This is a genomic window from Streptomyces sp. NPDC091416 (assembly GCF_044756845.1).
Classification (GTDB): Bacteria; Actinomycetota; Actinomycetes; order Streptomycetales; family Streptomycetaceae; genus Streptomyces.
On sequence record NZ_JBIVTU010000005.1, the window covers coordinates 470,794 to 586,136 of the forward strand.

General features: G+C 71.2%; 93 protein-coding genes and 4 pseudogenes (2 of these 97 only partly in view). 37 read left to right on the forward strand and 60 right to left on the reverse strand.

What is annotated here, in order from left to right:
- The 3 genes from ACIQMX_RS18290 to ACIQMX_RS18300 all read right to left on the reverse strand — a co-directional run.
- Positions 1-87 carry the 5' end (the start) of a basic amino acid/polyamine antiporter gene (locus ACIQMX_RS18290; RefSeq protein WP_402479164.1) on the reverse strand. 1,374 nt of this gene lie to the left of the window's left edge, so only the first 87 of its 1,461 coding nucleotides appear in the window; it begins with the start codon at positions 85-87; the stop codon falls past the left edge of the window.
- Positions 88-271: 184 nt separating this feature from the next.
- Positions 272-829 (reverse strand): NIPSNAP family protein, encoded by a 558-nt coding sequence (locus tag ACIQMX_RS18295; RefSeq protein WP_402479168.1) that lies wholly within the window; start codon positions 827-829, stop codon positions 272-274.
- A complete protein-coding gene (locus ACIQMX_RS18300; RefSeq protein WP_402479170.1) occupies positions 826-1,293 on the reverse strand; it encodes a hypothetical protein in 468 nt (155 codons plus the stop codon). The genes ACIQMX_RS18295 and ACIQMX_RS18300 overlap by 4 nt, the downstream gene beginning before the upstream one ends.
- A gap of 56 nt (positions 1,294-1,349) precedes the next feature.
- Here ACIQMX_RS18300 and ACIQMX_RS18305 point away from each other — a divergent pair, with 56 nt between their 5' ends.
- On the forward strand, positions 1,350-2,285 hold the full coding sequence (locus tag ACIQMX_RS18305) for a helix-turn-helix transcriptional regulator (RefSeq protein WP_402479173.1): 936 nt from the start codon (positions 1,350-1,352) through the stop codon (positions 2,283-2,285).
- Positions 2,286-2,506: 221 nt separating this feature from the next.
- On the forward strand, positions 2,507-3,340 hold the full coding sequence (locus ACIQMX_RS18310; RefSeq protein ID WP_402479176.1) for a PIG-L family deacetylase: 834 nt from the start codon (positions 2,507-2,509) through the stop codon (positions 3,338-3,340).
- 31 nt (positions 3,341-3,371) lie between these two features.
- On the opposite strand, the gene ACIQMX_RS18315 is transcribed toward ACIQMX_RS18310, so the two are convergent.
- Positions 3,372-3,497 carry a hypothetical protein gene (locus tag ACIQMX_RS18315; protein WP_402479178.1) on the reverse strand — a complete coding sequence of 42 codons (126 nt, stop codon included), beginning with the start codon at positions 3,495-3,497 and terminating at the stop codon, positions 3,372-3,374.
- A 117-nt stretch (positions 3,498-3,614) separates the two neighbouring features.
- On the opposite strand from ACIQMX_RS18315, the pseudogene ACIQMX_RS18320 reads away from it, so the two are divergent.
- Positions 3,615-4,342 (forward strand): annotated as a pseudogene (locus ACIQMX_RS18320) (SDR family oxidoreductase).
- Between the two features lie 103 nt (positions 4,343-4,445).
- Here the strand turns inward: ACIQMX_RS18320 and ACIQMX_RS18325 are convergent.
- Positions 4,446-5,675 (reverse strand): metallophosphoesterase, encoded by a 1,230-nt coding sequence (locus tag ACIQMX_RS18325; RefSeq protein ID WP_402479181.1) that lies wholly within the window; start codon positions 5,673-5,675, stop codon positions 4,446-4,448.
- A 225-nt stretch (positions 5,676-5,900) separates the two neighbouring features.
- Here ACIQMX_RS18325 and ACIQMX_RS18330 point away from each other — a divergent pair, with 225 nt between their 5' ends.
- The 6 genes from ACIQMX_RS18330 (at position 5,901) to ACIQMX_RS18355 (ending at position 20,040) form a co-directional block, all read left to right on the forward strand.
- Complete coding sequence (locus ACIQMX_RS18330) at positions 5,901-6,662, forward strand: class I SAM-dependent methyltransferase (protein ID WP_363076103.1); 762 nt, start codon at positions 5,901-5,903, stop codon at positions 6,660-6,662.
- Positions 6,663-6,819: 157 nt separating this feature from the next.
- Positions 6,820-7,680, forward strand: coding sequence for a DUF4132 domain-containing protein (locus ACIQMX_RS18335; RefSeq protein WP_402479184.1), 861 nt, complete (start codon positions 6,820-6,822; stop codon positions 7,678-7,680).
- On the forward strand, positions 7,677-12,881 hold the full coding sequence (locus ACIQMX_RS18340; protein WP_402479187.1) for a hypothetical protein: 5,205 nt from the start codon (positions 7,677-7,679) through the stop codon (positions 12,879-12,881). The genes ACIQMX_RS18335 and ACIQMX_RS18340 overlap by 4 nt, the downstream gene beginning before the upstream one ends.
- Positions 12,878-14,113, forward strand: coding sequence for an AAA family ATPase (locus ACIQMX_RS18345; protein WP_402479190.1), 1,236 nt, complete (start codon positions 12,878-12,880; stop codon positions 14,111-14,113). The genes ACIQMX_RS18340 and ACIQMX_RS18345 overlap by 4 nt, the downstream gene beginning before the upstream one ends.
- A 3-nt stretch (positions 14,114-14,116) precedes the next feature.
- Positions 14,117-18,103, forward strand: coding sequence for a DUF5682 family protein (locus ACIQMX_RS18350; protein WP_402479193.1), 3,987 nt, complete (start codon positions 14,117-14,119; stop codon positions 18,101-18,103).
- Positions 18,100-20,040 (forward strand): hypothetical protein, encoded by a 1,941-nt coding sequence (locus ACIQMX_RS18355; RefSeq protein WP_402479196.1) that lies wholly within the window; start codon positions 18,100-18,102, stop codon positions 20,038-20,040. Before ACIQMX_RS18350 ends, ACIQMX_RS18355 begins: the two co-directional genes overlap by 4 nt.
- A gap of 42 nt (positions 20,041-20,082) precedes the next feature.
- On the opposite strand, the gene ACIQMX_RS18360 is transcribed toward ACIQMX_RS18355, so the two are convergent.
- The 9 genes from ACIQMX_RS18360 to ACIQMX_RS18400 all read right to left on the reverse strand — a co-directional run bounded on the left by ACIQMX_RS18360 (position 20,083) and on the right by ACIQMX_RS18400 (position 30,768).
- Entirely contained in the window at positions 20,083-20,472 is a 390-nt protein-coding gene (locus ACIQMX_RS18360; protein WP_402479199.1) for a hypothetical protein, read from the reverse strand.
- A gap of 232 nt (positions 20,473-20,704) precedes the next feature.
- Positions 20,705-21,946 (reverse strand): serine hydrolase domain-containing protein, encoded by a 1,242-nt coding sequence (locus ACIQMX_RS18365; RefSeq protein ID WP_402479202.1) that lies wholly within the window; start codon positions 21,944-21,946, stop codon positions 20,705-20,707.
- Between the two features lie 76 nt (positions 21,947-22,022).
- A complete protein-coding gene (locus ACIQMX_RS18370) occupies positions 22,023-22,505 on the reverse strand; it encodes a hypothetical protein (RefSeq protein WP_402479204.1) in 483 nt (160 codons plus the stop codon).
- 233 nt (positions 22,506-22,738) lie between these two features.
- Positions 22,739-25,024, reverse strand: a complete 2,286-nt coding sequence (locus ACIQMX_RS18375) for an ATP-binding protein (RefSeq protein ID WP_402479207.1) — start codon at positions 25,022-25,024, stop codon at positions 22,739-22,741.
- A gap of 264 nt (positions 25,025-25,288) precedes the next feature.
- Positions 25,289-26,881, reverse strand: coding sequence for an MFS transporter (locus ACIQMX_RS18380; RefSeq protein WP_402479209.1), 1,593 nt, complete (start codon positions 26,879-26,881; stop codon positions 25,289-25,291).
- 232 nt (positions 26,882-27,113) lie between these two features.
- Positions 27,114-27,587, reverse strand: coding sequence for a MarR family winged helix-turn-helix transcriptional regulator (locus tag ACIQMX_RS18385; protein WP_363076127.1), 474 nt, complete (start codon positions 27,585-27,587; stop codon positions 27,114-27,116).
- A gap of 366 nt (positions 27,588-27,953) precedes the next feature.
- Positions 27,954-28,532 (reverse strand): DNA starvation/stationary phase protection protein, encoded by a 579-nt coding sequence (locus ACIQMX_RS18390; RefSeq protein ID WP_363076129.1) that lies wholly within the window; start codon positions 28,530-28,532, stop codon positions 27,954-27,956.
- A 490-nt stretch (positions 28,533-29,022) separates the two neighbouring features.
- Positions 29,023-29,745 (reverse strand): alpha/beta fold hydrolase, encoded by a 723-nt coding sequence (locus ACIQMX_RS18395; protein WP_402479214.1) that lies wholly within the window; start codon positions 29,743-29,745, stop codon positions 29,023-29,025.
- Between the two features lie 51 nt (positions 29,746-29,796).
- Complete coding sequence (locus tag ACIQMX_RS18400; RefSeq protein ID WP_402479217.1) at positions 29,797-30,768, reverse strand: alpha/beta hydrolase; 972 nt, start codon at positions 30,766-30,768, stop codon at positions 29,797-29,799.
- 453 nt (positions 30,769-31,221) lie between these two features.
- Here ACIQMX_RS18400 and ACIQMX_RS18405 point away from each other — a divergent pair, with 453 nt between their 5' ends.
- From ACIQMX_RS18405 to ACIQMX_RS18420, 4 genes are all read left to right on the forward strand, one after another.
- The gene (locus ACIQMX_RS18405; RefSeq protein WP_402479430.1) at positions 31,222-33,099 is read left to right on the forward strand and encodes an amidohydrolase; all 1,878 of its coding nucleotides are present in this window, start codon (positions 31,222-31,224) and stop codon (positions 33,097-33,099) included.
- Between the two features lie 130 nt (positions 33,100-33,229).
- Complete coding sequence (locus ACIQMX_RS18410; RefSeq protein ID WP_402479220.1) at positions 33,230-33,892, forward strand: hydrolase; 663 nt, start codon at positions 33,230-33,232, stop codon at positions 33,890-33,892.
- A 47-nt stretch (positions 33,893-33,939) separates the two neighbouring features.
- The gene (locus ACIQMX_RS18415) at positions 33,940-34,464 is read left to right on the forward strand and encodes a DoxX family protein (protein ID WP_402479223.1); all 525 of its coding nucleotides are present in this window, start codon (positions 33,940-33,942) and stop codon (positions 34,462-34,464) included.
- Positions 34,445-35,182: a YoaK family protein gene (locus tag ACIQMX_RS18420; RefSeq protein ID WP_402479226.1), complete on the forward strand. Its 738-nt coding sequence runs from the start codon at positions 34,445-34,447 to the stop codon at positions 35,180-35,182. The genes ACIQMX_RS18415 and ACIQMX_RS18420 overlap by 20 nt, the downstream gene beginning before the upstream one ends.
- Positions 35,183-35,291: 109 nt before the next feature.
- Here the strand turns inward: ACIQMX_RS18420 and ACIQMX_RS18425 are convergent, their stop codons facing one another.
- The 3 genes from ACIQMX_RS18425 to ACIQMX_RS18435 form a co-directional block, all read right to left on the reverse strand.
- On the reverse strand, positions 35,292-37,583 hold the full coding sequence (locus ACIQMX_RS18425) for an ATP-binding protein (RefSeq protein ID WP_402479229.1): 2,292 nt from the start codon (positions 37,581-37,583) through the stop codon (positions 35,292-35,294).
- Positions 37,584-37,793: 210 nt separating this feature from the next.
- Positions 37,794-38,135, reverse strand: coding sequence for a GNAT family N-acetyltransferase (locus tag ACIQMX_RS18430; RefSeq protein ID WP_363076143.1), 342 nt, complete (start codon positions 38,133-38,135; stop codon positions 37,794-37,796).
- A 10-nt stretch (positions 38,136-38,145) separates the two neighbouring features.
- Positions 38,146-39,126, reverse strand: a complete 981-nt coding sequence (locus tag ACIQMX_RS18435; RefSeq protein WP_402479233.1) for a pirin family protein — start codon at positions 39,124-39,126, stop codon at positions 38,146-38,148.
- A 121-nt stretch (positions 39,127-39,247) separates the two neighbouring features.
- Between ACIQMX_RS18435 and ACIQMX_RS18440 the strand changes: the two genes are divergently transcribed.
- The gene (locus ACIQMX_RS18440) at positions 39,248-39,730 is read left to right on the forward strand and encodes a carboxymuconolactone decarboxylase family protein (protein ID WP_363076147.1); all 483 of its coding nucleotides are present in this window, start codon (positions 39,248-39,250) and stop codon (positions 39,728-39,730) included.
- A gap of 335 nt (positions 39,731-40,065) precedes the next feature.
- Here ACIQMX_RS18440 and ACIQMX_RS18445 read toward each other — a convergent pair whose 3' ends face one another.
- The 3 genes from ACIQMX_RS18445 to ACIQMX_RS18455 form a co-directional block, all read right to left on the reverse strand.
- Complete coding sequence (locus tag ACIQMX_RS18445) at positions 40,066-41,055, reverse strand: alpha/beta hydrolase (RefSeq protein ID WP_402479235.1); 990 nt, start codon at positions 41,053-41,055, stop codon at positions 40,066-40,068.
- Between the two features lie 170 nt (positions 41,056-41,225).
- Positions 41,226-42,275: a helix-turn-helix domain-containing protein gene (locus ACIQMX_RS18450; protein ID WP_402479238.1), complete on the reverse strand. Its 1,050-nt coding sequence runs from the start codon at positions 42,273-42,275 to the stop codon at positions 41,226-41,228.
- A gap of 701 nt (positions 42,276-42,976) precedes the next feature.
- Positions 42,977-44,446 (reverse strand): MFS transporter, encoded by a 1,470-nt coding sequence (locus tag ACIQMX_RS18455; RefSeq protein ID WP_402479241.1) that lies wholly within the window; start codon positions 44,444-44,446, stop codon positions 42,977-42,979.
- A 149-nt stretch (positions 44,447-44,595) separates the two neighbouring features.
- On the opposite strand from ACIQMX_RS18455, the gene ACIQMX_RS18460 reads away from it, so the two are divergent.
- Positions 44,596-45,162, forward strand: a complete 567-nt coding sequence (locus tag ACIQMX_RS18460) for a TetR/AcrR family transcriptional regulator (protein WP_402479244.1) — start codon at positions 44,596-44,598, stop codon at positions 45,160-45,162.
- 499 nt (positions 45,163-45,661) lie between these two features.
- Here the strand turns inward: ACIQMX_RS18460 and ACIQMX_RS18465 are convergent, their stop codons facing one another.
- The 5 genes from ACIQMX_RS18465 to ACIQMX_RS18485 all read right to left on the reverse strand — a co-directional run bounded on the left by ACIQMX_RS18465 (position 45,662) and on the right by ACIQMX_RS18485 (position 51,132).
- Positions 45,662-46,162 carry a lamin tail domain-containing protein gene (locus tag ACIQMX_RS18465; protein ID WP_363076433.1) on the reverse strand — a complete coding sequence of 167 codons (501 nt, stop codon included), beginning with the start codon at positions 46,160-46,162 and terminating at the stop codon, positions 45,662-45,664.
- A 351-nt stretch (positions 46,163-46,513) separates the two neighbouring features.
- Positions 46,514-46,951, reverse strand: coding sequence for an STAS domain-containing protein (locus ACIQMX_RS18470; RefSeq protein ID WP_402479246.1), 438 nt, complete (start codon positions 46,949-46,951; stop codon positions 46,514-46,516).
- Entirely contained in the window at positions 46,948-48,042 is a 1,095-nt protein-coding gene (locus ACIQMX_RS18475; protein ID WP_402479249.1) for a B12-binding domain-containing protein, read from the reverse strand. Before ACIQMX_RS18475 ends, ACIQMX_RS18470 begins: the two co-directional genes overlap by 4 nt.
- Complete coding sequence (locus ACIQMX_RS18480; protein WP_402479252.1) at positions 48,039-49,715, reverse strand: SpoIIE family protein phosphatase; 1,677 nt, start codon at positions 49,713-49,715, stop codon at positions 48,039-48,041. Before ACIQMX_RS18480 ends, ACIQMX_RS18475 begins: the two co-directional genes overlap by 4 nt.
- Positions 49,716-49,944: 229 nt before the next feature.
- A complete protein-coding gene (locus tag ACIQMX_RS18485; RefSeq protein WP_402479255.1) occupies positions 49,945-51,132 on the reverse strand; it encodes a PP2C family protein-serine/threonine phosphatase in 1,188 nt (395 codons plus the stop codon).
- Between the two features lie 93 nt (positions 51,133-51,225).
- Between ACIQMX_RS18485 and ACIQMX_RS18490 the strand changes: the two genes are divergently transcribed.
- Positions 51,226-51,714 carry a MarR family winged helix-turn-helix transcriptional regulator gene (locus ACIQMX_RS18490; RefSeq protein WP_402479258.1) on the forward strand — a complete coding sequence of 163 codons (489 nt, stop codon included), beginning with the start codon at positions 51,226-51,228 and terminating at the stop codon, positions 51,712-51,714.
- Between the two features lie 183 nt (positions 51,715-51,897).
- Here the strand turns inward: ACIQMX_RS18490 and ACIQMX_RS18495 are convergent, their stop codons facing one another.
- The 5 genes from ACIQMX_RS18495 to ACIQMX_RS18515 all read right to left on the reverse strand — a co-directional run bounded on the left by ACIQMX_RS18495 (position 51,898) and on the right by ACIQMX_RS18515 (position 57,315).
- Complete coding sequence (locus ACIQMX_RS18495; RefSeq protein ID WP_363076421.1) at positions 51,898-52,479, reverse strand: DUF6529 family protein; 582 nt, start codon at positions 52,477-52,479, stop codon at positions 51,898-51,900.
- Between the two features lie 14 nt (positions 52,480-52,493).
- Entirely contained in the window at positions 52,494-52,982 is a 489-nt protein-coding gene (locus tag ACIQMX_RS18500; RefSeq protein WP_402479261.1) for a hypothetical protein, read from the reverse strand.
- A 386-nt stretch (positions 52,983-53,368) separates the two neighbouring features.
- Positions 53,369-54,238, reverse strand: coding sequence for a universal stress protein (locus ACIQMX_RS18505; protein ID WP_402479264.1), 870 nt, complete (start codon positions 54,236-54,238; stop codon positions 53,369-53,371).
- A gap of 91 nt (positions 54,239-54,329) precedes the next feature.
- Positions 54,330-56,333: an APC family permease gene (locus tag ACIQMX_RS18510; RefSeq protein ID WP_363076415.1), complete on the reverse strand. Its 2,004-nt coding sequence runs from the start codon at positions 56,331-56,333 to the stop codon at positions 54,330-54,332.
- Positions 56,334-56,709: 376 nt separating this feature from the next.
- Positions 56,710-57,315: a phosphatase PAP2 family protein gene (locus ACIQMX_RS18515; RefSeq protein WP_402479269.1), complete on the reverse strand. Its 606-nt coding sequence runs from the start codon at positions 57,313-57,315 to the stop codon at positions 56,710-56,712.
- 299 nt (positions 57,316-57,614) lie between these two features.
- Here ACIQMX_RS18515 and ACIQMX_RS18520 point away from each other — a divergent pair, with 299 nt between their 5' ends.
- From ACIQMX_RS18520 to ACIQMX_RS18530, 3 genes are all read left to right on the forward strand, one after another.
- Complete coding sequence (locus tag ACIQMX_RS18520; RefSeq protein WP_402479272.1) at positions 57,615-57,908, forward strand: hypothetical protein; 294 nt, start codon at positions 57,615-57,617, stop codon at positions 57,906-57,908.
- Positions 57,909-58,090: 182 nt separating this feature from the next.
- On the forward strand, positions 58,091-58,465 hold the full coding sequence (locus tag ACIQMX_RS18525) for a BlaI/MecI/CopY family transcriptional regulator (protein ID WP_363076411.1): 375 nt from the start codon (positions 58,091-58,093) through the stop codon (positions 58,463-58,465).
- The gene (locus ACIQMX_RS18530; RefSeq protein ID WP_402479274.1) at positions 58,462-59,394 is read left to right on the forward strand and encodes a M56 family metallopeptidase; all 933 of its coding nucleotides are present in this window, start codon (positions 58,462-58,464) and stop codon (positions 59,392-59,394) included. The genes ACIQMX_RS18525 and ACIQMX_RS18530 overlap by 4 nt, the downstream gene beginning before the upstream one ends.
- Positions 59,395-59,710: 316 nt before the next feature.
- On the opposite strand, the gene ACIQMX_RS18535 is transcribed toward ACIQMX_RS18530, so the two are convergent.
- The 5 genes from ACIQMX_RS18535 to ACIQMX_RS18555 are packed head-to-tail and all read right to left on the reverse strand — an operon-like array spanning position 59,711 to position 63,704.
- Complete coding sequence (locus tag ACIQMX_RS18535; RefSeq protein WP_402479277.1) at positions 59,711-60,124, reverse strand: VOC family protein; 414 nt, start codon at positions 60,122-60,124, stop codon at positions 59,711-59,713.
- On the reverse strand, positions 60,121-61,398 hold the full coding sequence (locus tag ACIQMX_RS18540; RefSeq protein WP_402479280.1) for an erythromycin esterase family protein: 1,278 nt from the start codon (positions 61,396-61,398) through the stop codon (positions 60,121-60,123). Before ACIQMX_RS18540 ends, ACIQMX_RS18535 begins: the two co-directional genes overlap by 4 nt.
- 49 nt (positions 61,399-61,447) lie before the next feature.
- Positions 61,448-62,098 (reverse strand): CatB-related O-acetyltransferase, encoded by a 651-nt coding sequence (locus ACIQMX_RS18545; RefSeq protein WP_402479283.1) that lies wholly within the window; start codon positions 62,096-62,098, stop codon positions 61,448-61,450.
- An 11-nt stretch (positions 62,099-62,109) separates the two neighbouring features.
- Positions 62,110-63,429: an FAD-dependent monooxygenase gene (locus ACIQMX_RS18550; RefSeq protein WP_402479286.1), complete on the reverse strand. Its 1,320-nt coding sequence runs from the start codon at positions 63,427-63,429 to the stop codon at positions 62,110-62,112.
- On the reverse strand, positions 63,333-63,704 hold the full coding sequence (locus ACIQMX_RS18555) for an FAD-dependent oxidoreductase (RefSeq protein WP_402479289.1): 372 nt from the start codon (positions 63,702-63,704) through the stop codon (positions 63,333-63,335). The genes ACIQMX_RS18550 and ACIQMX_RS18555 overlap by 97 nt, the downstream gene beginning before the upstream one ends.
- Positions 63,705-63,821: 117 nt before the next feature.
- On the opposite strand from ACIQMX_RS18555, the gene ACIQMX_RS18560 reads away from it, so the two are divergent.
- Positions 63,822-64,400, forward strand: a complete 579-nt coding sequence (locus tag ACIQMX_RS18560; protein ID WP_363076399.1) for a TetR/AcrR family transcriptional regulator — start codon at positions 63,822-63,824, stop codon at positions 64,398-64,400.
- Between the two features lie 453 nt (positions 64,401-64,853).
- Here the strand turns inward: ACIQMX_RS18560 and ACIQMX_RS18565 are convergent, their stop codons facing one another.
- The 3 genes and pseudogenes from ACIQMX_RS18565 to ACIQMX_RS18575 form a co-directional block, all read right to left on the reverse strand.
- Positions 64,854-65,240, reverse strand: coding sequence for a VOC family protein (locus ACIQMX_RS18565; protein ID WP_402479291.1), 387 nt, complete (start codon positions 65,238-65,240; stop codon positions 64,854-64,856).
- Positions 65,241-65,429: 189 nt separating this feature from the next.
- Positions 65,430-65,780, reverse strand: a complete 351-nt coding sequence (locus ACIQMX_RS18570) for an antibiotic biosynthesis monooxygenase family protein (RefSeq protein ID WP_363076395.1) — start codon at positions 65,778-65,780, stop codon at positions 65,430-65,432.
- Positions 65,781-65,982: 202 nt separating this feature from the next.
- Positions 65,983-66,398: pseudogene (locus ACIQMX_RS18575) on the reverse strand (anthrone oxygenase family protein); the annotation flags it as partial.
- Between the two features lie 91 nt (positions 66,399-66,489).
- Here ACIQMX_RS18575 and ACIQMX_RS18580 point away from each other — a divergent pair.
- Both ACIQMX_RS18580 and ACIQMX_RS18585 read left to right on the forward strand, forming a co-directional pair.
- A pseudogene (locus ACIQMX_RS18580) lies at positions 66,490-67,059 on the forward strand (TetR/AcrR family transcriptional regulator); the annotation flags it as partial.
- 243 nt (positions 67,060-67,302) lie between these two features.
- Positions 67,303-68,592: a haloacid dehalogenase-like hydrolase gene (locus ACIQMX_RS18585; RefSeq protein WP_402479295.1), complete on the forward strand. Its 1,290-nt coding sequence runs from the start codon at positions 67,303-67,305 to the stop codon at positions 68,590-68,592.
- Between the two features lie 71 nt (positions 68,593-68,663).
- Here ACIQMX_RS18585 and ACIQMX_RS18590 read toward each other — a convergent pair whose 3' ends face one another.
- From ACIQMX_RS18590 to ACIQMX_RS18620, 7 genes and pseudogenes are all read right to left on the reverse strand, one after another.
- The gene (locus ACIQMX_RS18590; RefSeq protein ID WP_363076391.1) at positions 68,664-68,987 is read right to left on the reverse strand and encodes a hypothetical protein; all 324 of its coding nucleotides are present in this window, start codon (positions 68,985-68,987) and stop codon (positions 68,664-68,666) included.
- 293 nt (positions 68,988-69,280) lie between these two features.
- Positions 69,281-69,441: pseudogene (locus ACIQMX_RS18595) on the reverse strand (TraM recognition domain-containing protein); the annotation flags it as partial.
- A 359-nt stretch (positions 69,442-69,800) separates the two neighbouring features.
- The gene (locus tag ACIQMX_RS18600; protein ID WP_402479298.1) at positions 69,801-71,687 is read right to left on the reverse strand and encodes an anthranilate synthase family protein; all 1,887 of its coding nucleotides are present in this window, start codon (positions 71,685-71,687) and stop codon (positions 69,801-69,803) included.
- Complete coding sequence (locus ACIQMX_RS18605; protein ID WP_363076387.1) at positions 71,684-72,307, reverse strand: isochorismatase family protein; 624 nt, start codon at positions 72,305-72,307, stop codon at positions 71,684-71,686. Before ACIQMX_RS18605 ends, ACIQMX_RS18600 begins: the two co-directional genes overlap by 4 nt.
- Positions 72,308-72,367: 60 nt before the next feature.
- Positions 72,368-73,138, reverse strand: a complete 771-nt coding sequence (locus ACIQMX_RS18610) for a 2,3-dihydro-2,3-dihydroxybenzoate dehydrogenase (protein ID WP_363076385.1) — start codon at positions 73,136-73,138, stop codon at positions 72,368-72,370.
- 72 nt (positions 73,139-73,210) lie between these two features.
- Complete coding sequence (locus ACIQMX_RS18615; protein ID WP_363076383.1) at positions 73,211-74,383, reverse strand: 3-deoxy-7-phosphoheptulonate synthase; 1,173 nt, start codon at positions 74,381-74,383, stop codon at positions 73,211-73,213.
- A gap of 215 nt (positions 74,384-74,598) precedes the next feature.
- The gene (locus ACIQMX_RS18620) at positions 74,599-76,281 is read right to left on the reverse strand and encodes a carboxylesterase/lipase family protein (protein ID WP_402479303.1); all 1,683 of its coding nucleotides are present in this window, start codon (positions 76,279-76,281) and stop codon (positions 74,599-74,601) included.
- Positions 76,282-76,542: 261 nt separating this feature from the next.
- Here ACIQMX_RS18620 and ACIQMX_RS18625 point away from each other — a divergent pair, with 261 nt between their 5' ends.
- The 7 genes from ACIQMX_RS18625 (at position 76,543) to ACIQMX_RS18655 (ending at position 84,668) form a co-directional block, all read left to right on the forward strand.
- The gene (locus ACIQMX_RS18625) at positions 76,543-77,022 is read left to right on the forward strand and encodes an Rrf2 family transcriptional regulator (RefSeq protein WP_363076379.1); all 480 of its coding nucleotides are present in this window, start codon (positions 76,543-76,545) and stop codon (positions 77,020-77,022) included.
- A gap of 75 nt (positions 77,023-77,097) precedes the next feature.
- Entirely contained in the window at positions 77,098-78,321 is a 1,224-nt protein-coding gene (locus ACIQMX_RS18630) for an MFS transporter (protein WP_402479307.1), read from the forward strand.
- 227 nt (positions 78,322-78,548) lie between these two features.
- A complete protein-coding gene (locus ACIQMX_RS18635) occupies positions 78,549-80,369 on the forward strand; it encodes an acetolactate synthase large subunit (protein WP_402479309.1) in 1,821 nt (606 codons plus the stop codon).
- A 330-nt stretch (positions 80,370-80,699) separates the two neighbouring features.
- Complete coding sequence (locus ACIQMX_RS18640) at positions 80,700-82,250, forward strand: class I adenylate-forming enzyme family protein (protein WP_363076373.1); 1,551 nt, start codon at positions 80,700-80,702, stop codon at positions 82,248-82,250.
- 99 nt (positions 82,251-82,349) lie between these two features.
- Positions 82,350-83,408: an EamA family transporter gene (locus ACIQMX_RS18645; protein ID WP_363076371.1), complete on the forward strand. Its 1,059-nt coding sequence runs from the start codon at positions 82,350-82,352 to the stop codon at positions 83,406-83,408.
- On the forward strand, positions 83,405-84,319 hold the full coding sequence (locus tag ACIQMX_RS18650; protein ID WP_363076369.1) for a 2OG-Fe dioxygenase family protein: 915 nt from the start codon (positions 83,405-83,407) through the stop codon (positions 84,317-84,319). The genes ACIQMX_RS18645 and ACIQMX_RS18650 overlap by 4 nt, the downstream gene beginning before the upstream one ends.
- On the forward strand, positions 84,312-84,668 hold the full coding sequence (locus ACIQMX_RS18655) for a tRNA-binding protein (protein ID WP_402479314.1): 357 nt from the start codon (positions 84,312-84,314) through the stop codon (positions 84,666-84,668). The genes ACIQMX_RS18650 and ACIQMX_RS18655 overlap by 8 nt, the downstream gene beginning before the upstream one ends.
- Before the next feature lie 267 nt (positions 84,669-84,935).
- On the opposite strand, the gene ACIQMX_RS18660 is transcribed toward ACIQMX_RS18655, so the two are convergent.
- The 7 genes from ACIQMX_RS18660 to ACIQMX_RS18690 all read right to left on the reverse strand — a co-directional run bounded on the left by ACIQMX_RS18660 (position 84,936) and on the right by ACIQMX_RS18690 (position 93,918).
- Positions 84,936-86,201, reverse strand: a complete 1,266-nt coding sequence (locus ACIQMX_RS18660; RefSeq protein ID WP_402479317.1) for an NAD(P)/FAD-dependent oxidoreductase — start codon at positions 86,199-86,201, stop codon at positions 84,936-84,938.
- On the reverse strand, positions 86,198-87,640 hold the full coding sequence (locus tag ACIQMX_RS18665) for an FAD-dependent oxidoreductase (RefSeq protein WP_402479320.1): 1,443 nt from the start codon (positions 87,638-87,640) through the stop codon (positions 86,198-86,200). The genes ACIQMX_RS18660 and ACIQMX_RS18665 overlap by 4 nt, the downstream gene beginning before the upstream one ends.
- A complete protein-coding gene (locus ACIQMX_RS18670; RefSeq protein WP_363076362.1) occupies positions 87,622-89,709 on the reverse strand; it encodes a molybdopterin oxidoreductase family protein in 2,088 nt (695 codons plus the stop codon). The genes ACIQMX_RS18665 and ACIQMX_RS18670 overlap by 19 nt, the downstream gene beginning before the upstream one ends.
- A complete protein-coding gene (locus ACIQMX_RS18675) occupies positions 89,702-91,075 on the reverse strand; it encodes an MFS transporter (RefSeq protein WP_402479322.1) in 1,374 nt (457 codons plus the stop codon). Before ACIQMX_RS18675 ends, ACIQMX_RS18670 begins: the two co-directional genes overlap by 8 nt.
- Positions 91,076-91,155: 80 nt before the next feature.
- On the reverse strand, positions 91,156-92,730 hold the full coding sequence (locus ACIQMX_RS18680; RefSeq protein WP_402479325.1) for a class I adenylate-forming enzyme family protein: 1,575 nt from the start codon (positions 92,728-92,730) through the stop codon (positions 91,156-91,158).
- A gap of 89 nt (positions 92,731-92,819) precedes the next feature.
- Positions 92,820-93,386 (reverse strand): SRPBCC family protein, encoded by a 567-nt coding sequence (locus ACIQMX_RS18685; RefSeq protein WP_402479328.1) that lies wholly within the window; start codon positions 93,384-93,386, stop codon positions 92,820-92,822.
- Positions 93,387-93,441: 55 nt separating this feature from the next.
- Entirely contained in the window at positions 93,442-93,918 is a 477-nt protein-coding gene (locus tag ACIQMX_RS18690; protein ID WP_363076354.1) for a GNAT family N-acetyltransferase, read from the reverse strand.
- Positions 93,919-94,351: 433 nt separating this feature from the next.
- On the opposite strand from ACIQMX_RS18690, the gene ACIQMX_RS18695 reads away from it, so the two are divergent.
- The 7 genes from ACIQMX_RS18695 (at position 94,352) to ACIQMX_RS18725 (ending at position 100,892) form a co-directional block, all read left to right on the forward strand.
- Positions 94,352-95,404, forward strand: coding sequence for an NADPH:quinone reductase (locus ACIQMX_RS18695; RefSeq protein WP_402479331.1), 1,053 nt, complete (start codon positions 94,352-94,354; stop codon positions 95,402-95,404).
- A gap of 32 nt (positions 95,405-95,436) precedes the next feature.
- A complete protein-coding gene (rdgB, locus tag ACIQMX_RS18700) occupies positions 95,437-96,039 on the forward strand; it encodes an RdgB/HAM1 family non-canonical purine NTP pyrophosphatase (protein WP_402479334.1) in 603 nt (200 codons plus the stop codon).
- A 267-nt stretch (positions 96,040-96,306) separates the two neighbouring features.
- Positions 96,307-97,029, forward strand: coding sequence for a class I SAM-dependent methyltransferase (locus ACIQMX_RS18705; protein WP_363076348.1), 723 nt, complete (start codon positions 96,307-96,309; stop codon positions 97,027-97,029).
- Positions 97,030-97,322: 293 nt separating this feature from the next.
- Positions 97,323-98,030 carry an MOSC domain-containing protein gene (locus ACIQMX_RS18710; protein WP_363076346.1) on the forward strand — a complete coding sequence of 236 codons (708 nt, stop codon included), beginning with the start codon at positions 97,323-97,325 and terminating at the stop codon, positions 98,028-98,030.
- Positions 98,023-99,198, forward strand: a complete 1,176-nt coding sequence (locus ACIQMX_RS18715) for a cytochrome P450 (protein ID WP_402479338.1) — start codon at positions 98,023-98,025, stop codon at positions 99,196-99,198. The genes ACIQMX_RS18710 and ACIQMX_RS18715 overlap by 8 nt, the downstream gene beginning before the upstream one ends.
- Positions 99,199-99,242: 44 nt before the next feature.
- A complete protein-coding gene (locus tag ACIQMX_RS18720; protein WP_402479341.1) occupies positions 99,243-100,187 on the forward strand; it encodes a nucleoside hydrolase in 945 nt (314 codons plus the stop codon).
- Between the two features lie 54 nt (positions 100,188-100,241).
- Positions 100,242-100,892, forward strand: a complete 651-nt coding sequence (locus tag ACIQMX_RS18725) for an HD family hydrolase (protein WP_402479344.1) — start codon at positions 100,242-100,244, stop codon at positions 100,890-100,892.
- Positions 100,893-100,920: 28 nt separating this feature from the next.
- Here the strand turns inward: ACIQMX_RS18725 and pabB are convergent, their stop codons facing one another.
- Together pabB and ACIQMX_RS18735 are read right to left on the reverse strand one after the other, a co-directional pair.
- Positions 100,921-103,026, reverse strand: coding sequence for an aminodeoxychorismate synthase component I (gene pabB / locus ACIQMX_RS18730; RefSeq protein WP_402479347.1), 2,106 nt, complete (start codon positions 103,024-103,026; stop codon positions 100,921-100,923).
- 60 nt (positions 103,027-103,086) lie between these two features.
- The gene (locus tag ACIQMX_RS18735; protein WP_402479350.1) at positions 103,087-103,848 is read right to left on the reverse strand and encodes a 50S ribosomal protein L11 methyltransferase; all 762 of its coding nucleotides are present in this window, start codon (positions 103,846-103,848) and stop codon (positions 103,087-103,089) included.
- Between the two features lie 219 nt (positions 103,849-104,067).
- Between ACIQMX_RS18735 and ACIQMX_RS18740 the strand changes: the two genes are divergently transcribed.
- The gene (locus ACIQMX_RS18740; RefSeq protein ID WP_402479353.1) at positions 104,068-105,996 is read left to right on the forward strand and encodes a helix-turn-helix domain-containing protein; all 1,929 of its coding nucleotides are present in this window, start codon (positions 104,068-104,070) and stop codon (positions 105,994-105,996) included.
- Between the two features lie 4 nt (positions 105,997-106,000).
- Here the strand turns inward: ACIQMX_RS18740 and ACIQMX_RS18745 are convergent, their stop codons facing one another.
- The 6 genes from ACIQMX_RS18745 to ACIQMX_RS18770 all read right to left on the reverse strand — a co-directional run.
- Positions 106,001-107,230 carry an IS701 family transposase gene (locus ACIQMX_RS18745; protein WP_402479356.1) on the reverse strand — a complete coding sequence of 410 codons (1,230 nt, stop codon included), beginning with the start codon at positions 107,228-107,230 and terminating at the stop codon, positions 106,001-106,003.
- 433 nt (positions 107,231-107,663) lie between these two features.
- The gene (locus ACIQMX_RS18750; protein ID WP_402479359.1) at positions 107,664-107,924 is read right to left on the reverse strand and encodes a hypothetical protein; all 261 of its coding nucleotides are present in this window, start codon (positions 107,922-107,924) and stop codon (positions 107,664-107,666) included.
- A gap of 238 nt (positions 107,925-108,162) precedes the next feature.
- Positions 108,163-111,075: an AAA family ATPase gene (locus ACIQMX_RS18755; RefSeq protein WP_363076328.1), complete on the reverse strand. Its 2,913-nt coding sequence runs from the start codon at positions 111,073-111,075 to the stop codon at positions 108,163-108,165.
- Positions 111,076-111,170: 95 nt separating this feature from the next.
- Positions 111,171-111,392: a hypothetical protein gene (locus ACIQMX_RS18760; RefSeq protein ID WP_402479363.1), complete on the reverse strand. Its 222-nt coding sequence runs from the start codon at positions 111,390-111,392 to the stop codon at positions 111,171-111,173.
- A 96-nt stretch (positions 111,393-111,488) separates the two neighbouring features.
- Positions 111,489-114,587 (reverse strand): type 2 lanthipeptide synthetase LanM family protein, encoded by a 3,099-nt coding sequence (locus tag ACIQMX_RS18765; RefSeq protein ID WP_402479366.1) that lies wholly within the window; start codon positions 114,585-114,587, stop codon positions 111,489-111,491.
- Between the two features lie 248 nt (positions 114,588-114,835).
- Positions 114,836-115,343 carry the 3' portion of a peptidase E gene (locus ACIQMX_RS18770; protein ID WP_363076322.1) on the reverse strand. The gene runs 233 nt beyond the window's last position, so only the last 508 of its 741 coding nucleotides appear in the window; the start codon falls outside the window, past its right edge; its stop codon occupies positions 114,836-114,838.

The window sequence follows — 115,343 nt, forward strand, 5'->3', positions numbered from 1 at the left end:
CATCGCGGTCAGTGTCACCAGGGTCAGTTTGGCCGCCGGCCGGTCACCGGAGGTGGCGGCCGGCGCGCCGGTCTCTGCGTGGCTCATGACTTCCCTCGTCTGTGCGCCCAAGCGGGAGGTCGCGCGGGGCCCGCGCCCGCTCGCCGTTCGGCAGCCCCCGTTCACGAGCCGAGATGAACTCCGGCGCCCCACGCATCCGTCGAACGAAATATAGTGCAATACGGTACATACCGCCCGAATGCTCGGGATGTCGCGCCTGGCGAAGCGGTCCTCAGGTATGCCGAACCGCTACCGGTTCGAGCCGAAGCCGCCGCGTCGGCCAGGGAGCCGGCTCCGCCGCGCCGAACCAGACCCGGACGTCCTCCCCGGTGCGGACGGGCAGGAGGGGATAGTCGTTCGCAGCGTGCTCCGTGCGGTGCAGCGCATGAGCCGGACTCAGATGACGGGCGGCATAGGCGTCGAAGAGGGCCGCTTCGGACGGGTGGCAGACGGTCGCGACCACGGCGCGGGTACCCGGCTCCGCGGTGAAGCCGGGGCCGCGCAGCAGCAGGACGTCGTCGCTGTCGGCCATGGTGGCGTTCGCCGCGTCGCGGTGCTCCCGCCAGACCGGGCCGGTGTAGAAGGCCTCCAGCGAGCGCCGGCGGTGCGTCATGTCGCGGAACGCGCGCAGCCAGACGAAGCGGTCCGGGTCGTCCAGATCGCGGAACCGGCCGCCGACGGTGATGCCCGCCGACCGCTGGCCGGTCACGAACTCGCGCTCGAACAGCTCGATCAGGGTCTCCCGCGTGCCCGGGTGCAGGGTGTACTGCCGGAGTTCGACGATGCTCATGCCCCGGCCCGCCCGGTGCGGCTGAGGTCCATGGTCCAGTTGAGCTCCCAGTCACGGCCGCCGTCGGCCGAGAACTCCTGCTCCCAGCGGGCGGTGTCCGGCCCGAGGCGGAACCAGGTGAAGTGCACCCGGATCGGGCGGCCGTCGTAGGTGTCCTCGCCGTGGAAGTCGCCGCGGTCGCCGTCGAAGGTGCCGGACACCGGCGGATCCAGCCGGCCCGTCCTGCTGTCCGACCAGTGGATCGACCAGCGTCGCGTCTCCTGGTCGAACAGCCGCAGGGTCGCTCCCCGGCGGCCGAGAGTGGGGAAGACGATCTCGTCGATGTTGCCGGCACCCTCGAACAGGGGCCGGATCACCGAGTGGCCGGGGAACTCCGTCCAGAGGGCGGGGCCCGGTCCGAGCGGTGCGGTGAGACGGCGGTTGGCCACATCCCAGGAGCCGTGCAGGAAGTCGAAGTCGTTCATGCGCACCAAGCTATGAGCACTCCACTGACACCTTCTGTCAGTGGATACTGACCGGCATGCGCGCGAGCCGGCTGGTCACCCTTCTGCTGCTGCTCCAGAACCGGGGCAGCATGACGGCCCAGCAACTGGCCGGGGAACTGGAGGTCTCCGTCCGCACCGTGTACCGGGACACCGAGGCGCTCGCCTCCGCCGGCATCCCGCTGTACGGCGCCGCCGGACACGCGGGCGGCTACCGGCTGCTCGACGGCTACCGGACCCGGCTCACCGGGCTGACGGCGGACGAGGCGCAGGCCGCCTTCCTCGCCGCGCTCCCCGGCGCCGCCGCCGACCTCGGCCTGGGCGGGGCGCTCGCCACGGCCCGGCTCAAGCTGCGGGCCGCCCTCCCGAAGGAACTGCGTGAGCACGCCGGGCGGATCCAGGAGCGCTTCCTGCTCGACGCCCCCGGCTGGTACGGCGACGCCGACCGCACGCCGTATCTGGCCCCGGTCGCCGCCGCGGTGTGGGAGCGACGCGCGGCGGCCCTGACGTACCGGCGCTGGCGGGCGCCGGAGGAGATCGAGCGGACGGTCGAACCGTACGGGCTCGTACTCAAGGCCGGGCGCTGGTACCTGGTCGCGGGCGGGCCGTCCGGGATCCGCACCTACCGGGTCGACCAGGTCATCGGATTCCGGCCCCTGGAGGAGTTCGCCGTGCCGGACGGCTTCGACCTCGCCGGCTACTGGACCGGCTACCTCGCCGGATTCCGGGCCCGGCTGCATACCGGCGAGGCCCGGGTGCGGCTCACCGCGGAGGGTGCCCGCCGCCTGGGCGTGACCCCCACGGATGACCGGTGGACGGAGACCCTGGTGCCCATCGAGTCGATCGACCACGCGCACGGGGAGTTCCTGCGGCTCGGCACCGACATCGAGGTCCTCGCCCCGGCCGAACTCCGCGACCGCATCGCCGCCACCGTACGGACCCTGGCCGCCCGCTACGGCTCTCCCGCGGAGTGAACGGGAGTACCTCAGGAGGCCGGTCCACGACGGCGGGTGCGGCCGAAACGCCGGGCCGGGAACAGCAGGCCCGCCCGGAACGGTTGCACGAGCGGGGGACCGGCGTCGCACGGGGGAACACGGAGACCGCGAGGGCATCCGTGCCGCCAGGACCCGCCCCCGGACCGCGGTACCCGCCGCACACCCGTACCCAGACGCTTTCTCCGCAGAAGGACACCTTCATGACTGACCGGCCGTTGACCCTCATGGCAGTGCACGCCCACCCCGACGACGAGGCCACCGGAACGGGAGGAGTCCTCGCGCGGTACGCGGCGGAAGGCATCCGCACCGTTCTGGTGACCTGTACGGACGGCGGCTGCGGCGACGGGAAGGGGGGTGCCAAGCCGGGCGATCCCGGTCACGATCCCGCGGCCGTCGCCCTGATGCGACGCCAGGAACTCGAGGCGAGTTGCGAGGTGTTGAAGATCAGCGATCTGGAGATGCTGGACTACGCCGACTCCGGAATGATGGGCTGGCCGAGCAACGACGCCCCCGGTTCCTTCTGGGGGACCCCGGTGGAGGAAGGTGCCGCCCGGCTTGCGGAACTCATGCGCCGGTACCGGCCCGATGTGGTCGTCACCTATGACGAGAACGGCTTCTACGGCCACCCCGACCACATCCAGGCCAACCGCATCACGACAGCGGCGCTGGAGATGACCGGGCTGACACCCAAGGTGTACTGGACGACGATGCCCCGCTCGGGGATGCAGAGATTCGGCGAGATCATGCGCGAGTTCCACCCGGACATGCCGGAGCCGGATCCCGCCGAGGCCGCCGCGATGGCCGAGATCGGCCTCCCCGACGACGAGATCACCACGTGGGTGGACACCACCGCGTTCAGCGGTCAGAAGTTCGACGCGCTGGCCGCGCACGCCAGCCAGGGCGAGAACATCTTCTTCCTCAAGATGGGCAAGGAGAGGTTCGGCGAGTTCATGGGCATGGAGACCTTCGTGCGCGTCAAGGACACCACCGACGCTCCCGTACCCGAGAACGATCTCTTCGCCGGACTGCGCTGACTGAGGTCCGCCCACAGGCGTGCGTGCGGGGCTACCAGGCGGTCGCGGCGGACGACGGCTGCTCCTGGGGGGAGCAGCAGCGCCGGTCCGGGAGCCGGTGCCGACGCCGGTCCCGGCCGGTCTCCTCGTCGTGGAAGGCGGTGAGGGGACCGGCCACCGGTACACAGGATCCGCCCCGCAAGGCCCGGGGATCCCTCACGGAACGGATGGTGCACAGTCGACGGAACAGCCGGCGCCAGGAACCGGCCGCCATCCACGAAGCAGGAGCGACGACATGAGATTCGACGACCACCGGGTGGTCATCACGGCCGCCGGCCGTGACTTCGGCCGCACTCTGGCCATCCGTCTCGCAGACCTGGGCGCCGAGGTCTTCCTCTCCGCCCGGACCCTCGCCGCAGCTGAGCGTGTACGCGACGAGATTCGCGACCGGGGAAATCAGCGGGTCCACGCCTTCGCCTGCGACCTGACGGACCCGGCTTCGATCCGGGAATTCGCCTCCCGCGTCGCCGGACGCACCGATCGCATCGACGTGCTGATCAACAACGGTTCGCGCTACCTCGAAGGCCCGGACCTCGAATCCGCCTCCGACGCCGACATCGTGGACACGATCGCGTCCGGTGCCACGGGAACCGTTCTCACGGTGAAGAACTTCCTTCCTCTCCTGCTCGGCTCGGACCGGCCGGACGTGGTGACCATGGTCTCCGCCTGCGGAGCGGCGGGCCATCACCGCTCGGACGCGCACGACGCCTTCTACGCGGCCAAGAGCGCCCAGGCGGGGTTCTCCGAGATCCTCTCCAAGCGCCTGCGGCCCAGGGGGTCCGGGTGATCTCCCTGTACCCGCCCGACTTCGCCAACCCCGACCCGCTCTCCGAGGAATGGGAGACCACGCCGCGCGAGGCCGAGGACGCCCTCACCGCGCAGTCGCTCGTGGACTGCATCCTCTTCGCCGTCGCCCAGCCACGCGACTGCTTCATCAAGGCGTTCCACTTCGAACAGGCGTGACCGGTTCCCGGCCCCGCACCCGGTGAGCCTGTTCCAGCGTGTTCCCGCCGCGGAACGCCCGGGGCCGCGCCCGCGGGGTCCCGGGCCAGGCCCGGGACCCCGCTCAAGCGGGCTGCTGCCCGGAAGGCCGCTGCGGGGAGCGGAGGACGAGCAGAGTGATCTCGCTGGGGGCGAAGACACGGAACGGCGGGCCCCAGAAGCCGGTGCCGCGGCTGGTGTAGAGGAGGGTGCGGGTGCCGTGGCGGCTGAGGCCGGCGAGGGCGGGCTGGTCGATGCGGACGAGGTGGTGGAAAGGCCAGATCTGACCGCCGTGGGTGTGGCCCGAGAGCTGGAGGTCGACGCCGCCCGCCGCGGCCCGGTCCACGAACTTCGGCTGATGGGCGAGGAGCAGGACGGGCAGTTCGGGGTCGGCGCCGTCCAGGGCTCCGTCGAGGTGGGCGCGGTGGCCGGCCAGGCCGGAGGACTCGGCGGTGACGTCGTCCACACCGGCGACCACCAGGGTGTCGCCGCCGCGTTCGAGCAGCAGATGGCGGTTGCGCAGCGGCTCCCAGCCCAGCTCGTCCATCAGGTCGACCCAGCCCTGGGCCTCGCTGTAGTACTCGTGGTTCCCGGTGACGTAGACCCGGGCCCGGGTGGCCCGCACGGTGCCGAGCGGAGCGGCCTGGGCGCGGCGGCGTTCGGCGGTGCCGTCCGCGATGTCGCCGGTGTGGCAGACCAGGTCGGCCTCCAGGGAGTTGACCTTCTCGCAGACCCGCGCGGACCAGCGGGCGCGATCGAGCGGGCCGTAGTGGGTGTCGGTGATGAGGGCGACGCGCGTACCGTCCAGGCCGGCTCCCAGGCGCGGGAGTTCCACGTCGAGCTCGCGCACGCGTGGCACCCGGCGGGCCTCGGCGTACCCCCAGGCGAGCAGCACGGCGGCCACGCCGAGAACCGCCCAGGTGACGATCCGGGCCCGGCTCTGCCCGTCGCCCACGCCCGCCACGGTCAGGGCGAGGCGCAGCAGGACGCCGAGCAGGACGGACCAGGTGAACAGGATCCAAGCCGCGCCGAGGAGGGTGTCCCCGACGATCGCCGCCCCGTCCTGCTGGCGCCGGCCGTGGCCGCGCGCCATCGCGAACGGCATGGCGACCAGACCGAGGACGAACAGGGCGGTGCCGGCGTACGCCACAGGGAGCGGCCAGTGCTGGCCGGCGTGCAGCAGCACCCAGCAGGGCACAGCCCACAGAAGGACGGGGGCGATCAGAGGGATGTAGCGCATCAGGCGGCGCAGTCGACTCTGCTGGGCCGCATGCGCTGCACCGTCCGCGGATCGGGCCTCGCTGGTGTCGGTCATGCTTTCCATCCTCAGGTCATCCGGACTGCCGGCGCGCACTGTACCCGGTCGTTCCGGGCGGCCTCGCCGGGACGCCGCGGCAGGAGCCGTTGCCCGCGGGTTCCGGCGGACGGTGATCCCGGACGGCACGGCGACCGGCCCGCTGAGGGTCTCCGGCGCGGGCCGGACTCCCGTCGAGCCGTAATTGCGTTGCCGGGTCGCGGGCGGGTCCGGTCGAATGCCTCCATGACTCAAGGCAGCCCCGGGGACCATCTGGAGCAGAACCGACGCTACTGGGACGAGGAGGCGGCTTCCTGGCACGGACCGCTGGCCCGCGATCACTGGTCGCAGACGGAGACGCGCTGGGGATTGTGGGCCACCCCTGAATCCCAGGTGTCCGTGCTTCCGGACGTGACCGGAATGCGCGCCATCGAGCTCGGCTGCGGCACGGCCTACGTGTCGGCGCGGCTGGCCCGAGCGGGAGCCCTGCCGGTCGGGATCGACCTCTCCGAGCAGCAGCTCGCCACCGCTCGCGCGATGCAGGCGGAGTTCGGCATCGACTTCCCTCTCGTCCTGGGCAATGCCGAGACGGTGCCCTACGAGGACAACACCTTCGATCTGGCGATCAGCGAGTACGGCGCCTCGTTGTGGTGCGACCCGTACCGGTGGATCCCGGAGGCCGCCCGGCTGCTCGTTCCCGGAGGCCACCTGGTGTTCATGCGCTACTCGCCGTTGTTCGCGATGTGCGTACCGCCGGAGGAGCCGGTATCCAGCGGTCTGCTCCGCCCCCAGTTCGGGCTGACCCGGCTGGACTCGCAGAACAACGTGCAGTTCGTCCTGCCGCACGGGGAGATGATCCGTCTGCTGCGGTCCTGCGGCTTCGTGGTCGAGGACCTGATCGAGATTCAGGCGCCCCGGCCCGCGCCCAGGGACTATCCGGAAGTATCCGCCGACTGGGCCCGGCAGTGGCCGAGCGAAGAGATCTGGAAGGCCCGGCTGGCAGGCTGACCGTCCCACAGCCCGGACCGTCCCGGCAGGGGTCCGGGCCCGTTGTCACTGGTGGCGCCTAGAGTCTCTCCCACTCGTCACGGTGCGTTGCCGTCGGCGGGTTTCATCAGCGTGCCGCCGGTTCGGCGGCCGTCCGGGACGACGGGGAGAACAGCGCATGGGGTGGGTTCCGGCGGGCGACTACGAAGTCGCCCTGGAGGCGGGCAAGGTGGTCTGCCGCAACGGGAAGGGCCGGCGGCTGAAGTCCGTTCCGGCCACATTGAAGGACGACCCGGCGGTCATCGGTCTCCGGCAGCTGACCGAGTGGCTGGACCGGCACGCACAACGGTGCCTGACCGACGTCGAGCAGTGGATGGTGCGTTCGCTGCCCGTCCCCACCGCCGTGCTCGCCCAGGTCTGGCCCGACCCGTCCTGGCAGGCCGCCCTACGGGACGTCGTGGTCACCGGCGCGGACGGCGGGGTCGCCGGATTCCTGCGCGATGTCGACCCCGACCGAGGCCTCGGTCTCGTCGACCTGGACGGCGACACGGTCCGCATCACTCCGGACGTCGTCAGCGTGCCCCACCCCGTCCTCCTCGACGACCTCGACGAGCTGCGGGAGTTCGCGGTCGAACTGGGGGTGCGACAGAACGTGGAGCAGCTGTTCCGCGAGGTGTGGCGCCGCCCGCCGGGCCTCGCCCCGGACACCACATCCGTGGACACCTATGCCGGCGGGGTGTTCAAGGAACTGCGCTTCCTGCACGGCCGCGTCACCCAGCTCGGGTACCGGTCGCGCGGCGGATACGCGGTCTGCCCGGTCGTCGAGGACGGCGCCACCGCGGAGGCGCGCATCTGGATCGGCGAGCACGACGGATACGACGCGTACGGCACCGAGACGGGCCCGCTGGGCTGGACCGACCCTTCGGGTCGCCCGCTGACGGCTGCCGAGGTCGGTCCCGTCACGTGGTCCGAGGGCATGCGCATGGCGGCGGCGCTCTACGCCGGCCGCGACGTGGAGGACGAGGAGCGGGCGGCATGAGCACCACGACGACGAACACCGAAGCGAACACGACGGAAGCGGGCGCGGCGTTCCTGCCCGCCCAGGGCCGGTCCGGGGGCATGTCCGTCCCCGCCGACGAGACCCGCGCGGCAGCTCTGCTGGACGCGGGCGCGATCCTCCCGGCCTCCACCACCGACCGGGACGACGCCGACGCGCTGACCGCCCGCACCTACACGCACACCGCCCTCGGCGACCGCCCCGTGGTCCGGCTCGTGCCCGGTACGCTCGGCGAAGCCGAGGACCTGGCCCTGGAGTTCCTCGGCCTGGCCCGGAGCGCCGAGGCCCCCGTCGTGGGCCAGGTGCGCCGCGAGACGCTGGGCTTCCCGGCCTGGGCGCTGGTCAACGACCCGGCCAACGGGCACCACGCCCTGGCCCTGGTCAAGGACATCGAGCGGCTGGGCCGGCAGGCCAGGACCCGGGCCGGAGCGGCCAAGGAGGGCTTCGACGCACTCGGCACCCGGCTCGGCCGGGCCGTGCCCCACTTCCTGCCCACCTACTACGAGCAGGTGGCACGCCTCTTCCTCCAGGCGGAGAACACCAGTTACGCCGCCACGTTCTTCGGCAAGGCCCGCGAGGCCGAGCGGGTGCACGGGCTGGACGTCGACGAGGACCGGCAGCGGGCCGTCTTCCTGGAGTTCGCCTTCTCCGGCGCACTGACCGTCAAGGCACTGCGGCAGTACGTACGGGACCTGGTGGCCCGGCTCGCACCGGCGGACGCCTGGGCGCAGTACCGCCGTCTGCTGGTCGAGCGCTGCGCGGCCGGCATGCCGCCGTACGCGGCCCTGCCACAGGACGTGCGCGCGCTGGTCAAGGCCGCCGGACTGGACCGCGAGGCCGCCGAGCGCGATCTGGTGGCCGACCTGATCGGCTCGCCCGGAGTCGTCCGCGCCCCCGCCTCGTTCTGGGCGGCCTACCGCTCCGCGCTCGTCGCACTTGCCCGGCGCGACGCGGCCGTACGGACCCGGCTCCTCGGCTTCTTCCCGGAGACCTTCAGCGAGAGCGGCCGGGACGGGGAGGGTGAGAGCGGCTGGCTCGCGTTGCTGGCCGAGGCCGGAGCCGAAGACCTGCTGACGGCTCTCCCGGACACCTCCGGCACCCCTTCCCCCGATTCCGCCGCCCCCGGCGACCCGTCCGTCTCCCCGGCGGACTGGCTCGCCCGCTGGGAGTCCCACCGCCGGCGCCACCGGGCCACCGCGGGCCGCAGCCCGCAGACCCTCGATCTGGTCGCCCGGATGGCAGACCGGCTGCGCGCCGACGGACGCCCCGTCGAGCTGTTCCAGGGCCGTTGGCAGCGCAATGCCGACCTGGACCTGCTCGACCTCTGTCTGGCCTCCGGCGTTCCCGTCGCCGAGCCCGACGACCAGAGTTCGGGTACCGCGCAGGCCGCCGGTCTCCCCGTCGGCCCGTGGCTCATCGACACCGTGCCCGGCGCACGGGATCTGGCAGCCGTCGCCGAACAGCCGGTCTTCCGCGCCCTTCTGAGCCGGGATGTCGGCGGCCTCGGCGGCGGACGCGGCCAGCGGCCGAGCGACGCAGGCCTCGCGAAGCTCGCGGCCCACCCGGTGCTCTCCGGAATCCTGGGGGAGTGGCTGACCGGCCGCGCCGAGGAGTACGCGGCCGCGCGCGGGCTCCCCGGCCTGGAGACGGCTCTCAACAAGCTCTCGGCGTTCCGCGCCGTCGTCGCCGACGTCTCCCCGGAAGCCGTGCGGCTCATCGAGGCCCACGATGTCGTGCCGTTGCTGGCCTCCACGCTGCGAACCGGTGTCCTCGACGAGCTGGGCTGGCCCGCGCTCGACGAGACCTACGCCGAACTGGCCGCCGAAGCCGCGGAGGCGGCCGCCACGCGTCAGCAGCATCACCGGTCGAAGGACGTCGGTGTCACCGGTGCCTGGCCCGCGCTCATCCTGAACACGCTCGAACGGGCCGTCGTCGTCGGCCCGGAAGGCGTTCTGCTGCGCCACACCCTGCGGCTGCCCGCCACCGTCGACCACTGGCGGCAGCTCGCCTTCCGCTACGCCGACGGCGAGTTGATGGTCATCTGGTGGGAGGACGGCAAGCCGCACGGCTACTGGTCGCACCGGCCCGCCGAGGTGTTCACCGTCAGCGGCGAGCAGATCCCCCGCTGGGGCGGCTCCGGCCCCTCGGACGAGGTCTCCGTGCAACTGCCCGGCGGCGGCCGCGCCACCGGCGGCAAGGCCCTGCACGCGGGCGACACCTCGCTTCCGCCTCAGCGCGCCGTCATCTCCGACGGCACCGGCCTCTGGCGGGAAGGCCACCAGGGCACACAGCGAGTGTGGCTGGAGTACGACCCGGCGAGCGGCACGCACGGCCGCGCATCCCTCCCCGCCCTCCTCCGCTCCGGGGTGCGGAACGGCACCCGGCTGCTCACCGACCACTGCCAGGTGCTGCCGCTCCGGCCCGGTCTGGAGACCACCCCGTTCGGCACGGACGGCACGGTCCTCGGCCGCTGGGTCCGTCATACGGTCACGGAGCCCGGCACGCCCGCCCCTGCCGACGGACACCGGATCGTCGCCGGGACCCCCGACGGCCACACGGTCACCCTGCCGCACCCGCTGCCCGGCGGTGACGCACCGGTGCCGCTCGGCGCTCTCACCCTCCCCGGCGGCTCACGGCCCGTCGTTGCCCTGAACCACCGCACCGTCGCGACGTACCCGGCGGACACCGACGGCACCGGTGGCAGCCTGTGGTCCGTCACCCCCGACTCCTCCGGCGGGGACGACGCGCCGGGCACGCCCTACGTGCCACCCGTCTCCTACTGGCACGCCCTGCGCCCGAGGGACGAGAAGGGCTCGGCCTTCCTGCGGAACCTGACGGACTCCCGGGCGGAAGAGCTGTTCAAGGAGGTGGCCGCCGCGATCGAACGGCACCTGGAGGCGTTCCGGGCCGTCGAGGAGTACACCGGGCCCTCCTCGCGGGAACTGAGCCGGGAAGCCGTCGCCCGGGTACTGCCCGAGGTGTCCGACGAGCGGCTTCTCGCGGGCGTCACGGCGCTCGTACGGAACGCGGTCCACCGGGCCGTCGCAGCCGCCCGGTACGTGGCCCCGCCCAAGCCCGTGGAGCCGGCCACGCCCCGGAACACCGCGCGCACCCAGGGCATGTTCTTCGAACACGAGCCCGAGCACGGCGACGACATGACCCTGCAGCCGGCCACGGCCTGGAACTCCGAGCGGATGCGGGGCGGCTGGTGGGGGGCCGGGCGCCGATGGACCGTGATCCGGCAGATCCTCGCCGTCAACCATGTCCTCGGTGGCGAGCCCGCGTTCGGCCCACCCATCCAGTCCAAGGTCCCCTTCACCCCTGTGGACGGCTGGCAGCGGGACGAGTACACCGTGCCCGGTGACTCCCTGACCTGGACCGATCTTCTCGACGGTCTGCCCGAACTGGCCTACCGGGCCGCCTCGGCGACCACCTCACCCGAGCACCGCAACGGGCTCCTCGTGCTCCTGGAGACCCTCGCCGCGGGCCCGCTGGCCGACCCGGCGGGCACCGTCCGGCAGGTGGAACTCGTCGAGCCGGTCCCCGGAGGGACGACCGGGCCGGGACGTCCCGAGGCCGTGCACCGCCTCGGCCAGGTGCTGCGCAAGGGCGCCCGTACGGTCGTGGTCCTCGCCGGCCGCGGCCGCAACTCCCGCAACGACGCCGCACGATGGCTCGCCCTGGACCATGACCCGACCGGCGCCTTCGGGCCCGTCCCCGGCTTCACCCTGGACCACGAGCGTGTTCACCGACAGGGCATCGACCGCGACCGGCTCACCCGGCTCATCGCCCTGGTACGGGATCAGGGCCCGGCACCCTGGCGCCCGGAGGCCGCCGAGTCGTTCCACACGGCCACCGGAATCGGTCCCCTCCAGTCCGCCGCCCTGCTGTCGGCAGCCGTCCAGGAGCCCGGCGCCGAGGCGCTCGCACTCCTGGGGGCGAAGACACGTGCCTTTGAAGCGGCCCAGTCCAGGCTGGATACCCTGCCCCGCGACGACCGGCACGCCCTGCTCCAGGCCCTGCTGCCCGCCGACCCGGCCGAGCTGTGGTCCACGGGCCCCGACGTCCGGGCCGCCGCGGAGGTCTGGCAGAAGCGCCTGGTCGGCCTCGTCCGCGTCCCCGAGGAACTGGATCTCGACCTGTCGGGCACCACAGCGGAGGCCGTCGACCTGATCCTCAACACGGGTTCCCGGACCTGGCTCGCCCACGGCACGGATGTCCCCGACGGCACCGGCCGCCCGGGACTGCACCGGGCGGGCGCACGCGGCGCGGTCTCCTCGGCCGTGACCGCCCTGCGCACCCTCGCCTACACGCTGCCGTACGGACACCCCCTGCGGGCCCACCTGCCCATCGGGCTCACCGCGTTGCGAGACCGCCTCGCCGACCCGGACCTGGTGCTGGACCTCGGTCTGGAATGGGCCGAGTCGGGGAGCTCGATCGGCCCCGTGGTCCGCGCCGCCCACGGGCTCCCCGAGTCCGGCGGCGCCGGCGCCGACGGACTGGTCCGGGCCGGTACGGCGCTGCTCCTCGCCCCCGGCTACGCCAACAGCGAGAAGCTGCTGATCCGCCCCGCCGGGCTGACGGGCCCCGACGACCCGGCGTTCGGCCTCGTCGAGGGCACCGTCGGCCCCTACGGCACCGGCGATCTGCTCGCCCTGCGCGCGCTGCTGGACGAGGAGACCGACGCATTGGCCTCGGCGGGCGTCCCCGACGGCTCCCCGCACCACCCGGCCCAGGACCCGACGCGTGCCGTGCCGGACCTGGTCGCCGAAGCCGCCGACGTCCTCGGCCTCGGCGCCGACGCCGCCGCGCTCTACCTGATGCTGCTCGCCCTGCCCGACCCGACGGACCGCAACTGCGTCCGCTGGACCGAGTGGAAGCCGGCACGGATCAAGAAGGCCCGTGCGGAAATCGCAGCCACCGGCCTCGTCGTGGAGGCGAAGCGCTCCCGCGCCGGCCGCACACTGTTCCTTCCCTGCGGCTGGCTCGAACGCGGCGCCCCGGGACTGCCGCTGGAGACCTGGAAGGAACGCCTGTACCCCGTGACCGGGTCCGTCCGGTCCCTGCCCCACATCCCCGTGCCCGAGCTGTTCGCAGCCGCCTGGGCACGGGTCCGTGGCGGCGACGCCCCCGCCTTCGAGGAACTGGACACCCGCGCACCCCGGAAGGGCCGCCGCCGATGACGAACGACACCACCACCGTGAACAGCACCCTCGTGAACAACGCCACCACCACGGGCGTCCCGGACCGGACGACGGTTCCCGGCCGGGAGCCCCGCCAGGTCACGCCGCCCGAGGACCGGTACGCCACCGAGCTGGCCTTCCTCGCCGCCCACGACTCGGGACCCCGCCCACCGGGCTGGCTGCTCACTCCGCGCGCCGTCGTCACGTTCGTGATGGGCAGCGCGGGCGAGGCGCTGGCCCTGCCGAAGGGCACCCGTCCCGGAGCCGGGGTGCCGCCCCGCCTGGTGATCGAGCAGAAGTTCGTCGGCGAACGTGCCCTGGTCGAACGCTGCGTGGTCACCCTGGCCGGAGAGCGCGGACTCCTCCTCGTGGGCGAACCGGGCACGGCCAAGTCCATGCTCTCCGAGCTGCTGTCGGCTGCTGTCTGCGGGACCAGCGCGCTCACCGTGCAGGGCACTGCGGGCACGACCGAGGACCAGCTCAAGTACGGCTGGAACTACGCTCTGCTGCTCGCCCAGGGCCCCACGGAGCAGGCACTCGTGCCCTCCCCGGTCCTCGCCGCCATGACCCGGGGGGCCGTCGCCCGCGTCGAGGAGGTCACCCGCTGCCTGCCGGAGGTCCAGGACGCCCTGGTGTCGCTGCTCTCCGAGCGGCGGATCGCGGTCCCGGAACTCGCGGGCGGCGAGGGCGCCCAGGTGCACGCGGCCCCCGGGTTCACCCTCATCGCCACCGCCAACCTGCGGGACAAGGGCGTCTCGGAGATGTCCGCCGCCCTGAAGCGGCGCTTCAACTTCGAGACCGTGGGACCCATCGGGGACGTGGACGCCGAGACCGCGCTCGTCCGGCGCCAGTCGCGGGCAGCCGTCGAACGCGTCGGCGCCGCCTTCCAGGTGGACGACGCGGTCCTCGAAGCCCTGGTCATCGCCTTCCGGGACCTGCGTGAGGGCCGTTCCGTCGAAGGCTGGGAGGTCGAGCGTCCCTCCACGGTCATGAGCACGGCGGAGGCTGTCTCCGTCGCGGCTGCCCTGGGCCTGGCCGCCGCCTACTTCCCCGGCGACCGGGACGTGCTCTCCCTCCTGCCCGGCCATCTGCTCGGCGTCGTCCGGAAGGACGACCCCGCCGACGCGGCACGGCTGCTGGGGTACTGGGACGGGCCGGTGCGCAGGCGCGCGGAGCAGGGCTCGGCCACCTGGCGTTCCCTGTGGGACCTGCGCGCGGTGCTGGAGAACTGACGGATGAGCGAGTCGATCCTCCCCGAGACGCGGTCCGTGGCTGAGGCGGAGCCCACCGCCAAGGCGGAGCCAACAGCCGAGGTGGAGCCGGCCGACGGCCCGCCGGGCGCTTCCGGGGCGCAGGGCCCGGTGGCCGGTCCCGGCACTCCGGAGGCCGCGGTGGCAGCCCTCGCGGCGACCGGGCCCGGGGTGCCGTTCCTGATCGGGGTACGCCACCACGCGCCCTCGCTGGCAGCTGCTCTCCCGGCGCTGCTGGACGCCGCGGCCCCCGACGTCCTCCTCGTCGAACTGCCCGCCGAGTTCCAGCCCTGGCTGGGCTGGCTCGCACACGAGGAGACCGAGGCCCCGGTGGCGCTGGCCGCGGTGCCGGCCGACGGGCCCCGCTCGGCAGGTGAACGGGGCCCGGCCTTCTACCCGTTCGCGGACTTCTCGCCCGAGCTGGTCGCGCTGCGCTGGGCGGCGGAGAACGGCGTCCCCGCCGTGGCCTGCGACCTGCCGCTGGCCGACCGGGCGTGGGCGGGGGGCGGTCCGGACATCCCGGCCCCCGCCCCCGCCCCCGCAGCGCCGGACGGGCACGGGTTGTCCGACGCGCTCCGGTCCCGGCTCACCGGCCGGGACGGCGACGACCTGTGGGACCGGCTGGTGGAGGCCCTCGCGCCCGGGTCGACACCCGAGGCGCTCCGCCGTGCTGCCCTGCTCACCGGCTGGGCGCTGCGCCACGAGGCCGAGGCGCGGGGCGGGGTCGACCACACGGACCTGGTACGCGAGGCATGGATGCGCGGACAGGTCGCCGAGGCCCTGGCCGACGGGCGGCGGCCCGCTGTGGTGGTGGGAGCCTTCCACACCCCGGCCCTCCTGCCGCCCGCTGCCGGGGGGCCCGCACCGGACGCGTTCGCCGATGTGTCCGCCGCCCAGCCCGAGCCCGGCGCGGACGGCGACGCGAGCGGCGCTGCGGGGACGGCGGCGTGCACGGTCTCCCTGATCCCGTACACGTACCCGCTGCTCGACTCGCGGTCCGGATACCCGGCCGGCATCCGGGACCCGGAGTGGCAGCACATCGTCCTGGACGCCGCCGGGGACCCGGCCGCCCTGCACGAGGCGCTGGTCCGCACCGCGGTCAGGGTCTGTGCGGCCCTGCGGGAACAGGGCCACCCCTACGGCCCGGCGGAGGGCCGGGAGGTGGTCCGGGTGGCCGTCGATCTGGCCCGCCTGCGCGATCTGCCCGCACCGGGCCGCGGCGAACTCCTGGAAGCCGTGCAGACGGTACTGGGGCGCGGCGAGACCTACGGCACGGGCCGAGCCGTCGCCCGGGCCCTCGAACACGTACTCGTCGGAGCCCGCGTCGGACGGCCCGCGCCCGCCGCCCCGCGCAGCGGGCTGGGCCCCGCCGTCGAGGCCGAGACCGCGTCGCTCTCCCTCCCCGGCCCCGAGGACGCGCACGAGAGGACAGCGCGCGACCTCCGGCTCGACCCGGCGCGCTCCACCCTGGACCGGCGCCGCGAACTGCTGCTGCGGAGGCTGACGGTGTGCGGCATCCCGTACGCGCAGGAGCAGGGCGTGACCGGCGCCGCCGGCGCGGAAGGAATCACGACGCGCTGGCAGGTGCGGTGGACGCCGGCGACGGCCGCGATGCTCACCGCGGCCGGGGCCCGCGGCGTCACCCCGGCCCAGGCGGCCGAGGGCGTGCTGCGGCAGCGGCACGCGGCAGAGCGCGCGGAGGGCGGCCCGACCGCCGCCCAGGTCGTCCGCGGCCTCACGGAGGCCGCCGAGTGCGGGCTCTCCGGCCTCGCCGACGAGCGACTGACGGAACTGGCGGCGGTACTACCGGCCGGCGGCACCCTTCCGGAACTCCTCGCAGGACTCGACCTGTTGGACCGCCTCGACGCCGGTCATCTCTCGGGCCCGGCCGTGCCCGACGGCCCCGCGCCTGCGGACGCGACCACATCCGCCCGCGCCGCGCAGACCGCGCACGCGGCCGAACTCCTGACCTCGGCCGCGGTCCGCCAGGTCGATGGGCTGACCGGTTCCGAGGCGCCCGAGGACGCCAGGGCCCTGCTCGAACTGGCCCAGCGTGCCGACAGGCTGGGCGGAATCCGACTGACCGCCGCCCTCGCCCGGCTGGCCACCGACGGCACCCCGTTGATCGCCGCTGCCGCCGGAGCGGTCCGGGTGCTCACGGGCCACGAAGAGGCCGAGTCCTTCGGGAGACGTGTCGCCTCCTGGGTGGACGGAGCCGTGGACAGCACCTCCCGGGCCGCGCTCACCGCCCGCCTCACGGGCGTTCTCACAGTGGCGGGGCCGCTGCTGACCGTCGGTGCCGGCGCCCTGGACCCGTTGCTCCAGCGGGTCGTCGAGCTGGACGACAACGCGTTCCTGGCCCGGCTGCCGTCCTTGCGCGGTGGCTTCGACACCCTGAGCCCGGCCGCCCGGGACCGGCTGCTGGACACCGTCGAGGAGCGGCTGGGCGAGCGGGTGGACACCCTCGGCACGGACGATCCGGCCGAGCTGGCCCGCCGTACGGTCGCCGACCTCGCGGCCCGCGAGCTCCTGACCGGCCTCGGCCTGCCCGTCCCGCCACCCGCGCACGACGACCGGTTCACGCCACAGTCCACCCACCCCACCACCACCCACCCCACCACCACCCACCCCACCGCCAAGGCGCCTCCCGCTGAGGCCGCGCCCGCCAAGGCGCCTCTCACCGAGGCCGCGCCCGCCGCACGCCCGACCGAGGTCACGTCCGTCACCGCGCACCCCACCGAGGCCGAGGCCGCACCCGCCACCACACTCCCTACCGAGGTCGCGTCCGCCGCGCTGCCCCCCACCGAGGTCACGCCCGTCGCCGCACGCCCGACCGAGGACGGTCCCGGGCAGACCCTCGCGCCCGCCGACCGGTGGCGGCTCGTGCTCGGCCGGCGCCCCGACCGGCTGCCGTCCGGCGCCGCCCGCCTGGCGAGCGCCCTGGACGAGCTCTACGGCGCGGGACACGGTGAGGGATCCCGTGGCGGCATGCCCGGTCACGGTGGAGGATCCGGACCGCGCGGCGGCCGGGAACCGTCGTTCCCCGGAGTCCGCGAGTGGTCCGAGGAACTGGCCGCGCTGTTCGGGCCCGGCATCCGCGAGGAGGTCCTCGCCGCCGCGGCCGTGGCAGGCCGACAGGACGTCCTGGCCGAACTCGACCCGGCTGCCGCCACCCCCTCCGTGGAACTGCTCCGGACGGTTCTGCGGTACGCCGGCGGCCTGCCCGAAGCCCGCCTTGCGGCGCTCCGGCCCCTGGTCCGCCGCCTGGTCGACGAACTGACCCGGCAACTCGCCACCCGGCTGCGACCCGCCCTCACCGGCGCGATGTCGCCCCGGCCCACCCGCCGCCCCGGAGGGCGGCTGGACCTGCCGCGTACGCTGCGCGCCAACCTGGCCACCGCCCGCCGGACGCCCGGCGGAACGGTCCAGGTGATCCCCGAGAAGCCGGTGTTCCGCAGTCGCGCGCGCCGGTCGGCCGACTGGCGCCTGATCCTGGTCACCGACGTCTCCGGATCCATGGAGGCGTCCACGATCTGGTCGGCGCTGACCGCTTCCGTGCTCGCCGGCGTGCCGACGCTGAGCACCCATTTCCTGGCCTTCTCCACGGAGGTCGTCGACCTCACCGGCCATGTGCAGGACCCTCTTTCCCTCCTGCTGGAGGTGAGCGTGGGCGGCGGCACGCACATCGCGGCCGGGCTACGGCACGCCCGCAGCCTGGTCGCGGTGCCCACCCGCACCCTCGTCGTCGTGATCAGCGACTTCGAGGAGGGCGCACCGCTCGGCGGCCTGCTGTCCGAGGTACGGGCCCTGGTGGCCTCCGGCTGCCACGTCCTCGGGTGCGCGAGTCTCGACGACGCCGGCCGGCCTCGCTACTCGACGGGCGTCGCCGGGCAGCTCGTGGCCGCCGGCATGCCCGTGGCGGCCCTCAGCCCACTCGAACTGGCCCGCTGGATAGGGGAGAAGACCGCATGACCGCCGCTCAGTTGCCGCCTGTCGCGCCGGACGTCACGGCCACGCTGGTGGAGGACCTCTCGCCCCGGCTGCGCAAGCGGCTGGACGCGGCGGTCACCAAGCTCGGTGCCTGCCCGACGCAGCGCGACGGAGACACCGTGACGATCGCGGTCGACGAGGAGACCGAATTGCGCCTGCACGCCCCGGGCGGCGTGGTGGCGACGGCGGACGCCATCACCTGCGGCTGCCTCCTCGCCCCGGCATGCGTCCACCGCGCGGCCGCCGCCTGCGCCGCCCCCGCGGCCGACCCGGCGCCGGAGTCCGCCGACGGGTCCGACCGGGTGGTCCCCGAACCGGCCTCCACAACGGACCCCGGCCCCACTTCCGCCTCCGGCCCCGCTTCCACTTCCGGCCCGGCTTCCGCTTCCGGCCCCGCTCCCGCCTCCGGCCCGGCTCCCACCCCCGGCCCCGCTCCCGCCCCCGACTCCGCCGTCCCGCCGGAGGTGGCGAGCCCGGCCCAGCGTGCCGCGGCCGACGCCCTGTGGTCGGCGGGTGCCGCCGTGCTGGAGGCCGGCGTCGAGGGGGCAGGCGCCGTCACCCAGGCGGTCCTCCTCCGTGCCGCGCACACCGCCCGGCTTCGGCAGCTCCCGCGCGCCGCGGGCGCCGCCCTGTCCGTCGTCACGCTGCTGCGCGCCGCCCGCGCCGGCGACCCGGCCTACCGCACCGCCGACCTCGTCACGGCACTGGCCGAACTCCTGGGAACCGCCCACCGCGTGAGGACGGTGTCCGGGGCGGAGCTGGCCGCGGTCAGGGGCCGCGCCCGCCGCCCGTACAGCCCCGACGGCTCGCTGCGCCTGTACGGCCTGTTCACCGAACCCGTGGTCACCGACTCGGGGCACGGCGGCGCCCGCACCTGGGTCGCCGGATCAGACGGCCGGCTCTGCACGGTCGGTGACGTGGCACCCGGCGGCGTCGGGCGCGCCCTGGGTGTGGCCGACCGGGCCGTGCGTCTGGGGGACAGCGCGCTCACCCACCGCGAGCTGGGCCGGGCGGGCCTGGCGGTCTCCGGGGCGACGGTGTCCCCGGACGGCAGACTGGGCGCAGGCAAGGGCGTCAGGGCCGTTTCCGCCGGGGGCGCGGCGTGGACGGAGCCTCCGCTCGCCGCCCTGTGGGAGACGCCGCCGTCCGAACAGGCCGCCCGCGCCCTGCGGTCCACGTCCCGCTACGCGGACCCGGAGGGTGGCGGCAGCGACCTCCTCTTCCTGGACGTCGAACTCCTCGGAGCCGTAAGGGAGTCGGGCGGAACATGCCTGCTCGCCCGGTGCGGGGAAGGCACGGCCGTGCGGCTCGCCGTCGCCGACGACGATCCCGCGCTGGCCCACCGGGAGAACCTGATGCTGCTGGCCACGGCGCCGGGGACACGGCTGAGGACCATCGGCCGCCTCGTCCCCGCCTCCCACCCCCGGCTCACCCTCCTCGCCTGCTCGCACCCCACCGGCCGGGGCACCGTCGACCTTGGCTTCGACCGCCTGCGCCGCGCCGACCTTCCGGATCCGGGCGCCCCCGTGCGCCTCGCCCCGCCGCAGCCCGAAGGCTTCGGCGCACACTCGCCGCTCTACCTCCTGGAACGCCGGGTCGAACAGACCGTCCCGGCGGGCCGCACCGCCCTCGGCATGCTGGGCGACGTCACCGCCGAGACCCGCCGCATCCGCCGCGCGGGTCTTCCCACCGCCGCCGGGCTCCTCGCCGCCCTGTGCGCCTCGGCGGCCCGACGCGAGCGTGACCTCTTCGGCCGTCTGCTCCCCGCCGACACCGACGGCTTCGCCGCCCACTGGCTCGCCGCCGCCCGTTACACGGCTGCCGTGGCCGAGTCCCTGTGCGTGTCAGCCTGGAATCCCACGCGAGACCGCCACGGGCTGTCCCACGGGCTGAACCCCGCAGGCGTCGGGTCCGGTTGATCCATTCCAAGCGGTGCCTGGGGCGGGGGTGGGGACGGGCGGTCAGGCGTCGGGGTCGACTTCGGGGTGCGTGAACCGCACGGGCCTGCCCAGCGACCGGGCGTAGGCGATTTCGGCTCGGGTGCTGTCTCCGATGTAGTCGCCGACCACGAGCACTTCGTCAGCGAGCCGGATCTTCGCTCGGTGCAGCTCGTCGAGTCGGACCTTCAGCGCCTCGGCCTCGGCAGGATCGGACCAGAACTCGTGCGGCGACTTCATGTCGCAACCCGGCTTCACGACGATCCTTCCGGCCTTGGTCTCCCGCAGGTCGGCTTCGGTCATCTCGGCCATGAAGCGGGTGGAGCCGCAGATCGCGACGATACTCGGGAGGCTCAGCCGCCGCTTCGCGTGGGCGAGTTCCTCCTCGGGGGTACGCGGTTGCGGGAGTGACACTGGTTGCTCCTGGTGGTGTGGTCCCAAGGGTGGCTGCGGAGACGAGAACGAGGGCGTCCGAGGTCATCTTGTGGCGACGACGTGGACACCCTCGCGGCAGCACTCTATGCGGCCCACCCCAGGCGCGTGGCTGGTCCCGGGCCCCCGCCTCGCGCATCGCGCCCCGCGATGCCGGACCCGGCGTCGCGGGGTGGCGGAAGGTCTGACCCGCCCCGCGACGCCCGAAGCGGTGTCAGTCGTTGACCGCCTGGTAGAGCGTGGTCCAGAAGTCGTGCATGAGCCGCACCGGGTCCGGGACGGACGCTCCGACCTGGGTGAGCAGGATGCCGGTGAGACCGTTGTCCGGGTCCGCGTACGTCGAGGTTCCGCTTCCGCCGTCCCAGCCGAACTGGCCGATGGGCGCGTAGTCACCCCGGTAGGTGCGGACCGCCATCCCGAAGCCCCAACCGCCGTGCTGGCCCTGGCCGAAGGAGATGTGGACGTTGTCGGTGGCCAACGCGTGCCGGGCTGCTTGCTGCTGCGGTCCGAGGCGGTTGGTGGTCATGAGCTCGACGGCGGCCCGGGACAGGATCCGCTCACTTCCGTGCATGCCGCCGTTGAGCAGCATCCGGAAGTAGGCGTGGTAGTCGTCGGCGGTGGAGTTGAGTCCGCCGCCACCACCCTGGAACGCCGGAGGCGTGCTGTGACGTCCCCCTTCGGCCTCGTCCCACACGTGGAACTCCCCGGTCTCCGGGTCGGGGGCGTACAGCGGAGGCAGCCGGTCCAGCCGGTCGGCGGGCACGTGGAAACCGGTGTCCTTCATTCCCAGCGGGTCGAAGACGCGCTCGCGCAGGAACGACTCGAACGACTGGCCCGTGACCCGGGCGACGAGTACGCCGAGCAGATCGCTGGCGATCTGGTACTGCCAGTTCTCGCCGGGCTGGTGCATCAGTGGAAGCGTGCCCAGGCGGCGCATCCATTCGTCCGGCTCGGGCATCGGCTCCGGCAGGTTGGGCGTGATCCCCTGCTCGAAGACCGCGCCCATGATCGGAGTTCCCAGCACCGTCATATCCATGCCGAGTCCGAACGTGGACGTCAGCACGTCCCGTACGGTGATCGGCCGCCGTGCCGGCACGGTGTCGTCCAGCGGGCCGTCTATCCGCTTCAGCACCTGGCGGTCGGCGAGTTCGGGCAGCCACTCCTGCACCGAGTCGTCCAGGCGCAGCCGGCACTCGTCGAGCAGGACCATCGCCGCCGCCACCGAGACCGGCTTCGACGTCGAGGCCATCCGGAAGATCGTGTCCCGGCGCATCGGGTCGCCACCGTCGTGGCGCATCGTCCCGAGCGTCTCGACGTGCGTCTCGTCGCCCTGGCTGAACAGCGCCACGAGTCCGGGAATCCTCCCGGTCTCGACATGCCTGGACAGCACCGCGTGCACGCGTCGCAGCCCTGTCTCGGAAAAGCCCTTGTACGCGTTGGTGGGACCGGTCGGCATGGGGGTGTGCTCCTTCTGTGGAACGGACGGATGGTGGGAGGCGTATAGCGGACGGATGTGGGGCGCGTATGGCGGGTCAGAAGCCGAGCCGGTCGGCGATCACACCCAGCATGTGCTCCAGATCGCGTGACATACGGGCCCGCAGGCCGATCTCCGCGATCCCCGGCGCGAACCCGGGATGGTCGGGAAGCACACGGTGGACGTGATGGGTCACCCGTGAGCCCTCGGAGCAGGCGGTGACGGTGTGAATCCCGGCGTACCAGCTCTGCACCGCCAGCCTCGGCCCGGTGCCGTCCACCTCGATGCTCACCGGCTCGACCGGCCCGGCGAGTGCGGCGCGGTAGACGCCGGCCCCGGCGCCGGCGACGACGGTCATCGCCCCCTGCCGAGCGGCCGAAGCCCTGGCCAGTACCAGCAGGTTGTCGTCGCCGACCCTTCCCTCGGCAACGCGGAGGAGGAGTGCGGCAACCGGTGCGACGGGCGCGGCGAGGGTTCCCTCCACTTCCCACCGGGCGGGCAGTGCGTCCAGTTCGGCCAGCAGGGACGGGGTTGGGTCCATGGCCAGGAGCCTCGGTCCGGTGGCCCTTGCGGGACAACCCCTGCCCTGCAGACCGGAACGGGCGACTGTCCCGCCTGGGGGCGCTGACCTGCGCTGTCACATCGCTGGACGGTGATCTCCATCGGTGTTCCGGGACGGGACGGGACAGGACCGGTGGGGCCTACGGGCCGCCCGTGGGACGGAACGGGGTGGAGCGGGATCGGGCTTTCGGGTGGTGTGCCCGCCGGGACGGCTCAGGCGATCCGGGCCAGCCCCGCGCCGGCTGCCGAGGCCAGGTAGGCGACGCCGTGCCCGGTGGCGATCTCCAGCGCCTCCTTGAAGTGCCGCGCCGCGGCCTCCCGGTCTCCCGTCGCCAGACACGCCTCCGCGTACGGGAGGAGACTGCGCATCATCCGGTGCGGCTCACCGGCCGCTTCGAGTATCCGCATCGCCCCGGCGTGCACGGCCGTCGCCTCCTCGACGCTGCCGAGGTGGCGCAGGGCCACGGCGGCGTCCGTGCGGCTGATGGCCTCGAAGACCGGATGGCGTGTCTCCCGGCTGATCGCGACGGCCTGTTCGGCCAGGTCCAGGGCGGTCCGGGCGTCACCCAGACCGAGTGCTGCCCGGCCGAGCACATCCAGGCACATGCGCTGCTTCTGCCGGTCCAGTTCGCGGGCGGTGCCGAGCAGGTCCGTGACGAGCGTGCGGGCCTCTGCGTGCTCTCCCAGCAGAACCAGCGCCCGCCCGAGACGCACGCCCGTGTACACGCGGACGGCGGCCTCGTCGGGCGGGACCAGCCGGATCGCCTCGCGCAACAGTGCCATCGCGCCCTCGGCGTCCGCGGCGTACAGCCGGACTTCCGCCAGTTGCTCGATGGCCAGGACCTGGCCGACGGTCTCGTCCTCCCCGGCCATCAGCGCGCGGGCCGTCTCGAGCTCCGGCACCGCCTCCTCCAGCCGGCCCACCCGCAGCAGCGCGGCGCCCAGCAGATACCGGTGAGAGGCGAGCACCCGGCGCTCGCCGAGTGCCTCGGCGGCGGGCATGCTGGCCTCCAGCCCGCGGCACACGTGCGCCATACCGCCCCGCCGTCCCAGAGAGATCACGAACGCTAGCTGGCCCAGCCCGACCGCCGCCCGGCCGATGCGCAGCTCCACGGCGAGGGAGGACGTCGCGGTGATGTTGGCCCACTCCGCGTCCAGCCAGTCGAGGGCGCGGTCATGCGACAGGTCGGGAAGAGCGGGGGGCTGCTGCGACACGGTGACCGGTACGGGTGTGACGACGAGTTCGACCACCTCGGTCACGGCCAGCATGCCGCTCAGGTAGTAGTCGGCAAGACGGGCGACGGCGAGTGCGGGGTCCGCGGCGGCGTCCTCGGCGCGGGCGGCCTGCCGCAGCAGGTCGTGCATCCGGTACCGGCCCGCCGCAGGCTCCTGCAGCAGGTGGACGTCCACCAGGTCCTCCAGCAGCGAACGGGCGTTGGCCGGCGGGATGCCGGCCAACGCCGCCGCGCCATAGGCGTCGATGTCCTCGCCCGGTACGAGGCCCAGCAGCCCGAACATCCGCCGCTGAGCCGAATCGAGCTGCCGCAAGGACATCCCGAACACGTCCGACACCGCCAACTCGCCCTCGCGCAAACGTTCCACCAGGGTGTCGAGCGTCCAAGCGGGCCGGTGCCGCAGGCGCGCGGCCGCCACCCGGATGGCCAGCGGCAGATTGCCGCAGCGGCGCAGCACCTCGCCGACGTCACCGGGACGGGGCCCGCCCGCCGACTGGACGAACAGCTCCGCCGCGTCCCGGGCGGGCAGGACGTCCAGAGTGATCGGCTGGACGCCGTCCAGCTCCACCATCCGCCGACGGCTGGTGATCACGGCGAAGCTGTGCCCGGCACCGGGGAGCAGATCGCGCACGTGGTCCGCGTCGGCGGCGTTGTCCAGCAGCACGATCGCGCGCCGCGCCGCCAGCTCCGACCGCCACAGCGCGGCCCGCTCGGTGAGGCCGTCGGGGACCCTGCCGGGCGGTACGCCGAGCGCAGCGAGCAGTACGCGCAATGCCTCGCCGGGCCCGACGGGCTCCCGGCCCGGGGTGAACCCGTGGAGGTCGACGTACAGTTGGCCGCCGTGGAAGTCGGCGGTCAGCAGGTGCGCGCCGTGGACGGCCAACGCGGTCTTGCCCACCCCGCCCATACCGTCGATCGCGACCATCCCCGTGCTCCGTGCGGCGTCGAGGAGGGCGGTCAGCTCCTTCCGGCGTCCGGTGAAGGCGGTGACGTCGTGCGGCAGGTCGTTGCGCACAGCCGCGGCGGCGGAGGCGCTCGCCCGCGGCACCTCCTTGGCCCGCTCCCACATCTCCCGGACCGCCCGGGGGTCACGACCGGCCGCTTTGCACAGCGCCACCACCATCGGCCAGGGCGGAACGGCCTGACCGGAGAAGTAGCGCGACAGAGAGGAACTGCTGCCGTGCAGGTCACGGGCGAGCTCCCGCAGACTTCGGCCCGTCAGATCGCGCAACTGCCGTAGCTGCCCGGCCAACTCGTCACGCACGCCTACCAGCCCCCCAGCTCGACGCCTGATCCCGGCCAGCCCGTGCGTGGCCGGCGAAGAGGCGTCGAGGGTGCCGGTGGAGGGCTCCCTGCGTGGCCGCGGCGACGGTACTCCGATCAGTATCGGACGCGGGCGGCGATGGAGGGGCCGGCTCCGGCGGTCTTGACGCGACTCTGATCCGCGTTGCCGCAGGGCCGCCCGACCCGCCCCTCCGTCCTGTCCCGCTTTGTCGCAGGGCCTCCTGGCCGGCCCCCGCCCGGTCTCTCAGTGACCGGGCGCCTCGGGGCTGCGCCGCACACCGGCCACGGCGAGCACGGCGCCCAGCAGGCACAGCAGGCCCGAGACGAGTACGGCGGTGTGTACGCCGTTCATGAACGCCTGGTGGCTTCCCTCGACGACAGCGGACCTCAGCTGCGCCGGCATCCCGTCGGAGACCGGCGCGACGCCCATCGCCACGGCGTCCTTCGCCTCGCCCAGCCCCTGGGCCGCGTCGGCGGGTACCCCGGACGAGGTCAGCTCACGGGTCAGGGTCGAGCCGACGCGGCTGCTGATCAGGGAGACCAGGACGGAGGTGCCCAGCGCACCGCCGATCTGCAGCGCCGTCGCCTGAAGGCCGCCGGCGACCCCGCCGTCCTTGACCGGCGCGTTCCCGACGATCGCGTCGGAGGACGACGCCATCACCATGCCGACGCCCAGTCCGAGTGCGATGAACGGGGGCCACATCGCGGTGTAGGACGAGTCCGCACCCCACCCGAGCATCGTGAAGCAGGCGGCCGCCTGGAGGGCCATACCCAGCGGCATCGTGAGCCGGGGGCCGAACTTCTGGGTGAGCGCGGCGCCCAGGGGTGAGGCCACGACCGAAGCGAGGCTCAGCGGCAAGGTGCGTACACCGGCCTGGACAGGGGTGAAGCCCCGTACGTTCTGCAGGTAGAGCATCACGAAGAAGATCATGCCGAGCAGGACGAAGAAGTTCAGCGCGGTGATGACGGTGCCGATGGTCAGCGCCGGGTTCCGGAACAGACGCATGGGCAACAGCGGGTGCGCGACCCGTGTCTCGTACCGGCCGAACAGCAGCAGGATCAGCACGCCCGCGAGGATGGTCCCCAGCGTGCCGGCCGAAGTCCAGCCCCACGTCTCGCCCTTGACGACGCCGAAGACGACCGCGAGGAGTCCGAGCGCCAGCAGGACGACGCCCGGGATGTCGAACTTCTCGTCGGTGGCGGAGGCGTTCCGGCTCTGCGGGAGCACGGCGATGCTGAAGACGAGCGCGATGACGCCGATGGGCGCGTTGATGTAGAAGACGGACTCCCAGTTGACGTGCTCGACGAGCAGGCCGCCCACGATCGGACCGAGCGCGGTGGAGACGGAGGACACCATGGCCCAGATGCCGACCGCCATGCCGAACTTCTTCGGCGGGAAGACGGCGCGCAGCATTCCCAGGGTGTTGGGCATCAGCAGTGCGCCGAAGAAGCCCTGGAGCGCGCGGAACGCGATGACCCCTTCGATGGATCCCGAGAGACCGATGGCCACGGAGGCGACGGTGAACCCCGCGACTCCCACGAGATAGAAGGTGCGGCGGCCGAAACGGTCGCCGAGCTTGCCACCGAGGATCAGCGCGGCGGCGAGGGCGAGCAGATAGCTGTTGGTGACCCACTGGAGGTCGGCCGTGGAGGCGTTGAGGTCCCGGCCGATCTCCGGGTTGGCGATCGAGACGACCGAGCCGTCGAGGCCGACCATGAAAAGGCCGAAGGCGACGGCGACCAGTGTCAGCCACGGGTTCGCGCGGCGTCCGCGCGGCTGTTCCTCGGGGACCGGACGCGCAGGCGGAGCCGGGGAGTTCAGGACGTCGGAGGGCATGAAGGTGTCTGTCCTTCGTGAGATGTCGGGTGTGTGTCGGGTGTCCCGCGCCGACGGGGCCAGGCGTCCGCGCATGACGAAGCGGCATCCGGGGCCCGAGAGGGGCCGGACGCGGGGGAGGTGGCATGGGGAGGAGACGTGTCATCCCGTCGGCGCGCGGAAGGGAGCCGTGCGACGCCTGCGACTACGGGCGCGACAGTCCGGGAGGGTCCGGGACGGCCGCGTGCGCGGGTCAGTGACTGAGGGGATGCAGCCGGTCGTTGAGCGCGTGCAGCGCGCCCAGCGCCGAGCCGAGAGCGTCCAGTTCGCCTTCGGTCATGGTCTGGAGCGCCCCGGCGACCAGGCCGGTCATCAGGTTCTGGACCTCGCTGAGCTGCTGCCGCGAGGTCGAGGTGAGGTGGAGGTGCGCGACGCGCTTGTCGGCAGGGTCCGGCCGGCGCTCCAGCAGGCCCTGCTCGGTCAGCTGGGTCACCAGCGCGCTCACGTTGTTCGGCTTCATCAGCAGGGCTTCGGCCGCCCGGCGGACCGTCGCTCCGTCGTTGGCCTCGACGTGACGGAGCAGGGCGATCTGTGCCTCGGACGGCTTGGGGTGCTCGACGTGCGGAGCGATCTGCCGCTCCACGGCCCGGGCCAGCGCGGGCAGGCACGACACGAGCTCGGCGGCTACGTGATCGACGTCCTGTACGAACCTGCTGGGGCGGGGCATGACCAGGACTCTAGGTATCCAGGCATAGCTATGTCAACATATCTAACGTGCGATGACGGCAACCCTCGGCGGGAGCGGCGGGAGCGGCGGGAGCTACGGGAGAGCGCGAGGGCCGACTGACGAGGCCCCACCGGGGCGGCCTCGTCAGTCGGCCCTCGCCGTCCGGCGCCGTCCCGGCCGTGGTCCACCGGGACGACGCCCTCATCGCCATCCTTGCGCGGGAGCGGAGGCCCGGTCGCGAAAGACGCTCTCCGTTCTCCGGTCCCCGCCGCGCCGGACGGGGACGGCAGGGCCTCGTACGGCCTCGCTCGTCCCCCGGCACCACGGACGGGCCCACGTCTCCTCGGCCGTGGGCGGAACGGTCACTCAGGCGCGGACCAGCGGGGTGTCGACCAGATGCTCGGCGAGGAACCACGTCTGCAGCTCCCCGGTCCTGATCACCTGCGAGACCAGCAGGTCGTTCGTGCCGTCGTCACCCAGCTCGATCGTCCGGGCGGCCGCGTCGTGGGCGTCGACGAGGATGGCCTCGTGGGCCTCCAGCAGCCGAGCCAGCATGGCGGGAACTTCCTCCACCCCGTCCGGCGGCCGGGGGATCGATGTGATCTCCGCGACGTGCCGGGCATCGCCCACCGCCACACCGCCCAGGGACTGGACGCGCTCGGCGAGGGTGTCGATGAGCTCTAGCTGCTCCCCCGCGTGCTTGTCCAGGACCAGGTGCAGTTGGTAGAAGGTCGCGCCGCGCATCAGCCAGTGGTGCTTCTTGTAGAGCCCGTACAGGATCTGCGTATCCGCCAGGGCCTTGTTCAGGCGCTGGCAGGAGTACATCCGCGCCTCGTAGGACAGGCCGATCGGGAACTGCTTGACCGTGCCGAACTCCTGGATCACCTCGCCCTTCTGGTGCAGCCGCGGCTGACTGCTGCTCACGGGGCTGGAACTGGTGGTCATGGTCTTCCTCCTGCGTTTTGTGCTGTGTGTACTGGGATGACGCCAGGCAGCCGGACGCAGGGCGCCTTGCCGGGCAGCGCACTCTGTGGTGTCCGCCGGCGCACTGTGTGCGGCGTCCCGTGCGCGCCGTTCGCTCTGGGGCAAGTCCCCGCGCGCCGGGGGTACGGATCCCCGGCCGGCCCGCTCCGGCCTCGGGACGGCCCACGCGGCGGGTGGAGATACGGAAACTCGGGAGAGGCAGGCATGAGCGTTGCCGGGCGTGGCCATCGGCCACCGGTTCCCCGGCCCGAGCGCGCTTCGTGTGGTTCCCGCGGATCACGTCGCCGCGTTGCTCCGCCCGGCCGTGAAAGCCCTGACGGGACCGCCCCGGCGCCGGACGCCTCGGGTCGTCGAGAGGACGACGTGAGCGAGTGAGGCAGGACACGGGCGATGAGCGAAGGGCCGTGCGGCCGCCCCCGGGGAGTCGGCCGCACGGCCCTTCGCGGCTTCGTCAGCTCGTGGCGCGCACCGCGTCACGGATCAGAGCGGCGACCTCCTTGGGCCGGGACACGGCCACGGCGTGCGAGGCGCCCTCGATCTCGACGACCGTCGCACCGGCCCGCTGCGCGCCGAAACGCTCGACCTCGGGATTGATGGCCCGGTCCGCGCCGGCCACGAGTGCCCAGGAGGGCTTGGTCTGCCACGCGGCGGCCGAGGCCGTCTCCGTGAACACCGAAGTGGCCAGCGGACGCTGCGCCGCCGCCAGGACCTTGGTGACGGCGGCCGGAACGTCGGCGGCGAAGATGTCCCCGAACGCCTCGGCCCTGATGGTGACCTCGACCGCGGGCTCCGCTCCCTCCACGGGATACGTCGCCTCCTTCAGGTTGCTGACGAGCGGCGAGAGCGGGAAGCGACCCTGCAACTCGCCCAGACTCTCGCCCTCTTCGGGGACGTAGGCCGCTACGTAGACCAGTCCGACGACGTTCTCCGCGGCGCCTGCCACGGAGATGACCGCCCCGCCGTAGGAGTGGCCGACCAGCACCACGGGGCCGTCGGTCTGCGCAGCCACGGAGGCGATGTAGGCGGCGTCGGACTCCAGGCCGCGCAGCGGGTTCGGCGGCGCCACCACGGGGATGCCGTCGTTCTGCAGTTCCGCGATGACCCCCGTCCAGCTGGCGGCGTCCGCGAAGGCTCCGTGCACGAGGACTGCTGTGGGGAGGCGAGGCGTGGTCATGGTCGGGTGGTTCTCCTTGCGGTCGGTGGACGTACGGGGCGAGAGCGTGTGTCAGCCGGCGTGCAGTGCGGTGTGCAGGGTGCCGACGGCCAGCGAGATCGCCGTCTCGGCGGCGTGGGTTCCGCGGAGTGCGTTGAGCATCACGAAGTCGTGGATGACGCCCTGGAACCGGACGGCGGTGACGGCGACTCCGGCCTCGCGGAGCTTGTTGGCGTATGCCTCGCCCTCGTCGCGCAGGACGTCGGCTTCGCCGGTGATGACCAGGGCCGGCGGCAGCCCCGTGAGCTGTTCGGTGGTGGCCCGGAGCGGGGAGGCCGTGATCTGGGCGCGGTCGGCCTCGTCGGTGGTGTACTGGTCCCAGAACCACTGCATGCCGTCGCGGCGCAGGAAGTAGCCCTCCGCGAACTGGTGGTAGGAGCCGGTGTCGAAGTTCGCGTCGGTGACCGGGTAGAACAGCACCTGGTGCACGAGGGGGACGTCGCCGCGTTCCTTGGCCATCAAGGTCAGCGCGGCGCTCATGTTGCCGCCGACCGAGTCGCCGGCGACAGCCAGCCGCGAGCCGTCCAGGTCCTTGGAAGCGCCCTGCCGGACGACCCACTGCGCGACCGCGTAGTTCTGCTCGATGGCGACCGGGTAGCGGGCCTCGGGGGAGAGCTGGTACTCGGGGAAGACCACGGCGGCGTTCGCGCCGACGGCGAGTTCCCGTACCAGGCGGTCGTGGGTGTGGGCGTTGCCGAACACCCAGCCCGCTCCGTGGATGTAGAGGATGACGGGCAGCGGCCCTGCCACGCCTGCGGGGCGCACGATGCGTGCGCGGACACTGCCGGTCGGACCACCCGGCACAGTGATCCACTCCTCGTCGATCAGCGGCATGTCGGTCTCACCCGACTGCACGTCGTCGACAGCCTTGCGCCCCTCGGCAGGCGGCAGATCGAAGAGGTAGGGCGGATTGGCGGTCGCGTCGGCGAAAGCGGCTGCTGCCGCCTCCAGCACCGGCTGAACCGGCTCGACAGCATGAGACATGTGATTCTCCTGAATTGCGTGGGTGGCCGGTCTTTCCGGCAGATGAGGCGACTTCCGAACGGACAGCGGGATCCGCGGGGCCGTCGCTCACCACGCTAAAACACCGAAAGTGGCGGAGATTGACCACCAGCGCACCGGCGCTGACCTCACAGCGCACGAAGGAAGAGGCCGGTGCGCTCGGGGAACAGATCCGGTGCACTGCCGGGACGCTCCGACGGTTGCGCCCGGCATAGCCTGATGGCGAAGAAGTCACGGGCCGCCGGGGCCCGGGCCCGTGCCTGCACGAGAGCCCGCCCCGAATCTCCTTCGGCCGGGCACGGCGAACGAGCGCGAGTGCCCCGAGTCCTTTCCGCCCGTTTCCCTTTCCCGTTCCGATTCCTTTCCCCGTTCCAAGCCGATGCAGATGGCGCCGGCGCTGTTCACGCCTCAGGAGGTTGCCGAAAGGTGTCCACGATGCCGGTCGGTGGGCTGGTCCCCAGCGCCACCGACAACCCCGCGGACCTCGTCGTCCGCAATGCCAAGATCCATACCGGCGACCCGGGGCGCCCCCAGGCCGACTCCCTCGCCGTACGTGACGGTGTCATCGTCGTGGTCGGCGACGACAAGGACGTGGCTCCCCATGTCGGCCCGGGCACGAAGGTGGTCGACGCCCTCGGCCGCCGGATGATTCCCGGCCTCAACGACTCCCACCTCCACGTCATCCGAGGCGGGCTCAACTACGTGCTGGAGCTGCGCTGGGACGGAGTTCCCACGCTGCGCCAGGGCCTGGCGATGCTGCGTGAGCAGGCGGCCCGTACGCCGAAGGGCCAGTGGGTGCGGGTGGTCGGGGGGTGGTCGGCCGAGCAGTTCGCCGAACGTCGGCTGCCGACCGTCGCCGAACTCAACGCCGCCGCGCCGGACACTCCGGTCTTCGTCCTGCACCTGTACCGGTCGGCGGTGCTCAACCGGGCGGCTCTCAAGGCCGCCGGATACACCAGGGACACTCCCGAACCGAAGGGCGGCCAGATCGTGCGGGGCCGGGACGGCGAGCCCACGGGCATGCTGCTGGCCGCCCCGAGCGCCCTGATCCTTTACTCGACCCTGGCCGCGGCCCCGGTGCTGGAGGACGAGGACAAGAAGACCTCCACCCGTCATTTCCTGCGCGAACTCAACAGGTTCGGTCTCACATCGGCAATCGACGCGGCGGGCGGATTCCAGAACTTCCCCGACAACTACAGCACGGTCGCTGAACTCGCCGAGGCCGGTCAACTGTCCTTGCGCATCGCCTATCACCTCTTTCCGCAGACTGCCGGCCAGGAGATCGAGGACCTTGCCCGCTGGATCGAAATGGCCCGGCCCGAGGACGGCGATGAATGGCTGCGCCTCAACGGCGCAGGAGAGAACCTCACCTGGGCGGCGGCGGATTTCGAGAACTTCAGCCAACCGCGTCCGGAACTCGGCGCCTACGAAGCGGAATTCGAGAAGGCCGTACGGCTCCTCATGGAGAACGGCTGGGGCTTCCGGCTGCACGCCACGTACGACGAGACCATTCGCCGCGACCTCGCGGTGTTCGAGAAGCTTGCCGCCGACGGGCTCTTCCCGGCCGGGAACCGGTGGCTGTTCGACCATGCGGAGACCGTTTCCGCCGACAGTCTCGACCGGGTCGCGGCGCTCGGTGGCGCCATGTCCGTGCAGAACCGGCTGTCCTTCCAGGGAGAGGCGTTCGTCAGCCGCTACGGCCCCGGTGCGGCCGCGGACGCCCCGCCGATCCGGGCCATGCTGGAGCGCGGCCTGACGGTCGGCGCCGGCACCGATGCCACCCGGGTCTCCACCTACAACCCGTGGATCGCCCTGCACTGGCTGGTCACCGGCCGGACCGTCGGCGACCTGATCGTCCGCCCGCCGCACAACCGGGTCGACCGGCGGACGGCGCTGGCGATGTTCACCGAGGCGGGTGCCTCCCTGACCGGCGAGGAGGGCGTCAAGGGCGTCCTGCGCCCGGGCTTCCTCGGCGACTTCGCGGTCCTGTCCGAGGACTACTTCACCGTGCCGGAGCCGGAGATCACCCACATCGAGTCCCTGCTGACCGTCGTCGGCGGCCGGATCGTCTACGCCGCCGCCGAGTACGAGGGCCTCGACGAGGAGCTTCCGCCGGTCAGTCCCCGGTGGAGCCCGGTCGCGCACTTCGGCGGCTACCAGGCCGCACCGAGTACGGGCCTGTCGGGCGCCCGACAGGCCGAACTGCTCGGCCAGGCCGCCGCCGAGTCGGAGCAGCACCGTCAGTGGCGCGCCCGGCACGGCACGGCTCCGCAATCCGCGAGCACCTTCTTCGACCCCTGCTTCTCCCTCTGAACTTCCGGGAGGGGCCGGGCCACGAGCCGCCCCTCCCGGGACACCACCCCGACATCCGCCGTCTCACGCGCGGTTGCTCTCCACGGCGGACCCCCGTCCGTGATCGCCCCACCCATCGAAAGGCTTTCCCATGGCCGACATCTCCGACGTCACCGCGGCCCCCAGCCCCGACCTGCTGACCCCCGACAACTGCGCAGTGCTGTTCGTGGACCACCAGCCGCAGATGTTCTTCGGCACCGGCAGCGGCGACCGTACCGCGATCATCAACTCGACCCTGGGCCTGGCGAAGGCCGCCAAGGTCTTCGACGTGCCGGTCGTACTGAGCACCGTGGCGGCCGAGTCCTTCTCCGGACCGGTCATGCCGCAGCTGGCCGCTGTCTTCCCCGGTCAGGAGATCGTCGACCGCACCACGATGAACGCCTGGGAGGACGTCGCGTTCGTCGAGGCCGTCAAGGCGACCGGCCGCAGGAAGCTCGTCATCGCCGGTCTGTGGACCGAGGTCTGCGTCGTACTCCCCACCCTGTCCGCCCTTGCTCAGGGATACGAGGTCTATGTGGTCACCGACGCCTCCGGCGGTGTCAGCCCGCAGGCGCACGAGCACGCCATTCAGCGCATGGTCCGGGGCGGCGCGATCCCGGTCACCTGGGTGCAGGTACTGCTCGAGCTCCAGCGTGACTGGGCGCGGACCGAGACGTACGTCCCCGTCACGGAGGTGGTGAAGGAGCACGGCGGCACCTACGGCCTCGGGCTCGTCTACGCACAGGCGGTCATGGGCGCCCACGCGGCCGGCTGACCGCGTCACACGGACATCGGCACAACGTCAGGAACAGGCAGGAACGAATGGACACGGGGCTGTTGGTCCTCCGGCTGGTGGTGGGTCTCCTCATCGCCGGGCACGGAGTACAGAAGGTCAGTTTCCGGCTGGGCGGCAACGGCCTGGCGGGCGGAACGGCGGAGTTCCGGCATGACGGCTTCCGCGGCGGCAGGCTCACCGCGCTCGCCGCGGGTACGGGCCAGATCGGCGCAGGCCTGTTCCTGGCGTCCGGACTTCTCACACCCGCGGCGGCGATGGCCGCCGTGGGAGTGATGACGGTCGCCGCCACCGTCAAATGGCACAACGGGCTCTGGGTCCAGAACGACGGCTACGAGTACCCGATGGTTCTCGTCGTGGCCGCCGCGGTGACGGCCCTGACCGGCCCGGGCCGCTGGTCGGCCGACAGCCTTCTCGGGCTGACCCCCTGGCCGCTGTGGATCTGCCTGGCGGCCATCGGCGTCGGCCTGGCCGCCGGACTGCTCACCCGGGTGGCACTGCACCGCCCGCCCGCACACCGCGAGAGGACTCCGCATGTACAGACTGCTGACTGACGCTCCCCGCACGATGGTCCCGCCGAAGGAGGACCGGCACGGCCCGCTGCCGCCGCTGATGCTGACGCTGACGTTCGTGACGGGTCTGGTCGACGCCGTGAGCTATCTGGCGCTCGGGCACGTGTTCGTGGCCAACATGACCGGCAACGTCGTCTTCCTGGGGTTCGCTCTGGCAGGTGCCCAGGGACTGTCGGCGTCGGCGTCCGTCGTGTCGATGACCTCGTTCCTCGCCGGCGCGCTGGCGGGGGGCCGGTTCGGCACCCGGTTCGCGGCACATCGCGGGCGGCTGCTGACCGTTGCCACGGCACTGCAGGCGGTGCTCGTGGCAGCGGCGGTCCTCACGGCTGCCGCGTCCGACGGCAGGATGACCACGACGGTCCAGTACACCCTGATCGTGCTCCTCGGCCTCTGCATGGGGACGCAGAACGCGGTCGCCCGGCGTCTCGGCGTCCCGGACCTCACCACGACCGTGCTGACGCTGACCCTGACGGGCCTGGCCGCCGACTCCACCCGGGCCGGAGGGCCGGCGCCCCGGCCCGGCCGGCGGATCCTGTCCGTGCTGGTCATGTTCCTGGGAGCGCTCGCCGGTGGCCTGCTCCTGTCGCACGCCGAGCTCGCCCTCACCCTGGGCCTCGTGCTGCTGCTGCTCGCGGCGACCTCCATGGCCGCCCATCGCCTCTCGGCCCCCGACGCCGCCTGGGTCCGGCCGCTGCAGTGAACGCGGCGTCGGCCCCTCACCCGCATCACGGGCGAGGGGCCGACGCCGCGTTCATGAGGCAGGACATCCCGGGCTGCCTGCTCAGGGCGTCGGCTCAGGGCGTCGTGCGTCAGCCGGCCGCGCCGGGCACCGGGAGCGGTGCCCGGTGGGTGTCCAGGCCGGCGAGGCGTTCGCGGGCCTCGGTGAGGCGGCTGGGATCGGCCGCCTCACCGAGGCAGACCGCCCGGGTGAAGGCGTCCCGACCCTCGTCGCGGCGCCCGGCGGCCAGCAGGGCGTCCCCGAGGCGTATCAGGGCGCGGCTCTCCACGCCGTGGTTGCCGCTGTCCCGCCAGAGGTCCGCGGCGGTGCGCAGGTGCTCGGCGGCCTCGGACCAGTTCCCGAGGGCGGTGTGGGCCAGGCCGATGTTCATCTGCAGCGTCGTACGGGTGAAGGCGGCGATGTGCGGTTCGATACGGTCGCCGGCCTCGTCGAGGAACGCCAGGGTGCGCAGGATCTCCGTGATGGATTCCTCGTGCCGGCCGCCCAGGGAGAGATTCTGGGCTGTGTTGCTCCTGGCCTGGAGGGTGCCGTGGAGGTCGCCGACGGCCTCGAAGAGCCTGACCGTCTCGCGATTGTGCGGTGCCGCCGCAGCATGGTCACCGAGCAGGCCGAGTGCCCAGGCACTGTAGTAGTGGGCCCAGGCCTGCTGGGAGAGGTCTCCGGCGCGCCGGGCGGCGGCGAGGGCCTGGGCGGAGCACTCGACGCTCTCGCGGTGGCGGCCCTCGCAGATCATCAGCGCCCAGGCGTGGTAGTTCAGTTGGGTGGCTTCGGCGGACGGGTCCCCGAGGGCCCGGGCGCAGTGGACGGCGGTGCGGAAGACGTCGGGCCAGTGCCCCCAGAAGATCCACTGGTCGGAGAACCAGTGCAGGGCCTCGGCGACCTCCACGACGGTGGCGTGGTCCCCGGCCGTGGCGGCCGCGCGGAAAGCGGCGAGCCAGTTGTCGCCTTCGGCCTGGAGCCACTGGCGGGCACGTTCGGCGGTGGAGAGGTCGACGGTGCCCTGCCAGGTGGGGGGCGGTGCGCCGTGGTCGGGTTCGTACCAGCGTCCGGCCACGACCGCGGTGTCGAGCAGCCAGCGGTGCAACGACGACCGGGCCGCCTCGATGTTCTCGTGCGGCTCCTCGGCGTGCAGCCGGCTGCGGGCGTACAGGCGCAGCAGGTCGTGGAAGCGGTAGCGGTCCTGGTCGGTTCCCAGCAGTCCGGTCTCGACGAGTTCCTCGAGGGTGTCCTCGGTGTCGAGCAGCGCCTGCCCGGTCAGCCGGGCGGCGCCGGCGACGCCGGTATCGGGTCCGTCGACCAGGGCCAGCAGCCGGAACAGGCGGGCTGCTTTGGGAGTGAGCTGACGGTAGGACAGCTCGAAGGCCGCCGAGACACGCAGGTCACCGGCGGTCAGGGTGTCCAGGCGGCGTTCTTCGAGCGCGAGCCGGCCGGCGAGGCGGCGCACGGTCCAGCCGGTGCGGGTGGCCAGCCAGTTTCCCGCCACCCGCAGGGCCAGCGGCAGATGCGCACACCGCTGGGCGACCTCGGCGAGGGCGGTCGGGTCGGCGTCCGCCCGCTCCTGTCCGACCAGCGTGGTCAGGAAGGTGGCTGCTTCCTCGGGGGAGAGCTCGCCGAGGGGCAGGCGGTGGACGCTCTCCAGGCCGGAGAGCAGCCTTCGACTGGTGATCATCACCATTCCCGCCCCGGCGCTCGGCAGGAGCGGGCGGACCTGTGCTTCGTCGCGGGCGTTGTCCAGCACCAGCAGCCGGCACCGTTCGGCCATGACCTGCCGGTACAGCTCCGGGTGGCCCTGCGGGCCGGCCTTGGCCAGCTCGCGGTCGGCCACCCCCAGCGCCTTCAGGACACGGAGTATCAGCTCGGCCGGGCCGGGCGGGGTGTCGTCCATGCCGCGCAGGTCGACCATGAGCTGCCCGTCGGGAAAGCGGTCGGCCAGCATGCGGGCGGCGTGCAGTGCCAGCGTGGTCTTGCCCGTTCCCGGCGGCCCGGGCAGCGCCACTACCACCGGCTGTCCGGAGGCTGCCTGTGCGGCCAGTGCCGTCAGCCGTGCCAGCTCCGTCTCCCGGCCGGCGAAGTCATGGATGCCGCGCGGGAAGGCGCGTACGCCGACCGTGCCCTGGCGGGGTTTGCGGCCGGTCCGGGCGGCCGTCAGCAGACGCTCCCGGCCTGCCTCGTCCAGCTCCAGCCCGTCCGCCAGAGCGGCGACCGTTCCTCGCTGTGGAGTCGCCCGCCGCCCCCGCTCGAGATCCCCGATCCCGCGGACACTCACGCCCGAGGCCTCCGCCAGCTCCTCGATCGTCAGAGAAGCCCTCAACCGCGCACGCCGCAACAGCGCCCCGAACTCCTCAGCGTCCACGTCGGCCACGCGACCCCACCTGTTCCCTCACCTCGTCCACGCCCGAACCGCTGGTGCCCGACAAAGCGGGCGTCCGGCGGCGAGGAAGACTCTACGGCGGCCGACCAGGGGAACCGGCCCGGCCGGCCCGCTGCCGGAACTCCGGGAGCGGGGCCCGCCGGTCCGCGGTTCCGCGGGGCGCACGCGGCAGGCGGGCGGGAGAGGGCGGCGGTGCGGCGGTCAGCGCCGCATCTCGGCCTCCAGCCACCGCAGGGCTTCGGGGGTCACGGGGTCGGTGATGTCGGCGAACTCGTCGTGCTTCTTGAGGAACTTCGCCACGTAGGGGCAGACCGGAACGATGCGCTTCCCGGCGGCGCGTACGTCGGTCAGGGCCTGCTGTACGAGTACCGCGCCCAAGCCCTGTCCGGCGAAGGCGTCGTCGATTTCGGTGTGGTAGAAAACACGCTGGTCATCCCGGTCCCGGTAGGCCGTGAGGCCTGCGGTTCTGCCGTCGACCAGGATCTCGTAGCGGTGCTTGGCGTTCACTCGCCGGACAGTGGGAGCGGCGGCGGGCTGAGTCATGGTGTGCCTTTCAGTGACGCGCCGGGTTGGCGCGAGGTGCGAGGGTGGCGTTCGGCAGGGCGGGCGCGGGCAGACGGTCGCCGTCGTACCCGTCGACGTCGCCGAAGCGGTCGGACGCGTTCTGCCATGCCGTCCTGGCTTCGGCGATGTCTTCGTGGCTGCGGCCGATGAAGTTCCACCACATGACGATCTGTTCCTGGAACGGCGTCCCGCCCAGCAGGACCGCCCGTGCGACGGTGTCCGTCTCGTTCGTCAGCGTCAGCGTGCTGCTCCCCGTGGGCAGGTATCCGAGTTCCGTCGGCCGGAGGGGTGTTCCGGAGACGCGGACATTCCCTCGGTCGACCAGCAGGCCGTGTTCGAAGGCGGGGTTCACCGGGAGTGTGGCCGTCGAGCGCGGGTCCAGGAGGAGTTCGGCGCCGAGCAGGGGAGTGAACGTCCGCACCGGAGAGGTCTCGCCGGCCAGAGAGCCCAGGAACACCCTGATCTCCGCCCCGCCCACGCGGACCGGGTTCGGGACGTGATGCCGGAAGTCCCGGGCGGTGTGGCGGTGTTCTCCGGGCAGAGCCACCCACAGTTGCACGCCGTGCAGGACCGTGGTGCGGGTGGTGGAGACCTCCGTGTGGCTGATGCCGTGTCCGCCGGTCATGAGGTTCAGCTCACCGGGCCGCACCAGAGCGTGGGTGCCCATGCTGTCGCGGTGTTCGATCTCTCCGCTGAACAGCCAGCTCACGGTCTGCAGCCCGGTGTGGGGATGGGGGGCCACGTCCATGCCGCCGGTGTCGGCGACGTCGTCGGGGCCGTAGTGGTCGATGAAACACCAGGCCCCGATCAGTGTGCGGGCGCGCTGCGGCAGAGTCCGTCGCACCGTCATCGCTCTCGGTCCGCCCAACGGGACGTCCCGCGCGGTCAGCACGTCGACCTGCCCAGCGGCCTCGCCGTGCTCCACGGCGCTCCCGGACAGACCGGTGGGATCCGTGTCGGCGTTACTCATCGTGCTCCCTCTCACCCGAAGGTGATTTCATATTCAACAATAATGCCTGATAATAAGTCCCTGTCCACGCACTTGCACGGCAGACCGAGCGAGGGCGCAAGCGGCCCTGAAGGAGCCCACGTTGAATAACGCCGCAACAGTCCCCGCGAGCCGCCGGGTCTACATCGACAAGCAGAGCCCCAAGGCCTACCGCGCACTGGTCGAGGCGGCCGATGCGGTCCGCACGGTCGCCGACGAGGCGGGCCTGGACCGCCGCTCGGTGGAGCTGATCAACCTCCGCGTTTCCCAGCTCAACGGCTGCGCCTTCTGCCTCGATGTGCACACCAGGGCCGCGCTGCGCGCCGGTGAGACCACCCAGCGGCTGGGCGTGCTGGCTGCGTGGCGTGACACCGAACTGTTCACGGAGCGCGAACGCGCGGCGCTCGGCCTGGCGGAGGCGACCACCGATCCGTCGGACACGATCGCGCAGGACAGCGCGTACGAAGCGGCTCGCCTGGCCCTCGACGACGACGAGATATCCGCGGTGATCTGGGTGGCGATCACCATCAACGCGTTCAACCGGGTCTCCGTCCTGAGCAAGCACCACGTCCGCAGGACCCCGTGATCCCCGGAGCCCCCAACTGAGGGATCACCACCTCGCCCGCGCCTGAACACCGCCCGTACGACGGCTGCCGTGGCGGGGCCGCTTCGCCGGCCGCCCCCCGCGCGCGCTGTCCGAGCCGGGGCGGCGAGCCGCAGGAGTGCACAGCACGTTAGCGGGGACCGCGGCAGGCGCCTTGCCTGTCGGTGCACCACATGTGGTCTGTCCGCGCCCCGGGGAGGCGGCGACGAACACCTTCGCCGCGCCTGCCCGGTGGCGCCCGCCGACGAGCCGATGCCGCCCGTTCTCCTGCCGGCGCGCGCACTTCGGCACGCGCGAGGCGCTCTGCGCGGAAGAAGTCAGCCGCGGTGCCGGTGCAGGGCGACGTGCACGGTGTCCAGGGCCTGGGTGAGAGCCGCGCGGGCGGCGTCCGTGCCGCGCAGCGGATCGAGGACCATGAAGCCGTGGACCGTCCCGTGGTACCGCATGGAGACCACCGCGACGCCGGCCTCCCGGAGCTTCGCCGCATAGGCCTCGCCCTCGTCGCGCAGCACATCGGCCTCGCTGGTGACCACCAGCGCGGGAGGGAGCCCGGCGAGCTGCTCCAGGGTCGCCCGCAGCGGTGATGCGGTGGCCTCGCGGCGCTGCCGCGCATCCGGCAGGTACTGGTCCCAGAACCAGCGCATGGTCTCGCGTCCCAGGAAGTAGCCCCTGGCGAAGCGCTGGTACGAAGGGGTGTCGAAGTCGGCGTCGGTGATGGGGCAGAGCAGCACCTGCTGCAGCAGCCGCACCCCGCCGCGCTCCTTGGCGAGGAGGGTCAGCGCCGCCACCAGGTTGCCGCCCGCCGAGTCGCCCACGGCGGCCATGCGGTCCCCGTCCAGACCGATCTCGCCGCCCTGCTCGCAGATCCACTTCGCGACCGCGTAGCACTGCTCGACGGCGACCGGATACCGCGCCTCGGGGGCGCGCTCGTACTCGACGAAGACCACAGCCGCGTCCGCACCGAGGGCGAACGCGTGCACCAGGCGCTCATGGGTGCCGGCATCACCCAGGACCCAGCCCAGCCCGTGCAGGAACAGCACGACCGGGATTCTGCCGACGCTGTCGGCGGGCTTGACCACCTTCACCCGTACATGGCCGGTCGGCCCGCCCGGCAGCGCGAACCACTCCGTGGAGGTGTCCTGCTCGTCCGGCGGACCGTCCTCGCCCTGCAGCCGGACCAGGTCCAGTCGGGCCTGTTGCGGGTCCGGGTCGTGCCCCGGCGACGGGCAGGGGTGCCTGTCCACGAACGCTCGGGTGGGGTGGTCCAGGACCGGGTGCCGCTGGGGCGGACGAGGGAAGTCGGTCACACGGTCTCCTGCCGAAGGGCCAAGGGAAGAACTTGGAGGAAGGGTCTGTCCGGCGCACCGAATCGAATCACGGTCGCGAGGCGGCGGACGATGCCGCGGACGCCGGGCCGGGACGTGGACGGCGCGCGCCGGAGGCGCGGGACAGCCCGGTACGGCTCCGAGCGGGCACCCTATCCCCTGGAGGATGCCAGGCCGGCCCCCGGCCGGTCGGCCACCACGGACAACGGCGCGGGCCTGCCGGCGGGGGACGGCGCGATGTCGTCCTGGAGGGTGCGCAGGTTGCGCCATTCACGGGGAGAGACACCGTAGGCGGCGCGGAAGGCCCGGCTGAAGTGGGCCGGGTTGACGAACCCCCACCGCTGGGCGACGGCGGACACGGTGGGGGCTGTCCGGCCGCGGCGGGCCAGTTCGCGGCCGCACTCCTCCAGACGCCGCCTCTGGATGAGCCGGCCGACGGTGGTTCCCTCGCCCTCGAACAGCCGGTGGAGATACCGGACGGAGATCCGGTGAGTCCGTGCGATGCTCTCCGGCGACAGGTCCGGGTCGCCCAGGTTCCTGTTGATGTGGTCGCGGACGCGCAGGAGCAGGTGGCTGCGGGCGGAGTCCTCGGCGTCCGGGCCGCTCGGGTGGGCCCGCTCGGTGATCAGGGTGGCGAACAGGTCGACGACGTTGCCGGCCAACCGGTCCGCGACGGCCGGCGGGTAGGTGTCCGGCGAGGCGGCCAGGGAGGCCAGGAACGGGAGCAGCGCCGCGCCGAAGCCGTGCCTGGTACCGATGGCGTGGCCGGTGACCTGCCGGATGTCGCTCTCCGGAACGCCCAGCATGCGGCGGGGCAGTTGGAAGACGTGGGTGGCGAACCGCTGCGGATAGTCGAAGGAGTACGGCCGGCTCCTGTCGCACACCACCAGGTCTCCCGCACCCACCTCGGCCCGCCGGCCGTCCTGGACGAAGGTGGCCGTGCCCGATATCTGGACCCCGACGGCCACCAGCGGCTCGGACGACCGGGAGATCAGTGCCGGAGTGCGGCTGACCCGCTTCGCGTCGGCCTCCATGGTGGAGACCTGGAGATAGCCGAGTCGGTTGGTGACCATCCGGGCGTCGAAGAGGCCGTCGCCGTGCGGAGTGACGGCCACCGGCACCAGTGTCCTGTTCACCGCGTCGTTCCAGTAGGCGACCCTCTCCTGGTCCGGCACCGAGGCGGTCGTCAACACCGAGCTCAATTTGCTCCTCTTTCAGGGAAGTGACCCAGGGGCTGCGACGGACGGCTGGACCGCCCCGGCAGGCAGGGCCGGTGTCCGGCAGGACCCGGCGGCTCGCTGTACGGGCGGCGACCTTGCCGGAGAGCGCAACCGGGCTGCTTCGACCTGGTCCGGGTTCCCGCCCCGCAAACACAGCCAACCAGGGCGGCGCTTCGCTCTCCAGGCAGAACAACAGGCAGAAATGGCGGGAGCAGACTGCCGTATCCGGTGCTGCCCGGACCGAACGGCGCAGATGGCGCCCTTGGAGCCAGCCGCCTCCGCATGCGTGCCCGCGGATGCAGCGGGCACGCATGCGGAGGCGGTTTCCGAAGGCCGGCGACGTGGTCGAAGCGGCCATCGGGGGCAGAGGCGCGATGGCCGCACCCGCCATCTCGAACGCAGGCCGTGAACGCGCGCCGAACCCTCCGGCGCGGTCCGCAGGGCGCCGCCGCGCCATGGCCGTTCCCTTCTCTTCTCTTCTCTTCCCTTTCCTTCCCGCCCGGCGAGGTTCTCGGTGTTGACGGGGGAGGGCAGGGCAGCCCGTCAACGAACCGGACGATCGCGTCCCCGAAGCCGGAAGCATCGTTTGCCCCGAGGGCCTCGACAGCGGCATGGTCATGTCCAAGGGCTGTCCCGCCAGGAATTGCGGACAGCCCTTGGACCCCCGGCGCGGGCTGCTGTCGTCAACGGCGGCTCGCGGAGACCTCGTTCGAGGTAGTGACCGTCCCCGGACCGGTGACGGGAAGCGATGCCTCGGAGCCTTCCGCGCTCTTGGACTTCGCCAGCCACAGGCCGGTGAACACGGCGGTGGAGAGCGTGACGACGCCGGCGGCGAGGAAGGCGTTGTCGAGGCCGGTCTCGAAGGAGGCACCGTCGGACTGCCCGGTGCGGACGACGGCTCCGAGCACCGCCACGCCGAGCACCGCGCCGATCTGCCGGGTGGTGGTGCTGATGCCCGACGCGAGGCCGCCTTCCTGCGGGCTGACCGCCTGGATGGCGGCTCCCGTCAGTGGGGACATGGCCAGGGCGAAGCCGACGCCGGCGAGTCCCAGTCGCCACCACACGTTTCCGTAGCCGGTTTCGGCGTGCACCGTGCCGAGCGTCAGCAGTCCCAGGCCGGCCAGGGCCAGGCCTGTGGTCACGACGATGCGGAAGCCGTAGCGGGCGGCGAGTCGGCCGGCGTACGGGCTGACGATCACCATCGTGAGGGAAACCGGCAGCGTCTGCAGGCCGGCGCGCAGGATCGAGGCGCCCTGGACGTACACGAAGAACTGGGAGAAGAAGAACGACGAGCCCATGAGCGCGAAGCCCACCACGATCATGGCGGTGTTGGACACGGTGAACAGGCGCTGCCGGAACAGCCGCAGCGGCAGCATCGGTGCCGGGCGACGGGCTTCGACCGTGACGAACGTGGCGAGAAGGATCACCGCGGCGGTGAAGCTGCCCAGGATGACCGGCGAGGTCCAGCCGCGGGCACCACCCTCGATCAGCCCGAAGGTCAGTACCCCCACCGCCAGAACGGACAGCACCGTGCCCGGGACGTCGATGGCGGGGGCGTTCGGGTTGCGGGACTCGCCGAGGTGGCGCAGGCCGACCAGCAGAAGGACCACGCCGATGGGCAGGTTGACCAGGAAGATGGCGGGCCAGCCGAAGGCTTCTGTCAGCACGCCGCCGGCCACGGGGCCCGCGGCCAGACCGATTCCGCTGAGTCCGGCCCACAGCCCGATCGCCTTCATTCGCTCGTGCGGCACAGGATGCGCGGCAACGAGCAGGGCGAGCGAGGCCGGGGCCAGTGCCGCGGCCCCGATGCCCTGCAGCACCCGGCCGACGACCAGCCAGCCGACCGAGGGCGCGAGGCTGCACACCAGCGACGCGGCGGTGAACACCGCCACGCCGGTCAGGTACACCCGCTTGCGGCCGAAGCGGTCTGCGAAGACACCGCCGGACAGCAGGAGCATGGCGACCAGCAGTACGTATGCGTCGACGATCCACTGCAGACCGGTCAGCTGAGTGTTCAGCCGGTGCTGCATGTCGGGCAGCGCCGCTCCGACGATCGTGTTGTCGAGCAGGACCATGAACTGGCCCAGGCAGGTCACCGCGAGCAGCACGGCCCGGTGTGAGCGACTGCCTTCGGTCGCATGCGGTGCAGCCATGTGATCCCTCTCCGTCGTCAGTTGCGCCCGGTCGCGGCCGATGCCGGCGGCGATGCACCCGAGCGCTCTAAAGCAGTCGGCGACTGCGTTTGGTGACTATAGGGAGGCTCGCCCATAAACGCAAGGACCGCCTGCGTTAAGGTGGGGGCATGAACGAGCGACAGCGAGTCCGGCGGCCGGGCGGGCGCAGCGCCCGCGTCGGTGCGCAGGTGCACCAGGCCGTCACCGACCTCATCAGTGAGTGCGGCTACGGCAACTTCACCGTCGGCGAGGTCGCGGCCCGCGCAGGTGTGGCCGACAGCAGCATCTACCGCCGGTGGGGGAGTCTGGAATCCCTGCTCACCGACGTGGCCCTCAGTCGGCTCAACGCGCAGTCGCCGATGCCCGACACCGGGACCCTCGCCGGAGACCTGCGCACGTACGCGGCCCAGGTGGCCCGCGAGATCACGGGACCCGACGGACCGGCCGTGCTGCACCTGGCCGTCGCCCTGTCGAGCAGCGGTCAGCAGGGTCTGCGGGCCGGTGCCGACCTCCGTGCCGCGCGCACCCGGCAACTGCAGTCCATGCTCGATCGCGCGCGCGAACGAGGCGAGGACGCACCCGACGCCTTCGAGGTGCTGGACCACATCCTGGCCCCGATGTACATCCGCGTTCTGTTCGGCATGGGCCCGCTCGCTCCGGACTACGTCGACGGGCTGGTCGACCGGCTGTTGTGACCTCGGCCCGGTTCCCGGTCAGCCTTCGGGCCCGGGCCCGGGCGCGGCTCCGCGACGTACGTGCGCGCCCGGCCGGCTCACGCGGCCCGGGCGCGGCGGGCGGAGGCGTGCCGGGTGGACGACGGTGCACCGTGGGGGCGAGGGCGAGCTCCGGCAACGCGCTGATCGGGTAGCGCGGGCGGTCCGGGCGTGAACCGTCGAGGTGGCCGGCGCGGCCGCGATGGAGGAGGCGGCCGTGCGTGTGCGGTCCCGGTGCGTACGCGGCGTCGAACGCCGCTCCGCCGCGCTGTGCGCCCGGCCGCGGGCGCGCGGGGTGCGGCTCGCGGGTCCAGGACTTCCGAGGCTCGTGGAGAACGCCTGGGTATTCCGGTGGATGGGCCGCGGTCGCGCCCCCGGCTCTCGGCGGGCCGTCCCTGCCCGGGAAGTCCGGTCGGAGCCCCTGCCGTGGACGCGGACGATGGGCAGGGGCTCGAACTCCCGGACTCCGGCTGTCGGTTGCTCAGCCGTGGTACGTGATGTAGCCGTTGCCGTCGCGGTCGTTGGCCTTCTTGCTGTACGAGTGAACGTCCGCGCGGGAACCGGTCGGCTTGTACAGGTAGATGGTGTCTCGGTCGTTGTTCCAGATGAAGTTGCAGTTCTGGCGGTAGACGACGTTCTTGGCGTCGGAATCGGTTCCGTGCGCACCGCGCAGGCTGACATAGTCGCCGGGCTGAAGGGAGTGGGACGCCTTGAACGTGAACTTGTTCCCGGCTGCGTCCCTGACGACGTAGCCCTTCAGGTTGACGGTCGCCGTGCGCGAGTAGTTCTTGATCGTCAGGTACTCGTTCTTGGTGTTGCCGCCGGAGCACTTGTTCGAGTCGCTGCCCGGGGCGTCGTACTGCACGCCCTTGATCTTCAGGGACGAGGAGTACTCGGCAGCCTGTGCCGGAGTAGCTGCGATACCGATCGAGATGACCGAAGCGGCAGCCGTGGCGATGGCTATGACGTGACGGGCGTTCATGAGGATTCCCCCCTCAACGGTGCGGATGAAGCGTGCTGAAGCATACAGAGAACTGTGCGCATCCCGTGAAGGAAGTCTGATGAAAGTGTGTGTGGTGCGCCGGGCTGCTCCTGGGTCACCGCACGGCCGGTGAGTGACGCCTGAGGCGCGCCTCCCGGCCCGCTCGCATGCGCCTCCACGTGAGGATCCGACGGGCGTCACGAATGAACCCCGATCGGACGGCGAAGCGCAGTTTCGGACTCGCGGGACCCGCAGGCCCCCGGCAGCGGTGCGGCGTGCCACAGCGTCGGCCGGGACTGCGCGGGTGCTGGTGTGGCTCCCGGCGGTCGCCGCCGCGGCCGGTTGTGGTGGTCAGGAGATGGGTGCGGAAGGCGGGGAGGCGTGGAACTGGTTGCCGGCCGGAGCGGGTGCCTCGTCAGGGTGTGCCTGTGAGGCTTGTCCGCGCTGGGGTTCCTGGCCGTCCGGGGCGAAGAGGTGGCGGATTCCGGTGAGGTGCAGGATCCGCTCCAGGAACGGCGGAGGGTTCTCCAGGCCCAGGCGCACGTCATGCGCTGTGGAGCTGCGGTGGATCTGGATGAGCATGGAGATGCCCATGGAGTCACACGTTTTCAACTGGGAGCATTCCAGCAGCAGTTCGCGTGGACGTGGCTGTCCGGCGATGCAGTCTTCCGCGTGCCGGAGGAGTTCGTCGCCCCCGTCGTGGTCCAGGTCGCCTGCGAGCCGCAGACGCGCGGTGTCCGGTCCGGCTTCAACGGTGAGGGTGAAGGAGGGGCGGGCCGTCGCGGTCATGTGAGAGCTCCGGAATGTCGGCCGGCGGCTGTCGTCGTGCCGTCCAGGGCGAGGCGTGCCCGGTCGAGCAACCGGGTGGATCGGGGAAACTCCTTCAGCTCGGCCCCCAGTATCTCCAGGGCCGGGTGCAGGGACTGGGCGGGGACGTGGCGTGCGGTGAGGATGCCCGCGGTCCAGGTGATGAAGGTGGTGAACAGGTCGTCGTCATCGGTGTAGAGGGCCACGGTCAGGAACTCGACGATGTGCGCGATGTCCTCGGCGGTACGCCGACGCTGCTGATCGCTGTAGGCGGCCATCGCCGGGAAACGCCCTTCCATCTGTGCGAGGACCTCCCTGACGAGTTGTCCCTGGGTCCGGGTGACGAGGGTGTACTCCTGGTCGGCGAGATGGGGCAGGTCATCGATCTGCAGCCGGCCGGCGGCCAGGTTGGGCGCGGCGATTCCGTCCGCGAGCTGCTGTGCGGCGGTACGGGCATCGGGCGCCCAGGCGTTGGCGCCGAGCAGACGGGCATAGCGGCCGGTGGGCCCGAAGGCGGCCCCGCCGGCGAGGACGGGTACGCCGATGGACTGGCAGGCGGTGATCGCGCCGTGGGCCGCGGGCAGCCGGGTGGGGAGGGAGGAGGAGAGGGCCACGACGTCCGCACCGGAGTGATGCAGATGGGCGACGAGGTGTGGGGTGGGGACCTGAGCGCCGAGGAAGTCGACCTCCCAGCCTCGCAGGGTGAGGACTTCGGAGAGGAGGCGCGCGGGCAGAACATGCCACTCCTGTTCCACACACGCCACGGTGACCCGGCCGAGATGCGGTGTGGTGCGGGAGGCGGTGTGGTGGGCGAGGGCGGCGACGACGCGCTCGGCTATGGCGCTGGCGGCGTGTTCCTGCGCGACGGTGATGCGGTTGGCGGCCCATTCGGCACCGACCCTGATCTGCACAGGGGCGATGATGTCCAGGAGGGCCGACTCGGCGTCCATGCCGTTGTCCAGTGCGGCGAGGACGAGGCCGGTGGCCGCGAACTCGTCGCGATCGACGGCCGCATCCCACAACCGCTCCCGAAGTTCCTGGAGGCCGCCGTCGGCGGTCGCGCATGTAGTCATGCGGTGTACCTGCCCCGGGTGTGGCCGTTCACCGCACTCAGGTGGTTGGTCAGGGGCGCGGTGATCGCGACGACGGCCATGTCGTCGTGGCTGCCGTCGCGCAGCCATTGCGAGGCCAGCATCTGGATGTGCTCGACGACTGCCTCGCTGGGCATGTTCGCGCATTCCGAAAGTGCCTGCTTCAGGCGTTCTTCGCCGAAGAAGTCGTCGCCGAGCGGTCCGCCGCGGGCTTCTGTGATCCCGTCCGTGTAGAGCAGGCAGGTCTCACCGGGCTGCAGGGTGGTTTCCGCGGTGTGGGACTCGATGAGGGGAAGGGCTCCGATCAGGGTGCCGCGGGTCCGGACCTCCTCGACCCGGCCGTCGGTCCGGACCACCAGGGGCGGGGAATGGCCGGCCGAGGTCAGGCGCAGCCGCACCACGTTGTCCGAACGCTGGACCGAGGCCATGACCATGGTGGCGAAACGGGCGTGATGGGAGTTGAGGAGCGCCCCGTTGAGGAGCTGAAGCATCCGCTGGTGATCGTCGGCCATCGGGACGAGGGCCTGCAGGGTGTTGCGGATCTTGCCGGTCAGTACGGCTGCGTCCAGGCCCTTGCCGCAGACGTCACCCAGGACCACGAGTGAAGCCTCGGCGTCGGTGCTGCCCGGGTGGACGTCGTAGAAGTCGCCCCCGACGCGCTCGGTCGCTCCGGCCGGACGGTAGCCGCCCGCGAACTCGACCCCGTTGATCCGGTGCAGTTGCGGCGGCAGCAGATCACGCATCAGTGTCCTGGTGATGTCGCTCTGCTCGGCGTACATCCTGGCGGCTGACAGTGCGGCACCTGCCCGGGCGGCGAACAGCCGGGCGAAGCTCTCCTCGTCCTCCGTGAACCGCGCACTGCCGCGCAGCAGGATCAGCGCACCTGCCGGAACGCCGTGGCCGGGCAGCGGGGTGATGACGACCGACCCGATCTCCCCGGTGTGCCCCGGGGGAGTGACCCACTCGGGCAGCGTCCCGGGGTCGAGCCACCGCGAGGGTACGGGCGGAAACCCCTGCAAAGCCTCCGTCAGACCGGGCAGCTGCGACGGATCGACCACGATCAGACTGCGGGTGGCCTCCTGGCCCGCGGTGGCATGGGCGACGGGCAGCTTGTGACCCCTCGCCGGTGCCACGACGACCGCCGCATCCGCAAGATACTGAGCGGCGAGCTGTGCGGTGGCCGTCATGCACCGGTCGGTGTTCAGAGAAGCCAGCAGCACATTGGACGCCTCCGAGAGGAACGTGGTGCGTTCGCGCTCGGTGGCCAACGCCTCTTCGGCGAGGCGCCGGCCGGTGTCCTCGACGAGCCACCACACCACATTGCCGTCCTGCCCCCGGGTGGGATGCGCCACGAAGCTCTGCGCTTCGATCTGCCCCGACACCGACGGCAGCGCGCCGCCGTGCTGGGGGGCATGGGCCGGAAGCATGATGCGGAGGCCCGCCTCGTGGTGGGCCCTGGCGAGCCAGGCCGGAACCAGGTCTGCCATGACGGCCCCCGGCAGCGCGCCCGCGAGGAGGTGCGAGGCCGCAGGGTTCATTTCGACGACGGTGCCATCCGCGTGTGCCTCGATCACGGGATACGGGGCCATGCCCCACGCGTCGGACGCCAGATGCTCTTCAGTCTTCGTAACGGAGTTTCCCTTGATAGGGGCCATGAGGGGGGACTCGCCTGTGGCGAGCCGCACCACCTTCCACCTGGAAGAAAATACTTACCTTTCGGCAACCATCTCGCAGGCGTGTCCCTCATGGCAACCCGCCCCCGCCCCGGACGTTCTGAGGGTGCCCCACGTCCGGCACTCCGTCTGCCCCGCGATCTCGTCACCCCGGACGGATTCCTGGAACTACGTAAGGAAAGCCCGTTTTGGGAAGATTTCGATCCCTGTGTCAGAGCCGGTGCGTGGCCGGGCGGCCGTGCCAGTCCAGGCAGACGACCAGGGAATCATCCGCGGCAGGGCCCGCACCGCGGTGCCCCAGCAGTTCCTGCAGCATCGTTCTCGGGACCTGTGACGCGGGGAGCAGGCGTGTGCTGGTGATCGCCTTGGCCAGCGCGTGGAGGCTGTACCGCTCGCCGGCGGGCGACAAGGCGTCATAGACGCCGTCGCTGATGAAAAGCAGCCGGTCCCCGGGCTCGACCGTGAAGTGCTGCGAGGCGTAGGACGTGTCCTCGAACATCCCCAGGGGCATCTGGGCGTCGAGCTCGATCGGCTCTACAACCCCCTTGCGCAACCGCCAGATGCGGGGCGACCCGGCGTCGATGATCTCCACGTCTCCGGTCGGCAGGTGGAAGCGGAGCAGCAGGGTGGACAGGAACTGCCGCCCCTGGTGCTGGCCGTAGACGGCCTGGTCGGCCAGGAACGCCTGGTCCGCCAGGCTCAGCCCTGCTCGGCGGGCATTGCGCAGTGCGTTGACGGCGAGGTTGGTGAGCAGGGCGGCGTCGATGCCTTCGCCCATGCCGTTGCTGACCGTCAGGGTGAGGTCGTCCGCAGCGGCCGACCAGTCGAAGCTGTCCCCGAAGATCGCATAAGCGGGCTCGAGCTGGGCACCGAGGCTGTACTCGGTCCGGGAGCACGACCGCCCCGGCAGGAGCTGCCACTGCATCTCGGCAGCCAGAGTCAGCCGCTCGGCCCGGCGGGCCTGGAGGAACAGATCGGTGTCCCGCTCGGCAACGACGACCTCGTGCGCCAGCGCACTCGCGCACTCCTGAAGATCTTCTATCGTATCGGCCGCCACTTCATCGCTGCCGGCGGGCAGTGTGACGCTCAGCACTCCGAGCCGGTCGCCCCGGACGCTGACAGGAAGATGAACCGTTGCGGCGGCGAGAGGTTCGTCCTGAACGCAGTACGGCTCCTGGGCGCCGAAGGCACGGCCTGCGTCGGTGTCGTACACCGACAGGGGTTCACGGGTCTGTGGCAGGACGCTGACCGGTTGCAGTCGTGTCATGGCGTAGTCGGCCATCAGAAGCTCCACCGCCACGGCTTGATGGCGGCGTTCGATCAGGGCGCGGAGCACGTCGAAAATCTCATGCGGCGCGGCCTCACGTAGAGCGCGCTCGACTGCACTGGGTCTCTCCACCGCTGCTGGTCCTGCTTCCCTTGGCATATCTTTATTCGTGAGCCTGCTCATATCGACCGGCCGAAACGGGCACAAGTCCAACGGGAGTGTCACATGCGCGAGGACCCCTCCGCCCTCCACCCGCAGGTGCCCGGCGCCCTGTCGGAGGTGACCCAGGCCCTGGAACTGCTCGAAATCGCCTGGGAGCGCAGCCGCGATGTCCTCAGCACCGCTCCCGTCTCCACCGCGCAGACGCGTGTGATGTACATCATTCAACGTGAGCCGGGGATCAACCTCAGTGCCCTGCGCCACCAACTGGCCGTGGCCGCCCCCTCGGTCACCCGTCTCTGCGACCGCCTTCAGGCAGCCGGTTTCCTCCGCCGGACACCCCGTCCCGAGGACCGCCGCGAAGTCCAGCTGGAACTGACCGACGCCGGCTCCGCCCACCTTCGGGAAATTCGGCGTCGCCGCGAGCACGCGCTTTCCCAGGCCATGAACCGCATGACGCCTGAGGCGCGTCAGGCCCTGTCCACCGGACTCGTCGCCCTGTGTGAAGCCGCTCCCGAACCCCTTCAGCCACTGCGCCACCAGCACACCGCCTGAACCGGCTGCCCGCACTCCGGGGCCCTGTCGGCACGCGCGGACGAACGAGCGCAACAGCGTAGAGCGGTGCCTAGGCCTGATTCGGCGTCGCTCACGTCGGCAGGGTGTCCGGGATCCCTCCCCGGCGGAGTTCCGCGAGCCCGGCTGCGGCAGAGTGCGCCCGGCCGGGTTCGTAGGCACCGCTCATGTCGGGGGAAAGCCCGGTACTGAGTCTCCGTTCAGGGCCCAGAGGGCGGCGGTGTACCAGAGAAGGGCCACACCGAGCACGAGCATTCCGCCCGCCGCCGGAAGCAGCCGGCCGGGCAGGCGTCTGCTGCGCACGATGATGATCTTGGCCGCGAACGCCCCGTAGAGGGCGCACCCGGTGAAGGAGTGGATCGCCACCCGCGGGGATGACGTCTCGATCCCGTAGGTCATCACGCAGTGATACGCGATCGGCAGCGAGAACAGGAGGATGAGGAACCCGAGCACTCGGTGTACCAGCGGAACCGGCCGGGGCGCGGAGCGGGCACCCGGCACGCGGCCGTACATCCAGAGGGCGATGCAGAGCTGGATGAGGGCGAGGCCGAGCAGCGCGGTGCTGAGCCGGGCCTTGAGATCGACTGCCACGGTGCCGTGGGTACCGAAGAGTCCGTTGCCGTAGTCCGGCGTGTGGCGGGTTCCGAGGAAGTAGATTCCGAACCCGACCGCGACAGGGACCAGGGCCGCGAGCACGGCGGCGGGAACGAGGCTTCTGCCGCCGTCTTCGTTGCGTTGCGTGCTCATGCCGCTCCGCCGTCTCAGCCTTCGACCTTGTCGCCCTTGGTGTTCAGGACATACCACTTGGCGCCGAACTGATCGAGGCCCTGGCCGTTTGTCTGGCCGGGCTTCTTGTCGTTGACGTAGTAGTACAAAGGGTGCCCGTTGTACGTGACCTGTTTGTCCCCGCCGGAACGCGTGGTGACGTCCAGCAGCTTCTTGTCCACGCCTTTGCCGACCTTGGCGGCCCCTTTGGTGAGCAAGGGAGGCCAGGCCTCGGCACAAGCGTCCGCGCAGTTCGACTTGTTCTTCTTGTCTGCGAGGAAGAGGTGCAGCGTGTTGCCCTTGTCGTCGACCAGGATGCTGCCGAGCTTGCCCACGGACTTCGTGTCCACGGTGGCCGGCGTCGAAGGCGAGGCGCTGGAGGCGGTGGGTCCGTGGCTCTCTGCCGATGTGCTGTCGGAGCAGCCGGTCAGGACGGTGCCGAGCAGGGTGGCAGCACAGGTGGCCATCATGGTGGTGCGCTTCATCAAGATCTCCGTGGGGGAAGTGCGGCGGGCCCCCTGTCTCTCCCCGCTCACGCCCGCCCGTTCACTGAGCAGTCGTCAGGACCACTCACCCGGAGGCACCCCGGACAGCCTGCACGCGATGAAGACGACTGAGCCTCCATCAACTGGAAACCGCAGATCGAAAGGCTGGTGTGATCGCTGTTCGGGGTGCTCACGTGCTTCGAGGGCAGCAGTCTGCGGAGCAGGTCATCCGGCAGAGCGGTCGGCCCGCCGGTTCCCGCCTGCCGTGACCGGGTGGGCCCTCATGGTCCGATCCGCTCGGGAGTCGGTCGGCATGGGGCCCGCCCAAGCCGCTGCGGCCGCCTCCACCGCCCTGCGTTCCACCTGTCGTTGACAGTCCCTGGTCCTCATGGGGGCGGCCACGGGGTACTCACGAGGGCGACAGGGCAGGGCGAATGGCGTAGTGCAGCGTGGTGAGTGGGCCCGAGTTCACGACGCACCATGCCATGCCGGTGCCGGACTCCGAGAACGAGCAGGTCGGCGACGTGCGCGGCTCGGGTCAGGGCACGGTGCGCGGGGCCGTCGACGACTTGTCTGCGCACCGTGACGCCGCATTCGGCGGCTGTCCGGTCCGGAACTGCCGTGCTGAGGAGGGCGTCGGCCGCACGGGAGCCGAGGTCGGGTGAGCCTTGATGCGTTTCTTGCCGGCTGAGGGAGTGAACCACGACCAGGTCGCCACCACGGGCCTGCGCTTCGTGGAGGGCGAAAGAGACCTGGGCGGCGCCGGCGTCGGTTCCCTCCCCGACACCGAGGATGACGTGCCGGGCTTCTGATGGGGGCCGTGGGGCGCAGTCGCCGACGACCACGATGGGGCACCATGCGCGTTCTGCCACACCGGACACGACGGAGCCGGTGGACAGGTGCCGTAGGAGGCCTTGGTGTCCACGATGACCGATGACCAGCGCGAAGGCGTCTTCTCCCGCGTGGACCAGGACGTCGACGGGTTCCCCCGGCAACAACTCGGCGCGGACCCTGACCTCGGGGCGGCGCCCGCGGGCCCGGGTTTCGGCGGCGGTGATGATCTCTTCCAGTGCGGCGGCCTCGGTCAGGCCCTCGGGGAAGTCCTCCGCAGGGGTGGCGCCTTCGAAGCGTTCCCATACGGACGCGTGCACGATGCGAAGGGGCCGGCTGTGCAGAGCGGCCTCGTCGGCGGCCCAGTCGAGCGCCTTCATGCTGGAGGGGGAGCCGTCCACGCCCACGGTCACTGGTTTGTCCACCGGCCACGCTCCCTGTTCCTTACCAGTGAAACGACGGTCCGCTGTGCCCGCAAGTTGCGCGGCGCCGGGGTGTCTGGACGGCGGCTCCCGGTCAGCGGGTCGGTTCGCCTCGGCGGACGGAGCCCGGCGCGCGCGCACCGTGGCGGTCGGCCCGCGCGGAGGAGATGAGCTGCCAGGGCACGCTGATCACCATGACGCCGGGAGTGAAGCGAAGGCGTGCCTTGATCCGGAGCGCCGACTGGTTGTGCAGCAGGTTCTCCCACCAGCGGCCGACGACGTACTCGGGAATGTAGACACCGAGGATGTCGCGGGAGCTCTCGCGGCTGAGGGAGCGTACATAGTCGACGACGGGCCGGGTGACCTCACGGTAGGGGGAGTCCAGAACCTTGAGGGGGACATCGATGCCGAGTCGCTGCCACTGGTCTTCCAGCGCACGTGTCTCTTCGTGGTCGACGGCGACGGTGAGGGCCTCCAGGCGGTCAGGCTTGGAGGCGCGGGCATAGGCCAGTGCCCGCAGTGCCGGTTTGTGGACGCTGGAGACCAGCACGATCGCCAGGACGCGGGAGGGGGAGATGAGGTCGGTGTGCGGGTCGGTGCTGGTCAGCTCGGCGGTGGTGCGGTCGTAGTGGCCGCGGATGGTGCGCATCAGCAGCCACAGCACCCCGGCGGCGAGCACGGCCAGCCAGGCACCTTCGAGGAACTTCGTGAACAGGACCACCACCAGGACCAGACCGGTGAACACCGCACCGACCGCGTTGATGACCCTGGCAGTGTGCTGGCGGCGCCGCAGCGTGGGGTCGCCCGCCGTGGACAGCGCCCGGTTCCAGTGCCGGACCATACCGGTCTGCGAGAGGGTGAAGGAGGTGAAGACACCCAGGATGTAGAGGTGGATCAGGGCCGTGACTCTGGCCTCGAACCCCCACAGCAGCAGGCCGGCGGTGACGGCCAGCGCCACGATGCCGTTGGAGAAGGCGAGTCTGTCCCCCCGGCTGTGCAGCTGGCGGGGCAGGTAGCGGCGCTGCGCGAGGACCGACGAGAGCAGCGGGAAACCGTTGAAGGCGGTGTTCGCGGCGAGGATCAGGACGAGTGCGGTGACGGCCTGGATGTAGTAGAAGCCGACACTTTTCTCCCCGCCGAAGACCGCGGCGGCGATCTGGGCGATGACGGTGCGCTGCTGGTAGGTGGCGCAGTCGGCGCCCAGGCCGGTGAGCCGGCAGGCGTCATCGGCGATGTGGACCTTGGAGACGATCGCGAGAGTGGTGACACCGGCGAACATGGTGACCGCGATGACGCCCATCGCGGCCAGGGTGGTCGCCGCGTTGCGTGACTTCGGCCTGCGGAAGGCGGGAACGCCGTTGGAGATCGCTTCCACGCCGGTCAACGCCGTGCAGCCGTTGGAGAACGCCCGCAGGACCAGCAGCACCAGCGCCACACCGGCCAGTTGCACGTCGCCCTCCTGCGGCCGGATGCCGTACGAGGCGCTCTCGGCGACCGGCGCATTTCCGACCAGGTACCGGAAGAGCCCGGTGGCGATCATGATGATCACGCCGCTGACGAACAGGTACGTCGGCGCGGCGAAGGCCCGTCCGGACTCGCGTACGCCGCGAAGGTTCACCACCGCGAGGAGCGCTACGAGGCCCAGCGCCATCGGCACCCGCTGTGCGTGCAACTGGGGGACGGCGGAGATGATGTTGTCCACCCCGGAGGCCACGGACACGGCCACGGTCATCACGTAGTCGACCAGCAGGGCAGCCCCCACCACCAGACCGGCCCTCTCGCCGAGGTTCGTGGAAACGACCTCGTACGAGCCCCCACCGCTCGGGTAGGCGCGCACGACCTGCTGGTACGACAGCACCACTACCGTCATCAGCGCGACGACCGCAGCCGCGATCCACGGCGTGAAATGCACATACGCCAGCCCGCCCAGCGTGAGCACCACCAGGATCTCCTGCGTCGCGTAAGCAACCGACGACAAGGGGTCCGAAGCGAAGATCGGCAGGGCCACCCGCTTGGGAAGCAACGCCTGGCCCAGCTCGCTGCTGCGCAGGGCGCGGCCGACCATGAGCCGCTTCGCCACCTCGGAGATCCTGTTCACAGGAGCGAAGGTAGGGCGCCGGCCTCCCGATCAGAAGGACCATCGCCCCGACGCACGTCAACACTTTGTGTGCCGTCTTCGTCAGCTGTTCGGTCGAGGTTCTCAGGGCAAGCAGGGCGCGCAGGATCCGGGCGGGTGGCGTGGGCCGGGTCGGGGCGAAGCCTGGCGAGGCGGTGTTTGCCGGAACAGTCGCGCCGGTCGGCCTCTCCGGTGCGGCGCCGGGTGGGGATCAGGGTGCCATCGCTGAGTGGTGCAGCATCGCTTCGACGGGCAGCAGCAGCCCGGGTGTCTCACCGAGCACGACGACGGTGACCAGGAAAAGGCCCCTGCTGCCGCCGGGGCCACCCCGCCGCACAACGTGCGCGCGGGCGTCGGGTCACGCGGCGGCCAGCAGTGGACGCAGTGGGCCGTCCTTCAGCCGCGCGGCAATCGCGCCCTGCTTGCGCCGAACCGCCCAGGTGGTGAGGAGGGCGACCAGGGTGCCGAGGAGGAACCCGGCAAGGACGTCGTGCGGGTAGTGCGCGCCCACCCACACCCGCGAGGCCGCCATCAGAGCCGCTGCGGCCAGGGCGACGAGACCGAGCCGTCGCGATACGAGAAGGAGGGCGAAGGCTGCCGCGGCGGCGAGGGCCGCGTGGTTGCTGGGGAAGGACCAGTCGCCGGGTGCGGGGCAGGCTTCGAGGGTGGCTACGTGCAGTTGGTCGCAGGGCCGGTCCTCATGGACGGCGAGTTTCAGCAGGGAGTCGACGCAGAAGACGAGGACGGTGACCAGGGGGACCGCCAGCGCGGTGACCACGGCCGGGGTCCCCGCTCGGCGGGCCTGCCACCACGCGACGAGCATCAGCAGTGCGAACACTCCCAGTCCGTAGGCCGACCAGTCGGTGATCAGGCTGTCCACCCATCCGGGCGCCCGGTCGGCAAGGCCGACGATCTTGAGGTAGGCGGGGCCGTCGATGGCTGAACCGTCGTAGGCGAGGGGCATCAAGAGGTCTCATTCCGTTGCGTGGTGGCTCTCCGGGAACGGAGTAGTTCGGCCGCGGGCGCGAGCAGGGCCACAGCGACGAGCACGGCGATGACCGGCAGCAGGTCGCGCTCCACGTGGAGGATGGAGGAACGGAGGGCGTGTATCCGGCCGGTACCAGGCCGACCGTCCGGACCGGGCCGCCCGCGGTCCGCCGGAGGGTGAAGACCCGCCGGACGGGGACGTTCGGCGCCCCGGCGAGCGGGTTCGGAACCGCCCGTACGACCGGGGACGAAGCGAGCCGGCACGATCGCCTTGGCGTGGCCGTACCGCTCCAGTGGTTCCCCGGCACGCTCGACATCCCCGCGCAGACGCACGGACCGGCTTCGGGAGAGGGCTGCTCCACCCGCCCGGCGCCCGATGAAGTATCCGCGCTGGACGCCGGGAGCCTGGCGGCCGCCGCAGCGACCGGAGCCCATGGCGGCAACGGCGTGGCGGCTGCTGTTCGGGCCGCCTGCGCGCAGGCGGCCCGAAGTGAGGAGCAGGGAGTCGCCGGTCAGCAGGCCGGTCTCGGCGAACAGCACCACCGCGATGCCCGGGACGCCGAAGGCTGACAGCGGCGACTGGGCGTCGAGGAGGTCCACCGCGAGTGGAGGCGCAGCGATGACGTGTACGGCCATGAGCGGCGGCCTCTCGCTGAATGCGGGCAGGGGGTATCCGGGACGGAACGACCGAGCGACTACAATGACGTAGACGGTCTACTGCACTGTAGACGATCCGGAGATGGGGGTACGTCATGGCGGAGGGTGCTGCCGAGCGCAGGGCGGCCGGGGAGTTGGAGGCGAGCGTGCTCGCGACGCTGTGGGCCGCCGACGGTCCCCGGACCGTCGGTCAGGTTCAGCACAGCCTGGCGGTCGAGCTGGCCCGCACGACCGTGACGACGGCCCTGTCCCGCCTCTTCGCGAAGGGGGCCGTCGGCCGGGAACGTTCCGGTCGTGGATTCGCCTACTTCCCCGTCCGGGACGCCCACGGCCTGACCGCTCAGCGCATGCACCACGAGCTCGACAAGGATCACGATCGCCAGACCGTGCTCGCCCGGTTCGTCTCCGATCTGGATCCCGAGGACGAACGCATACTGCGCGACCTTCTGGGACGCGGTGACGGGCAGTGATCACCGCCCTGATCGTGCCGCTGCTGATGCCACTCGCGGCACCGGTGCTCGTCCGTTGGGCAGGCCCCCGCCAGAGACCTGCGGCTGCGATGTGGGCCCTGACCGCGACCGCGTGTGTGCTGGCGGCGTGCCGGCTCGCGGCACTCGGCGGCCTGCTTCTCGCCGGCACGCTCACCATGTCCGCCCCGGCCCGCCTGGGCCACCTGATCCACCCCCTGAACCTGGCGCCCGCCGTGGTCGCCTACCCGGTCATCGCGCTCGCCGTCGGGGCGCTGCTCGTCTGCGCTCGCGCCGTGGCCCGGGCGGCGCTGCGTCAGCTCCGCCAGTACCGCGCCGCGCACGCGCAGTTGCGCGACGCGCCCTCTGCGGGAGACCTCAGTGTCCTGGACAGCCCCGAACCCGACGCCTACGCCCTTCCCGGGAGCCCGGGGCGCGTCGTGGTGACCTCCGGCATGCTGCGTACTTTGGACGGACCCGAGCGAGAGGCCCTCCTCGCGCACGAACGGGCCCATCTGGCCGGCCGCCACCACTACTTCCTCGCCGCGGGCGAGCTCGCCACCCGCTGCCATCCCGCCATGGGCGGACTGCGCGATGCCATCGGCCTGGCCGTCGAGCGTGTCGCTGACGAAACCGCCGCGACCGCGGTCGGTGACCGCCGCCTGACAGCGCGCGCCATCGGTCGCGCAGCCCTTGCCAGGAATGCCGGCAGCTCCGCTCGGCCCGTCTTCGCAGCGGGAGCCGCGGGCGGACCCGTGCCTCAGCGTGTGAAAGCCCTGCTCCAGCCGGCGGCGACTTCTCGCAGGCTGGCAGTCGCGGCAGCCGGCCTGCTGCTTGCCTGCTCGGCCGCAAGTGGTGGGGGAGCCGCTGCCGGGCTCGTGAGTCTGCATCACACCGTAGAGATCGCCCAGGGCGAAGTGCAGGACGACTGACCGGCGGCCGCAGTTCTCCCGCCACCGCGATCTGCTCGTCCTCGTCCACGCCCCGGACTTCAGCCGCCCGTCCACGCGCCTGCGCCGTCAGGTTGGAAAGGCTCACTGGCAGGGGGGCGGGGCACACGCCCTGACAGCCCCGGCTGTGGCGGGAGCCGTGCGGTCAGCCGATCGATGCGGCGGCAGTGTCCGGCCGCTGGAGGAGTCCATGGAGCCGGCCGGCGACGACGGCCCCCGGTCGGCGCGGTGGGGACCGCCGTCCGCGTCGGAGGGAAGACGCGTCCGCCACGGGCCCGTCATGTGTGCCGCATGCCTGCTACGGAGCCGGGGCGGTGTGGCCGGCGGGTGCCAGGGAGCGCACGACGTCGAATTCGTTGCCTTCGGGGTCGGCCATGACGGTCCAGCTGCGGGCGGGGCCTTGGCCCACATCCACTCTGGTGGCGCCGAGGCCGAGCAGTCTGGCGACTTCGGCCTCCGTGCCGGTGTCGATGGGGCTCACGTCCAGGTGGAGCCGGTTCTTCGCCGTCTTCCTCTCGGGCACCCGGATGAACATCATGGTCGGTGCCATCTGGCCGGCCCGCACGGCTTCGGCGGTCGGTTCCCAGGAGCCGATCTCGACCTTGTCCTCGCTGCTGTCGAGGACGGTGAAGTCCAGGACCTGGCACCAGAAGGCGGCGAGTGCCTGCGGATCGTGGCAGTCGATGACGAGTTCGGTGAATCTGCTGGTCATGGCTTCTCCAGGTCGTCGGGGGTGGAGGCGGGAGTGCAGAGGATGCCGTCGAACGCGTCGACGACCGGGGTGTGCTGGTCGATTCCCTGCATACGGATGCGGTCAGGGCTGCTGACGCGCTCGGCCCGGGCCCGGCGCAGATCGGCGAGCGCGAGGCCGAGCCCCGCCCGGGCGAAGGCCGCTTCGACGCTTCCCGGCACGGGCGGGTTCAACGGGGAGTCGTGGAGGGTGAATCCGTGGCGGGCCGACTCGTCGCGACGCATGTCGGCGGTGTGGCCCGCGATGCTGGTCAGGCCGAGGGCGAAGTAGGAGTCACCGAGGGCGTGATGGAGGTGCTGCCCCATGGGCAGCCCGGTGAGGCGGCCGTCGAAGGCGACCGGCTTCCGCTGGATGTGGGCGTTGTGCGCCATGAGGACGACGCGGGCCGTGGGTCCGAGCCGGTCGAGGTGCCACAGCAGTGACTCCGCCATGCACAGATCGCGGGCGGACGTGTCGGCCGTGAGCCCGCCCCCGGCGAAGAGGGCGGCCATGGCGCGGAAGGTGTAGTCGCCGTGGCAGGCGGTCTCCAGGCAGCGCAAGGCGGTGTCGTAGCCGTGGCGGTCTGCCCGGGACAGGTACAGCGGTCTCAGGGAACGGAACCGGATGAGCAGCCGTGCAAGGAGAGCGCTGAGGGTGTCCTGGTCGGTGGTGGCCAGACGTGCCCAGGCGGGCGCGGCGACCGCCGCCGACCCCCCGGCGAAGGACGCGGCGATCGTGGTCGCGCTCCGGAGCATCGGCAGGGACTCCGGGTCGACGCGGCGGAGGTAGTCGGCCACCGGCGCCAGGGCGGGAAGCAGCGAGCCGCCGGCGGCCGGGATGTCGATTCCCGCGAAGCGGACCGGCTCCGCGGCGCTGCGGTTGTGCTGGCGGAGATAGCGAGCCGGCTCCCGGAGCCCGATGGGGACCGCGTCGGCCAGGAGCCCGGCCAGATCCCCGTCCGCTCCGGTGCCGCGGGCCCATGCGTCGAGGGGGAGGGCCTCGGCGAAGCCGTATTCGAAGGCCAGGACGGTGAAGCCACAGCGTTCGACCAGGAATCGCAGGACGCGTTGTCGCAGGGCCGCGAACTCGCGGATGAAGTGGGAATGCTCGCCGACGGCGATCACGCGGACCCCGTCGAGCATGTCGCGCAGCGGTTCCAGGTCATCCAGCGGCGCCGCCGGGTCGAGGTGAACGAGGGGGACGGCCTGGCCTTCGAGCCAGTCGGCGAGGGGGGTTTCATCGGTGGCGGCGGGCATGGCGGGGGCACTCCTCGGGACGTGACGGTGACGCGGGCGGGTGCGGGGATCAGGGGGTGCGGGGGGAGGGCGCGGCCTTCCGGAGCTCCTCCACGCTGCCGGACATGAGCGTCGGAATGTGCGCGCCGATGTGCTCCGCGGGCCAGTCCCACCAGGCCAGGGCGAGCAGCCGGGCGATGTCCGGGGCGCTGTAGCGGGTGCGGATGAGGCGGGCCGGGTTGCCGCCGACGATGCCGTAGTCCGGCACGTCATTCGTGACGACCGAGCCGCTGGCGATGATCGCGCCGTGTCCGATGCGTACGCCGGGCATCACGGTCGTGCTGTGGCCGGACCAGACATCGTTGCCGACGACGGTGTCGCCTCGGCTGGGCAGGCCGGTGAGCAGGTCGAAGTGGTCCGCCCAGGAGCCGCCCATGGTGGGAAACGGAAACGTCGAAGGGCCGTCCATACGGTGGTTGGCGCCGTTCATGAGGAACCGCACCCCCGTACCCAGGGCGCAGAACTTGCCGATGATCAGCTTCTCCGGCCCGTAGTGGTACAGCACGTTGCGTGTCTCGAAGGCGGTCGCGTCGTCGGGGTCGTCGTAGGAGGAGTACTCCCCGACCTCGATCAGCGGGGGCGTGACCAGGGGTTTGAGCAGCACCACCCGCGGCTGGCCCGGCATCGGGTGGAGACGGGTGGGATCGGCGGGAACGGGCATGGCGGAGGTCCTTATCGTGCGCCGGTACGTGCTGCGGGGTCCGCGGCCGGCCGGTGGGACGGGCCGAGGTGCGTTCGGGGGTCACCGAACCAGGCGGTGAGCGCCCGTCGCAACGAGGGCAGGAGTGCGTCGGAGGGTTCGCCGACGGGCGCGGCCCAGGCGATCCGGGCATCCGGGCGGATCAGGATGGCGTCGGCCGGCCGGTTGTCGGTGCCTGCGGTACGAACGTCGACGCGGTGCGCCCACTGCTCGGCTGCCTGTCGGAGTTCGGGGCGGTCGGCGAGGTCGAGGAACACCGGGCGCGCGGGGTGCATGAGTTCTGCGACGCTGGTGGTGCCCCGGCCGGTGTCGAGGATGAGGTCGGGTGCGAACGTACCGGTCAGAGCATGCCCGTCGTCGCCGGGCACGGGGTGGTGGACGTCGGTGCCGGCGACCATGGCTCCGACGCGTCGCAGCGCCGCCTCGTCACCGAGAAGTTCCTGGAAGACCTCACGGAGTGCTTGTGCGGCGGGGTCGTGTCCGCGCCGCAGCGCCTCCTGGGCGCGGGTGTGGAGCAGCGTCCGCGCCCCGGCCGCGTGACGTTCGCCGTGGTAGGTGTCCAGCAGGCCGGGCGGCGCCCAGCCGTGCACCTCGGCGGCCAGCTTCCACGCCAGGTTGACCGCGTCGAGCATGCCGGCGTTGAGCGCGACCCCGGTGGCGGGAAACACATGGGCGGCGTCGCCCGCCAGCAGCACGCGTCCGGCCCGATAGCGCTCGGCCTGCCCGGCCCGGAACCGGTAGCGCGACAGACGGAGCGGCTTCCCCAGGGGCAGCTCCGCGCCGAGCACCCGGCGAATGCTGCCCCGGAGATCGTCCAAGGTCGCCGGCGCACCGTCCTCGTCCGCGCAGTCCCGGTCCGCGCCGTCCTCGGTGGTGGAGATCAGCAGCACCTCGGAGGTGAGCCACCCGAACCCGAACACCCCGTGCTCGGTACGCGTGAACCCGGCGCGCAGTCTGCCCAGTCCGGGTACGTCGAGGTCGCCGTTGTCGTACCGCCCCGCTCCTTCGCCGAGGGTGACCTGGCCCAGCCGGTTGATCTCCGGGCAGGTGGTCGCGGGGAACGGGATGCCCGCGGTGTCACGCACCCCGCTGTGCGAGCCGTCGCAGCCGACCAGGTACCGGGCGTGTACCCGGTAGGGCCCGTCCGCGCACCCTACGTCCACGGACACGCCGTCCCGGCTCTGGCTGAACCCGGTCACCTCGTGCCCGCGGCGGACCCGGGCTCCCGTCCCCACGGCTCGTTCTTCCAGCAGGCGTTCCAGACGCGGCTGTGGAACCTGGACCGCGAGCATCGGCGCATCCGCCGCCCGCCGAAGTCCAGGTGCACACCGCCGAACGGGAACCGAGGTGCAGGGTGAGGGTCGGTGCAGACCGCATGAAGGTCCGTCAGCATGCCGTGGAAGTGCAGCAGTTGCAGGATCTGCCCGCCCAGACCGTTCGCCCGCGGTGTCTCGCGGAGGCGCTGCTGCCGTTCCAGAACCAGGGCGCGCACGCCGGCCGTGCGTAGTTCGTTGGCCAGCATCAGCCCCGTCGGTCCCGCTCCGACAACGATCACATCAGCGTCCATGTGCCCACCTCGCTAAGACACGGCACGTGCCGTGCCGCTCTGGTGGCATCAGCGTGCAGGGATCCCGGAAAGCTGTCAAGAACGGCACGTGCCGTGCCGTTCGGTTACAGTGACGGCATGACCAACGTCCGGCGAAGCGGCCCCGACCTGACCCGAGCCATCATGCGAACCACGCTGGATCTGGGGCAGGAGCTCGGCTACGCCAAGCTCAGCATCGAGGCGATCGCCGCCGGGGCGGGCGTCGGCAAGCACACGATCTACCGCAGATGGCCCTCCAAAGGAGCCCTGTTGCTCGACTCGCTGCTGTCACTCAGCGAGTCGGCCCTGGACTACCCGGACACGGGGGACATCACCGTGGACCTGCGCCGGCAGATCTACGACGCCGTGGACCTGCTGGCCGCGGCGCCGCTCCGCCCCCTCTTCCAGGCGATGGTGGGAGAGGCGCAGCATGACCCCGGCGTGGCGACGGCGCTCAACGAGCGCTTTATCGCTCCACAGGCGGCCAAGACCATGGCGCGCCTGAAGACGGCGCAGGACAAGGGCCAGTTGTCGCCCGGCTTCGACCTGGACCTGGCGATGGCGATGCTCTCCGGGCCGCTGTACTTCCGCCTGCTGATCACGCAGGAGCCGCTGACCCACACCTACGTCGACCGAGTTCTCGACGTTCTCTTCGCCGGGATGGCGCCACGTCAGTGACGGCAGCCGGCCGGTTCGGTGCGTACCGCTCCATCGTCGGCCTGTCGGCCTGTCGGCCTGTCGGCCAGTTGGCCAGTCGGTCGGCCGGGCCCAGCGGGGGTGCGACCCGCAAACCGAGCTTGACCAGCCCCGACTCGCGGGCGTGGGTGATGTCCGCGCAACTTCCGGGTCCGGGCGGGCTGCAGACAGCAGTCGCCCGTCCCCGTCGGCGAGGGCCATGGCCTTCACGGCGTTCTGTCTGTTCTTGGCCGGAGACGAACTTGGGCCGAGAACCCCCGCCGAGGTCGTGGGGCATCTCGGCCGGGCCGGGACGACCGGTGTCATCGACGGTACCGAGATCCGGGTCCGCCGCCCAGTCGTCAGCCGCACGGACCGGGACGACGGTGCACCCTCTCGACGGCGAACGCGATCCCGTCACCGGCGAGACCGTGATCCGCCGGGCCGCCATCGGCCTCACGGTCCGGTGCAGCCCGGGGTGAGGATCTCCATGAGATGTCCGTCGGGGTCGCGGAAGTAAGTGCCTCTACGGCCTTCGGGGCGCTTGCTGTGATAGGTCTGCCCGGTCTCCCGGCATGCGGGATCGCCGTAGTGGGTGATTCCGCCGTGCTGGATGCGGGCGAGGGCGGTGTCGAACTCCTGCTCGCTGACCATGAACGCGTAGTGGTGCGGCTCGAAGTCGTCCGCCTGGTCGTAGTCCAGGCTGACCTGGTTGGCCAGCGTGACCGGCGTGAAATGCGCCAGCGGCGGATCGACGCTCAGGCCGAGGGTGTCGGCGAGGAACTGCGCCGAGGCCTGCGGATCACGGGCGGGGACGATGGTGTGATTCAGTTCCACGGTCATGTGACTCCTCTTCAGGGGCGGGTATTCAGGGGCGGGGCTGCGCGTAGTGGGGGTGCGTGGCGGCCGTGGCCGCCCGGCATGGTGCATGGCTGCGTGACGGCGGCCCGGGGGAGGGGGGCGCCTTGTCCGGCCAGGTCCGGGGGAGAGCGGGGCCGGACCGGCTGCCCTCCCCCGGCTACAACTGCCGTGTCATACGTCGATCTGCTCGAAGATGTGCGGGTAGGACGCGATGTCGTCGGAGGACTCGGCCACCATGCGCTGGAACTCCGGCGTGCTGAACGCCGTGGCGAGTGCCTCGGTCGACTCCCAGACCGCGATGTTCATCAGGAGTTGGCTGCCCGCCGTTCCCTTGTGCATCTGCAGGGAGACGAACCCCGGCTGGGCTCTCATGAACTCCGCCTGCCTCCGGAAGAGGGCCAGGAACGATTCGGTCCCCTCCTCCGGGACGACGAAGGTGTTGGCCAGGACGACGGGCCCGGTCTTCTCCTTGAACTGCGCGAACATCGGGGTGTGCGGGTCGAGACTCTGCAGCTTGGCCATGTCCGGTATTTCCTCTCGCTATCAGTCAGTAGGTGTCGCCGGCGCCCGTTGCCCGGGGGTGCCGGCGGAGTTCGGGGGTGCTGGTGTCCGGGTCCTGGATGTGGACGGATGGGGCGGTGCGGCACTTCGGGCGCACGGTCGGGCGGCTGCGTCCGGCAACCGGACGAGTGAGCGCGCGGGCTCGGGCGGGGCGGGGCGAAGCGGCGACGTGGACGTAGTGGAGCCGCTCCCAGCGGTTCGGCCGCTCCTTCCAGTCGGCGGGCCTGTGGTCGGGGCTCCATGTCTTGTTCCGGTTGTTGATCGGAGCGAAGAGCAGAAGCGACATGACCACGCTGAGGATCAACAGCGCACCGGCGGTGACGAGGGGGCTGGTGTCGCGGTGGCGCCGTCCGGCGAAGACGCATACCGCGACGCGGACGAGCGAGCCGAGGGCGAGCGAGCCGAGGTGTCACACCCGGCATTACGGCGCCGGGCATCCGGCCTTCGAGGGCGTGGCCGAGCCGGCCGACGTCGCCGGGACGTGCGATGAGGATCTGGTTCATGACGAAGGCGACGGAGAATTCCGTCCCCACCCGCGCCGACGACCGCGGTGGTGACGACCTCGATTGCGTTGAGCATGATGCCTCCTCCGGTGATCTAGCGTCGCTAGGTCTTGAGTTGATGCTAGAACTACCGCTGCTCCATTGTCTAGCGACGCTAGGATCGAATCATGTCGGTACAGGACCGCAAGGCGTGCGAACGGGCGGTCCGAGAGCGCTTCATCGCGGCGACGGCCCGTGAACTGGCCGAGGAGCAGGGCTGGGACGCGGTCGCCACGCGCCGGCTGGCGGAGCGCATCGAGTACAACCGGCCCGTCCTCTACGGCCACTTCCGGCGCAAGGGCGAGATCATCGGTGCCGTCGCCCTCGAAGGCGCCGCCGAGCCGGCCGTCGCGGTACGGGCCGCGACCGCCCGTGCGGAGGGTACGCGGACCCGGGCCGCCGCCCTGGCTCGCGGCTACCTCGACTTCGCCGAGCGCGACCCGGCGGTCTACGACGCCCCGTTTCAGCTCGACGGCGGTCTGGCGTACGCGCAGGAGGACACCCCGGAACCGCTCAAGGACGCCTTCGCCGCGCTGCTGGAGGGCCTCGGCGAGGTCGCCGGAGACGGCGTCCACCCGGGGCTGTTCACCGAGGTGTTCTGGGCGTCGCTGCGCGGGATCGTGACCCTGACCCGGGCGGGGCGGCTGCTGCCGGAGGATACCGAGCAGAGGGTGGAACTGCCGGTGGACCGGCTCGCCGGGCTCCGGCACGCCGTTCCGGTGCGCGCACGGCCGGGAGTCTTCGGGCCCCGCCGCCTGCCCAGTTTCCGGTCGCCGGGCCGGATGCTGCTGCGCCCCTGCCACCCCGACCCCGGGGTGGCGAAACGCTGAACGCTACGACGCAGACCTCGCCGACGAGACGTGAGTACCCGTCAATTGACCACCGCAGAGGGGCGTGTGCCCCCTCTACATCGCCGAAACATTGATGTACGGTCCACTCGCATGCGTACCCGACGTGTTCTCGCGTGGACCTCAGTCGTGACGGCCGCATTCGCGGTCGCGGCCGCAGCCGGCCCCGTGGCAGCCGCCCCGGCCGGTCGCGTGTCCGTGACGCCGACGACCCGCTGCCCTCAGCTCTCCGACGAACTTCCCTGGTACGGCGGCAACCGAGCCCAGCTGCAGCACGTGATCGACGAGCGCGGCACCTGCCACGGCAGAGGTGGGCCGCGCCCGGTCGCGGCGTTCGACTGGGACAACACCATCACCAAGAACGACGTCACCGATGCCACCATCAGCTGGTCCCTGCGGCACGACAAGATCCTTCGGCCCGCCAGCTGGAAGGACACCAGCACATGGCTGACCGGCACCGCGAACAAGGCCCTCACCGATGCCTGCGGAACCGAGGTGGAGGTGGGAACGCCCCTGCCCACCTCCACCAACGCCCGCTGTGCCGACGAGATCCTCCAGATCCGTGAGAACGGCAGCACGATGAGCGGCGAGGCCGCCTTCGCGGGAAAGTGGAACCACCGGCGCACTGTGCCGCAGTACGCGTGGGTGCCACAGCTGTTCGCCGGACACACCGTCCCCGAACTGCGCGCGTACACCGAGGCCGCGCGCACGGAGGCCCTCGCCGCGCCCGTCGGTGCGACCCGCACCGTCGGCACCCACGTCCTTCCCGCCTACGTCCGGTACTACGACCAGCAACGCGACCTCGTCCGGACGCTCCAGAAGGCCGGATTCGACGTCTGGATCGTCTCTGCGGGTTCCGAGCCCGTCACCGAGGTCTGGTCGCGCGGCATCGGAATCGACCGTGCGCACACCGTTGCCATCCGGTCCGTGCTCGACGCCGGGGGCCGCATCACGACCCGCAATGAGGGCTGTGGCGGCGTGGGCGTCACCGAGGGCGAAGTCATCCCGTACATCGACGGCAAGCGTTGCTGGATCAACCAGGAGATCTACGGGATCGAGGGCCGGGCTGCCTGGAACCGGCAGGCTCCCCACCGGCGGATCGCGCTCGGCGGCGGTGACGCCGACACCGACGTGACGTTCGTCGGCGATGCCACGGGCGCGCACCTGGTGCTCAACCGCAACAAGAGCGAGGTGATGTGCCGCGCCTACGACAACGCCGACGGCCGCTGGGTCGTGAACCCCATGTTCATCGAGCCGCTGCCCCGCAGGACCACCGCTTATCCCTGTGCGACCGCCGCCTACACCGAACCCGACGGCACCGTCGGCCCCGTACGGCGTGGCGACGGCAGCGTCGTACCGGACCAGCAGGACACGGTGTACTGACGCGGGGCCGGCACCAGGCGGTCCGGGCCGCTAGATCCTGCGGGCGTGGTGCGGCGCGGCGTCTGCGCCGGTCAGCGTGTTGCCAGTTCCGTGCGGATTCGGGGGAGCGCCTTGGTGCCGAGGAGCTCGATGCCGCGCGGGAAGTCGCGTGGGGGCACGCCGCCGACATCCATCTGGAGGATCTGGCGGGTGTGGCCGAGCAGACCGTGGAGGTGAAGGACGCGGCCGGCGATCTCGCCGGGGCTGCCGGCGAAGACCATGCCGCCGGCTCCGCAGGCGGCGGTACGGTCGGCACGCGGAGGCATGGGGCGGCCAAGTCCGGCCATGGCCTCGGCCATCATGCGGTGCTCGTGCTCCAGGAAGGCGGTGCGCGCCTTGTCGCCGGTGTCGGCCACGAATTCATGGACGGCGAAGGCGATATCGGCCTGTTCGGCGGGGTGGCCGGCCTGTGCCCAGGCGGCGCGGTAGGCGCGGCCGTACTGGGCACGTGCTCGGGGGTGCCGCCGAGGAGGCCGAGGAACAGGGGCAGCCCGAACTCGACCGCGCGGTGGACGGACTCCGGGCTGCCGCCGGTCCCCAGCCAGATCCTCAGCGGCTCTTCGGGGTCCGGGAAGACCGTCACGTCGCGGAGGACGCGCTGTCGATGCGGGCCGTCGAAGGAGAGGCTCTCACCGGCGTTGACGGCCATGGGCAGAGCACGGATCGCGTCCGCGGGCAGGATCCGTTCCTGTCGCGTGCTCACCGAGGTCGGCTTGCCGACTCGGAGCGCGAGGCGGATACGGTCGGCACATCGTGGTAGCCGGTCAGACGCGACAGTTCGTCGGCGAAGCCGGGGTCGTCGATGCCGGACGCTTCGGGACCGGGGTCTGCACGACACGGGGGTGTACACCTTCACGTCGCACGAGAACCCATTGCTGTGCCCCCAGTTCACAGGAGAATCCGAGTGTTCGGGCGTCGAGGTGCTGCTCCTTGCCCACTGCGGTGTTCAGGCGCCGGTGCCAGGTCGGCCGGAGCCTCACCGCAACCGGAGAACAACCGCCCCGCCAGGGCCGTCACCGGTCGGCGCCTCCTGGAACGGAACCGGACCTCACCGTCGCGCGTCCACGGCGAACGCCACCCCGGACGTCGCGCCCGGTGTCTGGCCGGCACCAGCCGGTCCGTCCGGGAAGACGCCGCGACTGTGCTGGTCCGCCGGCGGGTCGCACCGCTCATGCGGCGAGCATCCCCCGGGCGAGCTCCGTCAGGCGTTCGGCCACGATGCGCGGACCGTCCTGGGTGAGTATGGATTCCGCGTGGAACTGCATCGAGGTGAAGTGCGGGGCACGGAGCGCGTGCACCTCTCCGGTGTCCTTGTCCCGGCTGACTTCGACGACGGTGCCGTCCGGCGCCTGGAACGTGTCGGCGGCACTGTGTGCGGCGAAGGTGTTGTAGAAGCCGACCCGCTCGCTCGACCCGAAGAGGTCGATCTTCCGCTGTACACCCTGGTTGGGAACGTCCCTGCGGCGCAGATCGAGGCCCAGGTCCATGCTGAGCACCTGGTGGCTCAGGCAGACGGCGAGGAAGGCGCGACGCTCCCGCAGCAGAGTCCGGACCGCCCTGCCCAGATGCTCGATCTTGGGATCGCCGGTCTCGCGCGGATCCCCGGGGCCGGGCCCCATCACGACGAGGTCGTGGTGGTCGAAGGTGTAGGGCTGGTCGAAACGACGGACCGTCACCTCCAGCTGCATGGACTTCAGTTGCTGCTCGATCATCGAGGTGAAGGTGTCCTCCGCGTCCACCACAAGAACCCGCCGCCCGGCCAGTCCGGGGATGGACAGACCGCGCTCGGCGAGGTCGGCGAGCCAGAAGTCGGCGATCGAGCCGTTGCGTTCGGCGAGCGCGGCACGTACCTGCGGATGCTCGCCGAGCCGAGCCGGAGTATCGTCCTGCAGCGCGGCCACCAGCCCCGCGGCCTTGGCCCGTGTCTCGGCGACTTCGGAGCTCGGGTCGGAGTGGCGTACGAGGGTGGCCCCGACGCCGATCCTGACCTTCCCCGTGTTCCCGATCTCCGCCGTGCGGATGAGGATCGACGAGTCGAGGGTGCGTCGGCCTCGTGCGTCCCGGCCGATCAGCGCGGCGACGCCGCTGTAGTAACCGCGCCCGTGCGGCTCGTAGCCGACGATGACGCGGCAGGCGCTCTCCAGAGGGCTGCCGGTGATGGTCGGTGCGAACATGGTCTCGCGCAGGATGTCCCGGGGGTCACGGTCGGTGCGTCCCTCGATGAGGTACTCGGTGTGGGCGAGCCGGGCCATCTCCTTGAGGAACGGTCCGGTGACCCGGCCGCCTCCTTCGCAGATCCGCGCCATCATCTTGAGCTCTTCGTCGACCACCATGTAGAGCTCGTCGGCCTCCTTGCGGTCGGCGAGGAAGTCCATGACTCCGGCGAGCGTGGGGCCGGTGGGGGGATAGCGGTAGGTGCCGCTGATGGGGTTCATCACGGCGACACCGTCGGCGAGGCTGACGTGCCGTTCGGGGGTGGCACCGACGAAGGTGCGTTCGCCGGCGTGCACCAGGAACGTCCAGTACGCGCCCTGCTCCCGCTCCAGCAGACGGCGGAAGAGTGTCAGGGCCCGGTCGAGCCCGTAGTCGGTGATCTCGGCGGTGAAAGAGCGTTTGATGACGAAGTTGGCGCCCTTGCCGGTACCGATCTCGTCGGTGATCACCCGGCGCACGATGTCCGCGTAGGCGTCGTCGTCCACGTCGAAGTGTCCGTCGCGCAACCCCAGGGGCAGGTCGGGCACGCGCCGCAGCACCTCGGTGAGCGGCACGCTCTGCTGATCGGTGACGGTGAGGGAGATCAGCGGGGAGCCGTCGTCGGTACAGGCGAAACCCCGTTCGGAGATCTGCCGGTAGGGCACGAGAACGAGGACTTCCTGGTACGGCTCTCCGGTCGGGGCAGCCGCGTGCGGGACCGGTATCTCCGCGAGGGTCCGGGGCAGGGTCACGGTGCCGAGGAACACATCGACCAGGCCCGCGCCGACGGTCTCCGGACGGTGTATCAGGGCGAAGGCACCAGGGTCCGGCGCGAGCGCCCGGCCGAGGAGGTCGCCGGTCATCCGGTGACCTCCTTGGTCGTGGTGACCACGGCACAGCGGCGCGCCGCGTAGGTGAGGGCCAGCCAGTGGTCCTCCTCGGTGAAGTCGGCGACAGCGTCGGCCACCAGGAAGGGCTCGATGTCGTGGGTGAACGCCTCCACGGTGCTCATCAGCACACCGACATGGGCGTACACACCGCAGACGATGAGCTGGTCGCGCCGGTGGAAGCGCATCCGCTGCAACAGATTGGTGTTGAAGAACGCGCTGTAGCGCCACTTGGTGAGCAGCCAGTCGCCCGGAGCGGGCGCCAGCGCGTCAATCACCTCCCGGTCCTCGGGGGCGGTACGCATGCCCGGCCCCCAGAAGTCCTTCAGCAGACCCCGCTCCTGTCGGGTCATGCCGCCGGGCTGTGCGGTGTAGGCGACCGGAATGTTCTGGGACGCGCAGTACGCGCGCAGTGCCGCCGTCCGGGTGGTCAGTTCCTCGCGCAGCGGCGCCGCGAACGGTTCGAGGAAGTAGCGCTGCATGTCGTGGACGAGCAGTAGCGCCCTGCTCGGGTCGATGGACCACTGCGGCACGGGGGAAGGCAGGGATTCGGCGGTGGGCAGCGGGTAGCTGGCGATGGGGGGCAGGCCGGCCATGAAGTCCTCTCACATGCGGGGAACGAGGAAGGCAGCAGGGGCAAAAGCTGGCGACAGCCCTCAGGTGCCGAGCGTCGCCCCGCCGTCGACGGTCAGATCGTGCAGGGTGATGTGGGACGCCTCGTCCGAGAGGAGGAAGGTGACGGCGGCGGCGATGTCCTCGGGTTGGGCGACCTTGCCGAGCGGAATGCCGAGCCGGAACTCCTCCGGCCGGCCCTCGACGGTGTGCTTCGGGCCCGTCTCGTCGTGCCACATGGAGCGCAGCATCGGAGTGTCCGTGGAACCGGGAGCGACGAGGTTGCAGCGGATCCCGTACGGAGCGGCCTCCAGGCCCAGGGACTTGGTGAAGAGGGTCGCGGCGGCCTTGGACGCGGCGTACGCGGCCATTCCCGCGCGGGGTGTGCTCGCGGCGTTGGAGGCCACCGTGACGACGGAGCCGCGGCGGCGTTCCATCATCCGGTCGATGACGGTACGGGACACGTGGAAGACCGCGGTGGTGTTGACGGCGAACGTCAGCGCCCAGTCCTCTGCGCTGAACGTACGGACGTTTCCCAGGCGCAGTACACCCGCGCCGTTGACCAGATACTCGATGGGGCCGAGCCGTTGTTCGACCGTGTCGACCAGCTCGCGTACGGCACCGGCGTCGGTGATCTCGACGACGTACGGATGGACGTCGTTGCCCTCCGCCCTGAGCTCGGCCACGGCGGCGTCGAGGGCCTCCGCGTCGCGGTCGACGGCGGCCACGGTCGCACCGCGTTCGGCAAGTGACCTGATCACGGCTCGGCCGATGCCGCCTGCCGCTCCCGTGACGACGGCTGTCCTGTTCTCCACCAGGTGACTCCTTGTCTGGGTCTGGGTCTGGTTTCCGGTCGCGGCCCCACACCGGTCAGTGGGGCCAGGCGGTCAGCGGCGCCAGGCGGTCAGCACCGAAACGGCCTGCCCGGGGTTGAGCCGTGGGTCGCAGAAGGTCGTGTACGTGCCGGCGCCCCGGTCCGGGGACTGTTCGTGCGACACGCACTCACGGACGTCGTCCGGGGTCGTCTCCAGGTGCACTCCGCCAGCGACGCCGCCTTCGGCAACCACTGACTCCTGGAATGCCCGGATCTCCCGCTCGACTGTCTCCGTGCAGCGGGTCTTGACGCCCTCCGGCGTGCTGACGGTGTTGCCGTGCATCGGGTCGCTGAGCCAGATCGCGGGGTGTCCTGCCTCACGCACGGCCGCCACCAGGGGCGGCAGCCGGTCGGTGGCCCGGTCCGCCCCCATGCGCGCGATGAGGGTGAGCCGTCCGGGGCGGCGCTGCGGGTCCAGCCGCTCGCACAGGGCGAGGAGTTCACCGGGGGACATCCCGGGGCCGACCTTGCAGGCCACGGGGTTGGCGACCTCCGCGAGCAGTGCCACATGGGCGCCGTCGACCTGCCGGGTGCGTTCGCCGATCCACGGCCAGTGCGTGGAGGCGAGGAAGAGACGGCCTCCGGCGTCCCTGCGCAGCATGGGGACCTCGTAGTCGAGCAGCAGCGCCTCGTGGCTGGTCCAGATCACGGGGTCGATGCCCGGCCGCGCCTGCGGGGAGGACCAGCCGAGATGGCCCATGACTTCCCGGGCCGCCATGTACCCCGTGAGTATCCGCAGCGGATCGGGACGGCGGCTCTCGGGGTCGGGCTCGGGAGCGTTGACCATGTGGCCGCGGTAGACGGGCAGTTCGACGGCGCCGACCCTCTCGGTCGGCCTGGAACGGGGCTTGGCGAACTGGCCGGCGATCCTGCCCACGCGGAGCACGGGTGCATGGGTGGTCATCTTCAGGGTGCCGGCGAGCAGGTCGAGGACGGCTGCTTTCCGGGCGACGTCGGAGGCGCTGCACTCGTCGGGGTCCTCGGCGCAGTCGCCGGCCTGGACCACGTACGCCTCCCCGGCGGCGACGCGGGCCAGCAGGCCGGTCAGGGTGTCGAGGTCCTCGGCGCGGACCAGGCCCGGACGCTCGGCGAGCTCGCCGTGGACCGAGCGCAACTGGGCCTCGCCCTCCCACGGCGGTTGGTGGAGTGCGGTCCTCGCCCGCAGGTCGAGCAGGGCGTTGTCCACGGAGATCTCCCAAGACGTAGATGGCGTAGGAACGTCGTGTGTCAGGTCGGGACGGGGTGGTGGACGGACCGGCGGCCCCGGTCCTGGCTGGTCCGCGGCGCATCCCGGCTCATCGGTGAACAGATGGCCGGGCAGCCCGCGGTCAGGACCCGGGGAACCTCTGGCGGACGCAGCCGGCGGCCCCGGTGCCCGGGCCCGCGCGCGGCGTCATCACGTCATGTGCGGTCCGGTCCGCTCGTACGGGGAACCGGGTGCACGGACGGCACCCAGCCGGCGTGATCCCAGTAGCGAAGCTGACGGCTCTTGGGGAGGGGCCCGATCCGCGGCCTGTCGGTGCCGCCGAGGACGAGAGTGGACGCACGTCCCGGGGTGAACGCCGGCCAATGGGGGGCCGCGGGGCTGCTTGGCACTCCGTGGTGGGAGAAGGAGGCGATCAGGTCCATGAACGTGCGGCTCACCCGCTCCTCGCGCGGACCGTCTCCCAGCTGAGCGACGTTCTCGGGGAGAGCGTACGTCCCGAAGAGGAACTTCGATGTGGCCTCGTGCGGTGTGCCGAACCACGGCGCGCGGACCGGGTGCGCGAAGTCCATGACGTACACCGGCGTACCGCCGACACGGGCATGGCGCTCGGCAAGACGTATCCCCTGGTACCGGAAGAGGCCGTCCCCCCATATCTCGGTCCACAGAGAGAGCGGGGTGGCGGGCAGCCCGTCGGCGGCGGCCGCCTCCCGGTACGCGGCGATGCACGCGTCCACCTGTGCGTCGGAGATCTCGGCCGTGCCCTTGAGCAGCACTCCGCGGACGGCGTCGTGCAAGGTGGCTGCGTCGGTGGGCGCCGGCGTCGGAGGTGGCGTCGGCGGATTCGGGCCGGTGAAGAACGAACCTTCCGTGTGAGTCCCGATCACCATCATCGGCACGGAGGGCGTGGGCAGGTCGCTGTCGTTGCCCCGCATCCACCGCCCGTCGAGTACCGGGCCCTGGTACTCGCGCCCGCTGCTCAGCGGCCGGTCCCCGGGCGCCCCGGAGAACAGCCCTTGCCACGAGTCGCGCAGCGCCAGTGCCGGCACCTCACGCAGCCCGCGGACCGTCGTGCCGTGCCGGTGCGCCATCCGCTCGTACGCCTGCCGGGCATCGTCCGGGGTCAGGCCGATGGCCGGTGCCCACGCGTGTGCCGCGCTGATGGGCACCGTCCGGCGCACGACCCCGCGCAGTTCGGGCCGGAGGGAGAGCTGCCAAGCGCTGCTGCCGCCCGCGGAGGAGCCGCACAGGGTGATGTTGGCCGGGTCCCCGCCGAAGGCCGCCGCGTTGTGCTGCGCCCAGTGCAGCAGCGCTGCCTGGTCCTGGAGTCCCCAGTTGGCGCAGTCGCCGGTCAGCGGGTCGGACAGGTCCTCGTGCAGCCCCCATCCGAACGTTCCCAGCCGGTAGTTGAAGGTGATGACGACGAGACCGCCGTGACGGGACAGCCGGGCCCCGTCGTACGTCGGCAGGCTGCCTGCGCCCGTGCGCCAACCGCCGCCGTGGATGAACACGAGCACCGGACGGCGGCCGGCCGTGTCCGGGGTCCACACGTTCGCGTACAGGCAGTCCTCGCTGCCCGACCCGCCGGTGGACTGCAGGGCCGTGGGTGCGAACCGGGTCGCCTCACGTACTCCGCTCCATGGCCGCGGCGGCCTCGGCGCGGCGAAGCGCAGATCTCCCACCGGAGGCCGCGCGTAGGGCACCCCGCGGAACACCGAGACGTTCCCGATCCGTTCGCCCTGCACCAGGCCGGCGGTGGTGCGCGCCAGGGCGCCGCGAGCCGTGCCGGTGCGGCGGGCCGCCGCCCGTGCCGTACCGGCGGAACCCACCAGTGCCGGCGCGGCGCAGGCGGTTCCGATCGCGAAGGTTCGCCGATACACGGCTACCAGACCTGCCGGGGCGCGACTGCGGGTGCGGCCGCAGCGAGTTTTTCCTGCACGGTTGCTCTCCTCGAAGGCGAAGGTGTGACCCCGGAATGTTGGGGTCGAGCTCCTCCATCGGCCAACGAGAGCCCGGTGAGTCTGTCAAGTACGGACCGGAACCGAACCACCTCGGGCGCAAGCGGCCCTGACCCGAACTCACCTGACGTACTTTCGGTGACGGGGTGCGGACCTCGATTCAGGACATGTAATGTCCTCGTTATGAACATGGGTGAGGGAGTCGAGTGGGGACTGCACTGCTGTCTGACCCTGGCGTGGGTGGGGGAGGAGACCCCTGTTCCCGCGGCGAGACTCGCGGCCTGGTTCGACCTGCCGCAGGCGTACCTGAGCAAGTGCCTGCAGGCACTGGTCCGGGCGGGCATCCTCGGGTCGACCCCCGGGGTCCGCGGCGGCTACCGGCTGGCGCGCCCGCCCGAGCGGATCACGCTCATGGACGTGGTCACCGCCGTCGAGGGCCAGGAAAGCGTCTTCCGCTGCACCGAGATCCGGCAGCGCGGCGAGTCGGCCGCTGCTCCCGCCGGGGAGTTCCGCCGCAGCTGCGGCGTGACGGTGGCGATGCGCCGGGCCGAGCTGGCCTGGCGGCGTGAGCTCACCGCGCAGACCGTCGCGGACCTGATGACCACCGCACCTGCGAAGTCCCCCGAGCGCGCCCGGCGCCACTTCGCGGCCACCGGCAGCTGACCTTCCCCCGCGCGTTCCACTCTCGCGCCGAATCGAACGGCCGCGAATCCAAGCACACTTCGAGGGAGATTCCGGATGTCAAATGTCTCGATTAAGTCGGACCGGGCCCCCGTCGGCCCCGGTCCGGCCGAGCAGAAGGGACTGTCGTCGACCCTGGTGCTTGCCCTGGGTACCTTCGCGGTGGGCACGGATGCCTTCGTGGTCGCCGGCTTCCTGCCGTCGATCGCCGCCGACCTGCAGGTCTCCGTCGCCGTCGCCGGCCAGGCGTCCGTCACCGTGTTCGCCGCCGCCTACGCCGTACTCTCGCCGGTACTGGCCACGGCGACCGCGCGACTGCCACGAAGGGCTCTGCTGGTCACCGCTCTCATCGTGCTCGGCCTGGCCAACCTCTGCTCCGCGCTGGCCCCCAATCTCCCGGTGCTGATCATCAGCCGGATCCTCGCGGCCGTCGGCGCGGCCGCCTACACCCCCAGCGCGGGCGCTGTCAGCGCCGCACTGGTCAGGCCCGAACTGCGGGCCCGGGCACTGGCCGTGGTGATCGGCGGTCTGACCGTGGCGACCGCCCTCGGAGTACCGCTGGGGAACCTGGCCAGCCACTGGCTCGGCTGGCGCACCGCCCTCGGCATCGTCGCGGCTCTCTGCGTCCTCGTGGCCGTCGGTCTGCGGCTGATCATGCCCGCCCTGCCGGGCAACGCGCGGGTGCCGCTGCGCACCCGGCTCGCCGTGCTGCGCCGTCCGGCCGTGCTCGCGGTGCTGCCGCTGACCATCCTGGGCATGGGCGCCTGCTACACCGCGTACGCGTACAGCGTCCCGGCCCTGCGCTCGGTACACATCCCCGACAGCGCGCATCTGCTGATGCTCTTCCTGTACGGACTCGGCGCCGTCCTGGGCAACATCGCCGCCGGCTACGCCACCGATCGCTGGGGCTCCCGCCCGGTGCTGACCCTCGGCTACGTCGCGATGACCGCCTCGCTCGGCCTGCTGGCCTGGCTCTCGGCGAACGACGCCTCGCTGGTGACCGTGGTCGGCCTGCTCGTCCTGATGTGGGGGGCGAGCAGCTGGTGCCAGACGCCGCCGCAGCAGCACCGGCTGATCGAGGTGGCGCCGCACGAGGCACCCCTGGTGGTGTCGCTGAACTCCTCCTCCATCTACCTCGGCATCGGCCTCGGCACCGTGCTCGGCGGCATCGCACTGCCCTCCGGGATGACCGCGGTCTACGGACTGGGGGCCGCGCTGGCCCTGGCTGCCCTGCTGTTCCTGCAGCTCACCGCTCGAACGAAGACCCCCGCCGCGGACTGAACCGCCCGGCAGGACCGGCTCGAGCACGCACGGCAACACGCCAAACCGCCCGCTGAAAAACCCCTCAGCACCCGACACCGAACGACCGGCACGGAGAAAGACCCTGCCGCCCGGTTTTCGCGACAACGGCCTCGGCCGGCACGAGCGCCCACCCGGCGCAGCCGCCGCGGCCCGCAAGAGGCCCCCGTCAGGGGCTCACAAGTCGACGAAACCGAGAGGTCGCCCTGATGATCCAGCAGTCGCCCACCGACTCCCCACTCCTGTCGGACCCGCAGCTCATGACGGGTGCACAGGCCCTGATCCGCTCGCTCGAAGCCGTCGGCGTGGACACGGTCTTCGGCATCCCGGGCGGCGCGATCCTGCCCGCCTACGACCCGATGATGGACTCGACGGCGCTGCGCCACATCCTGGTCCGGCACGAGCAGGGCGCCGGGCACGCCGCCACCGGCTACGCACAGGCGACCGGCAAGGTCGGGGTCTGCATGGCCACCTCCGGCCCGGGGGCCACCAACCTGGTCACGGCGATCGCCGACGCGCACATGGACTCGGTGCCGATCGTCGCGATCACCGGGCAGGTGCCGTCGTCCCTGATCGGCACCGATGCCTTCCAGGAGGCCGACATCTGCGGCATCACCCTGCCGATCACGAAGCACAGCTTTCTGGTGACCGACGCGGACGAGATCCCGCAGGCGATCGCCGCGGCCTTCCAGATCGCCGGCACCGGACGTCCCGGCCCGGTCCTGGTGGACATCACCAAGGACGCCCTCCAGGGCAGTACGGCCTTCACGTGGCAGCCCCGGGCCGAACTGCCCGGCTACCGGGTCGTCGCGGAGCCGCACACCAAGCAGATCCGGCAGGCGGCCGAACTCCTCGCGGGTGCCGAGCGCCCGGTGCTGTATGTCGGCGGCGGGGTGCTGAAGGCAGGGGCCGCCGCCGAACTGCGGGCCCTCGTCGATCTGACCGATATCCCGGTGACCACCACGCTGATGGCCCTGGGCGCGCTGCCGGACTCCGACCCGCGGCACCTGGGGATGCCGGGCATGCACGGCACCGTCGCCGCCGTCACCGCGTTGCAGAAGGCGGACCTCATCCTCGCGATCGGCGCCCGCTTCGACGATCGGGTCACCGGCAGGGCGGACACCTTCGCCCCCGGGGCGACCATCGTGCACGCGGACATCGACCCATGCGAGATCGGCAAGATCCGCCATGCCGACGTGCCCATCGTCGGTGACGCCCGCGTGGTCCTGGCGGAACTGGTGGAGGCGGTGCGGGCCTGCCACGAGAATGGTGGGCGCGCGGACTACTCCGCCTGGTGGGACCAGCTGCGCGACTGGCGGGACCGCTACCCCCTCGGCCACTCCCCGGCACCCGATGGGCTGCTGTCGCCCCAGCAGGTCATCCAGCGCATCGGCGAACTCGCCCCGCAGGGAACGGTCTTCGCGTCCGGTGTGGGACAGCACCAGATGTGGGCCTCGCAGTTCCTCACCTTCGAGCAGCCCCGCACCTGGCTCAATTCCGGCGGCGCGGGAACCATGGGATACGCGGTTCCCGCGGCGATGGGCGCGAAAGCCGGCCGGCCCGAGGCCACCGTCTGGGCCGTCGACGGGGACGGGTGCTTCCAGATGACCAATCAGGAACTGGTCACCTGTGCGCTCAACAACATTCCGATCAAGGTCGCGGTCATCAACAACGGCGCTCTGGGCATGGTCCGTCAGTGGCAGACCCTCTTCTACAGCGGGCGGTACAGCAACACCACCTTGAGGAGAGGGAGTTCGGCAGACGCGGGGCCTCCTGTCGCCGGCACTCGTGTCCCCGACTTCGTCCTGCTCGCCGAGTCGATGGGCTGTGTCGGCCTGCGCTGCGAGAGTCCCGCCGAACTCGACGCGGTCATCGAGAAGGCCAACGCGATCGATGACCGCCCCGTCGTCATCGATTTCGTCGTGCACGAGGACGCCATGGTCTGGCCCATGGTCGCGGCCGGAGCCGGCAACGACGACATCCAGTTCGCCCGGGGCATGCGTCCCGACTTCGGCGACGAGACGGACTGAAGGGCCCCTCGGCGACGCACGGCGACGCGCACGGCGACACCGGCCCACGGACCCGGCGCTCAGCCCCTGAGGGCGCCGGGCCCCCGGGGTGCACGAGGCCGCGGCGGAGTTGACACAGTGCGGCACCGGCGGTGGTCCCCACCCGGCGCGGAGCACAGAATCTTCGGCGAGGCTCCGCGCTCCGCCGCTACGAGAACTGCCGCTTTCCCCGGCAGAGCCGGGTGACGGCCGGGCAGGGCCCGCCGTGGAGCATCTCCCACGCCCGCCCTGCCCTCGTACCCGGCGTACCTCGTTCTGGTCCAGTCGGCTCCAACCAAGGGAAAGAGAAACATGATCTTGCAACGCGTCGGCAAGGGCATCCGGCTCGGCACGGTCTTCGACCGCGCCGCCGCCCGGCATCCCGCAAGCCCCGTCTACCTGGACCATGACCTGGATGTGGCGCCGGAGCTGGGCCGTCGGCTCACCCTGACCGAGATAGCCGATCTGATCGACGACTTCGCCTCCCGGCTCTGGGCGGCCCGGGTGCGGCCCGGGGACCGCGTCGTGGTCTACAAGTCCGACAACTTCGACATCTCCCTGCTCGCCTACTGCGTGGCACGCGTCGGTGCGATTCCGGTGCTGCTCTCACCGAAGCTGGACGGCGCCACGACTGCCCGGCTGCTGGAACGGCTCGACCGGCCGGTGCTGGTCACCGACCAGGCCAAGCTGGAGCAGGAGCTGCCCTCCGAGGTCTTCGACCTGGCCGAGCGGGTGATCACGGCCGCGGGCACCTTCCCCGGTGCGTGCGCGCTGGTCGAGCTGGCGGGGACTCCTCGGGTGCCTGCGGTCACCATGCCGCAGGACCTGCCGGCACTGATCACCCACACCTCGGGGACGACCGGACTGCCGAAGCTGGCGGTGCAGACGGGCCACACGATCCAGGCGCGCTGCCGCCCGCAGTCCACTCTGCTGGCGCCGGTCGGCCGGTACGAACCCATCGCCGCACACGTCTCCTTCGCACACTCCCGGATGATCAGCGGAGCCGCGCTGTTCGCGCTGCGGGGGCACCCTCTGATCATGATGCGCGACGACGATCCCGAGCGCGCGGCCGAGCTCTTCGCCCGGGTTCCTCCAGGGGTGATCGAGGCCCACCCCAACACCCTGCTGCACTGGGAGAGCCTGGCGCACCACCCGGCCCGGCCGCTGGCGCGAGTACGGTGCTTCAGCAACACCTTCGACGCCATCCATCCGCGTACCGTGGCGAGCCTGCTCGCGGCCTCGGAACGGAACCTGCCGTTCTTCGCCCAGACGTACGGCCAGAGTGAGACGGGCGCGATCGCCGCGCGCACCTACACCCGCCGCCACCGCGAGAGCGCGGACGGCCGCTGCGTGGGCCGGAACTTCCCCGGACTCACGGAGCTCAGGGTGGTTAGCCGGAACGGCCGTACCCCGGCCAAGGACAACCCGGGGCGCATCGAGGCACGCAGCGCCGGGCGGATCATGACGTATCTCGGAGAGCAGCAGCGCTTTGACGACCAGTTCTCCGAGGGCGGCTGGTGGCGCATGGGAGATCTCGGCTACCGGACCAAATGGGGCTGCCTCCACCTGCTGGACCGTGAGGTGGACGAGATCCCCGGGATCAACAGCACCTTGGAACTGGAGGACAAGCTGTTCACCCGGCTGCCGGAGCTCATCGAGGTCATCGTCATCCCGGACTCCGCCGGTGTGCCGGTGCCGGTGGTGTGCACCCGCGACGACCAGCCGCTGGACCTCGCCCGGTGGCGCTCGGCCGTCGCCGACCTCCCCGAGCTGGCGGCGCCGTTGCAACGTCGGCTGGACGAGCTTCCCCACACCGCGACCACGAAGGTGAAGCGTTTGGAGCTGGCCAGACTGCTCGGGTGACACGCCGGCAGCCACGGGGGAGACCCGTTTTTCGCACAAGACCTCGACCGGATGCCGGGCGTTCCGGGTGACCTTCTTCTTGACGGAGAGCGAACAGAGATGAGTGCGAGTGCTGCCGCAGGCGGCTCGGCCCGCCGCGGTGTCATGTGCATTGCTTTCGCGGCGACGGCGTGGGGGACCGGAGGCGCCGCCGCGGCGCTGCTGTACAGGGATGCCGGGCTGGGCCCGGCCGCGGTGTCGTTCTGGCGATTCCTCACCGGCACCCTGCTGCTCCTCCTGTTCCGCGCATTCGAACGCGGCCGGGCCGGCACGCGGGCCGGCGATACTTCACTGTGGCGGGCGCTTCGTTCCCACCGGCGTCAGATCCTGACGACCGGGTGCGGACTGGCGGTCTACCAGACCGCCTACTTCGCCGCGGTGGAGCAGGCCGGCCTCACCGTCGCGACCGTGGTGACACTCGGCTCCGGCCCCGTGCTGGTCGCCGCCGGCGCCCGCCTGCTGCTCGCCGAACGGATCGGAGCCGGTGCTCTGGCCGCTCTGGCCGCCGGCGTGCTGGGGCTGGTCCTCCTGGCCTCGGGGGCGGACGGCGCGGTCGGCCCCGAACCCGTGCTCGGCCTCGGCTACGCACTTCTCTCCGCCACCGGCTACGCGGGCATCACCCTCCTGGGACGCGCGCAGGGCAGCCGCACATCATCCGGCGCGGCCAGGGCCTTGGAATCCCTCCCGCTCGGCTTCGCGGTCGGAACCCTCTGCCTGCTGCCCCTCGCGCTGGCCGAAGGCCTGCTGCCCGCGGCGGGCCGGGAGTTCGATGCTGTCACGCCGGTGCTCTACCTCGGCCTGGTGCCCACGGCACTCGCGTTCCCGTTGTTCTTCGCCGGCCTGCGCACCGTGCCGGCCGCGACCGCCTCCGTCGTCGCTCTGGTCGAACCGCTGGCCGCCGCCGCGATCGGCGCCACCCTGCTCGGCGAGCGGCTCACCCCCCTCGGCGTCACCGGCACGGTCCTGATGCTGAGCGCTGTTCTCGGTCTGGCAACAGCCAGGAAGCCGGACGTCTCCGGTGGGCGGTACGCCCCGCACGAGCGCACCGCTCACCCGCCTCCCGATGTGGCCCGCGATGGAAGCGGCCGCGTCACACCTCATGAGAAAGGAATCACATGAACTCTCTTGACATCTCCCGGACCCTGTCGGAACTGGAAAAGATCAAGGGCGAGTACGTACGCAACCGATTGGTCTTCATCGACGGCGCACGCGTCGTCGAGCTGCTCAAGGGGCTCGGCGCCACCGACGCCGACCTCGAACAGCTGAAGTCCGTCAGCGACTACCTCGGTGAGGACCCTACGCTGCCGTTCCGCGAGTCGAAGAACTGCCGCTTCGTCTACGACGGCGAGCAGCAGCGCATCGAGCGCGGTGAGTTCCAGCCGTTCGTCCTCTCCGCCGACGAGGACTTCGTACGCCATGACTCCGGGCAGATAAGGAAGTTCGACGAGGTCGAGAACGACCTGCAACTGAACACCGCCTTCCAGCAACTTCTGCGCATCAACGAGTTCATGGCCCGCGGCGTCGACATCGAGCAGCGCCCGGGGATGAACTACGACAGCCCGCACTGGGTGTGCACCCTGTTCCACCTGCGCACCGTCACCACGCCCGAGCTCATCGGCGAGCCGGCCCTCGAAGGCGTGCACAGCGACGGCGTGGACCACACCATGACCACCCTGCTCGGCGCCCGGAACATGACCGAGGACAGCGCGGTCACCTACCTGCACGACATGCGGCAGGAGAACGCCGTGGCCTGGGACAAGGCAGATCCGGACCTGGTGGTGGGCAGCTGCCGGCACCGTCATTTCCTGGACACGATGCTGGTCGTCGACCACGAGCGCAAGCACAGCCTTTCTCCGGTGCGGGCTCTGGATCCGCAGCAGAAGTCCACTCGCGACATGCTGGTCTTCTTCACGCGCAAGCCGGCGAAGGAGGGCCACGTCTCCTACCCGTACGACTCCCTGGTACGGCATGTCGGCCTGCCGATGTCGGTCGACTACCTCGACCATGAGGCAGGCTCCCGTCATGACTGAGTCCACGCCACAACAGACGACCATCGAGGGGTTTCTCGCCGTCGACATCCGTGTCGGCCGCGTCGTCCGTGCAGAGCCGTTCGACAAGGCGCGCCGGCCCGCCTACAAGCTGTGGGTCGACTTCGGACCCGAACTGGGCATCCGGAAGTCCAGCGCCCAGCTCACCGACCTGTACACCGTGGAGGACCTCAAGGACCGGCAGGTCATGGCCGTCGTGAATCTGCCGCCCCGGCAGGTTGCCGACTTCATGTCCGAAGTGCTCGTTCTGGGCGTTCCCGGCGAACGCGGCGGCGACGTCGCCCTGATCACCCCCGACCGCGACGTCACCCCGGGCCTGCGGCTGCTCTGAGCGGATCGCCGCCCCGGCGCATGCGCCGAGCCGCCGGTCGCCCTCGGGCACCTCACCCTGCCGGGCAGCACCAACCGGTGCCGTCCGGCAGAACCCGAACCATCTGCGGGGCCGGCGGCCGCCCCTCAGGCGGCGGGCAGGAGAGGACAGAGGCCTCCGCGTCGGCCCCACCGGTACGGGCCAGGGGCCGCCCGTTGCCCTGCCGACGACGCCGTGGCCGCTCCACCGGAGCCGACCCGGCACCGGGCCAGGAGTGCGCGTGACGGTTCACGCCGTGCGCGGCGCGGGGCCCGGCCCCGGGGCCAGCAAGGGCACAGCGGCCACCGGGTCCGGCGTGAGGCGTGGCGGGGCGGTGGCGGGGAGAGGACGTCCGAGGCGGGCCAGCAGGTCGGGGTAGGTGCGGGTGTCCCCGATCAGGATGCCCCCGAGCAGACGACTCGCGTCGGCCGAGAGCACGACCTTGAGATAGCTGCGGGCCGCGTGATCGCTCTGGGCCAGTTCCAGCGCGCCCTCGGTCGTGGCGAGCGCATCACCAAAACTCGCCACGTCCACCCCGAGCACCTTCAAGCGGGTCGCCGGGGTCGGCACGGTGAAGGGACGGTCGTCGAGTGAGAGCAGCTGTCGGGCGACGGATGCGGCCATCCGGTGGCCCGGGGCGACGAGGCCGTGGCACCGGCCGTCCAGGGCCGCGCACTCTCCGATCGCCCAGACGCGTTCGTCCTCGGTGCGCAGCCGGCTGTCGACGAGAAAGCCGCCGCGGGGCCCCAGCGGCAGCCCGGCCGGCCCGGCGAGTTCGTCCCGCGGACGGATACCGGCGGAGAAGACCACCAGTTCCGCGGGCAGCACCGTGCCGTCGGCGAGCCGGACACCGCGCACCCGCCCGTCCGGGCCGCTCTCCAGCGCATCGGTCACCGCCGCGCAGCGGACACGCACGCCCAGATCGCCGACGAGTGAGGCGAGCAGGCCACCGCCCTCCGCATCGACCTGCTGAGGCATCAGACGAGGAGCCGCCTCCACGATGTCGACCCGCATCCCGAGGTGCCTGAGGGCATTGGCCGCCTCCAGGCCGAGCAGACCGCCGCCGATCACCACACCGGGCCGCCCCGCGACGGCCACGGCCCGGATCGCCCGCAGGTCCTCCAGGGTCCGGTACGTGAAGCAGCCGGCCGCGTCCCGGCCGGGCACGGGGGGCACGAACGGACGTGACCCCGTTGCCAGCACCAGGGCGTCGTACGGGATGCCCGGGCCGTCGGAGCAGTGCACCGTACGGCCCGTCCTGTCGATACGGCGCACCGGATTCGCCGTGCGCAGTTCCACCATCGGGTCGCCGGAACCGAAGGACGGGGCCAGCGTCAGGTCCCTTCCCTCCGGGGCGTCGAACCAGGAGGAAAGGGCCATCCGGTCGTAGGCGGGCCATGGTTCCTCGGCGAGCACGACGACGCGCCAGGAATCGGTCCGGTCCAGCGCACGTACCTCCCGGACGAGACGGTGTCCGACCATGCCGTGTCCGACCACCACCAGTGTGCGGGTCACGCCACCTCCTCCGGCACGGTCGCGGGCGTCTGTACCGCGGCCCGGACGGATGCGTCGGCGCACAGACCGCGCACGGTTTCCTTGCAGGTCCCGCACCCGGTGGTGGCGTGCGTCGTCTCCACCAGAGCGGCCCACTGCCCGGCACAGGCGTGCCACGCCCGCAGCAGCTCCCGCTTGGTGACGTGGTTGCAGTGGCACAGGACGGCGTCGCCGGGCAGCTCGTCCTCACCGCAGGGCACCGCGGCCGCGCCGAGCAGCAACGCCAGCCGGTCCGAAGGCACGGGGCGCCCCTGCGCGTACCACTGGCCCACAGCCGCGGCTGCTTCGGGCAGACCGAACAGCACGGCCCCGAGCACCCTGTGGTCCTGCAGGGTCAGCCGGGCGTACCGCCGCCCGGCGCGGTCGGTGAAAGTGACCGTCCGGGTGCCTTCGCGCTCCCCGGGGGACTGCCGGCTCTCTCCCATGAAGGCCAGGTCGGCTCCGGGCAGGCGTGGTCTGACGGGTGCGCGCGTGCCCTCGTACCGCGCGTCATGGCCGGTGAGCAGGGCGGCCAGGACCTCGGCCTGTTCCCATGCGGCCACGACCGTGCCTCGGCTCCCGGCGGGAGGCTGGGCGCAGTCGCCGATGGCGTGGATGTGCGGGTCGTCGGTGCGCAGGAACGCATCGACCACGATGCCGGTGCGGACGGCGAGCCCGGCAGCGGATGCCAGTCGGGTCTCTGGCCGTATGCCGGTGCACAGCAGCAGGTGGTCGGTGCGTACGGCGGACCCGTCATCGAGTACGGACTTGCCCGGTTCGTACGCGACGACGGTGCGCCCGCCGCGGACCTCCACCCCCAGTTCCTCCAGCCACCTCGCCGTCAACTGACCGACTGCGGCGTTCAGATGACGGTGCATCGGGTGGGGGCCGGGATGCACGAGGAGTACCTCCGCGCCGCGGCGGCGCAGAGCGGCCGCGGCCTCGGCACCGAGCACGCCGCCGCCGACCACCACGGTGGCCCCTGGGAAGGGCGCGCAGTCATCGAGGGTGCGCAGGCTTCGTACACCTGGGGCCAGGGTGCGGTCATGGCGGCGGACACCGGTGATGTCCGGCACGCGTGGCCGTGCGCCGGTGGCCAGGACCAGCGTGTCGTAACGCAGCGCTGTGGTGCCCGCCCGCGACGTGGTGTGCACCACCTGCCGCCGCCGGTCGATCGCGACGACCCGCACGCCCAGTCGCATCCGCGCGGGCTCCGGGAGCGGCGGCAGGGTGAGTGCCGCTGCGGGTACGGACCCGTCGAGTGCGTATGCCAGCAACGGCCTGTGGTAGGCGGGCCGGTGTTCGCCACCCAGCACCGTGACCGTGCCCCGGTGGCCGTAGTGGTGCAACCGCTGGACGAGGCGATGGGCCGCGGGCCCGTTGCCGACGATCACCACATGGTTCACGACGCCGTCCGGCATGGCTCGATGCGCACCGCGCAGACCTTGAACTCGGGCATCTTGCTCCGTGGGTCGAGGGCGGGGTTGGTGAGCAGATTCGCGCGGCCCGACCCGGCGAAGTGGAACGGCAGGAAGACGGTGTCGGGCCGCATGTCGGTGACCGCGCGCACTCGTGCCACGGTGCTGCCGCGCACCGAGGTGACACGCGCGAGAGCGCCGTCGGAAAGCCCCGAGCGGCGCATGGTGTCCGGGTGCACTTCCACGAACATCTCGCCCGCCGCGTCGTTCAACTCCGGGACGCGGCGGGTCTGCGCGCCGGACTGGTACTGCGCCAGTACCCTTCCGGTGGTGGCGAGCAGCGGGAAGGCGGAGTCCGGCGTCTCCGCGGCCGGCCGGTGCTCCACATCGGCGAACCGGGCCCGGCCGTCACTGTGGGCGAAACCGTCGAGGAACAGGCGCGGGGTGCCGGGGTGCGGTTCACCGGGTCGTTCCGGACAGGGCCAGTGCAGCGCCTCGCCCGCGTCGAGGCGCGCGTAGCTCACTCCCGAGTAGTCGGCCCGGCCGCCCCGCGTGGCACGCCGGAGTTCCTCGAACACCGCACTCGGGCGGGACGGGTAGCGCCCGGACGGTTCACCCAGGCGTGCGGCGAGCCCGCCTAGGACTTCGAGATCACTGCGTACGCCCGGAGGCGGCGGGACCAGAGCACGGCGGCGCACCACCCGTCCCTCCAGGTTGGTGAGCGTGCCTTCCTCCTCGGCCCACTGCGTGACGGGGAACACCACGTCGGCCAGGGCGACGGTCTCCGACGGCACGAAGTCGGCGACCACCAGGAGATCCAGTGCCGCGAGACGTTCTGCCACGTTGCCGGCGTGCGGCGCCGAGACCACGGGGTTCGAGCCGAAGACGAGCAGGGCGCTCGGCCCGCCGGGCGCGCCGAGCGAGTCGAGCAGCTCGTAGGCGCTCGGCCCGGCCCCCGGCAGAGCGTCCGCCGAGACCCCCCAGACCTCGGCCACCTCGGTCCGGGCACGCGAGTCCGTGATGGACCGGGAGCCCGGCAACTGGTCCGCCTTCTGACCGAGTTCGCGTCCGCCCTGGCCATTTCCCTGGCCGGTCAGCGTGCCGTATCCGCTTCCTTCACGGCCCGGCAGTCCGAGCACGAGAGCGAGGTTGATGAACGCCCCTACCGTGTCGGTGCCCTTGCTGTGCTGTTCGGCGCCGCGGCCGGTGAGGACGTAGGCGCGGCCGGCCGAGGCCAGCCGCCGCACCGCCTCCCGTTGAACGGGGACCGGCACACCGGTGACCTGCTCCACCCGCTCGGGCCACCAGGAGAGCGCCGACTGCCTGGCGGCTTCGAAGCCGGTCGTGCGCGCACGGAGGTAGTCGGCATCGGTGAGGCCGTCGACCACGGCGATGTGCAGCAGGCCGAGCGCGAGTGCGAGGTCGGTACCGGGGGAGGGTTGCAGGTGCAGTGCGGCGGCCCGTGCCGTCGGGGTGCGGCGTGGGTCGATGACGACGAGATCCGGGTGCTCCAGGTGTCGCATCAGCGGGGGCATCGTCTCGGCGGGATTGGCGCCGGCGAGGAGGACGACGTCGGCGCGGCCCACATCGGCGACCGGGAACGGCAGGCCCCTGTCGACGCCGAAGGCGGCCTGGCCGGCCGCGGCCGCCGAGGCCATGCAGAACCGGCCGTTGTAGTCGATGTTCCTGGTGCCCAGCGCGAGACGGGCGAACTTGCCCAGCAGGTAGGCCTTCTCGTTGGTCAGTCCGCCGCCGCCGAACACCGCGACGGCGTCCGGGCCGTGGTCCGCGCGAATCCGCAGCAGTCGTTCGGCGACCGTGTCGAGTGCGGTGTCCCAGCTCGCGGGTGCCAGGTCGCCGTTCGCGGTGCGGACCAAGGGCGTGCGCAACCGGTCGTGGACCTCCAGCACGGCGGGCGCCGTCCAGCCCTTGCGGCACAAGCCGCCCTGGTTGACCGGAAAGGCGTCATCGGGCCGCACCGATACCCGGTCCTCGCCCTTCAGCGCCAGTACGGTGCCGCACTGCAGGGCGCAGTAGGGGCAGTGGGTCCGCACCTCGTCCGGATCAGACACGGCCGACGCCTTCTCGCAGCGCGGACGGTCCCGAGCCCTCGCGGCGGTCCTCACCGCGCAGATACAACCTCCATGTCAGCACCATGCACACCGCGTAGCAGACAAGGAACGTCACGAAGGCGGTCGAGCCGCTGTCGCCGCTGCTGTAGGTCGCACGGAAGACGAGGTTGACTCCCGCCCCGCCCAGCGCGCCCGCCGCTCCCGCGATTCCGATCACGGCTCCCGACATCCGTCGGGCCCGGTCGAAGGCGCTCCGGGCGTCCCTGCCCGCCATCACCTCGCGCTCGGCCTGTCGGGCGAAGGCCGTGGGGATCAATTTGTAGGTGGAGCCGTTGCCGAGCCCGGTGAGGACGAACAGTACGGTGAACCCCGCGACGAACAGCCCGAAGGAGCCCCGGGACGACGCCACGAGAAGGACCGCGGTGCCCGCCGCCATAGCGGCGAACGCGCCGAAGGTGACCTGTGCCCCGCCCCACCTGTCGGCCGCCCGGCCGCCCAACGGGCGGAACACCGACCCGAGCAGAGGCCCCAGGAACGTGTAGGAGGCGGCCTGCAACGGAGTGGCACCGAACTCGCTCTGCAGGACCAGCCCGAAGGCGAACCCGAAGCCGATGAACGAGCCGAACGTGCCGATGTAGAGGAGAGATATCGCCCACGTGTGCCGGCTGCGCAGCGCCTCGCGCCGGGTGCCGGACTCGGCGCGTGCGACGCTCACGTTGTCCATTTTCATCGCGGCCAGCAGTGCGGCGATCACGATCAAGGGCAGGTAGACCGAGGTGACGTAGGCGGGATGGGTGTCGCCGGCCGTGGCGATGACCAGCAGGCCCAGCAGCTGGATCACCGCTACCCCCAGATTGCCACCGCCCGCGTTGAGCCCGAGAGCCCAGCCCTGGCGGCGCTTCGGGAAGAAGGTGGAGATGTTCGTCGTCGACGAGGCGAAGTTGGCCCCGCCCAGGCCGGTGACCGCTCCGATGGCCACGAACACCCAGAGCGGGGTGCCCGGACGCTGCACGAAGTACGTCGTCAACGAGGCCGGTACGAGCAGCACAGCGGTGGAGCACACCGTCCAGTTCCGGCCGCCGAAGCGGGTCACGGCGTAGCTGTACGGAATCCGCAGCACTCCCCCGACGACGGTCGGCACCACCACGAGCAGGAACTTCTCATTCGGCGAGAACCCGAGACCGATCCGGGGCGACATGAAGAGCACCAGGACGGACCACATGCTCCACACGGAGAACCCGATGTGCTCACAGAGCACCGACAGGGCTAGGTTGCGCCGTGCGACCCGGCGGCCGTGCCGTTGCCAGAACTCCCGGTCCTCCGGGTCCCACCGAACGACCTCGCGGCTCGAAACACTCCGTCTCACGGTGTGCTGCTCCTCATCTGCGGGATCGGTGTTCCCCGTGGTGCGCCCGCACGCGTACGACGGTGCCCCGCCTTGGTCGGCTACTTCTGTGCGGACCGGGCCGCGACCAGTTCGGCCAGCTCCAGGCGCTTGATCTTGGTGGTTGCGGTCTGCGGCAGCTCCCCGATCCGCCACTGCACGGGTTCGGCCATCGGCGGGAGCCCCGCGCAGGCAGCCGTCCAGGCAGCCGGGTCGAGCGGCTTGTCGTCCTTGGTGCAGACGACCGGAACGGCACGGCCGTCCGGCCCGGGGATGATGATGACCTCGGCCAGGTCCTCCAGCTTGCCGAAGAGGGCGTCCTCGGCAGCCAGGGTCGAGCCGAAACCCTCGATCAGGTCCACCTCGCGATCGAGCAGGTGCACGCAGCCCCACTTGGTGCGGTAACCGACGTCGCCCATGCGCCACCAGCCGCCCTCGGACACCTGCTGGTCATAGCGTTCTTGTTCGTCCAGGTACGTGACGATCCGGCCGTCGCTGCGGACCTCGATGAAACCCGGGTTGGCCGCCGAGGGCGGGTTGCCGCCCCGGCTGACGACGCGCACTTGCGTCATACCGGGGAACGGGGTGCCCACGCACCGGCCGTCCTCGTCGAGGGAGCGCCGGCGGGTGAAGCCGCGGACCACCGCCGGGCCCACCTCGCTCTGCCCGTAGAGCTGGCCGAATATGGGCGCCCGGCGCTTGGAGGCGCGCAGCAGCCGGTGCACCGTGCGCGGGTGGATGGCATCGAACGTACTGCTGAACAAAGTGACGTTGGACAGCGGTCCGCGCGGGTCATCGGCCATCGCCTCCCATTCCATGAAGGAGTTGGGATGCGCCTCGAGGATGCCCGGCTTCAGCCGGGCGAAGAGGTCGGCGACCTGAGCAGGCGCCGAATTGGCGAGCATCACGACGGGGAATCCGCGCAGCAGCGATATCGCCAGGGCGGTGAACAGGCGTGAGTGGACGAAGGACACGTGCAGGGCGATGGTCTCGCGGTTGCGGATCAGCGGCTTGATGATCGATGCCTGCGGCCGGTACCGGGCCTGCAGCGTACGGCCGGTGTGCACGGCGAGCTTGGGGATGCCCGTGGTGCCCGAGGTGTGCGTGATCAGTGCCGGGTGCTCGGGGGGCATGGTGGTCGTAGGTACCCGTGGGGACCCGGCAAGTCCGTGCAGGTCCACCGCAGCCTCGTGGGCGCCGGAGGTCAGCAGGACACGGCTGACCAGCTCGAAGGTCTCGTCGGGCAGTTCACGCTCCAGCTTCGTCTGATCGGTGACGAGGAAGGGGCGGTCGGTGCGGCGTACCAGCTCGGCCGCGGTGGCGCCGTCCAGCTTTGCCGAGAACAGGACCGGGACGGCGCCGATGCGGGAGATGGCGCAGGACAGCAGTGTGATGTCGAATCCGTCGCTCTTGTAGACGACGACCCGGTCGCCGGCCCGGACCTTCGCCGCCCACAGCCGGGCGGCGTAGTCGTCCACCAGGTCGGCGATCTCGGCAATCGTGGCCCGACGCCCCAACTGCGGTGCGATGTCGAGATCATGGTCGAGGATCATGATGTTCGCCGGGTGCAGGGCCGCGGCCCGCTCGAAGAGGGTGCCCAGCCGGATGCCCCGGTTGGCGATGCGCTGCAGCAGCATGTGTCCAAGCTCTCGTCAGATGGATACGCCGACTACGGCCGCCCGTGCGCGAGTGCGGCGGCGGTGTGCTCTCGGTCGTGCGCCCCGGCTCAGCCGCCCTCGACGGCTTCCTTGATGCGGGCGACTGTGGCCTTGAGGTCCTTCTCGATCTTGTCGCCCCACTCCCGGACGAAGCGCCGGCGCTCCTCGGATGTCATCCCGGAGGTGATGCCGCCGATGCCCTCCGTCGGCGCCCCCATCCGGAAGCGGTGGGTCAGCACGATGTCGCTGCCGAGCGGCTCGATGTCGAAACCCCAGACGCTCTGTTGCTTCCTGCCGGCGCTGTCCCGCATCGCCCAGCTGAAGGTGCGCCCCGGCTCCGCGGCGACCACCTCGGACTCGGTGAACCAGGTGCCGCGCACTACCGGTGCCCACGCGACGACCTCCTCGGAGCGGAGGTTCTCGCCACGGAACACCGAACCCACGGCGCCCGGGGCACCGGAGACCCACTCACCACCGAGGCACTCCGGGCTCCAGTCGCCGCTGCGGCCCAGGTCACTGATGACCCTGTAAATCTCTTGCGGGGAAGTCGAGATGCGGACGGCGGCTTGCGCCTGGAACAGGCTGTTCAAGGCGGTCTCTCCGTCGCGGCCAATGTTGTGTTCAGTCACAGACATGCCGGAAGGCTGCGCCCGGCCACGGATCGAGGTCAAAGCACCCGGGCGGGATCCGTCAAGTCGGAAAGCCGCTTCCCGCGGTCGCGTCCGGAGTCCCGGAAGCCACGTCACGGACGAAGTGCAGGGCACCCAACCGCATGCCCAGGGAGTGGTAGAAGCTCTGGGCACGGTGATTGGCCGTGCCGGTGTCGAGCTCGATCCGGTCGCAACCGGACAGCCGAGCCCGCCGCTCGACCTCGTCCATCAACTGCCTGCCGACGCCTCTTCCCCGCAGCGCCGGATCAGTGACGAGGTCCTCGACTAGCAGCAACAGGCCTCGACTTGTGGCGAGCGTCCGATGGGTGACGACGCCTCTGCAGCGCCCCGAACCGTCATGGGCCGCGGTGAACACAAGCCCCTGCCGGCAGGACCGCAGGGCGAAGTCGGCGAACTGACCGGGGCCGAGTGAGGGGCGCAGTGTGCGGATGAGTGGTTCGACATCGGTCGTCATCGCGGGGTCGCCGGGCGCGATGTCCGTGAAAACTACATGCATGGGAGGAAAATAGGCCGGGGCAGCGGCAAGGGCCAGGGGCAACTCCGCCGGGCTGCGGGTCCTGCCTGCCCAGCAGCGGTGAGGCGTCGAATCCGCCCGCAGGGACCGGACGGTCGGCTCCGTTCACCGCAGGCGGGCAGCGCCTGGGCGCGAATCCACCGCGCCGGGACACGGATAGGCCCTGGTCGGTTCGCGGGGCCGGCGGATTCCGGCACCGTCCCAGCCGTGAGTACCGCTCCCGGGACCGTGCCGGCCGTCGGTACCGCTTCTGCGGCCGTGCCAACGCAGTACGCATCGCACTCACGCAACGGCCGTGCCGCAACGGTCGGCCCTGGTCGGCCGCATCCGTCTCGCCCCTGGAGAGTTGACATACTCTGCGGCACAGAACGGATGCCGGTCGGGAATCGTGCCGGATCTATGCATCATGAACGCCATGCGTGCTGCATTCATCGAAGAGCTCGGCTCCCCGGACGTCATCAAGTACGGGGAGTTGCCTTCACCTCTCGTAGGGCCGACCGATGTCCTGGTCGATGTCTTCGCGACCACCGTGAACCCCGTGGACACCTTCGTGCGTTCCGGAGCGTTCCGTACGACGGCCCCCTTCCCCTTCGTGATCAGTCGTGACCTCGTCGGGACCGTGGCCCAAGTCGGCCCCGGTGCGGCGAAGTTCACCGTAGGGGACCGGGTGTGGTGCAACTCCCTCGGGCACGACGGTCGGCAGGGAGCGGCCGCCGAACAGGCGGTCGTGGCCGCTGATCGCCTGTACCGACTTCCTGAGGGAGTGGACCCGCAGGCAGCGGTCGCCGTGGTCCATCCTGGCGCTACCGCCTACCTGGCACTGTTCAGCCACGGCCGGCTGCGTACCGGCGATACGGTCGTGGTCGTTGGTGCCGGCGGCAACGTCGGCAGCGCGCTGACCGTATTCGCCTCGCAGGCCGGAGCCCGCGTCATTGCCGTCGCTTCGGCCCGGGACGCCGATTACTGCCGCTCCGTCGGGGCCCACGAGGTGCTCGACTACCGGGACCCGGAGCTCTTCGACAAGATCCGAGTGGCCAGTCCCGGCGGTGTCGATGTGTATCTCGACACGGCGGGCGTCAACGACCTGGCGAACAGCGTCGGCCTGCTCGCCCGGCGTGGCCGTGTCGTCCTGCTGGCCGGTGCGCAGTCCACGCCCGTGCTGCCGGCCGGGCAGCTGTACATGAACGACTGCTCGGTCGTCGGGTTCGTGATCTCGCACGCCACCACGGCCGAACTCGCCGAGGCCGCGGACGGCATCACTCGCATGCTGCAGTCCGGGCGGCTGCGGCCACGGGCCACGGAAGTGATGCCGCTGAGTGCCGCGGCCGAGGCACACCGGCGTCTGGAGGGCGGTGAACGGCACGGCCGCAGGGTGGTCCTGCGCACCGCCGCCACGGACACGGGACCGTCGGATTCAACGAACTACCGGCAAGCGGCGTTGTTGGCGAATTCTGAACGGTTCCTATAGATCCGGCCTGGCCTCTCGGTGATACTTGCCCGATGAACACGTTGATCTTAGCCACGCGGAATCCGGGAAAACTGGTCGAGTTGAAGGCGATTCTGGCCGATGCGGAACTCGCTCATGACCTCGTGAGCGCTGATGCCTATCCCGACATCCCGGACGTCAAGGAAACAGGGGTAACCTTCACGGAGAATGCCCTGCTCAAAGCACATGCTCTTGCCCGGGCCACGGGTCTTCCCGCCATCGCCGATGATTCGGGCCTGTGCGTCGACATTCTCGGAGGAAGTCCGGGAATCCTGTCCGCCCGCTGGGCCGGCAGGCACGGCCAGGATCTGGCCAATATGGAACTGCTGCTGGCGCAGCTGAGCGACATCGCCGCTCCGCACCGTGCCGCCCGTTATTACTGCGCGGCCGCACTCGCACTGCCCGACGGTACGGAACGCGTCACACACGGGGAATTGGCCGGCGTGTTGCGCACCGCCCCGGCTGGAACCGGCGGGTTCGGCTACGACCCCATTTTCCAGCCGGACGGCGAAAGTCGGACTTTCGCACAGCTCCCCGACGGTATCAAGAACTCCCTCAGCCACCGCGGCAAGGCGTTCAGATCCCTGTTGCCGGTGATCGGCGAACTGGTGAAATGACATAACAGGTGAGCCCGGGCGCGTCCATGAACGCGCCCCGGCTCACCCGTCACGTTCATGGTGCTGCACGGTCGGCGAATCGGGGTCATTCGGACCTGACACAGACTGCACTCTCCTCTTTACACCTCCGCATGGGGCGGTGAATGGTCGAAGGGTATTCCCGGCTACCTCGCCATGCTTTCCCTGTCATCGGGCATGTCCGGATCACGCGGTGGATGCGGGGACAGGGGTTGCCGCCCGTTGAGAGTACGTAGAGAGGGAATGAGAATGAGTCGCTTCGAGGCCATGTGGGACCGTTTCTGGACCGACCTCCCTCACACCGCCGGTGCCTCGCCGTGGGATGTGGACCCCACCTATGTCGCCCATGCCCACTTGAAGCTGTTCGGCAGTGTGCTCGACCCCTCCAAGCCGGTCATCGATGTCGGGTGCGGCGACGGCACGCAGACCGCGGCGATCGGGCAGCACTTCGAGCGGGTGATCGGCGTGGACGTGGCCCCGAGCGCCGTGGAGCGCGCCCGCAAGTACCACGACGCTCCGGGCGTCTCGTACGAGCAGCTGGATCTGCTGAAGCCCGAACAGGCCGTCGCCCTGCACGACCGGATCGGCGACGCCGGCCTGTACGTCCGCACGGTCCTGCACGCGTTCACCCCTGAGGAGCTGAAGCTCGCGGTCACGTCGCTGGCGACCCTGGCCGGCAGCACGGGTGGTGCCTTTTTCTATGAACTCGCCCCGACCAGCGGCGAGTTCATTGCGGCCAAGCTTGAGGGCGAGGGAGTTCCCGCGGAGAAGTTCGGATTCGTCTTCGAACGGGTGCCTCTGCCCGTCGCCCGCGCGGAGGACGCCTTGCAACGTGAGCTCGTCGAGGCGGGTTTCGACATCGTCTCCACCGCGCCCATCGATTATCAGGGAACGGTCACGGAGGGCAAGCGGTATGTGAACGTACCGGCGTTCTTCGTGGTGGCGAAGGCCAAGGGCGCACCCGCACACTAGGCGCAGCCACACGGCCACACAGCCATATAGCCACACAGTCCGGATTCCGGAGGCTGAGATTTCCGGAACCGGCGCGTCGAATCGGACCGAGGTGGGGCCGGGAGGGGGCAGCCCTCTTCCGGCCCTGGGGCTATTTGTTCCCAAGAGCAGGGTGGTCTTCGCGTGCCGCTCGGCGCCGAGAATGTGACCAGAGGAATTGACGGCATAGGCTCTCTGCTCTGGCAATTCGGGACCTGACAGATTATCAGCGCCGTCGTTGACCGCCGAGCAACGCAATAGTTAGCGTCATATGCATGGGAGCCATCCTTTCAGTCAATACTGGTCCTTGTGTTGTTCCCGAATTCGCAGTACGCCGCGGGAGGACGGCGATCAGAAAGCTACCCGTCGACGGGAATGTCAGGCTGACCAAGCTCGGCCTCGAAGGTGACGAGCAGGCCGCGGACTTTCACGGAGGCACGCTCCAGGCGGTCTATGCTTACGCCCGGGAGGACCTCGACTGGTGGTCGTGCCAGCTGCAAAGGGGTTTGCGGAACGGGATGTTCGGAGAAAATCTGGATCTCATCGGTTTCGATGCCAGCAATGCCGTACTTGCTGAGAAGTGGCAGGTCGGTGAAGTGCTCCTCCAGGTCATGGCACCCCGTATGGCCTGCGGCACGTTCGGGTCATGGATGGATGAGAAGGGCTGGGCCAAGCGCTTCAACAACGCCCGGAGGCCAGGCGTCTATCTCCGTGTGCTCGAGGAAGGGCGGGTCTCCGTCGGCGACAAAGTCGACGTGGTCTGGAGGCCGAGAAGGCGCGTCACGGTGGCCGAGGCGGTCGGAGCGATTCTCGACGAACAGGACGTGCTGCGGCGGATCACGGACATGGCCGACGAAGAACCCGCGTGGGACCGCTCGGCGATGATGTTCCACGTCTCGAACCGGACCCGCTCCGCTGTCCCGAAGCAGGAGCCGGCGGCGTCTGCCGTTCCTGGTCTGCACGCCGGGGGGACCCGTGCTTGACGTGTTCGGGGACTACAGCTCCCGCGACCCGGTCCTGGCGCTCGCCGAAGCCGCGAAGGGCTGCCCGCTTCAGGAGGCGTCCGAGAACGGCGGCGTGTACGCCTTTCGCGCGAACGACGTCCAGGGAGCGCTGACCAGTGCGGACTTCTGGTCGGAACGGTCTTCGGACCAGCGGCTCGCCGCCTTGACGGACGAGGACAGGAAACGCCGGAGGAGGCTGAAGACCTTCTTCTCCCTCTGGCCGGTGTTCTCCGACGGCGCCTACCACAAACAGGTGCGGCACGCCTCCATCCAGCTTCTGCGGGGGACGGTGACGCCTGAGCTGCTGGCCGCGTGCCGACGGCTTGCCGACTCACGCCTCGCGGCCGGCGGCGGTGAATCCTTCGACTGGGCAGCCACCGTGGCACGCCCCATGGCACAGGAGGCCATCGCAGCCCTGACGGGGGATGCCGACGCCGTCCGGCTGATCGAGCTCGGCGTCGGGGTCATGGACGAGCTGGCCACCCCCCGGATCGACATGGCGAGAGTGGATCGCGCGCTCGCCTCTGTCGACGCGCTGTCCCACTGGCTCGGCCAGGCGAGGGCCGAGCCACCGACGCCGTTCGTCGCAGGGCTCGGAGCGCTGTGGGACGACCCGGCCTTCGGCCCGGAAGCCGCTACGGCGCTGCTCACCCAGGTCGTCACGGGCGCCTACGAACCGATCACCACGGCACTGTGCGTCGTGGGGGAACGCATCCACGGTGACGTGCTCGCACGCATGCCTGTGCCGAAGGTCAGGGAAGAGGTACTGCGTCTCGCGGCACCCTTCCGCTTCGCGAGCCGCTACGCGCGCCGGCCGGTGTCCATCGGCCCGTACCGCCTGGACGCAGGCGCCAGAGTCAACCTCTGCCTCGGGACGTCCAACCTTGATCCGGAACGCTATCCGGGCCCGCTGGAGATCCGCGACCGGGGCGTGCGCTCCCGCTCCTTGAGCTTCGGTGCCGGCGCCCACTACTGCCCCGGGGCGGCTCTGGCGAGGGCCGTGGTCGACGTACTCCTGGAGTCTCTCAAGGAGTCCGGGGTGCATTTCCATGCCGAACGCGTCGACCGGGAGCCCGAACTCCCGATGCTCCGCTACCGCGCGCTCGGCGGACGCCTCGTCCGCACGGGCTCGACCGTGGACTGCTGAATCCGGGTGAGTGGAACCAACAGGCCTTTTAATAACGGGAGTTCATGTTGAACGCACTGGTCATCGACACAGACCCCGGGCTGGACGACGCCCACGCCCTCGCCATGGCCCTGACCCCGTCGGCGCAACGGCCCCACGTTCCCGTCGCCGCGCTCTGTACGGTCGCGGGCAACACGGGCATCGACGCGGTGACCGCCAATGCGCGCTGGCTGCTCGGCGCCTACGGGGAACAGGCGGCCCGCACCCCGGTGCACCGAGGTGCCGCGGGTCCTCTCGCCGGGCCCGGGGCCGAAGCCGCCCACATTCACGGCGGTGACGGACTCGGCGACCTGACGCGATGGCCTGTCACCGAAGTGAAGGAAGACGATGTGCCGGCCGCCCGCGCGCTCATCGACAGTGCCCGGCGCGACCCCGGCCGCATCACGCTCGTCGCTCTGGGGCCGCTGACCAATGTGGCTCTTGCGCTGCGGCTGGAGCCCCGGCTTCCGCAACTGCTGAAACGGGTGGTGGTGATGGGAGGCGCGGTCCACGGTCGCGGAAACCACACATTGAACGCCGAGTTCAACATCGTCGCCGACCCGGCCGCGGCCGACCTGGTCCTCGCGCACTTCCCCCACCTCACACTGCTCACCTGGGATGCGACGCTGGCCTGCCCTTTCACCCCGGACGAATTCGAATCCTTCTTCGGGGGCGAGACCGAGGCCGCCACCACACTGCGGCGCATCGTGCACAACCGATACCTCACCGACCCGGGGTACGCCGATCGCTCCCACTATCTGCGCCCCGACCCTCTGGCCATGGCCGTGGCTCTCGACCCCACCGTGGTGACCAGGGCCGTACGGCACCGTGTGTACGTGGGCTACGGGCCCGGAACCCTCCAGCACGGTGTCACGGCCGTCGACTGGCAGGACGCGCGGTCGGACCGGCCGCCCCTCACGATCGTTCAGGAACTCGACCGGAACCGGCTGCTCGAACTGCTCCGGGTCTGAACGGCTTCTGCCTGCCCCACGCTCGACGCCGGCCCCTGTGACAGGAGAGTAGACATGAGTACACCGCAGCCCCCGTCCGAGGACGCACAGCGCCTCCTGGACCTCGACGGGCTGGTCTCCGAGGTCCCGGCACGCCTCATGGCGCAGATCGAGTTCATAGCCGAGATCGACCGGCTGAAGACGGTCCTGAGGTTGAGCCCGCTGCTCGCCGACGACCGCCGGGAGAACGACGCCGAGCACTCCTGGCACATGGCGCTGATGGTGCTCGTCCTCGCGGAGTACGCGAACGAACCCATCGACGTGGAACGCACTCTGAAGCTCACTCTGGTGCACGATCTCGTCGAGATCTACGCGGGTGACACCTGCCTGTTCGACGACGTCGGCCGGAAGGACCAGGCGGAACGTGAGGAGGCGGCGGCCAGGAAACTATTCGCTCTGCTGCCGGCCGGCCAGGAGAAGGCGTTCCACGAGTTGTGGAACGAGTTCGAGGAGCGGCGGACCCCTGAGGCGAAGTTCGCCAAGGCCATGGACCGGCTGCAGCCCCTGCTGCTGAACGCCGGGAACGGCGGCGGTACCTGGCGCGCGCCCGGAGTCGACGAGGCTCGTGTCCGGGATCGCACCTCCGTCATCGACGAGGGATCGACCGTGCTGTGGGACTACACGCGGAAACTGCTCGCCCTCAGCGTCCGTAGGGGCTGGTTGTGAGATGAACCCCGGCGGTCGTCGACGCAGTTCACGGCATCGCTCCCGGGGTCGGCAGAGCCGATCCTCTGCTGCCGGGGAAATGGCTCCGGGTCAGGGCCAGCAGTGGGGCCGCCTTGACGGCGGTCTCCTCGAATTCGTCCTCCGGCGAGGACAGCGCAATGACGGCGCCTCCCGCGCCGTACCGTACCCGCCCGGGCGTGATGACCACGGTGCGGATCACCACGCTGAGATCGGCGGCTCCCGACAGCGAAAAGTACCCCAGCGCCCCCGAATAGACGCCCCGTGGGCCGCCTTCGAGATCGTCGATGATCTCCATGGTCCGTATTTTCGGCGCCCCCGTCATCGAGCCGGGCGGGAATGCGGAGCGCACACAGTCCACGGCGGAAGTGCCTTTCCGCAGCTGCGCCCGCACCGTGCTGACCAACTGATGGACGCTCTCATACGTCTCGACCTGGAAGATCTCGTCAGCCTCCACCGACCCCGGCTCGGCGCAGCGCCCCAGATCGTTGCGGACCAGGTCCACGATCATCAGGTTCTCCGCCCGGTCCTTCTCGTCGCCCAGGAGGTCGGCCACGAGCTCGGCGTCCTCCCGGGCGGTTCGTCCTCTCGGCCTGGTTCCCTTGATGGGCTTGGACTCGGCCCGACCGTCGGCGCCGACCTTCACGAACCGCTCGGGCGATGTGCTGAGCACCGATGTGCTTCCCAGCCTCAGCAGGGCCCCGAACGGTGCCGGACTGCTTCTGCGGAGCAGCCGGTAGCTCGGCAGCGGTGCGAAGGTGCCCCGCGCTTCCGCCATGTTGGTCAGACAGACCTCGTAACTCTCCCCGGCCGCGATCTCCTCGAGGGCCCTGTCCACCAGTCCCAGATAGGCTGCCCGGTCGTGGCGCAGCGTCACCTCGGCGTGCGGGACCGGGTCGGAGATCAGCCCGGGGGAACGGCCGCGAAGCCTCTCCAGAGCTGTACGGGTGTCACGCAGCCAGCGGACCGCTTCCCTTTTCTGCCCGTCCTCGACGAGGGCCAGCAGATAGGTGACGCGGCTGTGGTGGTCGAACACCACCGCACGGTCCGCGAAGATCATGGCCGCGTCCGGCCCCGGGGCCTGATGGGTGAGTCGGCCGCCGCACTCGGCCTTGAGTTCGTAACCGAGGTAACCGACCCAGCCGAGACAGAAGTCGAACGGCAGGTCGAGCGGAGGGGTACGGGCAGCGGCCAGGTCCCGGTCGAGCCAGGACAGCCACTCGCCCGAGACCACTTCCGTGCCCTTCGAGGAGCGCACCGTCACGGTCTGCGCCTGCACGTCGGCCTCGGCGACCCGCGACAGGGGCCCGCCGGCATCCCCCATGACGGAGAACTGGCCGAGGGCCGTGTCCGAAACGGCATGGGCGCTGCTGTCCAGCCAGAAGGCGTTCTCGGCGTGCCCGAAGAGCGCTTCAAAGACGACCTCGTCGTCCCAGCCGGTATCGAGCCGCTCGACTCTCACCTGGAGGGAACGCCGGGGTAGTGCGGCTTCGGCCGGAGCCCGGGGAACCGGTGCCACGAGCGCCGGCCGGTCCCCGTGCCATGCGCGGCTCAGCTCCACGAAGTTGCGCAGCAGCTCCATGCCGTATTCGGTGAGAATCGACTCGGGATGGAACTGAACCCCCCACATCGGCTTGCTCCGGTGCTCAAGGCCCATGAGAACTCCGTCCGCGGTCCACGCGGTGGCCCGGAGGCTCTCCGGAAGATCATTGACCGCGAGCGAGTGGTAACGCACGACGTTGAAGGGCGAGGGCAGCTTGGTGAACAGACCGGTGCCGTCGTGGAGCACCGGCGACAGCCGTCCGTGCCGAGGCTCGGGCGCACGGCTGACGACGGCCCCGTGCAACTGAGCTATGCCCTGGTGTCCGAGGCAGATGCCGAGCAGGGGGAGGTCACAACTCTCCACCAGCTCCCGGCACTTCCCGAAGTCCTTGGTGCGAGCGGGAGTTCCGGGCCCGGGGGACAGGACGACGGCGTCGAACCCGCTGAGCAGGCCCGGGTGGAGGAGCGGCGAGTCGTTGGGTACGACGACCGGCTCCTGACCGGTGATCAGCGCCAGATAGTGGGCGAGGTTGTGGGTGAACGAGTCGTAATTGTCGACAAGCAGGATACGCACGGGTCTTCCAGGATCCCTCGTGAGCCGGAACAGGGAGAGGGGCAGGACACGAAGGGCTGCTCAGCTTCCTTGCCGATTGCCTGTGGCGGCACTCGCGCGCTGCGGGCGGGGGCTCGACGCATCCCTCCGCGCGATCTCGATCAACAAGTACTCGATCGTGTCCCGACCCTCTTCGACGTGCATGCTGCGCACCACGCTCAGCGCGCGCTCCGTCTCATCCGCGAGAGCGTACAGACGTGCCAGGTCACCCCGGTTGCTGAAGTGCAGCAGGACCCGGCCGCCCTCCGTGGTCCACAGCGGTGCCTGATCGAGGTAGCGGCGGTGTGCGGCATATCCGGGGTCCACGTACGCCTGCTCGTGGAGGGAGGTGTAACGGTAATCGGACGGCGCGAGAACGAAGTTGGAGTGCCAGTACACGGTGTCGAAACGCGCCTGGGGGTCGAGGGCGTCGAAGAGGTCACTCTGCTGTGCGCAGACGCGGTCGGCGACTCTGTGGCGCTGTGCGTTCAGCGCTGTGTTGCGTACGGCCAGCGGGTTGATGTCCGTAGCCAGCACCGTCTCGCAGCCACCCAGTGCGGCGCTCACCGCGATGACTCCGGTTCCGCAGCCGATCTCCAGGAAAGAGCCGGTTCGGGCCGGCTGGTGGTCCTCGTGGAAACCCAGCAGCTCCATGGCCGCGTCGGTGGACGTCGTGTAGGGCGGGGCGAAGACGTCCGGAAGCAGGGTCCACTCCCGCCCTCGCAGGCGGAAGCTGTCGGGGCGCCTGCTGTCGCTGCGTGCCGCACGGCTGCGCTGCAGCGACTGGGCGTAACTGCGGATCATCAACGTGACTCCCCATGCGGGCAAGGGAGTTTCCCCACCCCTGGACGAGCGTCTGCGATGCGGCGTGGAAACCGGAAGGTGATCTCAGGACACTCTTGCCGGTGCCTATCGGTGGCCTCACCACCACGCAACGGAATCAGTGCAGGTCCGGACCGTTGACCTGTTGATCGGTTGACAGCTATCTTCACCGGGGCGCCGGAGTGGGAGAGGGTGCGTGGCATGCCGGGGGAGATATCGGCCGGGGATGACGAACTGCTGACCATTCTGAAGTTGTTGGCCGAAGGGGCGCCCGCGGGGCAGCTGGAGGCTCTGTTGCAGCGCGTGCGCCGAGAGAACCGGCACGGGCCCGAGCAGCTGGCCCGTATCGAGTCCGTGATGCAGCTGGCGCGCGAGGTGAGCCTCGCCACTGCCAGGAGTCACCAGCGGGAGGCCGGACTCGTGGCTCTGATCGACACCGCCCGGGACCTGTCGTCCTCGACGGAGCTGGACGGCCTGCTGCCGCTGATCGCGCGTTGGGGCAGGCGTCTGCTGCGTTTCGACATGACGTACATCACCCTGCCGGATGCCGAGGGCATGTACGTGCGCTGCTCCGAGGGTTCCACCACGGCGCTCAACACGGGTCTGCGGATCGTGGGCGGCCGGGGGCTGGGAGCGGAGGCCATGCGATGCCGGGCACCGCTGTGGACCGCCGACTACTCCGAGGACGGCTCCATCGCGCACTCCGACACCCTCGATGGAGTGGTCGAGGCAGAGGGACTGCGCGCGCTCATGGCCGTCCCCCTGCTCCGGAACGGTGAGGCCCTGGGGGTGCTGTACGGGGCGGACCGCAGGGTGCGCAACTATACTCCCGACGAGATCGGTCTGATCTGTTCGCTGGCGGACATCGCCGCGGAGGCGATCGGGAGGGTGGAGCTGCTCCAGCGGGCGCGGGAACAGCTTGACGAGTTGAAGAGCGACGGAGCGCGCGTCCGTGCCCGCCTGGCACGCCTCGGGCAGATGAGTGCGACGTACCGCCGGATCATGGACCTTCTGATCGATGGCACGGACCTGGACGTACTGGTCGAGACCGCAGGTGCGGCGCTGGACAGCACCCTCCAGATACGGGATATGGCCGGGCATGTGCTGGCGGCCGGCGGCGAGATCGCCGGCGTCGACGAGGACGCGCTCAACGAGGCAGTACTTGAGGCGTACACCCGCGGTGGCCCCGCCCGGGTGGGCGACCGGGCCTGGGTCACCCCGGTCACCGCCGGGAAGGAAGTGCTCGGGGCGCTCGTCCTGTATCCGGCTGCCGACCTCCTCGGAGAGGACGTCTGGCTGCTGCGGACGATCGCTCAGGTCTTCGCGCTGCAGCTCGTGATGGAACGCAGCGCGGCCGTCGCGGAGGGCCCGGTCCGCGACGAGCTGCTGGAGGAACTGCTGAGCCTGCCGACCGGTGCGCCCGTGCCGCGCCAGATCACCCAGCGCGCCACCCGGCTCGGGATCGACCTGGCCAGGCCGCACGTCCTGCTCGTGGCCCGGCCGGAGGGCGGGGAGCCGAAGCGGGCCGGGGGATGGGCGTCCTCGTACGCCTTCCGCGTGAGCGGCCTGAAGATGGTCGACAACGGCCGCATCGTCCTCATCGTGCCGGGCACCGACGCCTCGGCCGCTGCCCAGGCCGTGGCCGACGAGCTCTCCCCGCTGCTCGGCCACCCCGTCTCGGTGGGCGCCGCGGGCCCGCAGACCTCGGCCGCGGAAGCCGGCCGGATGTACCGCGAAGCGGTGCGCTGCCTGGACGCCCTGACCGTCCTCGACGGGGTGGGGGGTGTGGCCTCCGCGCAGGACCTGGGGTTTCTGGGACTGCTCCTCTCCGACGACCACGATGTCGATGGATTCATCGAGTCGGTCCTGGGTCCGGTCCTCGAGTACGACACGGACCGTACGACGGAATTGATCGCCACCTTGGAGCAGTACTTTGCAGCAGGCTCCAGTCCCACCAACGCGGCGGAGAGACTGCACGTGCACCCCAACACGGTCTCCCGCCGCATCGAGCGCATCACCGAACTTCTCGGCGCACGGTGGAACGAGCCCGAGCGTGCCCTCGAAGTGCAGCTGGCCCTCCGGCTCCGCCGCGCCCGTCAGGTCCTGTACGCGCGCCGGGACAGCCCTTAGGCACTCAGTAAGCCCTCTGCGGTTTCTGGTGGTTGACGGACAGGATGCTTGCGGCATGGGCGGCGGAGGCGAGAGTGACGTGCCGGTGCCAGCCGTGGAAGGATCGGCCGACGTAGTCACGCAGACCGACCGCTTCGCCGATCTCGGCGAAGTCCTGCTCGACACGGTGGGCAAGCTTCGCGATCCGCAGCAACTGCGCCACCGGAAGGTGCGTCAGGTTGGTGAGCCACATTCCGGCGGGGGGCCGGTGCGGGTCGTGCCACTCGCCGAGCAGCAGCATGGGGCGCGGCCGCTTCGTGGGGCCATGGGGCAGCGCCACCCGGACCGCGGAGACCAGCGAGGCGCGAAGGGCGTGCCGCCGGGCGGCGTCCTGCCAGTGCACCGGCCTGCGCAGGCCCCTGGTCGACTCCAGGATCTGCTGCGGGTTCAGCGGACCCGCACCGAAACCCGGCATCGTCTGGTCGGCCACCACCAGCGGCACTGAGGTGCCGATACGCCCGAGCAGGGGGATCCCGGCGGCCCTGAACCGGGAGACCGCCGGGCTCGCCTTGCCCCCGCGCAGGTCGATCACGACCGGCAGGGCGCCGGACTGCGCAAGGTGCGCTGTCTCCAGGGCGACGCTCGTGGCACAGGCGCCCAGGCTCTCGTGTCCTATGGTTTCGGGGAGATCGGAGCGTTCGAGCCGGTCCCGGTCGCTTCCCCAGGGCTCGGGCAGATGCAGCCGCCAGTGGACCGGGGAGCTCAGCCGCTGGGAGGTCAGCCAGACGCCGAACGCCTGTTGACCGCGGAACATGCGGCCCAGCTGTGGGGCGAACAGCCGGTTCACCCCCACGGAGTGCTCCCCGGTCTTCGGAATGTGCATCGTCTGCACCACCAGTGCCTGCGGGGTGCAGGTGCGCATCAGGTGCGCGGCGAGCGCCGCGCGCAGCGGCTTCCAGTCCCAGGTGGAATCGGTGATGAAGTGGTGCAGGCTCTGCTCGGCGGCGCCACCGCCCACCAGCGCCGCGATGTTCCGCACGGACTTGCGTCCGTCGGCGCAGACAAGACCGCGCAGATACTGCTCGGCCTTGTCCCGCTGGTCCTTTCTGCGGAACTCGGCGAACAAGGCCGGCGGAAGTCCGGCGAGGACGTCATCGGCGACCGTCGGGTCGAACAGGCCGCGCTGTGGGGGGCGTTCGGCCACCGTGGCGGCAGGGACCAGTTCAGGGAAAGGGGAAACCTTCGTATTCACCATGCTCCAGGCGTGCGGTAAGGAGATCCGTCAGGTCACGCCGCAACCCTGGCCAATGTGGAACGTGTGAACGAGGTCTCCAGGGCCCCGACTTGGGCTGCGCAGACGTGGCTGGGACACCGCCCGTGGGGCGCAGTCGCGGAGCGGCGGGCGCGCGGGTCACCGCAATGTGCAACAGCCGGTACCGCTCACCGCTCTGCCGGTGCCCGCATCACACACCCGGTGGCGGCGCCGCATTGCGCGACCGGCGCCCGGCGACACGGTCAAGGCTCACGCCCGGCGGCGCCATGGTTCTGCGCTCCCGGGCGGGCCAAGAGGCGGCTGCAGGCAGCGTCGTAAGCGTGAGACGACGGGGCCGCGGGGAGGAACGGCGGGGCCGGCACCAGGAGGGTTTCGTGTCGGGGGCCGTAGGGGTTCCAGTGCTCGAGGAACGGCTTCAGGTCGTTGGCTTGTGGTCGGGGATGAGGGGCATCCGGAGTGGCGTGTTCAGCGGGTCGATGCGCTCTGCGGTGGCTTCTGCCCGGATGATCCATGCCTCGGCTTCGGTTCTGGTCCGGCCTGAGGGCATGGTCTCGACTCGTGCGGGGGCAGCGGTCACGTAGTGGGCCAGTCGGGTCGCGTGGCGCCATGCCGCTTCCTGCGCCTCGAAGTGCCTGACGCGGTACGTCTCGGCGTACTGGGCGCGGGCCCTCTCCATGACGGCTTGCCGGCGGAGAGGAAGTGCGCCGTCCCGTAGGGGCTGTGGCCGATGACGGTGGCGATGCCGGGCGGGGAACGGCGGCGGCCGTCGCGACGTCGGGTCTCAACGGTCAAGCCCATCAGCGGCGTTGCTCGAGCTGGACCGGACGGCGCGGCGGAGCGATATGCGCGCAGGGAGCGGATCCGCCTTGTCGGGCAGGCCGAGGTCCCCGGAGTGGCCGGGCCCGGCCACCCCGTCACAACTCCGGCAGTTGGGTCGACTGCGCACACAGATCCGCGCGGTTCGCGGCACCCGTCTTGTTCATCAGACTGGCGATGTGTTTCTCGACCGTGCGGGGCGAGATGAACAGCCGGTCGGCGATGTCCTTGTTGCTCAGCCGGTGGGCGAGGAGCCGGAACGCTTCGTACTCCCGCACCGTGACGCCGAGGGCCCGCAACTGTTCGGGGATGCCTTCCGTGCCGCTTCGGTGCTGGTGCACGGGGGCACCGAGCCGTCTCAGGGCGGCCCGGCAGGCATTCGTGACGGCAGGCACCCCCTGCTCGTGGAAGTGGTGCTCGGCCCGTCTGAGCCAGGCGACCGGCTCGCCCCAGCCGTCCTCGTGTGCCGCGTCGGCGATCAGTCGCAGACCCAGGTGCAGGGCGATCGGGTATGCGGCGGCATCCCGCTGCGCCGCACCGATGCGCTCGGCCGCCTCTTCGCTCTTCCCTTCCCGGCCGAGCAGGACGGCATCGGCGAAGGTGACGAACTGGCGGTTCCACCGCATCCGTCCGACCGCCGTGGCGGCGACCGCCTCCTGTCGCGTTCGGTCCGCGTCACCGGCCAGCACGTCCAGCAGCAGCCCCACCCCGTGCGTGCCGCTGAGGTAATAGGTGCTGGGATTGTGCCGCTCCAGCTCCGACACCGCCCCCAGTTCCTCCCGTGCCAGGTCCCGGTCCTCCTCCAGCAGGGCGCAGAACGCGCGTGCCATGCCCAGCGTGAGTGGTTCCTCCTGCGAACCCGCCCCCTCCCATTCCGCGAACGAGTCGAGGGCGGCCTCCATCGCCCGTCGATCGCCCTGGTGCGCCTCCAGCGACGCCAATGACATCAGGAGGTACCGGACCGCGGGGGCGAGTTTGAGCCTGCGGACGATCGTGAGGCTCTCGACGGCGGCTTCGCGCGTCGCCTCGCGCACGCCCCGCATCACCCCGTCCAGGACGAGAATGCCGTCCACGGTGTGCACGATGCTGATCGAGCCCAGCCGCAGTGCCTCCTCACGGGCGGACAACAGTCCGGAGGTGTCGCCTTCCGCCAGCCAGTCATTGCCGGCGATACGGGTCGCCGCATACATCCGCCGCAGTGGGAGCTGGTGCCGTTCGGCCGTCGACAGGGCCTTCTCGAGCATGGCCCGGGACTCGTCCGGGTCCCGCTCGCGGGCCACGGTCGCCAGCAGCTCCCATGCCTGGCAGGCGACCGCAGGCAGCGCGTAGCGCTCGGCGGCATCGGCCGCCGAGCGGGCGAGCTTCTCCGCCTGCTGGGTGCGGTCCGTGCCAGGTGTGTCCAGCGCGAGATAGGCAGCGGTGACGTCGACGGTTGCCGTCGCCGCACCATCCGGACTCGCCCCCAGCACCTCGCGGGCGCGGTCGATCTGCCGGTTGCCGTCGCTCCAACGCCCCGCCGTGTGGGCCACTTTGGCCAACCGGGTGTGCAGGATCGCCAGACGTGACGCCCCCAGACCGGCGCTGTCCAAGGCATGGAGATGCTCGACCAGGTCGAAGGCCCGGCCGAAGTCGCCGGATTCGGCCAGTGCGGGCAGGAGCGGCTCCAGCGCAGCCGCCCGGTCCTGCGGGTCGCCGGACTCCGCCAGCAGTGTCTCGGCCCGGCCGAGCAGGGTTACCGCCGAACCGAGCGCGCCCGACGTCAGAGCCCGCCGCCCCGCCTCCGCGAACAGCTTGCCGGCCGCAGTGTCCTCGCCGGCCGCGGACCGCAGCCCGGCTGCGAGCGCGCACCACTCGCCGGGCAGTTGCGGGTGCAGCTTCTCCACCGCCTCCGCGCCCTGGCGTGCCAGGTCCGCCTGCTGAGTCGGCGTCAGCTGGGTGAACAGGGCTTCCACGGTGGGTGAATGACGAAAGGAGTACCAGTCGGGAGCGGGCTCGTCCGGGACCACCAGGCGAGCCGCGACACCGGCCTGCAGATGGCTGAGCAGTGCCCGGTCGTCAATGCCCGTCATCCGCTGGAGCACGGTGAGCGGGAACCTTCTGCCCAGCACGGCCGCCGCCGACAGCATCGTCAGGCCGTCCGCACCCAGCCGGTCGATACGGCGCAGGATTCCCCGGGCGAGAGCGGAGGAGACGTCGCCGCGCGGATCACCGACCGTCCGCCAGCCGTCCGGCCCCTGCACCAGGGTGCCCGCGCCGATCATCGACTGGAGTAACTCCTCGACCAGGTAGGGGCTGCCTGCGCTGCCCTCCCACAACCGCTCCAGCACCGCCGCGGGCACGTCCTGCGCAGTGGTGCCCAACTGACCCGCCACCAGTTCGCAGACCTGGGGGCGGGTCAGCGGCGACAGCTCCACGACCGAGGCCGTGCCACGCTGGCGGGCCGACTGCGCGAGGTCCAGGACGTCGCTGAAGTCAGTGCGGATGGTGGCGAGGAGCAGAACCGGGCTGTACTCCAGATTGTCCACGAGGTATTCCAGGACGCCCAGTGTCTCGGGGTCGGCGTCGTGCAGGTCCTCCAGCACCACGATCCGACCCCGACCGTGGTCGGTGGCCATGAGCAGACGCAGTACGGCCTCACCCAGGATCACCATGGAACTGCTGTCACCTGCACCGGTGTTCCAGTCCGGGATCAGTCGACCCAGCACGGGTCTGTACGGCCCCAGCGGCAGCTCGTCCAGCGGTTCACCGGTACGGAACAGAGACATCAGCGCCTCGGTCAGCGGTCTGAAGGGCACCGCTGGACCGGTGGTGCTGCTGCGTCCGCGCAGCACGCCCATCCCTAACTCGAGCGCGCTGCCCACGACCTCGGCCGCCAGCCGGGACTTGCCCACCCCGGCTTCGCCCACCAGGAAGACCACACCGCCGCGTCCCTGCCGAGCGTGGGACAAGGCGCGTTCGAGTAGGCCCAGTTGGGTATCCCGGCCGATGAGAGAAGACGCTTGGGAAGGCATGGCCTCCAAGCATAATCAGATTATCTGGAGCCGTGGTGCGGCGTTCGGCCCTCCATTCCGCTCGGCCGGCCTGCCGGCCGAGCGGAATGGAGCGTCTATTGGGGCGAGGACACCGAGGTGTCGATCGAACTCAGCGTGATGACTATTCCGCTGGTGAGAACCATGCCTGCCAGGACGCGGGCGCGGGTGCACGCACGATTGCGGCCCGAGAGGGTGATACCGCCTGCGGCGTCCTGCTCGGCGCCGGCGTGCGTGGGGGCACCGTCCTCGGCGGAGACGGAAGCGGCGTGGCTGGAGAGCGGGTTCTGCTGGTTCATGGGAGAACTCCTTCGTGGGGAAGTGTCCGGGTGGGCGAGGGGAGTGGAGACGGGGAGAGTGGGGCAGGAGCCGGGTCCGGCCGGGGCCTTTCGCCCTCAGCAGGCGGGCAGAGTGGCCGGACAGGAGTGCTCCAGCAGGAGCGCGGACGGGACACGGGTGGGGGAACAGAGACGGAGGAGTCCGTAGCCGATGCCGGCGAGGCCCGTCAGCATGCCGGGAGAGGGCACTTGGTCGGGGGTGGCGCAGCGGTGCTGCTGGCCCTCGACGGTCGCGAGTACCCGGCCGCTGGTGCGGGTCAGGGCAGCGGACGCTTGGGCGTCGCCCTGGCCGGCCAGGACCGAAAGGGCTTCCAGGGCACCGAACACGCCGTGGCCCGCGCTCAGGTTGAGGCCGTCGCTGAGGGCGGAGAGCCGGGCGGCGAGGTCGTTTCGCCCCGGCAGGTGCGCGGCCGCAGCGGCGATCCCGGGCAGACCGGTGGCCCACGAGGGGCCGTGCGTGGCGGCTTCGGGCCCGGCGGTGGCCGCGCGCAGCAGACCGGCCGCTTCCTCCGGGCGTCCCCTTCCGCCCGCCCGGTGGTCCGCGTGGCGCCACAGCGCCCAGCCGATGCCCGCGGCCCCGTCGGCGAACCCTGCGGAGCCACCGCCCTGCGAGGCCGCGGTGGCCAGGACGTCCGCCACCGCGTCGGCCAGGTCCAGGGCCTGACGGGCGCCCGTCGCTTCATGGGCGGCGACCGCCGCCGCCAGGGCCCCGGCGGCACCGTCCGCGAAGCCGGGATCCACGCAGGCATCCACGGCGTGTTGCAGTGCGGTGAGCGCGTCGGGCAGCGAGTCCGCGAGTTCGGCGTCGAGGAGGGACGACAGCCGGATCAGCCCGTACAGGATGCCGCCGAGGCCGTCGTACGCTCCTGGTCCGACCGCGGCACACAGTTCGGGGTCGGCCGCGAGCATCTTCAGCAGGCCGGGCAACGGCAGCACCGCCTGGTGGGCGAGCGCGGTGTAGCGGTCGGCGCCCGCGAGCAGTCCGGCCTGGGCCAGGAAGAGTGCGACCCCGGTGTAGCCCTGGCCGAGCCCCGCACCCATCGGCAGGACCGACCAGTGCCCGCCCGGCAGGCATTCGAGGCCGAGCCAGTTGGCCCGGCCGGCCCGCACGGCGCGGGCGGCGATCTCGTCGGCGATTCCGCAGGCCGCGGCAAGCAGTCGTGACGGCTCCGGCGCCACCGCCGGCAGGGGCGTCGCCACCAGCTCGGAGCGTGGTCTGACCAGCGGGGAACCGGCCTCCCGGGCGGCCAGCGCGGCCGCGACGATCCATTCCTGGTTCCGGCAGTCGACCTCGTCCATCCGGGCGATCTTGGTGCGGACGGCGCTCAGGCTCGCCACCGGCAGCAGGTGAGGCAGCCACGTCCCGCCGGCCGCTCGCACTCCCGTGCCGGAGGGCCGGTGGACGAAGAGGGGGATGTCCCCGCGCCACAGGTCCTCGGTCTCGTGCTCCACCAGCTGCCCGCGTGCGGGGTCGCGCGACGACTCGGTCCACAGCACCGCGAACGCGGCGTCCCGGGCGAGCGCGTCGCCGAGCAGTGCCGGGTGCGTGGACTCCTCGAGCAGGGTCGAGTACAGCCGTGTGGATCGAACGATCAGCCGCGCGGGACTGTCCGCATGCCGGGCCAGCAGGGCTCCTGGCGCGCTGAGCTCGTTTCCGTGCGCCCGGATCGCGTCGTACGTGGTGCGGAAGCCGTCCAGCAGTGCGGCGCGGTGGTCGGCGCCGTGGAGGCGACGTCCGCGGGGCAGCGGCTGGTTCTGCGCGGCCGGACTGACCACCGGACCTCGCACGACGCGCATGGTGTCCAGTCCGCTGTCCTGCCAGCACAGGCCCTCGCTCGGGTACGTGCCTTCCTCGGCACGGCCCAGCGCGGAGATGTCCAGCGCGCCGTGCTCCCCGATCAGCAGGTGGGGCAGCAGGCACGTCCGGTGGACGGAAGCCTGAAGGGCGTCGGCGGCCGGGTCGGCCCCAGCCGTGGAGGCCTGCGGCAGCCCGGTGTGCAGCAGGGTCTCGGCGTCCACCAGCACCGGCTGGTCGCCGGCAGCGATGAGGTTCTCGTAGTGCATGTCGGCGCCGTCCACCGCGTACAGCAGGGCCAGCAGTGCGCCCTGGCGCCGGTAGAAGGCGTCCGCCTCGGCCACCGAGCCGCACCAGCGGTGCTCGATGTACTCCAGCCAGCCGTGTTCCTTCCGCCGCAGGGTGCGCGGGGTGCGCAGCTCCAGGCCGTCGACCCGGCCGGTGAGCCAGTGGGCCAGGTCGTCAAGCAGGGCGTGCTGCCCCAGCGGACGGGGCTTGTACACCGCGCGTGCCCCGTCCGCGAACTCCAGCACCGCCACCGAGCGCCCGGCCCGGTGGGCGTCGCCACGGCCCAGTTCGATGCGGGTGAGCGGGCCGGGGTCGCGTCCGTCGAGAAGGACGGCCACCAGTTCCTGCCGGTCGGCGTGCAGCCGCAGGCCGAGTTCGGCCACCGCGTCGGCCGCGTCCATGGCCGTCCGGCCCAGCATCCGGGCCAGCACCGGATAGGCGGTGAACAGGGCCCGCAGGCCGTCCGCGCTCCCGCTGGCGGCGAGGAAGGAGGCGAAGCGATCGCGGGGCGTGGCCCCGGGGAGCCGGCCGGCGCGCCGGGCGCCGTCCAGCTCACGGACGAGTGTGCGGGCCGCCTGCCGGGCCATCCGGCCCAGCAGCCACTGCTCGAACGAGGCGCGCAGCACAGCCCGTTCTGCCGGAGGGAGCGGTGCCAGCTGCCGGTCGAGGGCGGCCGAGGCCGGACCCACCAGCGGTGCCACGACCGGTGCGAAGGCCTCGGGCCCGGTTGCGTCGCCGCCGGACTCCGGCCGCGCGGCGATGTGGGCACAGTCCAGGGCCTCTTCGACGTATCCCACCCAGCGTGGAGTGCCTGCGCGGTTCGCCAGGCGTTGCGGTGACTCGTCGGCGAGGGCCCCCAGGGCGAGTTCGTCGAGACCCAGGTGGGTCAGCCGAGCCGCGAAGCCCGCCGTGTCCCCGACGGCCCAAGGGGCGCGGCCGGACGGGGCGGCCGCGACGGTCGCCACCGGACGTCCTGGGGCGCCGACGCGCTCGCTGAGGGAGAGCGCGGGGGCCCACCAGGCGAGCGGCAGGTGCGCGCTTCGGGGAGTCGTGGGTGCGGCTGATTCGGTCACAGGAAGAACGTCGCAGATACTGCACGGCCCCCACATGGGGGAGCGTCCCCCATATTCTCCGAAGGCCCCCGCCGGTGAGTGGGGCCGAGGCGCGAACCCGTGCGCACTCGGCCCGCGTTCCCGGCGCCGGAGGCCGACCTCGCAGGTCACGGCATACGTCGATATCTCCGTGCTGCCGCGCGGCCCGCCGTGACACCTCGTTCCGGCGGCACGTACCCGCCGGTGCGCGGCCGTCCGCGCGGAAGGAGTCAATGCCGGACCGGCGGCAGCAGGCGTGGCTCGAGGCGTTCCTCACGCACCCCGCCACCCTCGCACGTCACCACGTAGGCGCCCTTGCCCGCCGATTCCGTGACCGCCTCTACGAGCCGGGTGCCGTGATACACGAGCCCCACCCCGTCGTCGGTGCAGTGCGCCGTCGGCAGGGTGCCGTCGGCGACCATCCGGTGGATCAGCGGACGGCGGCCCAGGTCGGAGTCGTAGTGGACACCGTTGCCGTACGGCAGGAAGCCGAGCGCGTCCACCACCGGCCGCAGATCCGGCCCGTACGAGTCGGTCGCGCCGCCCTTGAACCAGCAGATGGATCCGGCGCTCACCCCGCTCAGCACCACCCCCGCCTGCCAGGCGCGCCGCAGCGCTCCGTCCAGCCCGTGCACACGCCACACCGCCAGCAGATTCGCCACCGACCCACCCATGACCCACACGACGTCGTGGTCGAGGAGCGTGCCCTCCACGTCCTCCACGTTCGGCATGGGGAAC

Coding starts and splice junctions, on each gene's coding strand:
- ACIQMX_RS18695 (WP_402479331.1), top strand. CDS start 94,352: ATGCGTGCTGCATTCATCGAAGAGCTCGGCTCCCCGGACGTCATCAAG.
- ACIQMX_RS18640 (WP_363076373.1), top strand. CDS start 80,700: ATGATCTTGCAACGCGTCGGCAAGGGCATCCGGCTCGGCACGGTCTTC.
- ACIQMX_RS18475 (WP_402479249.1), bottom strand. CDS start 48,042: ATGACTACATGCGCGACCGCCGACGGCGGCCTCCAGGAACTTCGGGAG.
- ACIQMX_RS18390 (WP_363076129.1), bottom strand. CDS start 28,532: ATGACCACCAGTTCCAGCCCCGTGAGCAGCAGTCAGCCGCGGCTGCAC.
- ACIQMX_RS18630 (WP_402479307.1), top strand. CDS start 77,098: ATGTCAAATGTCTCGATTAAGTCGGACCGGGCCCCCGTCGGCCCCGGT.
- ACIQMX_RS18470 (WP_402479246.1), bottom strand. CDS start 46,951: ATGACCGCGACGGCCCGCCCCTCCTTCACCCTCACCGTTGAAGCCGGA.
- ACIQMX_RS18710 (WP_363076346.1), top strand. CDS start 97,323: ATGGGAGCCATCCTTTCAGTCAATACTGGTCCTTGTGTTGTTCCCGAA.
- ACIQMX_RS18705 (WP_363076348.1), top strand. CDS start 96,307: ATGAGTCGCTTCGAGGCCATGTGGGACCGTTTCTGGACCGACCTCCCT.
- ACIQMX_RS18325 (WP_402479181.1), bottom strand. CDS start 5,675: ATGACCGACACCAGCGAGGCCCGATCCGCGGACGGTGCAGCGCATGCG.
- ACIQMX_RS18625 (WP_363076379.1), top strand. CDS start 76,543: ATGAACATGGGTGAGGGAGTCGAGTGGGGACTGCACTGCTGTCTGACC.
- ACIQMX_RS18745 (WP_402479356.1), bottom strand. CDS start 107,230: ATGGTGAATACGAAGGTTTCCCCTTTCCCTGAACTGGTCCCTGCCGCC.
- ACIQMX_RS18330 (WP_363076103.1), top strand. CDS start 5,901: ATGACTCAAGGCAGCCCCGGGGACCATCTGGAGCAGAACCGACGCTAC.
- ACIQMX_RS18500 (WP_402479261.1), bottom strand. CDS start 52,982: ATGAAGCGCACCACCATGATGGCCACCTGTGCTGCCACCCTGCTCGGC.
- ACIQMX_RS18380 (WP_402479209.1), bottom strand. CDS start 26,881: ATGCCCTCCGACGTCCTGAACTCCCCGGCTCCGCCTGCGCGTCCGGTC.
- ACIQMX_RS18420 (WP_402479226.1), top strand. CDS start 34,445: ATGTACAGACTGCTGACTGACGCTCCCCGCACGATGGTCCCGCCGAAG.
- rdgB (WP_402479334.1), top strand. CDS start 95,437: ATGAACACGTTGATCTTAGCCACGCGGAATCCGGGAAAACTGGTCGAG.
- ACIQMX_RS18515 (WP_402479269.1), bottom strand. CDS start 57,315: ATGCCCCTCGCCTACGACGGTTCAGCCATCGACGGCCCCGCCTACCTC.
- ACIQMX_RS18650 (WP_363076369.1), top strand. CDS start 83,405: ATGAACTCTCTTGACATCTCCCGGACCCTGTCGGAACTGGAAAAGATC.
- ACIQMX_RS18460 (WP_402479244.1), top strand. CDS start 44,596: ATGAACGAGCGACAGCGAGTCCGGCGGCCGGGCGGGCGCAGCGCCCGC.
- ACIQMX_RS18685 (WP_402479328.1), bottom strand. CDS start 93,386: ATGTCTGTGACTGAACACAACATTGGCCGCGACGGAGAGACCGCCTTG.
- ACIQMX_RS18690 (WP_363076354.1), bottom strand. CDS start 93,918: ATGCATGTAGTTTTCACGGACATCGCGCCCGGCGACCCCGCGATGACG.
- ACIQMX_RS18680 (WP_402479325.1), bottom strand. CDS start 92,730: ATGCTGCTGCAGCGCATCGCCAACCGGGGCATCCGGCTGGGCACCCTC.
- ACIQMX_RS18735 (WP_402479350.1), bottom strand. CDS start 103,848: ATGATCCGCAGTTACGCCCAGTCGCTGCAGCGCAGCCGTGCGGCACGC.
- ACIQMX_RS18435 (WP_402479233.1), bottom strand. CDS start 39,126: ATGAGTAACGCCGACACGGATCCCACCGGTCTGTCCGGGAGCGCCGTG.
- ACIQMX_RS18585 (WP_402479295.1), top strand. CDS start 67,303: ATGCGTACCCGACGTGTTCTCGCGTGGACCTCAGTCGTGACGGCCGCA.
- ACIQMX_RS18525 (WP_363076411.1), top strand. CDS start 58,091: ATGGCGGAGGGTGCTGCCGAGCGCAGGGCGGCCGGGGAGTTGGAGGCG.
- ACIQMX_RS18495 (WP_363076421.1), bottom strand. CDS start 52,479: ATGAGCACGCAACGCAACGAAGACGGCGGCAGAAGCCTCGTTCCCGCC.
- ACIQMX_RS18395 (WP_402479214.1), bottom strand. CDS start 29,745: ATGACCACGCCTCGCCTCCCCACAGCAGTCCTCGTGCACGGAGCCTTC.
- ACIQMX_RS18305 (WP_402479173.1), top strand. CDS start 1,350: ATGCGCGCGAGCCGGCTGGTCACCCTTCTGCTGCTGCTCCAGAACCGG.
- ACIQMX_RS18385 (WP_363076127.1), bottom strand. CDS start 27,587: ATGCCCCGCCCCAGCAGGTTCGTACAGGACGTCGATCACGTAGCCGCC.
- ACIQMX_RS18600 (WP_402479298.1), bottom strand. CDS start 71,687: ATGACCGGCGACCTCCTCGGCCGGGCGCTCGCGCCGGACCCTGGTGCC.
- ACIQMX_RS18560 (WP_363076399.1), top strand. CDS start 63,822: ATGACCAACGTCCGGCGAAGCGGCCCCGACCTGACCCGAGCCATCATG.
- ACIQMX_RS18355 (WP_402479196.1), top strand. CDS start 18,100: ATGACCGCCGCTCAGTTGCCGCCTGTCGCGCCGGACGTCACGGCCACG.
- ACIQMX_RS18455 (WP_402479241.1), bottom strand. CDS start 44,446: ATGGCTGCACCGCATGCGACCGAAGGCAGTCGCTCACACCGGGCCGTG.
- ACIQMX_RS18300 (WP_402479170.1), bottom strand. CDS start 1,293: ATGAACGACTTCGACTTCCTGCACGGCTCCTGGGATGTGGCCAACCGC.
- ACIQMX_RS18565 (WP_402479291.1), bottom strand. CDS start 65,240: ATGACCGTGGAACTGAATCACACCATCGTCCCCGCCCGTGATCCGCAG.
- ACIQMX_RS18400 (WP_402479217.1), bottom strand. CDS start 30,768: ATGTCTCATGCTGTCGAGCCGGTTCAGCCGGTGCTGGAGGCGGCAGCA.
- ACIQMX_RS18335 (WP_402479184.1), top strand. CDS start 6,820: ATGGGGTGGGTTCCGGCGGGCGACTACGAAGTCGCCCTGGAGGCGGGC.
- ACIQMX_RS18430 (WP_363076143.1), bottom strand. CDS start 38,135: ATGACTCAGCCCGCCGCCGCTCCCACTGTCCGGCGAGTGAACGCCAAG.
- ACIQMX_RS18755 (WP_363076328.1), bottom strand. CDS start 111,075: ATGCCTTCCCAAGCGTCTTCTCTCATCGGCCGGGATACCCAACTGGGC.
- ACIQMX_RS18570 (WP_363076395.1), bottom strand. CDS start 65,780: ATGGCCAAGCTGCAGAGTCTCGACCCGCACACCCCGATGTTCGCGCAG.
- ACIQMX_RS18635 (WP_402479309.1), top strand. CDS start 78,549: ATGATCCAGCAGTCGCCCACCGACTCCCCACTCCTGTCGGACCCGCAG.
- ACIQMX_RS18340 (WP_402479187.1), top strand. CDS start 7,677: ATGAGCACCACGACGACGAACACCGAAGCGAACACGACGGAAGCGGGC.
- ACIQMX_RS18405 (WP_402479430.1), top strand. CDS start 31,222: ATGCCGGTCGGTGGGCTGGTCCCCAGCGCCACCGACAACCCCGCGGAC.
- ACIQMX_RS18740 (WP_402479353.1), top strand. CDS start 104,068: ATGCCGGGGGAGATATCGGCCGGGGATGACGAACTGCTGACCATTCTG.
- ACIQMX_RS18480 (WP_402479252.1), bottom strand. CDS start 49,715: ATGGCCCCTATCAAGGGAAACTCCGTTACGAAGACTGAAGAGCATCTG.
- ACIQMX_RS18310 (WP_402479176.1), top strand. CDS start 2,507: ATGACTGACCGGCCGTTGACCCTCATGGCAGTGCACGCCCACCCCGAC.
- ACIQMX_RS18350 (WP_402479193.1), top strand. CDS start 14,117: ATGAGCGAGTCGATCCTCCCCGAGACGCGGTCCGTGGCTGAGGCGGAG.
- ACIQMX_RS18720 (WP_402479341.1), top strand. CDS start 99,243: ATGTTGAACGCACTGGTCATCGACACAGACCCCGGGCTGGACGACGCC.
- ACIQMX_RS18550 (WP_402479286.1), bottom strand. CDS start 63,429: ATGCTCGCGGTCCAGGTTCCACAGCCGCGTCTGGAACGCCTGCTGGAA.
- ACIQMX_RS18760 (WP_402479363.1), bottom strand. CDS start 111,392: ATGAACCAGCAGAACCCGCTCTCCAGCCACGCCGCTTCCGTCTCCGCC.
- ACIQMX_RS18665 (WP_402479320.1), bottom strand. CDS start 87,640: ATGCCGGACGGCGTCGTGAACCATGTGGTGATCGTCGGCAACGGGCCC.
- ACIQMX_RS18545 (WP_402479283.1), bottom strand. CDS start 62,098: ATGCCCGTTCCCGCCGATCCCACCCGTCTCCACCCGATGCCGGGCCAG.
- ACIQMX_RS18370 (WP_402479204.1), bottom strand. CDS start 22,505: ATGGACCCAACCCCGTCCCTGCTGGCCGAACTGGACGCACTGCCCGCC.
- ACIQMX_RS18535 (WP_402479277.1), bottom strand. CDS start 60,124: ATGACCAGCAGATTCACCGAACTCGTCATCGACTGCCACGATCCGCAG.
- ACIQMX_RS18465 (WP_363076433.1), bottom strand. CDS start 46,162: ATGAACGCCCGTCACGTCATAGCCATCGCCACGGCTGCCGCTTCGGTC.
- ACIQMX_RS18605 (WP_363076387.1), bottom strand. CDS start 72,307: ATGGCCGGCCTGCCCCCCATCGCCAGCTACCCGCTGCCCACCGCCGAA.
- ACIQMX_RS18345 (WP_402479190.1), top strand. CDS start 12,878: ATGACGAACGACACCACCACCGTGAACAGCACCCTCGTGAACAACGCC.
- ACIQMX_RS18725 (WP_402479344.1), top strand. CDS start 100,242: ATGAGTACACCGCAGCCCCCGTCCGAGGACGCACAGCGCCTCCTGGAC.
- ACIQMX_RS18490 (WP_402479258.1), top strand. CDS start 51,226: ATGCGCGAGGACCCCTCCGCCCTCCACCCGCAGGTGCCCGGCGCCCTG.
- ACIQMX_RS18645 (WP_363076371.1), top strand. CDS start 82,350: ATGAGTGCGAGTGCTGCCGCAGGCGGCTCGGCCCGCCGCGGTGTCATG.
- ACIQMX_RS18540 (WP_402479280.1), bottom strand. CDS start 61,398: ATGCCCGCCGCCACCGATGAAACCCCCCTCGCCGACTGGCTCGAAGGC.
- ACIQMX_RS18555 (WP_402479289.1), bottom strand. CDS start 63,704: ATGGACGCTGATGTGATCGTTGTCGGAGCGGGACCGACGGGGCTGATG.
- ACIQMX_RS18365 (WP_402479202.1), bottom strand. CDS start 21,946: ATGCCGACCGGTCCCACCAACGCGTACAAGGGCTTTTCCGAGACAGGG.
- ACIQMX_RS18410 (WP_402479220.1), top strand. CDS start 33,230: ATGGCCGACATCTCCGACGTCACCGCGGCCCCCAGCCCCGACCTGCTG.
- ACIQMX_RS18655 (WP_402479314.1), top strand. CDS start 84,312: ATGACTGAGTCCACGCCACAACAGACGACCATCGAGGGGTTTCTCGCC.
- ACIQMX_RS18750 (WP_402479359.1), bottom strand. CDS start 107,924: ATGGAGAGGGCCCGCGCCCAGTACGCCGAGACGTACCGCGTCAGGCAC.
- ACIQMX_RS18295 (WP_402479168.1), bottom strand. CDS start 829: ATGAGCATCGTCGAACTCCGGCAGTACACCCTGCACCCGGGCACGCGG.
- ACIQMX_RS18415 (WP_402479223.1), top strand. CDS start 33,940: ATGGACACGGGGCTGTTGGTCCTCCGGCTGGTGGTGGGTCTCCTCATC.